Source organism: Pseudomonas sp. TWRC1-2, from assembly GCF_049896685.1.
Classification (GTDB): domain Bacteria; phylum Pseudomonadota; class Gammaproteobacteria; order Pseudomonadales; family Pseudomonadaceae; genus Aquipseudomonas.
The window spans coordinates 621,389-736,731 of the sequence record NZ_JAFCUU010000003.1; the positions used below are offsets into that span (position 1 = coordinate 621,389).

Annotated in this window: 97 protein-coding genes and 1 tRNA gene (2 of these 98 running past the window's edge); 44 read left to right on the plus strand and 54 right to left on the minus strand. The window is 61.3% G+C overall.

What is annotated here, in order from left to right:
- From ACP7B3_RS11745 to betI, 5 genes are all read right to left on the minus strand, one after another.
- Positions 1-997: the 5' portion of a TldD/PmbA family protein gene (locus tag ACP7B3_RS11745; protein ID WP_426178833.1), read on the minus strand. 320 nt of this gene lie to the left of the window's left edge; 997 of the gene's 1,317 nt are visible here — the first part of the coding sequence; its start codon is at positions 995-997; its stop codon lies beyond the left edge, outside the window.
- Entirely contained in the window at positions 997-2,439 is a 1,443-nt protein-coding gene (locus ACP7B3_RS11750) for a TldD/PmbA family protein (protein ID WP_426178834.1), read from the minus strand. The genes ACP7B3_RS11745 and ACP7B3_RS11750 overlap by 1 nt, the downstream gene beginning before the upstream one ends.
- Before the next feature lie 207 nt (positions 2,440-2,646).
- Positions 2,647-4,350, minus strand: coding sequence for a choline dehydrogenase (betA, locus tag ACP7B3_RS11755; protein ID WP_426178835.1), 1,704 nt, complete (start codon positions 4,348-4,350; stop codon positions 2,647-2,649).
- A 143-nt stretch (positions 4,351-4,493) separates the two neighbouring features.
- A complete protein-coding gene (gene betB, locus ACP7B3_RS11760) occupies positions 4,494-5,966 on the minus strand; it encodes a betaine-aldehyde dehydrogenase (RefSeq protein ID WP_106575609.1) in 1,473 nt (490 codons plus the stop codon).
- Between the two features lie 110 nt (positions 5,967-6,076).
- Positions 6,077-6,670, minus strand: coding sequence for a transcriptional regulator BetI (betI, locus tag ACP7B3_RS11765; protein ID WP_145157581.1), 594 nt, complete (start codon positions 6,668-6,670; stop codon positions 6,077-6,079).
- Positions 6,671-7,061: 391 nt separating this feature from the next.
- Between betI and ACP7B3_RS11770 the strand changes: the two genes are divergently transcribed.
- Positions 7,062-8,996 (plus strand): BCCT family transporter, encoded by a 1,935-nt coding sequence (locus ACP7B3_RS11770; protein WP_242200749.1) that lies wholly within the window; start codon positions 7,062-7,064, stop codon positions 8,994-8,996.
- A 188-nt stretch (positions 8,997-9,184) separates the two neighbouring features.
- Here ACP7B3_RS11770 and choV read toward each other — a convergent pair whose 3' ends face one another.
- The 3 genes from choV to ACP7B3_RS11785 form a co-directional block, all read right to left on the minus strand.
- Positions 9,185-10,363, minus strand: a complete 1,179-nt coding sequence (gene choV / locus ACP7B3_RS11775; RefSeq protein ID WP_106575606.1) for a choline ABC transporter ATP-binding protein — start codon at positions 10,361-10,363, stop codon at positions 9,185-9,187.
- Positions 10,360-11,205 (minus strand): choline ABC transporter permease subunit, encoded by an 846-nt coding sequence (choW, locus tag ACP7B3_RS11780; protein WP_076017809.1) that lies wholly within the window; start codon positions 11,203-11,205, stop codon positions 10,360-10,362. Before choW ends, choV begins: the two co-directional genes overlap by 4 nt.
- Positions 11,206-11,271: 66 nt before the next feature.
- Positions 11,272-12,219: a choline ABC transporter substrate-binding protein gene (locus ACP7B3_RS11785; RefSeq protein WP_145157577.1), complete on the minus strand. Its 948-nt coding sequence runs from the start codon at positions 12,217-12,219 to the stop codon at positions 11,272-11,274.
- A gap of 210 nt (positions 12,220-12,429) precedes the next feature.
- Between ACP7B3_RS11785 and ACP7B3_RS11790 the strand changes: the two genes are divergently transcribed.
- From ACP7B3_RS11790 to ACP7B3_RS11800, 3 genes are all read left to right on the plus strand, one after another.
- On the plus strand, positions 12,430-12,582 hold the full coding sequence (locus ACP7B3_RS11790; RefSeq protein ID WP_178119641.1) for a hypothetical protein: 153 nt from the start codon (positions 12,430-12,432) through the stop codon (positions 12,580-12,582).
- Between the two features lie 51 nt (positions 12,583-12,633).
- Positions 12,634-14,010 carry an L-serine ammonia-lyase gene (locus tag ACP7B3_RS11795; RefSeq protein WP_242200627.1) on the plus strand — a complete coding sequence of 459 codons (1,377 nt, stop codon included), beginning with the start codon at positions 12,634-12,636 and terminating at the stop codon, positions 14,008-14,010.
- A gap of 507 nt (positions 14,011-14,517) precedes the next feature.
- Positions 14,518-15,621 carry a GlxA family transcriptional regulator gene (locus ACP7B3_RS11800; protein ID WP_005792167.1) on the plus strand — a complete coding sequence of 368 codons (1,104 nt, stop codon included), beginning with the start codon at positions 14,518-14,520 and terminating at the stop codon, positions 15,619-15,621.
- Between the two features lie 149 nt (positions 15,622-15,770).
- Here the strand turns inward: ACP7B3_RS11800 and ACP7B3_RS11805 are convergent, their stop codons facing one another.
- The 6 genes from ACP7B3_RS11805 to ACP7B3_RS11830 form a co-directional block, all read right to left on the minus strand.
- Positions 15,771-16,034, minus strand: coding sequence for a hypothetical protein (locus ACP7B3_RS11805; protein ID WP_106575603.1), 264 nt, complete (start codon positions 16,032-16,034; stop codon positions 15,771-15,773).
- A 377-nt stretch (positions 16,035-16,411) separates the two neighbouring features.
- Positions 16,412-17,572 carry a gamma-butyrobetaine dioxygenase gene (locus ACP7B3_RS11810; RefSeq protein ID WP_426178836.1) on the minus strand — a complete coding sequence of 387 codons (1,161 nt, stop codon included), beginning with the start codon at positions 17,570-17,572 and terminating at the stop codon, positions 16,412-16,414.
- Between the two features lie 9 nt (positions 17,573-17,581).
- Positions 17,582-18,061 (minus strand): thioesterase family protein, encoded by a 480-nt coding sequence (locus tag ACP7B3_RS11815; protein ID WP_426178837.1) that lies wholly within the window; start codon positions 18,059-18,061, stop codon positions 17,582-17,584.
- Between the two features lie 117 nt (positions 18,062-18,178).
- Entirely contained in the window at positions 18,179-19,144 is a 966-nt protein-coding gene (locus tag ACP7B3_RS11820) for an L-carnitine dehydrogenase (RefSeq protein ID WP_426178838.1), read from the minus strand.
- Between the two features lie 175 nt (positions 19,145-19,319).
- Positions 19,320-20,207 (minus strand): 3-keto-5-aminohexanoate cleavage protein, encoded by an 888-nt coding sequence (locus ACP7B3_RS11825; RefSeq protein WP_426178839.1) that lies wholly within the window; start codon positions 20,205-20,207, stop codon positions 19,320-19,322.
- 77 nt (positions 20,208-20,284) lie between these two features.
- Positions 20,285-21,229, minus strand: a complete 945-nt coding sequence (locus tag ACP7B3_RS11830) for a choline ABC transporter substrate-binding protein (RefSeq protein WP_242200640.1) — start codon at positions 21,227-21,229, stop codon at positions 20,285-20,287.
- 194 nt (positions 21,230-21,423) lie between these two features.
- On the opposite strand from ACP7B3_RS11830, the gene ACP7B3_RS11835 reads away from it, so the two are divergent.
- Positions 21,424-22,368 (plus strand): GlxA family transcriptional regulator, encoded by a 945-nt coding sequence (locus tag ACP7B3_RS11835; RefSeq protein ID WP_426178840.1) that lies wholly within the window; start codon positions 21,424-21,426, stop codon positions 22,366-22,368.
- A gap of 68 nt (positions 22,369-22,436) precedes the next feature.
- Positions 22,437-23,603, plus strand: a complete 1,167-nt coding sequence (locus tag ACP7B3_RS11840) for an AAA family ATPase (protein ID WP_426178841.1) — start codon at positions 22,437-22,439, stop codon at positions 23,601-23,603.
- Between the two features lie 124 nt (positions 23,604-23,727).
- Here the strand turns inward: ACP7B3_RS11840 and ACP7B3_RS11845 are convergent, their stop codons facing one another.
- Together ACP7B3_RS11845 and ACP7B3_RS11850 are read right to left on the minus strand one after the other, a co-directional pair.
- Entirely contained in the window at positions 23,728-24,144 is a 417-nt protein-coding gene (locus ACP7B3_RS11845) for a DUF3010 family protein (protein WP_426178842.1), read from the minus strand.
- Between the two features lie 40 nt (positions 24,145-24,184).
- Positions 24,185-24,586 (minus strand): lysozyme inhibitor LprI family protein, encoded by a 402-nt coding sequence (locus tag ACP7B3_RS11850; protein WP_119737558.1) that lies wholly within the window; start codon positions 24,584-24,586, stop codon positions 24,185-24,187.
- A gap of 218 nt (positions 24,587-24,804) precedes the next feature.
- Between ACP7B3_RS11850 and ACP7B3_RS11855 the strand changes: the two genes are divergently transcribed.
- The 6 genes from ACP7B3_RS11855 (at position 24,805) to ACP7B3_RS11880 (ending at position 32,570) form a co-directional block, all read left to right on the plus strand.
- Positions 24,805-25,782 (plus strand): dipeptidase, encoded by a 978-nt coding sequence (locus ACP7B3_RS11855; protein ID WP_119737560.1) that lies wholly within the window; start codon positions 24,805-24,807, stop codon positions 25,780-25,782.
- A 77-nt stretch (positions 25,783-25,859) separates the two neighbouring features.
- Positions 25,860-26,390 carry a DUF5943 domain-containing protein gene (locus ACP7B3_RS11860; RefSeq protein ID WP_016977793.1) on the plus strand — a complete coding sequence of 177 codons (531 nt, stop codon included), beginning with the start codon at positions 25,860-25,862 and terminating at the stop codon, positions 26,388-26,390.
- Between the two features lie 16 nt (positions 26,391-26,406).
- Positions 26,407-28,467: a dimethylglycine demethylation protein DgcA gene (gene dgcA, locus ACP7B3_RS11865; RefSeq protein WP_145157554.1), complete on the plus strand. Its 2,061-nt coding sequence runs from the start codon at positions 26,407-26,409 to the stop codon at positions 28,465-28,467.
- A gap of 158 nt (positions 28,468-28,625) precedes the next feature.
- The gene (dgcB, locus tag ACP7B3_RS11870) at positions 28,626-30,569 is read left to right on the plus strand and encodes a dimethylglycine demethylation protein DgcB (RefSeq protein ID WP_242200649.1); all 1,944 of its coding nucleotides are present in this window, start codon (positions 28,626-28,628) and stop codon (positions 30,567-30,569) included.
- Entirely contained in the window at positions 30,569-31,789 is a 1,221-nt protein-coding gene (locus tag ACP7B3_RS11875) for an electron transfer flavoprotein subunit alpha/FixB family protein (RefSeq protein WP_369301998.1), read from the plus strand. The genes dgcB and ACP7B3_RS11875 overlap by 1 nt, the downstream gene beginning before the upstream one ends.
- A 10-nt stretch (positions 31,790-31,799) precedes the next feature.
- Positions 31,800-32,570: an electron transfer flavoprotein subunit beta gene (locus ACP7B3_RS11880; RefSeq protein ID WP_242200652.1), complete on the plus strand. Its 771-nt coding sequence runs from the start codon at positions 31,800-31,802 to the stop codon at positions 32,568-32,570.
- Positions 32,571-33,416: 846 nt separating this feature from the next.
- On the opposite strand, the gene gbcA is transcribed toward ACP7B3_RS11880, so the two are convergent.
- Positions 33,417-34,712, minus strand: coding sequence for a glycine-betaine demethylase subunit GbcA (gene gbcA, locus ACP7B3_RS11885; protein WP_145157545.1), 1,296 nt, complete (start codon positions 34,710-34,712; stop codon positions 33,417-33,419).
- A 283-nt stretch (positions 34,713-34,995) separates the two neighbouring features.
- Here gbcA and gbcB point away from each other — a divergent pair, with 283 nt between their 5' ends.
- Entirely contained in the window at positions 34,996-36,096 is a 1,101-nt protein-coding gene (gbcB, locus tag ACP7B3_RS11890; RefSeq protein ID WP_106575585.1) for a glycine-betaine demethylase subunit GbcB, read from the plus strand.
- Positions 36,097-36,173: 77 nt separating this feature from the next.
- Here gbcB and ACP7B3_RS11895 read toward each other — a convergent pair whose 3' ends face one another.
- Positions 36,174-37,214 (minus strand): low specificity L-threonine aldolase, encoded by a 1,041-nt coding sequence (locus ACP7B3_RS11895; RefSeq protein WP_426178843.1) that lies wholly within the window; start codon positions 37,212-37,214, stop codon positions 36,174-36,176.
- 90 nt (positions 37,215-37,304) lie between these two features.
- Between ACP7B3_RS11895 and ACP7B3_RS11900 the strand changes: the two genes are divergently transcribed.
- The 8 genes from ACP7B3_RS11900 to fdhA all read left to right on the plus strand — a co-directional run bounded on the left by ACP7B3_RS11900 (position 37,305) and on the right by fdhA (position 47,302).
- Positions 37,305-38,033, plus strand: a complete 729-nt coding sequence (locus tag ACP7B3_RS11900; RefSeq protein WP_426178844.1) for a TraX family protein — start codon at positions 37,305-37,307, stop codon at positions 38,031-38,033.
- A 236-nt stretch (positions 38,034-38,269) separates the two neighbouring features.
- Positions 38,270-39,523, plus strand: coding sequence for a serine hydroxymethyltransferase (gene glyA, locus ACP7B3_RS11905; protein ID WP_426178845.1), 1,254 nt, complete (start codon positions 38,270-38,272; stop codon positions 39,521-39,523).
- Between the two features lie 22 nt (positions 39,524-39,545).
- A complete protein-coding gene (locus ACP7B3_RS11910; RefSeq protein WP_010207084.1) occupies positions 39,546-40,796 on the plus strand; it encodes a sarcosine oxidase subunit beta in 1,251 nt (416 codons plus the stop codon).
- A gap of 15 nt (positions 40,797-40,811) precedes the next feature.
- Entirely contained in the window at positions 40,812-41,114 is a 303-nt protein-coding gene (locus tag ACP7B3_RS11915) for a sarcosine oxidase subunit delta (protein WP_010207083.1), read from the plus strand.
- Complete coding sequence (locus tag ACP7B3_RS11920) at positions 41,111-44,128, plus strand: sarcosine oxidase subunit alpha (protein ID WP_426178846.1); 3,018 nt, start codon at positions 41,111-41,113, stop codon at positions 44,126-44,128. Before ACP7B3_RS11915 ends, ACP7B3_RS11920 begins: the two co-directional genes overlap by 4 nt.
- A gap of 123 nt (positions 44,129-44,251) precedes the next feature.
- Complete coding sequence (locus tag ACP7B3_RS11925) at positions 44,252-44,884, plus strand: sarcosine oxidase subunit gamma (protein ID WP_262209400.1); 633 nt, start codon at positions 44,252-44,254, stop codon at positions 44,882-44,884.
- A 176-nt stretch (positions 44,885-45,060) separates the two neighbouring features.
- Entirely contained in the window at positions 45,061-45,918 is an 858-nt protein-coding gene (purU, locus tag ACP7B3_RS11930) for a formyltetrahydrofolate deformylase (protein WP_426178847.1), read from the plus strand.
- Positions 45,919-46,102: 184 nt separating this feature from the next.
- Positions 46,103-47,302 (plus strand): formaldehyde dehydrogenase, glutathione-independent, encoded by a 1,200-nt coding sequence (gene fdhA / locus ACP7B3_RS11935; protein ID WP_034116135.1) that lies wholly within the window; start codon positions 46,103-46,105, stop codon positions 47,300-47,302.
- A gap of 207 nt (positions 47,303-47,509) precedes the next feature.
- On the opposite strand, the gene ACP7B3_RS11940 is transcribed toward fdhA, so the two are convergent.
- The gene (locus tag ACP7B3_RS11940) at positions 47,510-48,187 is read right to left on the minus strand and encodes an anti-sigma factor (RefSeq protein ID WP_426178848.1); all 678 of its coding nucleotides are present in this window, start codon (positions 48,185-48,187) and stop codon (positions 47,510-47,512) included.
- Positions 48,184-48,810 carry an RNA polymerase sigma factor gene (locus ACP7B3_RS11945; RefSeq protein WP_426178849.1) on the minus strand — a complete coding sequence of 209 codons (627 nt, stop codon included), beginning with the start codon at positions 48,808-48,810 and terminating at the stop codon, positions 48,184-48,186. The genes ACP7B3_RS11940 and ACP7B3_RS11945 overlap by 4 nt, the downstream gene beginning before the upstream one ends.
- A 151-nt stretch (positions 48,811-48,961) precedes the next feature.
- On the opposite strand from ACP7B3_RS11945, the gene ACP7B3_RS11950 reads away from it, so the two are divergent.
- A complete protein-coding gene (locus tag ACP7B3_RS11950; RefSeq protein ID WP_145157529.1) occupies positions 48,962-49,534 on the plus strand; it encodes a DUF2780 domain-containing protein in 573 nt (190 codons plus the stop codon).
- On the opposite strand, the gene ACP7B3_RS11955 is transcribed toward ACP7B3_RS11950, so the two are convergent.
- Positions 49,531-50,418: an acyltransferase gene (locus ACP7B3_RS11955; protein ID WP_145157527.1), complete on the minus strand. Its 888-nt coding sequence runs from the start codon at positions 50,416-50,418 to the stop codon at positions 49,531-49,533. The two genes, ACP7B3_RS11950 and ACP7B3_RS11955, sit on opposite strands and share 4 nt — an antisense overlap.
- Positions 50,419-50,588: 170 nt before the next feature.
- Between ACP7B3_RS11955 and ACP7B3_RS11960 the strand changes: the two genes are divergently transcribed.
- Genes ACP7B3_RS11960 through creD form a run of 4 tightly spaced genes read left to right on the plus strand, consistent with a single transcriptional unit; the run spans position 50,589 to position 54,646 of the window.
- On the plus strand, positions 50,589-51,104 hold the full coding sequence (locus ACP7B3_RS11960) for an ATP-dependent zinc protease family protein (protein ID WP_145157525.1): 516 nt from the start codon (positions 50,589-50,591) through the stop codon (positions 51,102-51,104).
- Between the two features lie 9 nt (positions 51,105-51,113).
- Positions 51,114-51,782, plus strand: a complete 669-nt coding sequence (gene creB, locus ACP7B3_RS11965) for a two-component system response regulator CreB (RefSeq protein ID WP_242200680.1) — start codon at positions 51,114-51,116, stop codon at positions 51,780-51,782.
- Positions 51,782-53,221, plus strand: coding sequence for a two-component system sensor histidine kinase CreC (gene creC, locus ACP7B3_RS11970; protein ID WP_426178850.1), 1,440 nt, complete (start codon positions 51,782-51,784; stop codon positions 53,219-53,221). The genes creB and creC overlap by 1 nt, the downstream gene beginning before the upstream one ends.
- A 51-nt stretch (positions 53,222-53,272) precedes the next feature.
- Positions 53,273-54,646, plus strand: a complete 1,374-nt coding sequence (creD, locus tag ACP7B3_RS11975) for a cell envelope integrity protein CreD (RefSeq protein ID WP_426178852.1) — start codon at positions 53,273-53,275, stop codon at positions 54,644-54,646.
- Positions 54,647-54,892: 246 nt separating this feature from the next.
- Here the strand turns inward: creD and ACP7B3_RS11980 are convergent, their stop codons facing one another.
- The 9 genes from ACP7B3_RS11980 to ACP7B3_RS12020 form a co-directional block, all read right to left on the minus strand.
- The gene (locus ACP7B3_RS11980; RefSeq protein WP_145157517.1) at positions 54,893-55,522 is read right to left on the minus strand and encodes a glutathione S-transferase; all 630 of its coding nucleotides are present in this window, start codon (positions 55,520-55,522) and stop codon (positions 54,893-54,895) included.
- Between the two features lie 157 nt (positions 55,523-55,679).
- A complete protein-coding gene (locus tag ACP7B3_RS11985) occupies positions 55,680-55,862 on the minus strand; it encodes a hypothetical protein (RefSeq protein WP_119737602.1) in 183 nt (60 codons plus the stop codon).
- The gene (locus ACP7B3_RS11990) at positions 55,859-56,962 is read right to left on the minus strand and encodes a PepSY-associated TM helix domain-containing protein (protein WP_426178855.1); all 1,104 of its coding nucleotides are present in this window, start codon (positions 56,960-56,962) and stop codon (positions 55,859-55,861) included. Before ACP7B3_RS11990 ends, ACP7B3_RS11985 begins: the two co-directional genes overlap by 4 nt.
- Positions 56,963-57,024: 62 nt before the next feature.
- Complete coding sequence (locus tag ACP7B3_RS11995; protein ID WP_426178857.1) at positions 57,025-59,454, minus strand: TonB-dependent siderophore receptor; 2,430 nt, start codon at positions 59,452-59,454, stop codon at positions 57,025-57,027.
- Positions 59,455-59,600: 146 nt separating this feature from the next.
- Positions 59,601-62,426: an acyltransferase domain-containing protein gene (locus tag ACP7B3_RS12000; RefSeq protein ID WP_426178859.1), complete on the minus strand. Its 2,826-nt coding sequence runs from the start codon at positions 62,424-62,426 to the stop codon at positions 59,601-59,603.
- Positions 62,427-62,566: 140 nt separating this feature from the next.
- Positions 62,567-63,562: a FecR domain-containing protein gene (locus ACP7B3_RS12005; protein ID WP_404485494.1), complete on the minus strand. Its 996-nt coding sequence runs from the start codon at positions 63,560-63,562 to the stop codon at positions 62,567-62,569.
- A complete protein-coding gene (locus ACP7B3_RS12010) occupies positions 63,559-64,077 on the minus strand; it encodes an RNA polymerase sigma factor (protein ID WP_124418608.1) in 519 nt (172 codons plus the stop codon). The genes ACP7B3_RS12005 and ACP7B3_RS12010 overlap by 4 nt, the downstream gene beginning before the upstream one ends.
- 100 nt (positions 64,078-64,177) lie before the next feature.
- Positions 64,178-64,885, minus strand: coding sequence for a 3'-5' exonuclease (locus ACP7B3_RS12015; RefSeq protein ID WP_242200698.1), 708 nt, complete (start codon positions 64,883-64,885; stop codon positions 64,178-64,180).
- Positions 64,882-66,816 (minus strand): putative nucleotidyltransferase substrate binding domain-containing protein, encoded by a 1,935-nt coding sequence (locus ACP7B3_RS12020; RefSeq protein WP_426178862.1) that lies wholly within the window; start codon positions 66,814-66,816, stop codon positions 64,882-64,884. Before ACP7B3_RS12020 ends, ACP7B3_RS12015 begins: the two co-directional genes overlap by 4 nt.
- 246 nt (positions 66,817-67,062) lie before the next feature.
- Between ACP7B3_RS12020 and ACP7B3_RS12025 the strand changes: the two genes are divergently transcribed.
- Positions 67,063-67,509: a response regulator gene (locus ACP7B3_RS12025; RefSeq protein WP_145157501.1), complete on the plus strand. Its 447-nt coding sequence runs from the start codon at positions 67,063-67,065 to the stop codon at positions 67,507-67,509.
- Between the two features lie 131 nt (positions 67,510-67,640).
- A complete protein-coding gene (locus ACP7B3_RS12030; RefSeq protein ID WP_145157499.1) occupies positions 67,641-68,009 on the plus strand; it encodes a hypothetical protein in 369 nt (122 codons plus the stop codon).
- A 61-nt stretch (positions 68,010-68,070) separates the two neighbouring features.
- On the opposite strand, the gene ACP7B3_RS12035 is transcribed toward ACP7B3_RS12030, so the two are convergent.
- Entirely contained in the window at positions 68,071-70,248 is a 2,178-nt protein-coding gene (locus ACP7B3_RS12035; RefSeq protein ID WP_106575559.1) for a malate synthase G, read from the minus strand.
- Between the two features lie 388 nt (positions 70,249-70,636).
- On the opposite strand from ACP7B3_RS12035, the gene ACP7B3_RS12040 reads away from it, so the two are divergent.
- Positions 70,637-71,149 carry a glycine cleavage system protein R gene (locus tag ACP7B3_RS12040; protein WP_145157496.1) on the plus strand — a complete coding sequence of 171 codons (513 nt, stop codon included), beginning with the start codon at positions 70,637-70,639 and terminating at the stop codon, positions 71,147-71,149.
- 222 nt (positions 71,150-71,371) lie between these two features.
- Here the strand turns inward: ACP7B3_RS12040 and rarD are convergent, their stop codons facing one another.
- From rarD to ACP7B3_RS12065, 5 genes are all read right to left on the minus strand, one after another.
- Complete coding sequence (gene rarD / locus ACP7B3_RS12045; RefSeq protein ID WP_426178865.1) at positions 71,372-72,256, minus strand: EamA family transporter RarD; 885 nt, start codon at positions 72,254-72,256, stop codon at positions 71,372-71,374.
- Positions 72,257-72,450: 194 nt separating this feature from the next.
- Positions 72,451-73,425 carry a serine/threonine protein kinase gene (locus ACP7B3_RS12050; RefSeq protein ID WP_106575556.1) on the minus strand — a complete coding sequence of 325 codons (975 nt, stop codon included), beginning with the start codon at positions 73,423-73,425 and terminating at the stop codon, positions 72,451-72,453.
- A 179-nt stretch (positions 73,426-73,604) separates the two neighbouring features.
- Positions 73,605-75,503 (minus strand): PhoX family protein, encoded by a 1,899-nt coding sequence (locus tag ACP7B3_RS12055; RefSeq protein WP_426178867.1) that lies wholly within the window; start codon positions 75,501-75,503, stop codon positions 73,605-73,607.
- A gap of 80 nt (positions 75,504-75,583) precedes the next feature.
- Positions 75,584-76,348, minus strand: a complete 765-nt coding sequence (locus tag ACP7B3_RS12060) for a TOBE domain-containing protein (RefSeq protein ID WP_426178869.1) — start codon at positions 76,346-76,348, stop codon at positions 75,584-75,586.
- 57 nt (positions 76,349-76,405) lie between these two features.
- Positions 76,406-77,143 (minus strand): ComF family protein, encoded by a 738-nt coding sequence (locus ACP7B3_RS12065; protein ID WP_145157492.1) that lies wholly within the window; start codon positions 77,141-77,143, stop codon positions 76,406-76,408.
- Between the two features lie 92 nt (positions 77,144-77,235).
- On the opposite strand from ACP7B3_RS12065, the gene bioB reads away from it, so the two are divergent.
- From bioB to ACP7B3_RS12100, 7 genes are all read left to right on the plus strand, one after another.
- Positions 77,236-78,291, plus strand: a complete 1,056-nt coding sequence (bioB, locus tag ACP7B3_RS12070; RefSeq protein WP_242200713.1) for a biotin synthase BioB — start codon at positions 77,236-77,238, stop codon at positions 78,289-78,291.
- 95 nt (positions 78,292-78,386) lie between these two features.
- Entirely contained in the window at positions 78,387-79,568 is a 1,182-nt protein-coding gene (gene bioF / locus ACP7B3_RS12075) for an 8-amino-7-oxononanoate synthase (RefSeq protein ID WP_426178872.1), read from the plus strand.
- A complete protein-coding gene (locus ACP7B3_RS12080) occupies positions 79,561-80,292 on the plus strand; it encodes an alpha/beta fold hydrolase (RefSeq protein ID WP_426178874.1) in 732 nt (243 codons plus the stop codon). Before bioF ends, ACP7B3_RS12080 begins: the two co-directional genes overlap by 8 nt.
- Positions 80,285-81,097, plus strand: coding sequence for a malonyl-ACP O-methyltransferase BioC (gene bioC, locus ACP7B3_RS12085; RefSeq protein ID WP_242200721.1), 813 nt, complete (start codon positions 80,285-80,287; stop codon positions 81,095-81,097). Before ACP7B3_RS12080 ends, bioC begins: the two co-directional genes overlap by 8 nt.
- The gene (gene bioD, locus ACP7B3_RS12090; protein ID WP_106575548.1) at positions 81,094-81,774 is read left to right on the plus strand and encodes a dethiobiotin synthase; all 681 of its coding nucleotides are present in this window, start codon (positions 81,094-81,096) and stop codon (positions 81,772-81,774) included. Before bioC ends, bioD begins: the two co-directional genes overlap by 4 nt.
- Before the next feature lie 106 nt (positions 81,775-81,880).
- Positions 81,881-82,162, plus strand: coding sequence for a pyrroloquinoline quinone biosynthesis protein PqqE (locus ACP7B3_RS12095; protein ID WP_065871814.1), 282 nt, complete (start codon positions 81,881-81,883; stop codon positions 82,160-82,162).
- Between the two features lie 336 nt (positions 82,163-82,498).
- Positions 82,499-84,304: a phenylacyl-CoA dehydrogenase gene (locus ACP7B3_RS12100; RefSeq protein ID WP_426178877.1), complete on the plus strand. Its 1,806-nt coding sequence runs from the start codon at positions 82,499-82,501 to the stop codon at positions 84,302-84,304.
- A gap of 76 nt (positions 84,305-84,380) precedes the next feature.
- Here ACP7B3_RS12100 and ACP7B3_RS12105 read toward each other — a convergent pair whose 3' ends face one another.
- Positions 84,381-85,976 (minus strand): hypothetical protein, encoded by a 1,596-nt coding sequence (locus tag ACP7B3_RS12105; protein WP_145157485.1) that lies wholly within the window; start codon positions 85,974-85,976, stop codon positions 84,381-84,383.
- A gap of 314 nt (positions 85,977-86,290) precedes the next feature.
- Here ACP7B3_RS12105 and ACP7B3_RS12110 point away from each other — a divergent pair, with 314 nt between their 5' ends.
- The 3 genes from ACP7B3_RS12110 (at position 86,291) to ACP7B3_RS12120 (ending at position 91,479) form a co-directional block, all read left to right on the plus strand.
- On the plus strand, positions 86,291-87,580 hold the full coding sequence (locus tag ACP7B3_RS12110; protein WP_262209351.1) for a GGDEF domain-containing protein: 1,290 nt from the start codon (positions 86,291-86,293) through the stop codon (positions 87,578-87,580).
- Between the two features lie 90 nt (positions 87,581-87,670).
- Positions 87,671-89,440 carry an acyl-CoA dehydrogenase C-terminal domain-containing protein gene (locus ACP7B3_RS12115; protein ID WP_426178879.1) on the plus strand — a complete coding sequence of 590 codons (1,770 nt, stop codon included), beginning with the start codon at positions 87,671-87,673 and terminating at the stop codon, positions 89,438-89,440.
- Positions 89,441-89,700: 260 nt separating this feature from the next.
- Positions 89,701-91,479, plus strand: coding sequence for an acyl-CoA dehydrogenase C-terminal domain-containing protein (locus tag ACP7B3_RS12120; protein WP_426178881.1), 1,779 nt, complete (start codon positions 89,701-89,703; stop codon positions 91,477-91,479).
- A 226-nt stretch (positions 91,480-91,705) separates the two neighbouring features.
- Here ACP7B3_RS12120 and ACP7B3_RS12125 read toward each other — a convergent pair whose 3' ends face one another.
- The gene (locus ACP7B3_RS12125) at positions 91,706-92,605 is read right to left on the minus strand and encodes a LysR family transcriptional regulator (protein ID WP_145157477.1); all 900 of its coding nucleotides are present in this window, start codon (positions 92,603-92,605) and stop codon (positions 91,706-91,708) included.
- Positions 92,606-92,814: 209 nt separating this feature from the next.
- Here ACP7B3_RS12125 and ACP7B3_RS12130 point away from each other — a divergent pair, with 209 nt between their 5' ends.
- On the plus strand, positions 92,815-94,077 hold the full coding sequence (locus tag ACP7B3_RS12130) for an aspartate aminotransferase family protein (protein WP_426178883.1): 1,263 nt from the start codon (positions 92,815-92,817) through the stop codon (positions 94,075-94,077).
- A 181-nt stretch (positions 94,078-94,258) separates the two neighbouring features.
- Complete coding sequence (locus ACP7B3_RS12135; RefSeq protein WP_010207008.1) at positions 94,259-94,417, plus strand: YqaE/Pmp3 family membrane protein; 159 nt, start codon at positions 94,259-94,261, stop codon at positions 94,415-94,417.
- Between the two features lie 5 nt (positions 94,418-94,422).
- On the opposite strand, the gene pqqE is transcribed toward ACP7B3_RS12135, so the two are convergent.
- The 15 genes from pqqE to rpsU all read right to left on the minus strand — a co-directional run bounded on the left by pqqE (position 94,423) and on the right by rpsU (position 112,604).
- The gene (gene pqqE, locus ACP7B3_RS12140; RefSeq protein ID WP_106575539.1) at positions 94,423-95,574 is read right to left on the minus strand and encodes a pyrroloquinoline quinone biosynthesis protein PqqE; all 1,152 of its coding nucleotides are present in this window, start codon (positions 95,572-95,574) and stop codon (positions 94,423-94,425) included.
- Complete coding sequence (gene pqqD, locus ACP7B3_RS12145) at positions 95,546-95,821, minus strand: pyrroloquinoline quinone biosynthesis peptide chaperone PqqD (protein ID WP_017138041.1); 276 nt, start codon at positions 95,819-95,821, stop codon at positions 95,546-95,548. The genes pqqE and pqqD overlap by 29 nt, the downstream gene beginning before the upstream one ends.
- Positions 95,818-96,570, minus strand: a complete 753-nt coding sequence (gene pqqC, locus ACP7B3_RS12150) for a pyrroloquinoline-quinone synthase PqqC (protein WP_145157473.1) — start codon at positions 96,568-96,570, stop codon at positions 95,818-95,820. The genes pqqD and pqqC overlap by 4 nt, the downstream gene beginning before the upstream one ends.
- 11 nt (positions 96,571-96,581) lie before the next feature.
- Complete coding sequence (gene pqqB, locus ACP7B3_RS12155) at positions 96,582-97,493, minus strand: pyrroloquinoline quinone biosynthesis protein PqqB (protein WP_426178886.1); 912 nt, start codon at positions 97,491-97,493, stop codon at positions 96,582-96,584.
- Between the two features lie 71 nt (positions 97,494-97,564).
- Complete coding sequence (gene pqqA, locus ACP7B3_RS12160) at positions 97,565-97,639, minus strand: pyrroloquinoline quinone precursor peptide PqqA (RefSeq protein WP_003194766.1); 75 nt, start codon at positions 97,637-97,639, stop codon at positions 97,565-97,567.
- A 155-nt stretch (positions 97,640-97,794) separates the two neighbouring features.
- Entirely contained in the window at positions 97,795-100,170 is a 2,376-nt protein-coding gene (gene pqqF / locus ACP7B3_RS12165) for a pyrroloquinoline quinone biosynthesis protein PqqF (RefSeq protein WP_426178939.1), read from the minus strand.
- A 59-nt stretch (positions 100,171-100,229) separates the two neighbouring features.
- The gene (locus ACP7B3_RS12170; RefSeq protein ID WP_426178888.1) at positions 100,230-101,024 is read right to left on the minus strand and encodes a carbon-nitrogen hydrolase family protein; all 795 of its coding nucleotides are present in this window, start codon (positions 101,022-101,024) and stop codon (positions 100,230-100,232) included.
- A 10-nt stretch (positions 101,025-101,034) separates the two neighbouring features.
- A complete protein-coding gene (locus ACP7B3_RS12175) occupies positions 101,035-102,717 on the minus strand; it encodes a flavin monoamine oxidase family protein (protein WP_426178941.1) in 1,683 nt (560 codons plus the stop codon).
- Between the two features lie 167 nt (positions 102,718-102,884).
- A complete protein-coding gene (locus ACP7B3_RS12180; protein WP_106575534.1) occupies positions 102,885-103,331 on the minus strand; it encodes an Lrp/AsnC family transcriptional regulator in 447 nt (148 codons plus the stop codon).
- 79 nt (positions 103,332-103,410) lie between these two features.
- On the minus strand, positions 103,411-103,920 hold the full coding sequence (locus tag ACP7B3_RS12185; protein WP_426178890.1) for a cupin domain-containing protein: 510 nt from the start codon (positions 103,918-103,920) through the stop codon (positions 103,411-103,413).
- A 163-nt stretch (positions 103,921-104,083) separates the two neighbouring features.
- Positions 104,084-104,160 (minus strand) — tRNA-Ile (locus ACP7B3_RS12190).
- Between the two features lie 17 nt (positions 104,161-104,177).
- Complete coding sequence (locus ACP7B3_RS12195; protein ID WP_426178892.1) at positions 104,178-107,921, minus strand: EAL domain-containing protein; 3,744 nt, start codon at positions 107,919-107,921, stop codon at positions 104,178-104,180.
- 135 nt (positions 107,922-108,056) lie between these two features.
- A complete protein-coding gene (gene rpoD, locus ACP7B3_RS12200) occupies positions 108,057-109,907 on the minus strand; it encodes an RNA polymerase sigma factor RpoD (RefSeq protein WP_106575532.1) in 1,851 nt (616 codons plus the stop codon).
- 67 nt (positions 109,908-109,974) lie between these two features.
- Positions 109,975-111,945 (minus strand): DNA primase, encoded by a 1,971-nt coding sequence (gene dnaG, locus ACP7B3_RS12205; protein ID WP_119737662.1) that lies wholly within the window; start codon positions 111,943-111,945, stop codon positions 109,975-109,977.
- 443 nt (positions 111,946-112,388) lie between these two features.
- Complete coding sequence (rpsU, locus tag ACP7B3_RS12210) at positions 112,389-112,604, minus strand: 30S ribosomal protein S21 (RefSeq protein WP_002551877.1); 216 nt, start codon at positions 112,602-112,604, stop codon at positions 112,389-112,391.
- Positions 112,605-112,807: 203 nt separating this feature from the next.
- Here rpsU and tsaD point away from each other — a divergent pair, with 203 nt between their 5' ends.
- Complete coding sequence (tsaD, locus tag ACP7B3_RS12215; protein ID WP_426178894.1) at positions 112,808-113,833, plus strand: tRNA (adenosine(37)-N6)-threonylcarbamoyltransferase complex transferase subunit TsaD; 1,026 nt, start codon at positions 112,808-112,810, stop codon at positions 113,831-113,833.
- Positions 113,834-113,865: 32 nt separating this feature from the next.
- Here the strand turns inward: tsaD and plsY are convergent, their stop codons facing one another.
- The gene (gene plsY / locus ACP7B3_RS12220) at positions 113,866-114,435 is read right to left on the minus strand and encodes a glycerol-3-phosphate 1-O-acyltransferase PlsY (RefSeq protein WP_094951989.1); all 570 of its coding nucleotides are present in this window, start codon (positions 114,433-114,435) and stop codon (positions 113,866-113,868) included.
- Positions 114,436-114,507: 72 nt separating this feature from the next.
- On the opposite strand from plsY, the gene folB reads away from it, so the two are divergent.
- The gene (folB, locus tag ACP7B3_RS12225) at positions 114,508-114,861 is read left to right on the plus strand and encodes a dihydroneopterin aldolase (RefSeq protein ID WP_106575528.1); all 354 of its coding nucleotides are present in this window, start codon (positions 114,508-114,510) and stop codon (positions 114,859-114,861) included.
- Positions 114,852-115,343: the 5' portion of a 2-amino-4-hydroxy-6-hydroxymethyldihydropteridine diphosphokinase gene (gene folK, locus ACP7B3_RS12230; RefSeq protein WP_369302029.1), read on the plus strand. Its footprint extends 27 nt past the window's final position; the window shows 492 of its 519 coding nt (coding positions 1-492); it begins with the start codon at positions 114,852-114,854; its stop codon lies off the right edge, out of view. Before folB ends, folK begins: the two co-directional genes overlap by 10 nt.

Sequence of the window (115,343 nt, forward strand, 5' to 3'; positions counted from 1 at the left end):
CGAGGCTGCCCGCCGCCATCTGCAAGGCGCTGGGCGACTCGTCGCTGCTGGCGCCGTTGGTGCTCATGCCGTATTCGGCGGCGCTGCGCGAGTTGATCAACTGGCCCTCGGCCTTGCCCGCGTTAATCAGCGTCACGTCCCCGCGCGGGTAGCCTTCGGTGGAGAACGCCTGGCTCAGCGAGCCGCTGATCTGCTCATCGACGTTGACCAATGGGCTCAACGACTGCTCACCGGCATACAGCTTTTGCAACGAGCTGGCTTTGCTGGCGATGGCCTGAGCGGAAAACCCGCCCCAGGTGATGATGCTGATGATTTCTTCCAGCGCCGCGGGGGCGAGGTAGGCGCGGTACTGCCCGGGGGCGAGCTTGTGCAGTGGGCGGCCAAGAAACTCTAGTTGCTCGCGCGCCTGCTGCAAGCGTGCGCTGAATTCGGCGCTGTCCCAGGTGTGCCCGGCGTAGCTGGCTTTGACCGCTTCGCCGTTGGCGTGGAACAGGCTGAAATCGAAGTTGAAGCTGTTGGCCTGATGCCAGCCAAACGCGCCGTCCGAACTGGCGAACCCTCGGGTGATCGGGCCAGCAGCGTAAAAGCCGACCAGGTCCACGCCTTCTGCGGCCTGGCTGATGTCTTCCAGCACCTGGGCCAGTTCCGGCAGCGGTCGTAGCTGCTCGTTATGGCTTTGCCAGGCATTGTGGTTCAGCAGCAGGTACGGGTCCTGTGGCAGCAAAGGCAAGGTTTCGCGCAACTGTTGCAGGCCATCGGCGAGGCGCTGGCGGTCCAGTTCCGGCTCGCCGGCCAAGGTAATGCCGAGGTCGGCGTGGCGGCCGTCGTTGATCAGCTTGAGGTTCAGGCTTGCCTGTTGCACCTGGCCGGCCTGGCGCACCTGGGCGTGGTTGAAGCGTACGAACTCGGATGATTCGTCTGCGTAGCCGAGGTGAAATTGTTCCTGGTCGGTGATGGCCTGCTTGAGCCAGTCCACCAGTGCCTTGAAGTTGTTCATCAGGCATCTCCCCCAAATACGTCGACATCACTGAACACACACGCCGGTGACGCATGACCCACGCGAATCACCTGGTTGGGCTCGCCTTTGCCGCAGTTCGGCGTGCCCAACACCTTGAACGTGCTGGCGTCGCCGACGGCGCTGAGCTTGCGCCAGAACTGCGCGGAAATTGCACGGTAGTTGGGGTTCTTCACCACGCCTTTAAGCTCGCCGTTTTCGATCAGTTGGCCCCACTCGCAGCCGAACTGGAACTTGTTGCGCGCATCATCAATGGACCATGAGCGGTTGGTGCTCATCAGAATGCCGTGCTCGATGCCGCTGATCAGCTCGGCCTGGGTTTTGTCGCCGGCCTCGATGTTCAAGTTGGCCATGCGGTCGATCGGCGCGCGGTTCCAGCTGCACGCGCGGCTGTTGGCGACGCCGCCGAGCCCCGAGCGAAATTGCGACAACGCGCCGCCCAGTGGCTTGAGCAGCAGACCGTCGCGGATCAGGAACTGCTTGGTGGCGCGGGTGCCGTCGTCGTCATGGCTGTAGCTGGCGAGCTGCTCGGGGATGTCCGGATCGAAGGTCACGTTGAGCAAGGGCGAGCCGTATTGCAGGTGGCCAAAATCGCTGGCCTTCACAAAGCTGGTGCCGGCGTAATTGCGCTCATCACCCAGGATGCGGTCCAGCTCCAGCGGGTGGCCGATGGACTCGTGGATCTGCAGGATCATCTGGTCGGGCATCAGCAGCAGGTCGCGCGGGCCGCTGGGTGTGTTGGGCGCGAGCAGCAGTTGCAGGGCTTCGTCGGCCACCTGGCGGGCGGCGCCGGCCAGGCCGAAGCGGCGAATCACGTTCGCACTGCCTTGCTGGCCGAAGTTAGTGCCGCCCAGGGTGCGGGTCTGGCTGTCGTTGCCGTCAAACGCGGTGACGCTCAGGCCCGGGTAGACGAAACGCTGAGCCTGGCGCAGTTCGGCACCGGCGCTGTTGAGGTAGATCTGCTCCACGCGGGTGGTGCCCAGGCTGACTTCCCAGCTGACCAGGCGCTCGTCCTTGGGCACGCTGGCAGACTCATCGCCCAACAGTTGGTAGCAGTCGCTCAAGGACGGGAAGGGCTGGTCGAGGTCCGGTGACAGGTAGTCGGCGACGTCACTGGAGACCGGCTGCGTGTGCAGGTCGAGCAGGGCGTGGGGCAAGATCCGCCGGGCTTGCTGTTCAGCGCGCTCAAGGGCGGCTTGCAGGCCGGCAAGCGAGATGTCGTTGGTGGCGGCGTAGGCTTCCACGCCGTTGAGACGCACGGTGAGCATGGCGCCCTCGTCGTGGTTCAGGTGTGGTGGCTCGGCGACGTTCTTGCGGACCGACAGGTATTGGCCGGATTCGCGGACGTAACGCAGCGAGAAAAATTCGGCGCGGGTGCGCAGGGCACTGAAGTGCTTTTTGAGAGTGGCGTGGTAATCGAACATGGGGCCTTCCTTGTGGGCGGCTCATCGCGGGCAGGCAAATAGAGTAGGCCTGGGCTGGGAGCTGATCAAGGACAGGCGATCACCTGTGGCGAGCGGGCGTGTTGTGGCGAGCGGGCTTGCCCCGCGTTGGAGTGCGAAGCGCTCCCAAGATTTTGGGGCCGCTACGCAGCCCAACGCGGGGCAAGCCCGCTCGCCACAGGTGAGGGTTTACTGCGCGGTAGGGCCGACTTCACGCATCGGCTTGCCACGCACCGGCGCATCGCCTGCTACGTAGTAGTCGGCGGTGCTGCGCGGCAGCGGTTGGCGGCCACGGATCTTGTCGGCGATTTTCTCGGCGATCATGATCGTCGGCGCGTTCAGGTTGCCGGTGGTGATGATCGGCATGATCGACGCATCCACAACGCGCAGACCCTGCATGCCATGCACACGGCCTTCGCCATCCACTACAGCCATCTCGTCGGTGCCCATCTTGCACGAGCAGGACGGGTGGAACGCAGTTTCGGCGTGCTCGCGGATGAACTTGTCGAGTTGCTCATCGGTTTGCACTTCAATACCCGGGCTGATTTCGCGGCCACGGTAGGGGTCCAGCGCCGGCTGCTGCATGATTTCACGGGTCAGGCGGATGCCGTCACGGAATTCCTGCCAGTCCTGCTCAGTGGCCATGTAGTTGAAGAGGATGCTCGGGTAGTCCCGTGGGTTCTTCGACTTCAATTGCACGCGGCCACGGCTCGGCGAACGCATGGAACCCATGTGCGCCTGGAACCCGTGCTCTTTCACACCGTTGCTGCCGTTGTAGTTAATCGCGACCGGCAGGAAGTGGTACTGGATGTTCGGCCATTCGAATTCTGGACGCGAACGGATAAAACCGCCGGCTTCGAACTGGTTGCTGGCGCCGATGCCAGTGCCGTTGAACAGCCACTCGGCACCAATCGCAGGCTGGTTGTACCAGAGCAGCGACGGGTACAGCGACACCGGTTGGGTGCAGGCGTATTGCAGGTACAGCTCAAGGTGGTCCTGCAGGTTTTCGCCGACGCCTGGCAGGTCATGAACCACCGGGATGTCGAGGCTTTCGAGCAGTTTGGCCGGGCCCACACCGGAGCGTTGCAGCAGTTGCGGCGAAGCGATTGCGCCGCTGCACACCAATACTTCTTTGCGCGCGCGGGCTTCAACGCGCTCTTCGGCAGCGCCGATCAGGTAACGCACGCCAACGGCACGCTTGCCTTCAAACAACACTTTGTCGGTGAGGGCGTGGGTGACGATGGTCAGGGTCGAACGCTTTTTAGCCGTGTCCAGGTAACCGCGTGCGGTGCTGGCGCGACGGCCTTTAGGCGTGACGGTACGGTCCATCGGGCCGAAGCCTTCTTGCTGGTAGCCGTTCAAGTCGTCGGTGCGCGGGTAACCGGCCTGCACGCCGGCTTCAACCATGGCGTGGAACAGCGGGTTGTTGCCGGCTTTGGGCGTGGTCACGCTGACCGGGCCTTCGCCACCGTGGTAGTCGTTCGGGCCGATGTCGCGGGTTTCGGCTTTACGGAAATACGGCAGGCAGTCGAGGTAAGTCCAGTTTTCCAGACCTGGCAGTTTCGACCAGTTGTCGTAGTCCATCGCGTTGCCACGGATGTAGCACATGCCGTTGATCAGCGAGGAGCCGCCCAGGCCCTTGCCGCGACCGCATTCCATCCGGCGACCGTCCATGTGCGGCTCTGGATCGGTTTCGTAGGCCCAGTTGTAGCGGCGGCCTTGCAGCGGGAACGCCAGCGCGGCCGGCATTTGGGTACGGAAGTCTAAACGGTAATCCGGGCCGCCGGCTTCCAGCAGCAGGACGGTGACGCCTTCGTCTTCGGTCAGACGGGTCGCCAGGGTGTTACCGGCGGAGCCGGCACCCACAATGATGTAATCGTATTCTTGGGACATTGGATGCACCCTCTTTGAAGTGTGGTCAGGTCGGGCCTCATCGGGGGTAAGCCCCCTTCCACAATTTGAATTGTGAATACCTTCAAATATGGGAGGGGGCTTGCCCCCGATGGCGGCCTCAAAGGCAACACAAAGCTCGGGATTTAGAACACCGAGGCGTAGTCGCCCAGCTCAACCTGTACCGATTTGATGCGGGTGAAGTTGTTCAGCGAGCTGATGCCGTTCTCACGGCCCACACCGGATTGCTTGTAGCCACCGACCGGCATCTTGGCGTCGGATTCGCCCCAGGCGTTGATCCAGCAGATACCCGCTTCCAGCTGATGAATCACGCGGTGAGCGCGGTTCAGGTCTTTGGTCACCAGGCCAGCAGCCAGGCCGAAGTCGGTGTCGTTGGCGCGGCGGATCACTTCTTCTTCGGTCTCGTAAGTGAGGATGCTCATCACAGGGCCGAAGATTTCTTCACGGACGATGGTCATCTCGTCGGTGCAGTCGGTGAACACGGTCGGGGCCACGTAGGCGCCTTTGGCGAAGTTGCCATCGGTCAGACGGTCGCCGCCGCACAGGACGCGGGCGCCTTCTTCCTTACCTTTGGCGATGTAGCCGAGCACGCTTTCCATGTGGGCGAAGCTGACCAGCGGGCCGAAGTTGGTGTTCTCGTCTTGCGGGTCGCCAATGCGGATGCGCGCAACACGCTCAACAATCTTGGCTTCGAAGGCCGCCTGCAGGTGCTTAGGCACGAACACGCGAGTGCCGTTGGTGCAGACCTGGCCGGAGCTGTAGAAGTTGGCCATCATCGCGATGTCTGCCGCGCGATCCAGGTCGGCGTCTTCGAACACGATCAGCGGCGACTTGCCGCCCAGTTCCATGGTGACTTCTTTGAGCGAAGAGCTCGAAGCGCTGGCCATGACTTTCTTGCCGGTGTCGGTGCCGCCGGTGAACGAGACTTTCTCGATGCGCGGGTGCTCGGTCAGCCAGGTGCCGACTTCACGGCCGCTGCCGGTCAGGACGTTGAACACGCCAGCCGGCACGCCAGCCTCGGTGTAGATCTCGGCCAGTTTCAGGGTGGTCAGCGAGGTGACTTCGCTTGGTTTGAAGATCATCGCGTTACCCGCCGCCAGGGCCGGTGCGGATTTCCATAGGGCGATCTGGATCGGGTAGTTCCACGCGCCGATACCGGCGACCACGCCCAGCGGCTCGCGGCGGGTGTAGACGAACGATGTGTCGCGCAGCGGGATCTGTTCGCCTTCGATGGCCGGCACCAGGCCTGCGTAGTATTCCAGCACGTCGGCGCCGGTGACGATGTCGACGTATTGGGTTTCGGAGAAGGCTTTACCGGTGTCCAGGGTTTCCAGGGCGGCCAGCTCATCGTTGCGCTCGCGCAGGATGTCGACGGCACGGCGCAGGATGCGCGAACGCTCCATGGCGGTCATCGCGGCCCAGATTTTCTGGCCTTTTTCGGCGCTGACCACGGCACGTTCAACGTCTTCCTTGGTAGCACGTTGCACTTGGGCGAGAACTTCACCGTTAGCCGGGTTGATGGCTTCGAAGGTGGCATCGCTGCCAGCGTCGCTGTAGCCGCCGTCAATGTAGAGTTTTTGCAGTTCGAAACGGGCCATAAAGTCCTCGCAAGTGCATAAGTGGTTGGCGTTACCCGCCGCCGGTGAGCCATGGGGTTTCTGGCAACACTGAGCGGCAGACGTTCAGGGGTTGAGCGGTTATGTGTGCTCTAACTCACCTGCTTGGCCAATTGGAAATCCATGTATTCGTAAGCGATCCGTTGCGCCTGCTCCGTGTCGAAAGCGTCTCCCGACAGGGCGCCGCGCAACCACAAACCGTCGATCAGGGCCGCCAGGCCTCTGGCTGCTTTGCGTGCGTGAGGCAGCGGCAGCACTCGGCGGAACTGGCAGCACAGGTTGGAATACAGACGTTGATCGTTGATCCGCTGCAACCTGTGCAATGACGGGTGATGCATGCTGGTGGCCCAGAAGGCCAGCCAGGTTTTCATTGCCGGTCCGTTGACCTGGCTGGCATCGAAGTTGCCCTCGATGATCACCCGAAGGTGCGCCCGTGGGCTGTCGTCCTTCAGCGCTTGCCTGCGTTCGTGGACATTCTCGATCAGCACATTCATCAAGTACCGCATCGTCGCGGCGATCAGGCCGTTCTTGTCCTGAAAGTAGTGACTGATGATGCCGTTCGAGACGCCGGCCAAACGGGCGATCAGCGCAATGCTGGCATCTCCCATTCCGACCTGATCGATGGCCGTCAAGGTGGCTTCGATCAACTGCTGGCGGCGTATGGGTTGCATACCGACCTTGGGCATGTAGCACCTCTCCTTAGGCCTGCCGTTGGGCGATAAACGTCCGTCGGCTTGAAGGCCAGTCTATTTTGTTTTGATTGAACGTTCAATCAACAAAGAATAAGATCTGCGACAAATGGTCGCGACCTGCAGATATTTCCTACCTGTGAGCCACTGCCTCTGACACCTGCAAAAACCCTTGAAACAGGCCGTATCAGGGCCTGGCCACTGCTTCGGCGCGGCTCAAGAATTTTCGGGGTGTCTTTATAACACCCGTCCGTCGACTGCCGAAAAATCGATGTCCCGGGATAACCGTTGCCTTGTGTTTCTCTCTCGCACTGCCCGGAGCATCTGCGCCATGAGTTCTGCCTCTCTTATAAAGACCCCGCCGGAAAAGGTCCGGGTCAACGGTTGGGTGTTCTACACCTCCACCGCGCTCATTCTGTTGTTGACCGCCATTCTGATCATCGCCCCGCAGGAGGCCGGGCGCATGCTCGGCGTAGCACAGGCGTGGCTGTCGAAAAGCTTCGGCTGGTACTACATGGTGGTCATCGCTGCCTACCTGGTGTTTGTGGTCGGCCTGGCGTTTTCGTCCTACGGCAAGTTGAAACTGGGCAGCAAGGACGACACCCCGGACTTCAGCTACGGCGCCTGGGCCGGCATGCTGTTCTCGTCGGGCATCGGCATCTCGCTGTTGTACTTCGGTGCCTCGGAGCCGTTGGACCACTACTTCAACCCGCCCGAAGGCGCGGCTGCCAGCAATAGCGCGGCACGCCAGGCGCTGCAACTGACGTTCCTGCACTGGGGCCTGCACGGCTGGGCGATCTATGCCTTGGTCGGCCTGGCCGTGGCGTACTTCGCGTATCGCCATAACCAGCCGCTGGCCTTGCGTTCGGCGTTGTACCCGCTGGTGGGCGAGCGTTGGGTGAAGGGCGCGGCTGGCCACGCGGTGGACGGCTTCGGCATGTTCGTGACCCTGCTGGGCCTGGTGACCAACCTGGGAATTGGCGCGATGCAGGTGTCGTCGGGGCTTGAAAACCTGTTCGGCATGGCGCACAGCAACACCAACCTGTTGATCGTGATCATCGTGATGAGCACCGTGGCGACCATCGCCGCCGTGTCGGGTGTGGAGAACGGCATTCGCCGCCTGTCCAACCTCAACATCGTGCTGTTCAGCGGCTTGCTGATCTTTGTGCTGCTGTTTGGCCCGACCCTGCACCTGCTCAATGGCTTGGTGCAGAACACCGGTGACTACCTCAACGGTATCGTGCTGAAAACTTTCGACCTGTATGTGTACGAAGGCGACGCCGACAAGACCGAGCGCTGGATGGGCCTGTGGACGCTGTTCTACTGGGCCTGGTGGATTTCCTGGGCGCCATTCGTGGGCATGTTCATCGCGCGTATTTCCCGTGGTCGTACCGTGCGTGAACTGGTGGCCGGCGTGCTGCTGATTCCGCTGGGCTTCACCTTGGCGTGGTTGTCGATCTTCGGTAACTCGGCGCTGGACCTGGTGCTCAACCACGGTGCGGTGGAGTTGGGCAAGACGGCGCTGGAACAACCGTCGATGGCCATCTACCAATTGCTGGAGCATTACCCGGCGTCGAAAATCGTGATCGGCGTGTCGATCTTCGTGGGCTTTGTGTTGTTCCTGACCCCGGCGGATTCCGGCGCGGTGATGATGGCCAACCTGTCGTGCAAAGGCGGCAATGTGGACGAAGATGCGCCGCACTGGCTGCGGATCTTCTGGTCGGTCGTGATCACTCTGGTGACCATCGGCCTGCTGTTTGCCGGCAACTTCGAAGCCATGCAAACCATGGTGGTGCTGGCGGGGCTGCCGTTCTCGGTGGTGCTGATTCTGTTCATGTTCGGTTTGCACAAGGCCATGCGCCAGGACGTGGCCATCGAACAGGAGCAAGCGCAATTGGCTGAGCGTGGCCGCCGTGGTTTCAGCGAGCGTTTGACTGCCCTGGACCTGCAACCGAGCCAGGCCACCGTGCAGCGCTTTATGGACAAGCATGTCACGCCGGCGTTGGAAGAGGCGGCGACGGCGTTGCGTGAGCAAGGGCTGGAAGTGCAGACCTTGTTGGGCAAATCCAAGCGTTGCATCGGTGTGCGCATCGAGATGGAAGAGGGCAACCCGTTTGTCTATGAGGTGAGCCTGGATGCTTATTCGTCGGCACCGAGCGACTTGCCCGAAGAAGAGCGCACGCGTTACTACCGGGCCGAGGTCTACCTGCATAACGGACCTCAAGAGTACGACCTGATGGGCTTTGCCCAGGAACAGATCACCCGGGACGTGCTCGATCAGTTTGAAAGCCATCGGCAGCTCCTTGGCCGTGTCTATAGCTGATAGTTGAAGACGGGTGGTGTCCTCACCGACACCACTGAGTCCAAATATGTAAACAGAACTAAATGTGGGAGGGGGCTCGCCCCCGATAGCAATGTGTCAGTCAGTACTTCTGTTACTGATACACCGCAATCGGGGGCAAGCCCCCTCCCACATTGACCCAGTTTCTACATTGAGATGTGCAGTGTTTGTCAGCCCAGGTTCTTGCCGAGCAGGGCATGGTAAAGCTCGCTGTCCCCCAAAATCCCCACCACCTGGTTGTTGTTATGCAGCACCAGCTTGTTGCCGGTGTGATAACGAATCTGCAACGCATCGCGCATGCCGATATTGGAATCCACCAGCGTCGGTACCCGGCCCAACCCTTCCACGGCTTGCCCCGGTGCCCAGTTCTGCAGGTTCATCACCGCGCCATTCTGGCGGGCGCCCTGGATCGTGTTGCCTTCGGCCAGGTCCAGCCAGGAATCGCCGCCCGGATCGAGGCACACCGAGCCGTTGACCCGCGTGCAGTTGTCCAGCGTGCGCATCAGGCTACGGCCGCACAGCACGTTCAGCGGGTTGGTATGCGCGACGAAGGTGCGCACATAGTCATCCGCCGGGTTCAGCACGATCTCTTCCGGCACGCTGTACTGGATGATCTTGCCGTCTTTCATGATCGCGATGCGGCTACCCAGTTTGAGCGCCTCATCCAGATCGTGGCTCACAAACACAATGGTCTTGCTCAGCTTGCGTTGCAGCTCCAGCAGTTCATCCTGCAGGCCTTGGCGGATCAGCGGGTCGAGGGCGGAGAAGGGTTCGTCCATCAGCAGGATATCGGCGTCCATCGCCAACGCGCGGGCCAGCCCGACGCGCTGCTGCATACCGCCGGACAACTCGTCGGGCTTCTTGTTGCGCCATTGGGCCAGGCCTACCAGTTCGAGCTTTTCATCCACCAGCGCGCGCCGTTCTTTCTCCGGACGGCCCTGCATCTCAAGGCCGAAGCTGATGTTTTCACGCACCGTCAGCCACGGCATCAATGCGAATTTCTGGAACACCATGGCGATGCGCTTGGTGCGCATCATTTTCAGCTCGGCCGGCGTGCATGAAGCGATGTCGATCTGGCGACCTTCATGCTCCACAAACAGCTGGCCACGGCTGACGGTGTTGAGGCCGTTGATGCAGCGCAGCAAGCTCGACTTGCCGGAGCCGGACAGGCCCATCAGCACGCAGATCTCGCCTTTCTCGATGTCCAGGCTGGCTTTTTCAACGCCGACAATCTGCCCGGTCTTTTTCAGGATTTCGTTGCGGTGCATGCCCTGGTCGAGCAGCTTGAGGGCTTCGCGCGGGTCTTTGGAGAAGATCACATCGACATTGTCGAATCGGATAATGCTCATGCATCACCCCCTACTTTGGCGTCGGGTTGTTTGCAGATGCGGTCGAGCATGATGGCCAGCAACACGATTGCCAGGCCGGCTTCAAAGCCCAGGGCGATGTCGGCGGTGTTGAGTGCGTTGACCACCGGCTTGCCGAGGCCGTCAGCGCCCACCAGGGCCGCGATCACCACCATCGACAACGACAGCATGATGCATTGGGTAATGCCGGCGGCAATGCTCGGCATGGCGTGGGGCAGTTCAATGCGTGAGAGCAACTGACGGCGCGAGCAGCCAAAGGCCTTGCCGGCGTCCATCAATTCTTGCGGCACATCACGGATGCCCAGGTAGGTCAGGCGGATCGGCGCGGCAATCGCGAACACCACGGTGGAAATCAGCCCGGGCACCACACCCAGCCCGAAGAGGGTCAGGGTAGGGATGAGGTAGACGAAGGTCGGCACGGTCTGCATCAGATCGAGCACCGGCCGCATCAGGGTGTAGAACATCGGTTTGTGCGCGGCAACAATGCCCAGCGGCACGCCGATGACCACGCAGACCAGGGTGGCGAACAGCACCTGCGCGAGGGTTTCCATGGTTTCCTGCCAGTACCCCAGGTTCAGGATCAGCAGGAAGGAGGCGATGACAAACACCGTCAGGCCCCATTTGCGTTGGATGAAGTGAGCGAGTAGCGCAATCAGACCGATCAATGCCAGCGGATTGAACCAGGTCAGCGCAAACGTCACGCCGTGGATCATCGTTTCCAGGGTCGATGCGATTGCGTCGAAGTAGTTGGCACCGTGTTGGGTCAACCATTCGACGAAGGCAGCGATGTACTGGCCTAGTGGGATTTTATGTTCAGTCAGCATGGTAGTGAATGTCCACATGCGAAGGGGAAAACATCCCGGGCCAGCGCACCGGCCCGGGGTCAGCGATTACTTGTCCAGATAAGCTTTGACGGCCTCCAAACCGGGTTTGCCATCCACGGTGGTCACACCGGCCAGCCAGGTGTCGAGCACTTGCGGGTTCTTCTTCAGCCAGGCTTTGGCCGCGGCGTCAGGTTTCATCTTGTCGTCAAGGACGTTACCCATCAGGGTGCTTTCCATGTTCAAGGTGAACGACAGGTTTTTCAGCAATTGGCCAACGTTGCTGCATTCCTGGGTGTAGCCCTTGCGAACGTTGGTGTAGATGGTGGCCTGGCCGTAGTTGGGGCCGAACGAGTCGTCACCGCCGGTCAGGTACTTCATCTTGAAGCGGGTGTTCATCGGGTGCGGTTCCCAGCCCAGGAACACGATGGCCTGGTCACGCTTGGAGGCGCGTTCCACTTGCGAGAGCATCCCGGCTTCGCTGGACTCGACCACTTTGAAACCGGCGGTTTTCAAGCCGAAGGCGTCTTTGTCGATGAGGGTCTGGATGGTGCGGTTGCCGTCGTTACCCGGCTCGATCCCGTAGATCTTGCCGCCCAGTTCATCCTTGAATTTGACGATGTCGGCGAAGTCTTTCAGGCCCTTGTTGTACAGCGCCTCCGGGACCGCCAGGGTGTACTTGGCGTTTTCCAGGTTGGCGCGCACGGTTTCCACGGTGCCGGCATCACGGTACTGCTTGATGTCGTTTTCCATGGTCGGCATCCAGTTGCCGAGGAAGATGTCCATGTTCTTGCCGTCGGCCAGTGACTTGTAAGTCACCGGTACCGAAATCATCGTGGTGCGCGGCTTGTAGCCCAGGCCCTTGAGGACTTCGCTGGTGGTCGCGGTCGTGACGGTGATGTCGGTCCAGCCGACATCGGAGAAGTTGACGGTCTTGCACTGTTCCGGTTCTGCAGCGTGTGCCACAACTGGCAGACTCAGCATGGCGGCCAACAACAACGAGGGTGAACCTTTCATCGGGGTAGACTCCTGTGTCTTTTCTGGCGGCATTCGCCGCGCTTTATATGTGTTGCGGTTGGGGCGTGCATCGAGGCGACGGCACGGTGCCTTGCAAACGAGTCGAGACTGATCATGTACCAGTGAAAATCTGACGCCTACAGGGGGCGTCGTATCCAGTACAGGGATGGTCGTATCCAGTGTCGGTGACGTCGCTTACAGGTTTTTCCAATGGCAAAACCGCAGTTTTTACCGATCTGCACCGCTAAAAACGGCCAAAACGCCCGATCGCACGAGGGCGGCGTTGGTGAGCATGGTTACGTCGGTGTGAGACGCCGTGAGGGCAAGCAAAAGCTTGATGATGCCGCCATCTGGGCGATCTGAGCGTAGCACCTCGTTCAAGCCTGGCCGTGCTTATCGAGGAGTTCTACCGCAATGGCTATCAGTGTTTTCGACCTGTTCAAGATCGGCATCGGGCCTTCTAGTTCTCACACCGTCGGCCCCATGCGCGCCGCGGCGTTGTTCGTCCAGGCATTACGTGAACGTGAACTGTTGGAACAGGTCAGGCGCGTTGAAGTTCAGCTGTACGGCTCCTTGTCGGCCACCGGCATCGGCCACGGCAGCGACACCGCCACCATCATGGGCCTGATGGGCGAATGGCCGGACGCAATCGACCCGACGCACATCGGCCTGCGTATTCATACCCTGCGCGAGACCGACACGCTCTTGCTCGACGGCCGCCTGCCGGTGCCCTTCGTCTGGGCGCGCGACATGCGCCTGCTCGACGAAAACCTGCCGTTTCACCCTAACGCCATGACCCTTGTGGTGTTCGGCGATGACGGCGAGCTGCACCGCGATACCTACTATTCGGTCGGCGGCGGTTTTGTGGTGGACCAAGCCCAGGCGCAAAGCGGCGTGGCGGATATGGACCGCACCGAGCTGCCGTATGATTTTTCCAGTGCTGTAGAGCTGTTGCAGCTGTGCAAAACCCATAACCTGCGCGTGGCCGAGTTGATGCTGGCCAACGAAAAGACCTGGCGCGGTGAAGAAGAAATCCGCAGCGGCCTGATGAAGCTCTGGCGCGCCATGCAGGATTGCGTGGAGCAGGGCCTCAAGCACGAAGGCATCCTGCCCGGTGGTTTGAACGTGCGGCGCCGCGCCGCCAAGTTGCACCGCAGCTTGCAGGAGTTGAACAAGCCGAATGTGATTGGCTCGACCTTGAGCGCGATGGAGTGGGTCAACCTGTTCGCCCTGGCGGTGAATGAGGAAAACGCAGCGGGTGGGCGCATGGTTACTGCACCGACCAATGGCGCGGCGGGGATCATCCCGGCGGTGCTGCACTACTTCATGAAATTCAGCGACGAGGTGACCGAAGCCAACGTGGTCGACTATTTGCTCAGCGCGGCGGCCGTGGGAATTTTGTGCAAAAAGAACGCCTCGATTTCCGGCGCCGAAGTCGGCTGCCAGGGTGAAGTGGGTTCGGCGTGCGCCATGGCCGCGGCGGGGCTGGCGGAAATCCTTGGCGCCACGCCGGAACAATTGTGCAACGCCGCCGAAATCGGCCTGGAACACAACCTCGGCCTGACCTGCGACCCGGTGGGCGGCCTGGTGCAAGTGCCGTGCATCGAGCGCAACGCGATTGCCGCGGTAAAAGCCATCAACGCGGCGCAGATGGCGCTGCGTGGCGATGGCCAGCACTTTATCTCCCTGGACCGGGTGATCCGCACCATGCGCGATACCGGCGCGGACATGCACGACAAGTACAAGGAGACCTCGCGGGGCGGGTTGGCGGTGAGTGCTGTCGAGTGCTGAGACCGAGTTGCGGCTAATCGGGGGCAAGCCCCCTCCCACACTTGAAGGTATTCACAATTCAAAAGGTGGGAGGGGGCTTGCCCCCGATAGCGGTAGTCCGTCCAACACTGCTCATAAAGTGAACACCCGGACCCAAAAGCGCCACCTTTTAGCGCGTCGCAAACAGACAAGTAGCCCTCAGACGATTCCTCGCCCGACCACCCGTCACCTGTGCGTGCGGTGACAGACTTTTCCCACGCGCTCAAAGCGCCTTCCCATAAGTGCTACCGATCTGCTCACACCCCGTGAGCAGGCTCACTCCAGCGGCCTTTTCGGGGCCTATCCCGCACTCCTTACGCGGGCTTATATAGACGCGTCATCAGGTCGTTTTCAGGAGTTATTGAATGGCCATTCAATTTTAGGCATGGCATTTGCTCTATCAATTCAAAGCCTCTCCTTTCCAGGGTGAGCGCAATAACAAGAGCCTCGCCTGAGGCCATCACCCGCTTTGTGTGAGGAGATACCGCGATGACGTCGTTCAACTCCGGGGCTCAACCCCAGAACCGTGCGCCTCAATCCATCGGCTTTTTGCTGCTGGACAATTTCACGCTGATTTCCCTGGCCTCGGCAGTGGAACCGCTGCGCATGGCCAACCAGCTGTCCGGCCGCGAGCTGTATCGCTGGACAACCCTGAGTGTCGACGGCAACCAGGTGTGGGCCAGCGACGGCCTGCAAATCACCCCCGATGCCTCCATGCACAAAGCCCCGGCCCTGGACACTGTGATCGTGTGCGGCGGCGTGGGAATCCAGCGTACCGTTACCCGTGAGCACGTCTCGTGGCTGCAAAGCCAGGCGCGTCAGTCGCGTCGTCTTGGCGCGGTATGCACCGGCAGTTGGGCCCTGGCCTGCGCCGGTTTGCTCGACGGTTTTGATTGCAGCGTGCACTGGGAATGCCTGGCGTCGATGCAGGAAGCCTTCCCGCGCGTGGCCATGAGCACGCGCCTGTTTACCCTCGACCGCAATCGCTTCACCAGCTCCGGCGGCACCGCGCCGCTGGACATGATGCTGCACCTGATCAGCCGCGACCACGGCCGTGAATTGTCGGCAGCGATTTCCGAAATGTTTGTGTACGAACGCATCCGTAACGAACAGGATCACCAGCGCGTGCCGCTCAAGCACATGCTCGGCACCAACCAGCCGAAGCTGCAGGAAATCGTTGCGTTGATGGAAGCCAACCTCGAAGAGCCGATCGACCTGGACGAGCTGGCTGTATACGTCGCCGTGTCGCGTCGTCAGCTGGAGCGGTTGTTCCAGAAATACCTGCACTGCTCGCCGTCGCGCTACTACCTCAAGCTGCGCCTGATCCGTGCACGGCAGTTGCTCAAGCAAACACCGATGTCGATCATCGAAGTGGCCTCGGTGTGCGGGTTTGTGTCCACGCCGCACTTCTCCAAGTGCTACCGCGAATACTTCGGCATTCCGCCGCGCGATGAGCGCGTAGGGTCCAACACTACCCAACAAGTGGCGATGATGCCGATTCCGCAGGCGCTGGTGTTGTCACCGTTGTCCGGGCCGATGTCGGCGTTGAGCCAGGCCAGGAACGAGTCGACGTTTGCGAGTGTAAGGCTCTAACCCAACCTGGTGGCGAGCGGGCTTGCCCCGCGTTGGGCTGCGCAGCGGCCCCAAAACCGCGTGTTGAGGTTCGTCTAATACACCGCGTGCCTGGATTGGGGCTGCTGCGCAGCCCAACGCGGGACAAGCCCGCTCGCCATAGGGGACTGTCAGGCGCCGGAGTTCTGCTTGAACTGCACCAACGCCGGCAACAACTGTTTGTCGATCGCCTGGCGTACGGCCGGCAAGATCGTCGCACTGCCGGTGTACATCTGTTCCACCATGCCCTTGAGCGCCTTGGCCCTTGCGGCGCTCAAACCACGTACGGCGCACTCGCAAGCCTGCTCGGCGGTGGCACCGCTGGAGACTTCAAAACCCAGCGAGCGCAGTTGGCCCAGCAGGTCATCCTGGTCAATCAAATCCGCGTGCATCATGACGTTCATCCTGGTGTAGGGAGCGGGGACTGATTGGGATTCTGGTAGGCCCCCGGCCGGTCGGCAAGGGCAGAATTGACGAATGGCTCATATGGCTATGAGCAGGTCGTTTTCGGGTCATTTACCGACAGAAGTAATAGGCACACTGAATGCCAGGCACGCAGCTTGAAGGTTTGGTCACCCTCGGGATGTCACGCTCACACCAAGCACTCTGCCCCGGTCCTGTCACGGCTTGATCGGGGCTTTTTTTGCCTGGGTTTTGTGGTGACTGCACTGGCCTCTTCGCGAGCAAGCCCGCTCCCACATTTGACTGCATTCCAACTTTGGAACTCGGTCTAATGTGGGAGCGGGCTTGCTCGCGAAGGCCGCACCTCGGTCTACCTTTGCAACACCAATATCCTGGACAACAACTCATCCCGGTCGATGTAACACCCCTGGAAATGCCGCGCCCCGGAAGCCGGGTCAAACGCATTGCGCGCATGCAAGGTGCGGCGGTTATCAAAGCACCACAACTCCCCCGGATTCAGCCGTTTGACCAGCCTGAAACGGTCCTCGCGGGTCATCGCAATAAAGCGCCGATACGCGCGATACAACAACGGCATCTGCTCCACCGGCGCCTCGAACGGCCCGCGCAAAAAGTTGGCCATGCGGATCTCCGCCACGTCTCCCAAGGCATCCAGCGCAATGATCGGCGCCAGGCGGCGATAGTCGCTGTGACGGTCTTTATTGCGAAACTCCACGGGGATTTCACACAACGCACGAAACGCTTCAGGGTCCTCGCTGCGCAGTGCATGGGCGATGGCGAACCCGTCGACAAAAATGCTCTCGCCGCCGGTGGCCTCGTTCACCAGGCAATGCAGAAATTGCAGCCCCGGTTGCAGCTCCCGCGTTGGCAAATCGCTGTGCAACGGCAGGTTGAAAGCGGTGTAGGCATTGCTGTCGGCATTGGCTTTGGACTGCACGTTGAACAGCACGCCAAAATTGCTCTCGCGGATAAACGAAATGCGCTTGGCGATCAGCGCCAGCGAGCCAGGTTCGGTGGGCACGCCACGGATTTGCGCGAGGCCCGCGTCACGCAAGGCCAGCAACCATTGCAGCAAGATGTTCGGGTCCTCCATCACGCCCACATAGTCGAAAACGGGCAACGCGAAGGTGCTGTCCCATCGCTGCGATGCTGGTTTGGCTGCACGGCGTTCGGCGCGTGATTCGTCGTCATAGGCATGGGCGCGCAACCAGCCCGGATCGTAGTGGCTGCGATGGCCGCCGCTCCATTGCACGCTCAGGCATCCCTGATCGATCTGCGCGCTGACGGCAGTCAGCTGTTCGTCCACATCGACAATCTCGAACACCTGCTCGCGGGTCACGCTGTACACGCATTGCGCGCACGGGCAGTTGTCGCGCAGCCACTGATGATGAAACGGGCTCACCCGGCCATCGGCCCATCGCACGCGTAGCTGATCGGTCAGCACCTGCACCTCGGCGAGGTCGCTGATGGTTGGGTAAGTACGAAAATCGGCAACAGCGGCGGCGGTTTGCATGGGGGCTCCTTATTGTTTTTTGGGCGGCAATCCAATCACGCGGCCGAGGAGGGCGGGGCGTGGCAACTCGGCCTGCTGCGCGCTGATCGCGACGAGTTTTTCCAGGGTGGCCTCGGTGAACGGCGCCGAATGCGGACCGGCGAGGTCGACGTGCAGCAGCATCTGTTCGTTGCCGGCCAGCGCCTTCTCCTCACCGACCAGGTGCAGGCTGTGATAGAGGTGCAGGCGCTTGGCATCGTGGGCGATCAGCTGAGTGCGCACCTCGACCTCGGCACCAAGTTTCACCTCATGCAAGTAGTTCAGGTGCAGTTCCAACGTGAACAGTGAATGGCCGCTGGCCTCACGGTTTTCACTGTCCAAACCCAGGGTGTCCATCAGCGCGTCGGTGGCGTAGCTGAAAATCAACAGGTAGAACGCATCGCGCAGGTGGCCGTTGTAATCCACCCAGTCGGGCTGGATTTTGGTGGTGTAGGTGGTCAGTGCAGGCATGTCCGGGATTCCAGGTCATTACTCGGTCAACTGTGGGAGCTGGCTTGCCTGCGATGGCGGCGGTGAGTCGTACACCGCTGTCGCAGGCAAGCCAGCTCCCACAGAAATCAACAGCAGTTACTCGGCGAAGCTCATACCGTGCTTGGCTTTGGTGGTCTTCACCGCCTCCAGCACCGCCAACAGGCAATCATCACGATAGCGCTCCAGCGCCGAAATGCTGTGTGTGCCCAACTGATTGCTGGTGCCATCGACCACATCGTCGATCAACTTGTCGGTCAACTCCGGTGCCGGCAAATACGTCCACGGCAATTGCAGCGCCGGGCCGAACTGCGCCATGAAGTGGCGCATACCGGCATCGCCGCCCGCCAGCGTGTAGGTGAGGAAGGTGCCCATGAACGACCAGCGCAAGCCGGCGCCAAAGCGGATCGCATCGTCGATTTCGCCGGTGGTCGCCACGCCGTCATTCACCAGGTGCAGCGCCTCACGCCACAGCGCTTCGAGCAAGCGGTCAGCGATAAACCCCGGCACTTCCTTACGCACATGCAGCGGGCGCATGCCAAGGGATTCATACACCGTGATCGCCGCCTGTATCGCTTCGGGCGCGGTGTTTTGGCCGCCCACCACTTCCACCAGCGGCAGCAGGTAAACCGGGTTGAACGGGTGGCCGACCACGCAGCGTTCCGGGTGGGTGGAACCTTCGTAGAACTCACTCGGCAACAGACCCGAAGTACTCGACCCAATCAGTGCATTCGGCTTGGCCGCTGCGCTGATTTTGCTGTGCAGTTCCAGTTTCAGTTCCAGGCGTTCCGGGGCGCTTTCCTGGATGAAGTCGGCGTCTTTCACGCACGCTTCAATAGTGTCGACAAAGCGCAGGCGGTCTTGGGATGCACCCGGTGCCAGGCCTTGTTTTTCCAAGGCGCCCCAGGCATTGGCGACGCGTTTGCGCAGGGCCGCTTCGGCACCGGGCGCCGGGTCCCAGGCGACCACATCCAGGCCGTGGGCGAGGGCGCGGGATACCCAACCGCTGCCGATAACGCCGCTGCCGAGGGCGGCGAAGGTTTTGATTTCGGTGATAAAACGCATGGCAAATTCCTAAAGTATTCGCAAATTCTGTGTGAGGAACCGGTTCAAATGTGGGAGCGGGCTTGCTCGCGAATGCGGTATGTCAGTTGATGCATTCGGTGACGGATTCACCGCTTTCGCGAGCAAGCCCGCTCCCACACAAGCCCGGCTCCCACAGGGTTTTGTGGTGCCTGACTTAGCCGCGCTTGGTCAGGCCCATCTTGATGCGGCCTTGCGCCGGGGTCATGACCCGTGCACCCAGACGGCTGAGGATTTCACTCGCGCGCTCCACCAACTGGCCGTTGGTGGCCAGCACGCCCTTGTCCAGCCACAGGTTGTCTTCCAGGCCGACTCGCACGTTGCCGCCCAGCAGCACCGCTTGGGCCGCCATTGGCATTTGCATGCGGCCGATACCGAAGCCGGCCCACACCGCATCGGCGGGCAGGTTGTCGACCATGGCTTTCATGGTGGTGGTGTCGGCCGGCGCGCCCCAGGGGATACCCAGGCAGAGTTGGAACAGCGGGTTGTCGAGCAGGCCTTCCTTGATCATCTGCTTGGCGAACCACAGGTGGCCGGTGTCGAAGATTTCCAGCTCAGCCTTAACGCCCAGCTCCTGGATGCGCTTGGCGCCAGCACGCAGCTGGGCCGGGGTGGACACGTAAATGGTGTCGCCATCGCCAAAGTTCAGCGTGCCGCAGTCCAGGGTGCAGATTTCCGGCAGCAGCTCTTCAACGTGCGCCAGGCGCGTCAGCGGGCCGACCAGGTCGGTGTTGGGGCCGAACTCCATCGGGTTCTCGCCGCCGCCGATTTCCAGGTCGCCGCCCATGCCGGCGGTGAGGTTGACGATGATGTCGACATCGGCCTCGCGGATGCGCTCCATCACTTCGCGGTACAGCGCGACGTCGCGGCTGAACTTGCCGGTTTGCGGGTCACGTACGTGGCAGTGCACCACGGTGGCGCCCGCCTTGGCGGCTTCCACGGCGGCGGCGGCGATTTGTTTGGGAGTGACCGGCACGTGTGGGCTTCTGCCGGTCGTGTCGCCAGCACCGGTGAGTGCGCAGGTGATGATGACGTCGTGGTTCATGAGTCGGTTCCTTACAGGCGGGCGTAGTGATGCCGCTCGCAGCCCACAGCGGCTGCGACACGGTGATTCGAATCAGGTTATTGGCTGGTCAGTTGCAGGTTGGCCGCGGCGGGCTTGCCGTCGAAGGTGGTCACGCCTTCGAGCCAGCGCTGCTGGTCTTGCGGGTGGTCCTTGAGCCACTGCTTGGCGGACTCAATGGCGTCCTTGTGATCCAGCAACGGCTGCATCATCCGGCTCTCGTCGGCGGCGGTGAAGGTCAGGTTGGTCAGCAGCTTGTGCACGTTCGGGCACTGTTCGGCGTAGGTCGGCGACGTGACGCTCCACACCGTGGCCATGCCTTCGTTCGGGCCCAGGGCGTCGTCGCTGCCGGTGAGGTAAGTCATCGCGACGTTGACGTTCATCGGGTGTGGCGCCCAGCCAAAGAACACCACGGCTTCCTTGCGGCGTACCGCGCGGTCGACGGCGGCGAGCATGCCGGCTTCGCTGGATTCCACCAGCTGGAATTTGCCCAGGCCGAACTGGTTTTTGGCAATCATCGCCTTGATCTGGGTGTTGGCGCCTGAACCTGGCTCGATGCCGTAGATCTTGCCGCCCAGTTCCTTCTCGAATTTGGCGATGTCGGCGAAGGTTTTCAGGCCCTTGTCCGCCAGGTAAGTCGGCACGGCGAGGGTGGCGCGCGCGTCTTCCAGGCTGGGTTTCTCAAGGACTCTGACTTGCTTGGCGTCGACGAATGGCGTGATGGTCTGGGTCATCAGCGGGTTCCAGTAACCCAGGAACAGGTCCAGGCGTTGATCGCGAATGCCGGCGAAGATGATTTGCTGGGACGCGCTGGTCTGTTTGGTCTTGTAGCCGAGGCCGTCGAGCAACACTTGGGTCATGGCGCTGGTGGCGATCACGTCGGTCCAGTTCACCACGCCCATGCGCACGTTTTGGCAAGACGCCGCATCGGCTGCCATCACGTGGGTGCTCAAAATGGCGCTGGCGCTGAGTGCAAGCACGCAGCGGCTGATCAGTCGGTTCATGGTGGATCCCTCGGCAGGTCGTTATTGTGGGTTCCGGCGTCTTTGTGCGCCGTGGGATCAAGTTACGCAGCTTGAGGGGCGGCAAAGCGCACGGCGGCGACCAGCTCTTGCACTGCAGCGACCTGTGCTCTTGAATGGCCGGTTGAACTGGCGTATCACAGTGACCACGCTGCCCGTCCTACGAGAGCGCCACCATGTCCCAGGATTTCTACTTTCTGCTGATGCCGGGTTTCTCGGCCATCGGCTTTATCTCTGCGCTGGAACCGCTGCGCGTGGCCAACCGCTTTCGCGGCGAGCTGTACCGCTGGCACGTGCTGAGCGCCGACGGCGGCGCGGTGTTGGCGAGCAATGGCATGTCGGTCAACGCCGACGCCGCATTGGAGCCGCTGAAAAAAGGCGCGACGCTGATGGTGGTCGCCGGCTTCGAACCCTTGAAGTTCACCACGCCCGCGCTGGAGCACTGGCTGCGCCGCCTCGACCACGACGGCGTCACCCTTGGCGCCATCGACACGGGCGCCTGTGTGCTCGCTGAGGCCGGCTTGCTCGATGGCCACCGCCTCACGCTGCACTGGGAAGCCATCGATGCGTTCAAGGAGTCTTATCCACAGCTCACCGTGACCCAGGAGCTGTTCGAGATCGACCGCCGTCGCATCACCTGCGCGGGCGGCACGGCGTCCATCGACCTGATGCTCGACCTGATCGCCCAGGCCCACGGCCCGGACCTGGCGATTCAGGTTTCCGAACAATTCGTGCTCGGCCGCATCCGCCCACGCAAAGACCACCAGCGCATGCAGATCGCCACGCGCTACGGCATCAACAACAAGAAGCTGGTGCAAGTGATCGGTGAAATGGAACAACACACCGAACCGCCGCTGACCACCCTGGCATTGGCCGAGGCGATCAAAGTCACCCGGCGCCAGTTGGAGCGGTTGTTTCGTCTGCATCTGAACGACACGCCAAGCAATTTCTACCTCGGCCTGCGCCTGGAAAAAGCCCGGCAGCTATTGCGTCAGAGCGACATGAGTGTGTTGGAGGTGAGTATTGCGTGCGGGTTTGAGTCGCCTTCTTACTTCACGCGCTGCTATCGGGCGCGGTTTGCCAAGTGCCCAAGGGAGGATCGGCGACGGGAGGTGGTTTGACGGGTAATTATAGTTAATTATACTCGCTACTATAATTTATAGTCCTTTCCATAATTGAGTATAAAAGCATGTCGAAGAACAGCGGCTTCGTATTCCGCCGCCCCACGCTGGCAGGCAGCATTGCCGACGGTTTGGTGGGGGCCGGTATTCAGGATTTTACCTCTGGCCTGTTTCTCGCGGCGCCGCGCCGCACCGGCAAAAGCACTTTTTTGCGTGAAGACCTGATCCCCGAGTGCCAACTGCGGGGTTGGCTGACGGTGTATGTCGATCTCTGGGCCGACAAAGAGAAAGATCCGGCGGAGTTGATCGCCAGCGCCATTGCCGCTGCGCTGGTGCCTTATGAAAAGGGCATTCGCAAACTCGCCAAGAACATCGGCATCGAGAAACTAAGCTTTCTGCGCACCCTGTCCTGGGACTTCACCAAGCCACAATTGCCCGTCGGTGCAACACTGACCCAAGCCTTGGAGTTGCTGCACAGCGCCGCGGAAAAACCCGTGGTGCTGGTGATTGACGAAGCGCAGCATGCTTTAACCACCGAGTCCGGTATCAACGCGATGTTCGCGTTGAAAGCTGCCCGGGATCAGCTCAACCAAGGCCGTGACGAAGAGGGCAGCGGCTTGCGCCTGGTGTTCACCGGGTCCAACCGCGACAAGCTGGCGCATTTGGTGTTGGGCAAAAGCCAGCCGTTCTTCGGCTCCAGCATCACGCCGTTTCCCTTGCTCGGCAAAGCGTTCACCCAAGCCTACACCGCGCACCTCAACGCGCATTTGGCCAGCACCAATCAATTCGACGCGGCGGATATCGACGAAGCCTTCGAGCTGGTAGGCCGTCGCCCCGAGATGCTGCGCACCATTATTGGCGAAGTGGCGCTGGAGCTGGGCGAAGCGAGCAACTTGGGCCAGTTGCTGCACAGTCGTGCTGAATTCCTGCGCGCGGGCGTGTGGACGGAGTTTGAAAGCGCCTGGAACAACCTCACCATCCCCCAGCGCGCCGTGTTGGAGGTGATGGTGGAGCGTTCGCAGAACAACGAACCCTTTGCGCCGTTCACCGACAGCACGCTGATGGCGGTGAGCAAAGCGCTGGAAGACATGGGCAGCGATGTGGTGCCGGGCACCCAGACCATTCAGGCGTGCATCGATGCGTTGCGCGACAAGGAGCTGGTATGGAAGTCGAGCCGGGGCGGCTATGCCCTGGAAGACAAATCCTTCGGGGATTGGCTGCTGCACAAGCGCTGAAGCGCACCCCAAAACCAATGTGGGAGGGGGCTTGCCCCCGATAGCGGTGGGTCAGCAGCCTATAAGTGACTGAAACACCGACATCGGGGGCAAGCCCCCTCCCACATTTGATAGGCGTCGTGGTTTATTTCTTTACCAGCGCCGAACACGCGGCCTTGAAGGCCTCGTGCTGATACTTGTTCAGCGAAGCCGGCAACTCAAAGCCGTGCTTCTTGTTCTGCGCATTGATGGTCTGCGGCGACAGCAACGTCACCTCAACCCCCTCCAGCAACTGAAACACGCCTTCAATCTTGAACGTGGTCGGGCCACCGGCGAACTCGCCTTTCTTGCTGCGCTTCTTGATTGCGATGCGGGTGATGGCGTTTGCCTGCACAAACGCCTTCACCTGCGCGGCGAAGGCTTTGACGTTGGCTGCCTCATCGTCGTCTTCCAGAGCGATTTTCTTGGTGGCCAGGGCGACGTGGCTCAGCGCCTGGTTGTCCAGGGAGGCGACAGCGATGATGGCTTCGCTGCCTTTGATTTCGATGCCGCAAATAGTCATGAATGGCCTTGATACAGAGGAAATTGGCAGAGATTGTCGCTTATTCCTGCCCGATCGACTCCAAAAACTCCGACCGCTCATCACTCATCCGCGCCAGGCAGTCATTGAGTTGAATCGCGTATTCCTTGCTGCCGTTGACTGCCGGGAAGGTGTCCACTGCGCAATCGGCGTCACGCAGTTTTTCCCACTTTTGCTGAGCATCCTTCAGACGAGCGGTAATGTCGGCCAGTTGCGACTTGTTGCTGCCATAGGTCGAACCCATGCGTTCCAGCAGGCCTTGATAGTTGTCTTTGAGCAATTGTTCAGCGGTGGTTTTGTTGTAAGTGGCGCATTCCAGGGTTTGTTTGTCGTTTTCGATGCCATCGCAGGGCGTGTTGTCGGTGTCTTCGGCCGCGTGGACGCCGGTTGCGATGAGTGCCAAAGCCAGGAAAATCGATTTCATTGCGCCGTCTCATATCAGGTGATGCGGAATTCTGGCTCAAGCGTAAGACAAAGAACAGTCGTCAGTCAGACGTGTCATGTAGGCCTTTGTCGCGGATTGACGCTTTCGGCAATTCCCCTGTCGTTTTTGCACCCGGTTCGTTCAGCCCCTGGGCATATGCTGGCCCCAAAGCGCCGGCAGACGATTCGGCGCATGAATCGCCAATAAGGGGACGCCTGATGAGCCCAGCGCAATTGCACGCCGACAGCATCGTTATCGACGGGCTGATCATTGCCAAGTGGAACCGCGACCTGTTCGAGGACATGCGCAAAGGTGGGCTGACCGCCGCCAACTGCACCGTGTCGGTGTGGGAAGGCTTCCAGGCCACGATCAATAACATCGTGGCCAGCCAGACCCTGATCCGTGAGAACAGCGACCTGGTGATCCCGGTGAAAACCACCGCCGACATCCGCAAAGCCAAGGAGCAGGGCAAAACCGGCATCATCTTCGGCTTCCAGAACGCCCATGCGTTTGAAGACCAGCTGGGCTACGTCGAGATCTTCAAGCAGCTCGGGGTTGGCGTGGTGCAGATGTGCTACAACACCCAAAACCTGGTCGGCACCGGTTGCTACGAGCGCGATGGCGGCCTGTCGGGTTTTGGCCGTGAAGTCGTTGGCGAGATGAACCGCGTCGGCATCATGTGCGACCTGTCCCACGTCGGCTCCAAGACCAGCGAAGAAGTCATCCTCGAATCGAAAAAGCCGGTGTGCTACTCCCACTGCCTGCCGTCCGGCCTGAAAGAGCACCCGCGCAACAAATCCGATGAAGAGCTGAAGTTCATCGCCGACCACGGCGGTTTTGTCGGTGTGACCATGTTCGCGCCATTCCTGGCCAAGGGCATCGATTCGACCATCGACGACTACGCCGAAGCCATCGAATACACCATGAACATCGTCGGCGAAGACGCCATCGGCATCGGTACCGACTTCACCCAGGGCCATGGCCAGGATTTCTTCGAAATGCTGACCCATGACAAGGGCTACGCCCGCCGTCTGACCAGTTTCGGCAAGATCATCAACCCGCTGGGCATCCGCACCGTGGGCGAGTTCCCCAACCTCACCGAGACCCTGCTCAAGCGCGGCCACAGCGAGCGTGTGGTACGCAAGATCATGGGCGAAAACTGGGTCAACGTCCTCAAGGACGTCTGGGGCGAATAAGCCACCGCCAACACTTCTTTTCCCCAGGCCATTCGGTGCCTGGGGCATTCAAACGAATTTTCTGGAGTTAAGTTTCCATGGCCAAGATCGCCCCGCAATTGCCAATCGAAGTCGACAGCGAAACCGGTGTCTGGACCTCCGACGCCCTGCCGATGCTGTACGTGCCGCGCCATTTCTTCGTCAATAACCACATCGGTATCGAGGAAGTGCTGGGCGCAGATGCCTACGCCGAAATCCTCTACAAGGCCGGCTACAAATCCGCCTGGCACTGGTGTGAAAAAGAAGCTGAATGCCACGGCCTGGAAGGCGTCGCGGTGTTCGAGCACTACATGAAGCGCCTGTCGCAACGCGGCTGGGGCCTGTTCAAGATCCAGGACATCGACCTCGACAAAGGCACCGCCAGCGTCAAGCTCGAGCACTCGGCATTTGTCTACGTGTACGGCAAGGTCGGGCGCAAAGTCGACTACATGTTCACCGGCTGGTTTGCCGGCGCCATGGACCAGATTCTGCAGGCGCGTGGCAGTCAGATCCGCACCGTGGCCGAGCAAGTGTACGGAGGCTCCGAAGAGGGCCACGACGACGGCCTGTTCACCGTCAAGCCGTTGTAAGTCGAGGAACCGTGCCATGGCTTTCGAAGCAATGTTCGCGCCGATCCAGATCGGCAAACTGACCATCCGCAACCGCGTGCTCAGTACCGCCCACGCCGAGGTGTATGCCACCGACGGCGGCATGACCACCGACCGCTATGTGAAGTATTACGAAGAAAAAGCCAAGGGCGGGATCGGCCTGGCGATCTGCGGCGGTTCTTCCAGTGTGGCCATCGACAGCCCGCAAGGCTGGTGGAAATCGGTGAACCTGGCCGATGACCGGATCATCCCGCACTTCCAGAACCTGGCCGATGCCATGCACAAGCATGGCGCCAAGATCATGATCCAGATTACCCACATGGGCCGTCGTTCGCGCTGGGATGGCGAGCATTGGCCCACGCTGTTGTCGCCGTCGGGCATCCGCGAGCCGGTGCACCGCGCCACCTGCAAAACCATCGAGCCGGAAGAAATCTGGCGGGTGATCGGCAACTACGCCAGCGCGGCGGCGCGCGCCAAGGCCGGAGGCCTGGATGGCGTGGAGTTGTCGGCGGTGCACCAGCACATGATCGACCAGTTCTGGAGCCCACGGGTCAACAAACGCACCGACGAATGGGGCGGCAGCTTCGAAAACCGCATGCGTTTTGGCCTTGAGGTATTGAAGGCTGTGCGGGCTGAGGTCGGCCCGGATTTCTGCGTGGGCATCCGCCTGTGCGGCGATGAATTCCACCCGGACGGCCTGTCCCACGAGGACATGAAACAGATCGCCAAGTATTACGACGACACCGGCATGTTGGACTTTATCGGCGTGGTCGGCTCGGGCTGTGACACCCACAACACCCTGGCCAACGTGATCCCGAACATGAGTTATCCACCGGAGCCGTTTTTGCACCTGGCCGCGGGTATCAAGGAAGTGGTCAAGGCTCCGGTGCTGCACGCGCAGAACATCAAGGACCCGAACCAGGCCACGCGCATTCTGGAAGGCGGCTACGTGGACATGGTCGGCATGACCCGCGCGCACATCGCCGACCCGCACCTGATCGCCAAGATCAAGATGGGCCAGATCGACCAGATCAAGCAGTGCGTCGGCGCCAACTACTGCATCGACCGCCAGTACCAAGGGCTGGATGTGCTGTGCATCCAGAACGCCGCGACCTCGCGTGAATACATGGGCGTGCCGCACATCATCGAGAAGTCCACCGGGCCCAAACGCAAAGTCGTGGTGGTCGGTGCCGGCCCTGCCGGGATGGAAGCCGCACGCGTTGCTGCCGAGCGTGGCCATGACGTGACGTTGTTCGAGAAGAAAGACTTTATCGGCGGGCAAATCACCACCGCTTCCAAAGCACCGCAGCGCGACCAGATTGCCGGTATTACACGTTGGTTCCAGCTGGAGCTGGCGCGTTTGAACGTCGACCTGCGCCTGGGCGTGGCGGCAAACGCCGATGCGATCCTCGACCTGCGCCCCGATGTGGTGGTGCTGGCCGTCGGCGGGCACCCGTTCCTGGAGCAGAACGAACATTGGGGCGCGGCCGAAGGCCTGGTGGTCAGCAGCTGGGACGTGCTCGATGGCAAGGTCGCGCCGGGCAAGAACGTGCTGGTGTACGACACCATTTGCGAATTCACCGGCATGTCGGTGGCGGACTTCCTGGCCGACAAAGGCAGCCAGGTCGAGATCGTCACCGACGACATCAAGCCGGGCGTGGCCGTGGGCGGTACGTCGTTCCCGACCTACTACCGCAGCATGTACCCGAAAGAAGTGATCATGACCGGCGACATGATGCTGGAAAAGGTCTACCGCGAAGGCGACAAGCTGGTGGCGGTGCTGGAGAACGAATACACCGGCGCCAAGGAAGAACGCGTGGTCGATCAAGTGGTGGTCGAGAACGGCGTGCGTCCGGATGAAGAGATCTACTACGCGCTCAAGCAGGGTTCACGCAACAAAGGCCAGATGGACATCGAAGCGCTGTTCGCGATCCAGCCGCAGCCGTGCCTGAGCGAGCCGGGCGAGGGGTACTTGCTGTTCCGCATCGGTGACTGTGTGGCGCAGCGTAATACCCACGCCGCGATCTATGACGCCCTGCGCCTGTGCAAGGATTTCTGACGAGGTGAACTCGGTCAAAAAGGCGGGAGGGGGCTTGCCCCCGATGGCGGCGGGTCAGGTGATACAGCTGTAGCTGACCCACCGCTTTCGGGGGCAAGCCCCCTCCCACATTCAGGCCAGTTTCACAGTAGATATGTGCGGTTTGTGGGAGCTTCACCATGTTGAACACCTTGCTGCCTGTTCTTTTGTTCGCGGCGCTGGGCCTGGCTTTGCTGGGCGCCCTGCGCCGGGTGAACATGTGGCGCCGCGGCCGCGCCTCCAAGGTCGACCTGCTCGGCGGTCTGCTGGCCATGCCCAAGCGTTACATGGTCGACCTGCACCATGTGGTCGCCCGCGACAAATACATCGCCAACACCCACGTCGCCACCGCCCTGGGCTTTGTGCTGTCGGCGTTGCTGGCGATTCTGGTGCACGGTTTCGGCCTGCATAACCGCATCCTCGGCTACGCCTTGCTGCTGGCGTCGGTGCTGATGTTTGTCGGCGCCACGTTCGTCTACCTGCGCCGTCGCAACCCGCCGTCGCGCCTGTCGAAAGGCCCGTGGATGCGCCTGCCGAAAAGCCTGATGGCGTTCTCGGTGAGCTTCTTCCTGGTGACGTTGCCGGTGGCCGGGATTCTGCCGGCCGACTTCGGTGGCTGGCTGCTGGCGGCATTGCTGAGCCTGGGCGTGCTGTGGGGCGTGTCGGAAATGTTCTTCGGCATGACCTGGGGCGGCCCGATGAAACACGCCTTCGCCGGTGCGCTGCACCTGGCCTGGCACCGCCGCGCCGAACGTTTTGGCGGCGGCCGTTCCACCGGCTTGAAGCCGCTGGACTTGAGCGATAAAACCGCGCCGCTGGGCGTGGAAAAACCCAAGGATTTCACCTGGAACCAACTGCTCGGCTTCGATGCCTGCGTGCAGTGCGGCAAGTGTGAAGCCGCTTGCCCGGCGTTCGCCGCCGGCCAGCCGCTGAACCCGAAAAAGTTGATTCAGGACATGGTCGTCGGCCTGGCCGGTGGCACCGATGCCAAGTTCGCCGGCAGCCCGTATCCCGGCAAACCGGTGGGCGAACACGGCGGCAACCCGCACCAGCCGATCGTCAACGGCCTGGTGGATGCCGAAACCCTGTGGTCGTGCACCACCTGCCGCGCCTGCGTGGAAGAGTGCCCGATGATGATCGAGCACGTGGACGCCATCGTCGACATGCGCCGCCACCTCACCCTGGAAAAAGGCGCCACGCCGAACAAGGGCGCCGAAGTCCTGGAAAACCTGATCGCCACCGACAACCCCGGCGGTTTTGCACCGGGCGGCCGCCTGAACTGGGCGGCGGATTTGAACCTGCCGCTGTTCAGTGAAAAAGGCAGCGCCGACGTGTTGTTCTGGGTCGGCGACGGCGCCTTCGACATGCGCAACCAACGCACCCTGCGCGCCTTCGTCAAAGTGCTGAAAGCGGCCAAGGTCGACTTCGCGGTGCTCGGCCTGGAAGAGCGCGACAGCGGCGACGTCGCGCGCCGCCTGGGCGATGAAGCCACCTTCCAGTTGCTGGCCACGCGCAATATCCAGACCCTGGAAAAATACTGCTTCAAGCGCATCGTCACCTGCGACCCGCACAGCTTCCACGTACTCAAAAACGAGTACGGCGCCTTCAACGGTAACTACCGGGTGCAGCACCACAGCACCTTCATGGCCGAACTGATCGGCGACGGCGCGTTGAACCTGGGCCAGCACAAAGGCGACAGCGTGACCTATCACGACCCTTGTTACCTGGGCCGCTACAACGGCGAATACGAGGCGCCGCGCCAAGTGCTGCGCGCGCTGGGCATCGAGGTCAAGGAGATGCAACGCTCGGGCTTCCGTTCACGCTGCTGCGGTGGCGGTGGCGGTGCGCCGATCACCGACATTCCCGGCAAGCAACGCATTCCCGATATGCGCATGGAAGACATCCGCGAAACCGGCGCCGAGCTGGTGGCTGTGGGTTGCCCGCAGTGCACGGCGATGCTCGAAGGTGTGGTTGAACCGCGTCCGTTGATCAAAGACATCGCCGAACTGGTGGCTGACGCTTTGCTCGAAGACGCCGCCCCGGCAAAAGCCCCGATTAAACGTGAACCTGCGGAGGTGCACTGATGAGCGACATTATCCGCCGCGACCCACGGGCCGAATGGATTGCCCGCAACCGCCTGCACCCGCTGCATGCGGCGATGCAGCCGCTGCAACACAGCTGGATGGGACCCAACGGCGTCATCCGCAAGAACGTACATGGGGTCGGTTTTATCGGCCCCAACGGCATCAAACGCATTGACCGCAGCGGTGCCCAGCAGGGCGGCGCGGCCAAGCGCACGGCGGCGGTGCAAGTGCAGTTGCCGCTGCATCAGGTACCGGCGCCGGCGTTTTATATCAGCGTGGTGCCGGACATGGTCGGCGGCCGCCTGAGCAGCCACGACCGCGACGTGCTCGGCCTGGCGCGGCAACTCGCCGGCAGCGACGGCGCTGTGCTGGCGGTGGTGTTTGGCGAACACAAGGAAAGTGCCTTTGCTACGGCCGGCGTTGATCGCCTGCTGGTGTTGGAAGGCCACGAATTCGACGGTTATTCACCGGAGCAACGCGTCCAGGGCCTGCGGGCTGTGGATAACCAGTTCAACCCGCGCCACTGGCTGCTGCCGGACAGCCGCAGTGGCGGTGGCGAGTTGGGCCGGCGTTTTGCCGCCAGCCTCAAGGAGCGCCCGGCCACGCGGGTCTGGCAGATCAAGGGCGAAGAATGCATCGGCCGCGCGGGTGCGGGCCAGGAAGACTTGGCCCGGCCATTGCCGCGCCTGATCCTGGCGGCCGTGGAGTGCGCCGAACCGGTCAGCGAAACACGTCACGAGGCATTGCCCGTGGAGTTATCCACACCCTTGGCGCGCAGCTTGCCGCGTATCGAAGACCTCGGTGCGGTGGCGGTGGACCCCGGCGCGATTCCCATGGCCGAAGCGGAGTTTATTTTCTCCGGCGGCAATGGCGTGAAGGACTGGGCACTGTTCCACCGGACCGCCGCGGCCCTGGGCGCCACCGAAGGCGCCTCGCGGGTGGCGGTGGACGATGGCTTTATGGCGCGTGATCGCCAGGTCGGCGCCAGTGGCACCTGGGTCACGGCGCGGGTTTACGTGGCCGTGGGCATTTCCGGGGCGATCCAGCACCTGCAAGGCATTGGCGCCTGCGACAAGGTGGTGGCGATCAACCTCGATCCTGGCTGCGACATGATCAAGCGTGCCGACCTGTCGGTGATCGGCGAGAGCGCCGCGATTCTGCAAGCCTTGATCGCTGCGGTCGAGGCCTACCGCAATGGCGCCAAGCGCGATGCGGCTTAAGGACATGACCATGACAACACCTGTAATCAGCTTGGTATCCATCGGCGCCCACCCCACTTCCGGCCGGCCACGCCGCGCGGAGCAGGATGCCCGCGCCGTCGAGTTGGGCCTGCAAATGGCTGGGGATAAGTTGCAGGTGCTGCACGCCGGCAACATTCACGAGCCGACGTTGCGCAGTTACCTGGGCATGGGCTTGCCGCAATTGCATGTGCTTGAGCAGCCGGACGGCGCTGACGCCTTGCCGGCCCTCAGCGATTACCTGCGCGGTGCCGGTGCCCAGGTGGTGCTCACCGGCAGCCAGGCGGAAACCGGCGAGGGCTCGGGCATGTTGCCGTTTCTGCTGGCCGAGCAACTGGGCTGGCCGCTGATTGTCGGCCTGGCGCAGGTGGAGTCCATCGACGGCGGCATCGCCCACGTGCTGCAAGCCTTGCCGCGCGGGCAGCGGCGGCGCTTGAAGGTGCGCCTGCCGTTTCTGGCCACGGTGGATAACGCCGCGCCCAAGCCACGGCAAAGCGCCTACGGCCCTGGGCAGCGCGGAGAATTGGCCGCCCATGAAGTCGAGATTGAGCAAGACGAGTTATTCACAGGTGCGGTGCTGCAGCCGGCCAAGCCTCGGCCCAAGCGCCTCAAGGTGATCAAGGCCAAAAGCGGCGCCGACCGCATGAAGGCCGCCACGGCCAAGGCCAGCGGCGGCGGGGGGCAGGTGCTCAAGGGACTTAGTCCCGAGGCGGGCGCTGAGGCCATTCTCAAGCTGCTGATTGAGGAAGGCGTGGTGCGCTGATGCCCTGTGGGAGCTGGCTTGCCTGCGATAGCCTCACTTCGGTCTGACTGATAAACCGAGTTGCCTGCATCGCGGGCAAGCCCGGCTCCCACATTGATTAGTGGGCTTACCCACAATCCCTGTTGACCCTTCTGTGGATAACCTGTTCGCGGTTGTCCACAGCCCCGGTAAATCAAGCCCTGTAGCTCCCTGTACGAAAAACAACCAGGCTAACCAGCGGTTTTTCCTGGGGTTTTTCTATGAATAACTTCTTTCGCCGGTACCGACTTGCCCCCAAAGTCTGTTGGCGCTTCTGTGGATAAGATGTTCGCTACCGGCTGCAGGCCACGTAGATAAAGGCTTTCATTGATGCGATCAAAATTTGATCAATTCGCACTGTTTGCTCAATTAAAACCTTGAAACCCGCGATTTATGAAGGGTTGACGCGGTTTTCCACAGCATCGGTAAAGTTGCCCCCAAAGTCTGTTGGTGCTTCTGTGGATAAGGTGTTCGCGTACTGCCACATGCCACGTATTCAGGGGCTATCAGAGAGTTGATCAATAAATGATCAAACGATTACGAAAGCGCACGGCTGGAATAAGTCACGGATTTTCTTCATTTATTTTCAGAAGACCGCGCACTTGCCCACAATTGCTGTGGGTGGCTTTGTGGATAAGTTGTTGGGCGAAGGCTGGAGGGCAAGGCGGGAAAGGGTTACGGAGGGCTTGATCAATTTTTGAGCAGTGTGGAAACCTGATGTGGGAGCGGGCTTGCTCGCGAAGGCGGTGTGTCAGTTGCCAGATGGGCTGGCTGATCCGCTGCATTCGCGGGCAAGCCCGCTCCCACATTTGATCTGTGGTGTAGCCGTTATTCGTGTGCGGCCACGCCCTTGAGGTATGGCGCCGGCGCAGCGCCCAGGTTGCTCAGCAAGCGCTCGCTGTACCAATCCACAAAATTCACCACACCAAACTCATACGTCTTGGAGTAAGGCCCTGGCTGATAGGCGGTGGAGTTGATTCCGCGCTGGTTTTCTTCGGCCAGGCGACGGTCCTGGTCGTTGGTGGCGTCCCACACTTTGCGCATGCGCTCCACGTCGTAGTCCACGCCTTCGACGGCGTCCTTGTGCACGATCCACTTGGTGGTGACCATGGTTTCCTGGGCGCTGATCGGCCACACGGTGAACACGATGATGTGATCGCCCATGCAGTGGTTCCACGAGTGCGGCAGGTGCAGGATGCGCATCGAGCCCAGGTCCGGGTTCTTGATGCGGCCCATCAGCTTGTTGCAGCCTTGCTTGCCGTCCAGGGTCATCGACACGGTGCCCTTGAGCAGTGGCATGCGCACGATGCGGTTACGCAGGCCGAAGCTGGCGTGGGCGTAAGGGATCTTCTCGGCATCCCAGGCGGCGGCGGAAGCGGCGACGTGGTCCTTGAAGGCCTGGTCGGCGCGCGGGTCAGTGACGTCGTCCCATTCCAGCAGGGTTTTCAACAGTTCCGGGTGCGAGGCGTTGCAGTGGTAGCACTCGCGGTTGTTTTCCAGCACCAGCTTCCAGTTGGCTTTTTCGAACAAGGTGGTCTGGATCGCCACCTTGGTGTTTTCCATGTCGTAGGGTTCCATGTAGTGGTTCAGCGTCGACAGGAAGTCGTCGATGGCCGGCGGGTTCTCGGCCAGGCTGATGAAGATGTAGCCGCCGGCGGTCTTCACGTTCACGGGTTTCAAGCCGTACTGCTTCATGTCGAAGTCGGCGCCCATCTCGGTGCCGGCGAACAGCAGGCGGCCGTCGAGCTCGTAGGTCCACTGGTGGTAGTGGCAGACGAGTTTGGCGACCTTGCCCTTGTCGCTGGTGCACAGGCGCGAGCCACGGTGACGGCACACGTTGTGAAAGGCGTGCACCACGCCCTCGGCGCCACGGATCACGATGATCGGGTTCTTGCCCACTTGCAGGGTCAGGTAGTTGCCCTTGGTGGGAATCTCGCAGGTCATGCCGGCGATCAACCACTCTTTCTGGAAGATCTCCTGCATGTCGATATCAAACAGCCGCTCGTCAGAGTAAAACGGCTGCGGCAGCGAAAAAGTGCGCTCGCGCTCTTGCAGCATTTGCGCGGTGGCCTTGCGTGCGGGTTCCAGCGGATCGCCCAAGCTTAAGGTTGCGGTGACGTCCATCGTGTGTGTCCTCAGGGCCATTCTGTGTGGCCGGCGAATAGTGGCTGATCAGGTTTTGCAGCAAGGCGTAAAGAAAGCGTCGTTGTTGGGAGCGAGTGTGGGCCCGGCAAAGGCCAGAACCTTGTCCATTAGCGACATGGCCCACTCTGATCCCGACGCGCAACCCCCGTGGTATGGGGGCTGGTCGCGATAAGTATGTGAATGTCGCAGATAGGTAAATGGACGTTTCTCGCGTTACGCAGAATCGCCACCATCAGGCCGATATACGGCTGCGGAGAACAGCATGTCCAACAGCTTCCTGAATCCGGTCACCACCCAGACCTGGGCCAATGGTCGGCACATTGTCCGTTGCGTCAAAGTCATCCAGGAAACCTGGGACGTGCGCACCTTCTGCTTCATGGCCGACCAGCCGATCCTGTTCTTTTTCAAGCCGGGGCAGTTCGTCACCCTGGAGCTGGAAATCGACGGCCAGCCGATCATGCGCTCCTACACCATTTCCAGTTCACCGTCGGTGCCGTACAGCTTTTCGGTGACGATCAAACGCGTGCCGGGCGGCAAGGTTTCCAACTGGCTGCACGACACGCTGCACGAAGGCCAGGAGCTGGCGGTGCACGGGCCGGTGGGGCTGTTCAATGCCATCGACTTCAGCAACCCCAAGGTCCTCTACCTCAGCGGCGGCGTCGGCATCACGCCGGTGATGTCCATGGCGCGGTGGTATTACGACACCAACGCCAATGTCGACATGACCTTTATCCACAGCGCGCGCTCGCCCAAAGACATCATTTACCACCGCGAGCTGGAACACATGGCGTCGCGGATCGACAACTTCAGCCTGCACCTGATCTGTGAAAAACACGGCTTGGGCGAGCCCTGGGCCGGTTATCGCGGCTACCTGAACCACAAGATGCTCGAACTGATGGTGCCGGACTTCCTCGAGCGCGAAGTGTTCTGCTGTGGCCCTACGCCGTACATGAACGCGGTGAAGCGCCTGCTGGAAGTGGCGGGCTTTGACATGACGCGTTACCACGAAGAGTCCTTTGGCGCGACACCGCCGGAAGCGCGTGCCGACGCGGTGGAGCAGGCCGAACAGGCCGCCGACGCACCCGAAATCGACTTGGCCGACCTGCATCAGGTGGAATTCATTGCGTCGGGCAAGAGCATTCGCGTGGCGCCGGGCGAAACCGTCCACGCCGCTGCGGCCAAGCTTGGCCTGCTGATTCCCAAAGCCTGCGGCATGGGCATCTGCGGCACCTGCAAGGTGATGAAGCTGGGCGGGGAGGTCGAGATGGACCACAACGGCGGGATTACCGAAGAAGACGAGGCCGAAGGCTACATCCTGTCGTGCTGCAGCGTGCCGAAGGGTGATGTGCGTATCGAGTTCTGATAGACCAAACCCTCAAGCGGGCAGGGTCAAATGTGGGAGGGGGCAAGCCCCCTCTCACATTTTGTTCAGTGGTGAATTCAGGCGCCCATCACTTCGCGGATGTCTGCCGCCAATTCGCGCACGCGCTCTTCTTCGGTGTCCCACGCACACATGAACCGCGCGCCGCCTTTGCCGATGAAGGTGTAAAAGCGCCAGCCCTTGGCCGTCAAGGCCTCGATGGCCGCTTCCGAGAGTTGCAGGAACACGCCGTTGGCTTGCACCGGAAACATCAATTCCACACCAGGAATGTCGGCCACCAGGCTGCTCAGCAATTGCGCGCAGTGGTTGGCGTGGCGTGCCTGTTTGAGCCAGGCGTCGTTTTCCAGCAGGCCCACCCACGGCGCCGAGAGGAAGCGCATTTTCGACGCCAACTGACCGGCCTGTTTGCAGCGGTAATCGAAGTCTTCGGCCAGCTTGTGGTTGAAGAACAGGATGGCTTCACCCACCGCCATGCCGTTTTTCGTGCCGCCGAAGCACAATACGTCCACGCCGGCTTTCCAGGTCAAGTCGGCCGGGGAACAGCCGAGGAACGCGCAGGCGTTGGAGAAGCGTGCGCCGTCCATGTGCAGGTTCAGGCCCAGTTCTTTGCAGGTGGCACTGATCGCACGGATTTCTTGCGGGGTGTACACGCTGCCGACTTCGGTGGCTTGGGTCAGGGTGACCACGCGTGGTTTGGGGTAATGAATGTCCTGGCGCTTGAGCGCGATCTCGCGGATCGATTCCGGGGTCAGCTTGCCGTTTTCGGTGCGGGCGGTGAGCAGTTTGGAGCCGTTGGAGAAAAACTCCGGCGCGCCGCATTCGTCGGTTTCGACGTGGGCGGTTTCCGAGCAAATCACGCTATGGTAGCTCTGGCACAGCGAGGACAGCGCCAGCGAGTTGGCGGCGGTGCCGTTGAAGGCGAAGAAGACTTCGCAGTCGGTTTCGAACAGATTGCGGAAACCGTCGGCGGCGCGGTGGGTCCATTCATCATCGCCGTAGGCGCGCTGATGGCCCTGGTTGGCGAGTTCCATGGCGGCCCAGGCTTCCGGGCAAATGCCGGAATAGTTGTCGCTGGCGAATTGTTGGCTCTTGTCGGTCATGGCCCATTCCTGTGGTCGATGTTGGTGCGCACTGTAACCAAGAATGTTGGGCGGGCGCACGCACTGTAAATGCAAAGTCACTGGGGAATTATGCACGGTACTGAAACGATTCCTGCCAAGCAGGCGCGCGATGGCGCCTTGGACCTGCTCAAGTGGCTGGCGCTGTTGAGCATGGTCCTGGATCACCTGCGCTATGTCGGTTGGAGCCTGGATGGCCTGTACGTGCCGGGGCGCCTCGCATTCCCGTGGTTTTGCCTGGCGATTGCGGCGAACCTGCACCGGGTCAAAGATGCGCCGGTAACGGGCCAATGGCGTTACCTGGGCTGGCTGCTGCTGTTCAGTGTGATCAGCGAAGTGCCGTACCGACTGTTTATCGACGATGCCGATACCTTGAACGTGCTGCCGACCCTGGCGCTGGGCCTGCTGGTTGCCCGAGGATGGCAGCAGAAGGCGCTTGTTGATCGAGGATTGGCGCTGATCGCCCTCGCTTTGGGCGCTGTGTTTACCACGCAGTTGATGTTCGGTTTTTTCGGTGTCTTGCTGCCGCTGGCGATGCTGATGGTGTTTCGTCGACCTTGGTATTTCAGCGTGTTGCCAGGGTTGGTCTGTGTGGCCGCCAATCAATGGCAGATTTTGCTCAACAGCGGCACGCCCGTGGCGCTTTTGGGATTGGCCGCTTGCCTGATCGCGCCATTGGCGGGTTTGGTCTTGTTGCGACAGGCCAAAAACGTCTCGCCTCCGGCCATGCGCCGCTGGGCGTATACCCTTTATCCCCTGCATTTCCTGCTGCTGCTACTCGTGCGCCAGACCCTCGCCTGACCCCTGTGGGAGGGGGCTTGCCCCCGATGGCAGTGTGTCTGCCGACACATGTGCAAGCTGATCCACCGCTATCGGGGGCAAGCCCCCTCCCACATTTGTTCTGCGTTGTTGCCGCTATGTCGTAAACGCACCTTTGCGTGGCGTCCGTAGGCATTTGACCTGTCTGCGCCAGCCCTACCATCGCATCAAAGGGCCCTGCACGGGCCTCAACAATACGAAAGGCTGGGAGAGACGCGATGTTCAGCAAAAAAGACCAGATCCAGGGATATGACGACGCCTTGCTGGCGGCGATGAATGCCGAGGAGCAGCGTCAGGAAGATCATATCGAGCTGATCGCGTCAGAGAACTACACCAGCAAACGCGTGATGGAAGCTCAGGGCAGCGGCCTCACCAACAAATACGCCGAAGGCTACCCCGGCAAGCGCTACTACGGCGGCTGCGAGCACGTGGACAAGGTTGAAGCCCTGGCCATCGAGCGCGCCAAGCAGCTGTTCGGCGCCGATTACGCCAACGTGCAGCCGCACTCCGGCTCGTCCGCCAACAGCGCGGTGTACCTGGCGCTGCTGAACGCCGGCGACACCATCCTCGGCATGAGCCTGGCCCATGGCGGTCACTTGACCCACGGCGCCAAAGTGTCGTCCTCGGGCAAGCTGTACAACGCGGTGCAATATGGCATCAACACCGACACCGGCCTGATCGACTACGACGAAGTCGAGCGCCTGGCGGCGGAGCACAAGCCGAAAATGGTCGTGGCGGGTTTCTCTGCCTATTCCAAGACTTTGGATTTCCCACGTTTCCGCGCGATTGCCGACAAGGTTGGCGCGCTGCTGTTTGTTGACATGGCCCACGTCGCCGGCCTGGTGGCCGCTGGTTTGTACCCGAACCCGCTGCCGTATGCCGACGTGGTTACCACCACTACCCACAAGACCCTGCGCGGTCCGCGTGGCGGTTTGATCCTGGCTAAGGCCAATGAAGAGATTGAGAAAAAACTCAACGCTGCCGTCTTCCCCGGTGCCCAGGGTGGCCCGCTGATGCATGTGATCGCCGGCAAGGCGGTGTGCTTCAAGGAAGCGGCGGAGCCTGGCTTCAAGGTCTACCAGCAACAAGTGATCGAAAACGCCCAGGCCATGGCCAGTGTGTTTATCAAACGTGGCTACGACGTGGTGTCCGGCGGCACCGACAACCACCTGTTCCTGGTCAGCCTGATCCGTCAGGGCCTCACCGGCAAAGAGGCGGACGCTGCCCTTGGCCGCGCCCACATCACCGTCAACAAGAACGCCGTGCCGAATGACCCGCAGTCGCCGTTCGTGACCTCGGGCCTGCGCATCGGCACCCCGGCGGTGACCACGCGTGGCTTCAAAGTGCCGCAATGCATTGAGCTTGCCGGCTGGATCTGCGACATCCTCGACAACCTCGGCGACGCCGACGTCGAGGCCAACGTGGCCAAGCACGTGTCTGCCCTGTGCGCTGATTTCCCGGTTTATCGCTGAGCGCGGTTTTGGAGTAATGACTATGCAACGCTACTCGGGCTTCGGCCTCTTCAAGCACTCACTCAGCCACCACGAAAACTGGCAGAAGATGTGGCGCACGCCCACGCCGAAAAAGGTCTACGACGTGGTCATCGTCGGCGGTGGCGGGCATGGTCTGGCGACCGCCTACTACCTGGCCAAAGAACACGGCATCACCAACGTGGCTGTGGTCGAGAAAGGCTGGCTGGGCGGCGGTAACACCGCGCGCAACACCACCATCGTACGTTCCAACTACCTGTGGGACGAGTCGGCGCACCTGTACGAACACGCGATGAAACTGTGGGAAGGCCTGTCCCAGGACCTGAACTACAACGTGATGTTCTCCCAGCGTGGCGTCTACAACCTGTGCCACACCCTGCAAGACATCCGTGATTCCGAGCGCCGCGTCAGCGCCAACCGCCTCAACGGCGTGGACGGCGAACTGCTCAACGCCAAACAAGTGGCCGACGAGATCCCGTACCTCGACTGCTCGAAAAACACCCGCTACCCGGTACTCGGCGCCACCGTGCAACGGCGCGGCGGCGTGGCCCGTCACGACGCCGTGGCCTGGGGCTTTGCCCGCGCGGCTGACGCACTCGGTGTGGACTTGATCCAGCAGACCGAAGTGATCGGCTTTCGCAAAGAAAACGGCGTGTGCATCGGCGTCGAAACCAACAAGGGTTTCATCGGCGCCAAGCGCGTCGGTGTGGTGACGGCCGGTAACTCCGGGCACATGGCTTCGTTGGCGGGCTTTCGCTTGCCGATCGAATCCCACCCGCTGCAAGCGCTCGTTTCCGAGCCGATCAAGCCGATTATCGACAGCGTGATCATGTCCAACGCCGTGCACGGTTACATCAGCCAGTCCGACAAGGGCGACCTGGTGATCGGCGCCGGCATCGACGGCTACAACGGCTACGGCCAGCGCGGCTCGTACCCGGTGATCGAACACACCATCCAGGCAATCGTCGAGATGTTCCCGGTGCTGTCGCGCGTGCGCATGAACCGTCAGTGGGGCGGCATCGTCGACACCACGCCGGACGCCTGCCCGATCATCTCCAAGACGCCGGTGCCGAACATGTTCTTCAACTGCGGTTGGGGCACGGGTGGCTTCAAGGCCACGCCGGGCTCAGGCAACGTGTTTGCCGCAAGCCTGGCCAAGGGTGAAATGCACCCGCTGGCCGCGCCTTTCTCCATCGACCGTTTCCACAACGGTGCGTTGATCGATGAACATGGCGCTGCGGCCGTCGCCCACTAACAGGAGAAATTCCCTATGTTGCATATCTTCTGTCCTCACTGTGGCGAACTGCGCTCCGAAGAGGAATTCCACGCGTCCGGCCAAGCGCACATCCCGCGCCCGCTGGACCCGAACGCCTGCACCGATGAAGAGTGGGGCGACTACATGTTCTTCCGTGATAACCCGCGCGGGCTGCATCACGAACTGTGGATTCATGCCGCCGGTTGCCGTCAGTACTTCAACGCCACGCGCGACACGCTGACCTACGAAATACTTGAAACCTACAAGATCGGCGAGAAGCCGCAATTTACCGCCAAGGCTTCTGGAGAGAAGGTATGAGCCAGATCAATCGCCTGTCCAACGGTGGCCGCATCGACCGCAATAAAGCCCTGACGTTTACCTTTAACGGCCAGAGCTACAAAGGCTTTGAAGGCGACACCCTGGCCGCCGCCTTGCTGGCCAATGGCGTCGATATCATCGGCCGCAGCTTCAAGTATTCGCGCCCACGCGGCATCTTTGCCGCCGGCGCCGAAGAGCCCAACGCGGTGCTGCAGATCGGCGCCACCGAAGCCACCCAGATTCCCAACGTGCGCGCCACACAACAGGCGCTGTACCAGGGTTTGGTCGCCACCAGCACCAACGGCTGGCCGAGCGTTAACAACGACATGATGGGCATTCTCGGCAAGGTCGGCGGCAAGCTGATGCCGCCGGGTTTCTACTACAAAACCTTCATGTACCCGCAATCGTTCTGGATGACCTACGAGAAGTACATCCGTAAAGCGGCTGGCCTTGGTCGTTCGCCAACCGAGAACGACCCGGACACCTACGACAACATGAACCGTCACTGCGACGTGCTGATTGTGGGCGCAGGCCCTGCCGGCCTGGCGGCTGCGTTGGCGGCTGCGCGCAGCGGCGCTCGGGTGATCATTGCTGACGAGCAGGAAGAGTTCGGCGGCTCCTTGCTGGACTCGCGCGAAAGCCTCGACGGCAAGCCAGCAGTTGAGTGGGTTGCCAGCGTGATTGCTGAGCTGAAAGCCTTGCACGATGTGGTGCTGCTGCCCCGCGCTACGGTCAACGGTTACCACGACCATAACTTCCTGACCATTCACGAACGTCTCACCGATCACCTCGGCGACCGTGCGCCGATTGGTGTGGTGCGCCAGCGCATTCACCGGGTGCGCGCCAAGCGTGTGGTGCTGGCGACCGGCGCGTGCGAGCGCCCATTGGTGTACGGCAACAACGACGTGCCGGGCAACATGCTCGCCGGTGCGGTCTCGACTTACGTGCGTCGCTACGGCGTGGCACCGGGCAAAAAACTGGTGCTGTCGACCAACAACGACCACGCCTACCGCGTGGCGCTGGACTGGTTTGACGCCGGCCTCAGCGTCGTCGCCGTCGCCGATGCCCGCCACAACCCACGTGGCGCGCTGGTTGAAGAAGCCCGCGCGAAAGGCATTCGCATCCTCACCGGCAGCGCCGTGATCGAGGCGCGTGGCAGCAAGCACGTGACCGGCGCGCGCGTGGCGGCCATCGATGTCAAAGCCCACAAAGTCACCAGCCCCGGCGAGTGGCTGGACTGCGACCTGGTCGCCAGCTCCGGCGGCTACAGCCCGGTAGTTCACTTGGCCTCGCACCTGGGCGGCAAGCCAACCTGGCGTGAAGACATCCTCGGTTTTGTGCCGGGCGAAGCACCGCAAAAACGCGTTTGCGTCGGCGGCATCAATGGCGTCTACGGCCTGGGCGATTCCCTGGCGGATGGTTTTGAAGGCGGCGTGCGCGCAGCCAGCGAAGCCGGTTTCGCGCCGGTGGAAGGCACCTTGCCGAAAGCCTTGAGCCGTCTCGAAGAGCCGACCTTGGCGCTGTTCCAGGTGCCGCATGAAAAAGCTACCGCACGGGCGCCGAAGCAATTTGTCGACCTGCAAAACGACGTGACCGCCGCCGCCATCGAACTCGCCACCCGCGAAGGTTTCGAGTCGGTCGAGCACGTCAAACGCTACACCGCGCTGGGTTTCGGCACCGACCAGGGCAAGCTCGGCAACGTCAACGGCCTGGCCATCGCCGCCCGTTCGCTCAACGTGACCATCCCGCAGATGGGCACCACCATGTTCCGCCCCAACTACACGCCGGTCACCTTCGGCGCTGTCGCGGGCCGCCACTGTGGGCACATTTTCGAGCCGGTGCGCTACACCGCGCTGCACGCCTGGCACGTGAAAAACGGCGCCGAGTTTGAAGACGTCGGCCAGTGGAAGCGCCCGTGGTACTTCCCGCGCAATGGCGAAGACCTGCACGCCGCCGTCAAACGCGAATGCCTGGCCGTGCGCGACAGCGTCGGCCTGCTCGATGCGTCGACCCTGGGCAAGATTGACATTCAAGGCCCGGACGCCCGCGAGTTTCTCAACCGCATCTACAGCAACGCCTGGACCAAGCTCGACGTGGGCAAGGCGCGCTACGGCCTGATGTGCAAGGAAGACGGCATGGTCTTCGACGACGGCGTGACCGCCTGCCTCGCTGACAACCACTTCCTGATGACCACCACCACCGGCGGCGCCGCTCGCGTATTGCAGTGGCTGGAAATTTACCAACAGACCGAGTGGCCGGACCTCAAGGTGTACTTCACCTCGGTCACCGACCATTGGGCAACCATGACCTTGTCCGGCCCCAACAGCCGCAAGCTGCTGGCCGAAGTGACTGATATCGACCTGGACAAGGACGGCTTCCCGTTCATGACCTGGAAAGAAGGCCTGGTCGGCGGCGTGCCGGCGCGGGTGTTCCGTATCTCGTTTACCGGTGAGCTGTCGTTTGAGGTCAACGTGCAGGCCGACTACGCCATGGGCGTGCTCGAACAGATTGTCGAGGCCGGCAAGAAGTACAACCTGACCCCGTACGGCACCGAGACCATGCACGTGCTGCGGGCCGAGAAGGGTTTCATCATCGTCGGCCAGGACACCGACGGCTCGATGACCCCGGACGACCTGAACATGGGCTGGTGCGTAGGCCGTACCAAACCGTTCTCGTGGATCGGCTGGCGCGGGATGAACCGTGAAGACTGCGTGCGTGAAGAGCGCAAGCAACTGGTGGGCTTGAAGCCGATTGATCCGACCGTGTGGCTGCCGGAAGGCGCGCAGTTGGTGTTCGATCCGAAGCAGACGATCCCGATGAAGATGGTCGGTCACGTCACCTCAAGCTATGCGCATAACTCGCTGGGTTACTCGTTTGCGATGGCGGTGGTGAAGGGCGGTTTGAAGCGCATCGGCGAGCGGGTGTTCTCACCGCAGGCCGATGGCAGCGTGATCGAGGCGGAGATTGTGTCCTCGGTGTTCTTTGACCCGAAAGGTGAGCGGCAGAACATCTGATAGACCGAGGCGCCTGTATCGGGGGCAAGCCCCCTCCCACATGTTGAAATGCATTCCCCTGTGGGAGGGGGCTTGCCCCCGATGAGGCCATTAGCCGCACAACAGAATTCAGATAGGTGCTTTATGACAGCAGCCAATGTTTACCAACAACGCCCCACCACCGGTGCCAAGGCCGAGTCGTCGCTGCATCATGCCGACCTCGCCAGCCTGGTCGGCAAGGGTCGCAAGAATGCCGGCGTGACCGTGCGTGAAAAGAAACTGCTCGGCCACCTGACCCTTCGTGGCGATGGCCACGATGCGGCCTTCGCTGCCGGCGTGCACAAAGCCCTCGGCATCGAATTGCCTGGCGCCCTGCAAGTCATCATTAACGGCGAAACCAGCCTGCAATGGCTCGGCCCGGATGAGTGGCTGCTGGTGGTGCCAAGCGGTGAAGAATTCGCCGCCGAGCAAAACCTGCGCGCCGCCTTGGGCGACCTGCACATCCAGGTCGTCAACGTCAGCGGCGGCCAGCAAATCCTCGAACTCAGCGGCCCGAATGTGCGCGACGTGCTGATGAAGTCCACCAGTTACGACGTGCACCCCAACAACTTCCCGGTGGGCAAGGCGGTGGGCACGGTGTTCGCCAAGTCGCAACTGGTGATCCGCCACACGGCCGAAGACACCTGGGAGCTGGTGATTCGTCGCAGCTTCTCGGACTACTGGTGGTTGTGGCTGCAGGATGCGTCCGCCGAATTCGGCCTGAGTGTTCAAGCCTGATCGAATGAACACAAGAGGGCTGTTGTGGCGAGGGGGCTTGCCCCCCGTTGGAGCGCGCAGCGGTCCCAATAAGGTCAGCGCATTTTTTCTGCAATAACCGAGTGGCGGGTTTTGGAGCTGCTTCGCAGCTCAACGGGGGACAAGCCCCCTCGCCACAAGGGCCTGAGGATTCCAGCATGAGCCGCGTACCTGATACATGGATTTTGACCGCCGACTGCCCCAGCGTGCTCGGCACGGTGGACGCGGTCACCCGCTACCTGTTCGAACAGGGCTGCTACGTCACCGAGCACCATTCGTTCGATGACCGCCTCTCGGGCCGGTTTTTTATTCGTGTGGAATTCCGCCAGCCCGACGGTTTTGACGAGCAGGCGTTTCGCGACGGCCTGGCCACGCGCGGTGAAGCCTTTGGCATGATCTTCGAGCTGACGGCGCCGAACTACCGGCCAAAAGTGGTGATCATGGTCTCCAAGGCCGATCACTGCCTCAACGACCTGCTGTACCGCCAGCGCATCGGCCAACTGTCGATGGACGTGGTCGCGGTGGTGTCCAATCACCCTGATCTCAAGCCGTTGGCCGACTGGCACCAGATTCCCTACTACCATTTCCCCCTCGACCCCAACGACAAACCGTCCCAGGAGCGTCAGGTGTGGCAAGTGATTGAAGAGACCGGCGCCGAACTGGTGATTCTTGCGCGCTACATGCAAGTGCTGTCGCCGGAGCTGTGCCGCAAGCTGGATGGCAAGGCCATCAACATTCATCACTCGTTGCTGCCGGGGTTCAAGGGCGCCAAGCCGTATCACCAGGCCTACAACAAGGGCGTGAAGCTGGTCGGCGCTACCGCGCATTACATCAACAATGACCTGGACGAGGGCCCGATCATTGCCCAAGGCGTGGAGGTGGTGGACCACAGCCACTATCCCGAGGATTTGATTGCCAAGGGGCGGGATATCGAAGGGCTGACATTGGCCCGGGCGGTGGGGTATCACATTGAGCGGCGGGTGTTTTTGAATGCCAATAGAACGGTGGTGCTCTGACTGACGTCATCGGGGGCAAGCCCCCTCCCACCTTTGATGTGTGAATGCAGTCAACTGTGGGAGGGGGCTTGCCCCCGATGACGCCCTAACAAACAACGCAAAAACAGCATCTGTAACCCGAGCACTTAAACGCGCTGCCTGCCTGGGCAACGCGGTTCCATAAAAACAACAGCGAGGTGAAAGCATGTCTGGTAATCGTGGTGTCGTGTATCTCGGCAACGGCAAGGTCGAAGTACAGAAAATCGACTATCCCAAAATGCAGGACCCCCGTGGCAGGAAGATTGAGCACGGCGTCATCCTGCGCGTGGTCTCCACCAACATCTGCGGCTCCGACCAACACATGGTGCGCGGCCGTACCACCGCACAGACCGGCCTGGTCCTGGGGCACGAAATCACCGGCGAAGTGATCGAGAAGGGCAGCGACGTCGAAAACCTGAAAATCGGCGACCTGGTCTCGGTGCCGTTCAACGTGGCGTGCGGCCGCTGCCGTTCCTGCAAAGAACAACACACCGGCGTGTGCCTGACCGTCAACCCGGCCCGTGCCGGTGGCGCCTATGGCTATGTCGACATGGGCGACTGGACCGGCGGCCAGGCCGAATACGTGCTGGTGCCGTACGCCGACTTCAACCTGCTGAAACTGCCGGACCGCGACAAGGCCATGGAGAAAATCCGCGACCTGACCTGCCTCTCCGACATCCTGCCCACCGGCTACCACGGCGCCGTCACCGCCGGCGTCGGCCCGGGCAGCACGGTGTATATCGCCGGCGCCGGCCCGGTTGGCCTGGCCGCAGCCGCTTCGGCACGGTTGCTGGGCGCCGCCGTAGTGATCATCGGCGACGTCAACCCGATCCGCCTGGCACACGCCAAAGCGCAGGGCTTTGAAATTGCCGACCTGTCCAAAGACACGCCTCTGCACGAACAGATCGCCGCACTGCTGGGCGAGCCGGAAGTTGACTGCGCCGTCGATGCCGTAGGCTTCGAAGCCCGTGGCCACGGCCATGAAGGCGCCAAGGCAGAAGCGCCGGCCACCGTGCTCAACTCGCTGATGGGCGTGGTCCGCGTGGCGGGCAAAATCGGCATTCCTGGCCTGTATGTCACCGAAGACCCAGGCGCTGTCGACGCCGCCGCGAAGATGGGCAGCCTGAGCATTCGCTTCGGTTTGGGCTGGGCTAAATCCCACAGCTTCCACACCGGCCAAACCCCGGTGATGAAGTACAACCGCCAGCTGATGCAGGCGATCATGTGGGACCGCATCAACATTGCCGAAATCGTCGGCGTGCAGGTCATCAGCCTGGATGACGCGCCGCGTGGGTACGGCGAGTTCGATGCAGGTGTGCCGAAGAAGTTTGTGATCGACCCGCATAAGTTGTTCAGTGCGGCGTAAGGCTTAGGCCAAACAAAAGGGCGACCCATGGGTCGCCCTTTTTGCGTCGAGTGCTTAAGCCTGCAAGTGCCGTGAGCAAGTCGCCTGGCCGACGAAGATCAAAATGTGGGAGCGGGCTTGCCTGCGATGGCGGCGGGCCAGTTGACCTATCCTTGGCTGACCCACCGCTATCGCGGGCAAGCCCGCTCCCACAGGGGTTGAGTGGTGTCAGCGGGAAGCCAGTGCGCCTTGGTACAGCACCGGTCCGGTTGGTTGGCCCGATGGCGAACCGCCTTGTGGTTCCAGGCTGACCGCGAGGGTCACGGGTGCCGTCAGCAGTGCCTGCTGTTCCTTGCTCAACTGGATTCGGCCCTTGCCGGCACTAGGCACCAAGCCCAGGGAAATCGGCTTTCCGCCAGCCGGGATGACCCACAGTTCCAGAGCGCGCGTCGGCTCTACAGCCGCCAACGTCAACGGCTCCACTTGCAGGTGATCGCCAAATGCCTGGATCTGCAGCGCCGGTTGCTGGTTGGCCGCGACCAGCGTGGCGTTGTACTCGGCGCCGATATCACGCTGATAAAGCACGCCGACCAACACGGCGACGACGACCGCGCACGCAGCCGCCAGCAGACGGAAGTTCATCCAGAACGGCTTCTTCGCTGGCACATGCAGCACTTGCGGCTCGATCCGTGCCTTGATGCCTGCCCACACATGATTCGGCACCGGGCGTTCGGGCAGTGCGCCGGTCAGGCTGGCGAGGGCATCCTGCCAGTGGCCGAGTTCGACGCGCAGCGCGGCGTCTTCCAGTAACAGGGCGTCGAAGCGCCGACGGGCGGTAGCCGGCATCAGGCCGATCGCGTAGTCGGCGGCCAGGGCGCGGCGCAGGGCGGTGGTTTGATAGTTCATGATTCAAGGCACCTGCGCAGGCGCTCCATGCCACGGCGAATCCAGGATTTGACCGAGCCCAGGGGCGCGGCCAAGTGTTCGGCCAGTTCCGAGCACGACAGGCCCTGGAAGTAAGCCACGGTGATCGATTGGCGCTGCATGCCATCGAGGGTGTCGAGGCAGCGGTTCAGGGCGCGGGCTTCGCGCTCGTTGTCGAGCTGTTCGTGGGCGCTGGGGCCGTCGTCGAGCAGGGCGTCCTGCTGGCCGTCGGCCAAGGGCTGTTCGCGGTGCTTGCGCAACTGGTCGATGGCCAGGTTACGGGTGATGTTCACCATCCAGGTCATCGGCGCCGCCAGGTGCGCCTCGTAGCGCGAAGCGTTGTACCAGATGCGCACAAAGGCTTCCTGGAGCACTTCTTCAGCCAGGTCCTTGCGCCCCATGAACCGGAATGCAACTCCGTGCAGGCGTGGCGAGACACTGCGGTAGAGAGTCTCGAACGCCTGGCGGTTGCCCAGGGCGCACTGCGCCAGCAGGGGCTGCAACGGGTCAGCATCGTTGGTGGAAATAGGGCTTCTCCAGGCTCTCGAACGAGGGCGACGGGACTGCGCACGGTAGGCAGAGGGTAGTCCAGCTTGAGCATTCATTCCATCCGACTCCGAGCGGTGCATGCTGGGTATACGCGCGGTAGGGGGATTTGGATGCAGCTTTTTCTGAACTAATCTTCAGGTGGGAACAATCCTTCGGGACTGTCAGTCCAACGCCTGCTTTTAGCTCCTACATTCAGAGGTTGTCTTGATGAAGATTTCACGCGGTTTTGCCCTGTCCTGCCTGATGACCGTGGCCGCCAGCCCGGTGTTTGCCGCAGGTTTCAGCCTCGGTGACGTGGCCAACGCCGTTTCCAGCGCCCAGGGCAGCAACAACAAGGCGGCTGCAGCAGCGCCGAGTTCCCAGACCGCAGGCCTGCTGAGCGCCCTGACTTCGCAACTGAACGTCACCCCTGAACAAGCCGTCGGCGGTACCGGCGCCATGCTGGGCCTGGCCAAGAACCAATTGAGCAGCACCGACTATTCGCAATTGGGCAAAAGCGTGCCCGGTCTGGATAAGCTCGCGGGGAACAACTCCCTGGGCAGCCTCGGCGCCTTGAGCGGGATGCTCGGCCAGAGCGGCGGCAGCAAAACCAGCGGCCTGGACAGCGTGCTGGGTAACGTGAAGAACACCAACGACCTGAACACCGCCTTCAGCGCGCTGGGCATGGATAACAGCATGATCGGCAAGTTTGCGCCGGTAATCCTGCAATACCTGGGTGGTCAGGGCGCCAACGAATCGGTGCTGGGCAAACTCGCCTCGGCCTGGGGCACTGGCAGCTAAATAGGCTCCGCGCGCAGTTGGGCGATGCGCGCGTCCTTCTCCCTCCAGAGCTGGTTCACCCAGTTCTGGACGGTCTGGCGAAAGGCCGGATCATTCTCGTAATCGCCCTGCCATAGCGCCGGGTCGAGTTCCCGGGTGCGAATGTCGATGATCACTTTGGGCACCGCGCCGCTGATCAAATCCCAAAACCCCGGAATCTTTTGCTGCGGATAGACCACGGTCACGTCGAGCACGGCATCCAGTTGTTCACCCAGCGCTGCCAACACAAACGCCACGCCGCCCGCCTTGGGTTTGAGCAACCGGGCATACGGTGAATCCTGCTGCTTGTGTTTGGCCGCGTTGAACCGCGTGCCTTCCAGGTAATTCACCACGGTCACCGGCTGGCGCTTGAACAGCTCGCAGGCCTCTTTGGTGATTTTCAGGTCCTGGCCTGCCAGCTCCGGGTGCTTGGCCAGGAACGCCTTGGTGTAGCGCTTCATGAAGGGGTAATCCAGCGCCCACCACGCCAGGCCGAGGAAGGGCACCCAGATCAGCTCTTTTTTCAGGAAGAATTTGAAGAACGGCGTGCGCCGGTTGAGCGCCTGGATCAGCGCCGGAATGTCCACCCAGGACTGATGGTTGCTGATCACCAGGTAAGAGGTGTCGCCACGTAGCTGCGCGCCACCGCGGATGTCCCACTGGGTGGGGATGCACAGCGAAAAAATCAGCTTGTCGATTTCAGCCCAGGTTTCGGCGATCCACATCACTGCCCACGAGGCATAGTCGCGATAGCGCCCGGGCGCCACCAGCTTGAGCAGGGCAAACAGCATCAACGGCCCGAACAGCACCAGGGTGTTGAGCAATAGCAGCAGTGTGACGAAACAGCCGGTGAGCAGGCGGCGCATAAGTAACTCTTGGAATCCTGTGGGCGGGCCATGATAAGCAAGCTGAGTCTAGAGGCCAAATCGCAAATCGCTGGACGAATGTTTCACAATGTTCCCGGTATGGTTGAGAACTAACTAAGTGCTGCCTTTGCGGTCTAGAATCCGCCTACTTCTTTCGAGGAAATCACTTCGTGAAATTGCTCCTTGCCGCGTTCGCCCTCGTTCTTCCTGTTGTGGCTGCCCAGCCTGTCCTGGCCGCCGAACCGACCCTTTACGGTCGCTACGAATACATCCAGTTGCCGGAGATCGGCGAAACCTTCAAGGCCAAGATGGACACCGGCGCGCTGACCGCCTCGCTGTCGGCCCGAGACATCGAGACCTTCACCCGCGATGGCGACGATTGGGTGCGCTTCCGCCTCGGCGGCAAGGACGCTTCCAACAAAGTCTACGAACACAAAGTCTCGCGCATCAGCAAGATCAAGAGCCGCGCCGACGAAGACGATGACAAGGACGAAGCCACCGTGGCCAAGCGCCCCGTGATCGACCTGGAAATGTGCCTGGGCAACGTCAAGCGCACGGTTGAGGTCAACCTTACTGACCGCAGCAGCTTCAACTACCCGCTGCTGATCGGCGCCAAGGCCCTGCGTGAATTCGGCGCAGCGGTGAACCCGGCGCGTCGTTACACTGCCGACAAACCGGACTGCTGACGGACCCACATGCCGCATATCCTGATTGTCGAAGACGAAGCGGCGATAGCCGACACGCTGATTTTCGCCCTGCAAGGCGAGGGCTTCACCACCACCTGGCTGAGCCTTGGCCAGGAGGCGCTGGCCCATCAGCGCCAGTCGCCCGCCGACTTGATCATCCTCGACATCGGCCTGCCAGACATCAGCGGCTTTGAAACCTGCAAGCAATTGCGCCGTTTCAGTGAAGTGCCGGTGATGTTTCTCAGCGCCCGTGACGGCGAGATTGATCGGGTGGTGGGCCTGGAGATCGGTGCTGACGATTATGTGGTCAAGCCGTTCAGCCCGCGGGAAGTGGCGGCGCGGGTGCGGGCCATCCTCAAGCGCGTCAGTCCAGGCGCTGCGCCTGCTGTGTTCCAGGTTGACCTGGAACGCATGCAAATCCATTACCGCGGTCAGCCCCTGAGCCTGACGCGTCATGAGTTTCGCTTGCTGCAAAGCCTGCTTGAGCAACCCGAGCGCGTGTTCAGCCGCGAGCAATTGCTCGACGCGGTGGGCGTGCCCGCCGACGCTGGCTACGAACGCAATATCGACAGCCACATCAAAAGCCTGCGCAGCAAACTGCGAAGCGTGGCCGCCGACGCCGAGCCGATCCAGACCCACCGTGGCCTGGGTTACAGCTACAGCCCGAGCCATAGCTGATGCGCCTGGGGCTGCGGATTTTTCTGGTGTACGCGCTGTTTATCGGCCTGACCGGCTATTTTGTGCTCAACACCGTGATGAAAGAGATCCGCCCCGGCGTGCGCCAATCCACCGAAGAAACCCTGGTGGACACGGCCAACCTGCTGGCCGAAATCCTGCGGCTGGACGTGAAGAACGGCACCCTCGGCCAAAGCCACTGGCCGGAGCTGCTCAAGGCCTACGGTAGCCGCCAGCCGGGCGCGACGATCTGGGGCCTGCCGAAAAACCAGGTCAACCACCGCATCTACGTGACGGACGCCAAGGGCATTGTGTTGCTCGATTCCACGGGCGAGGCGGTCGGCCAGGACTATTCCAAATGGAACGACGTGTACCTGACCCTGCGCGGCGAATATGGCGCGCGGTCGACCCGTAATGAGCTAAATGACCCTAACTCGTCGGTGATGCACGTGGGCGCGCCGATCCGCGACAACGGCCAGATCATCGGCGTGGTCACCGTGGCCAAGCCCAACAGCTCGTTGCAGCCCTATGTCGACCGTACCGAGCACCGCCTGCTGTGGTACGGCGCCGGGTTGGTGATCCTCGGCCTGCTGCTTGGCGCACTGTTGTCGTGGTGGCTGAGCGTGGCGCTGCATCGGCTGACGGCGTATGCCCAGGCTGTGAGCGAAGGTCGGCGCGCCGAGTTGCCGCATTACCGCGGCGGCGAGCTCAAGCAGCTATCGACCGCCGTTGAGCACATGCGCACGCAGCTGGAGGGCAAGGCCTACGTCGAGCGTTATGTGCACACCCTGACCCACGAACTGAAAAGCCCGCTGGCGGCAATTCGTGGCGCGGCGGAGCTGTTGCAGGGCGACATGACCCGTGAGCAACAGCAGCGCTTCGTCGGCAATATCGACAGTGAAAGCGCGCGCTTGCAACAGTTGATCGAGCGCCTGCTGAACCTCGCCCAAGTGGAGCAACGCCAAGGTTTGGAAGAGCAAGTCAGCATGCCGTTGGCGACCTTGGTCGACGAGGTGCTCAAGGCCCAGTGCGCGCGCATTGAAGGCGCCGGCTTGCAGGTCGAACAGGCGATTGGCGCGGATGTGAAGGTATTTGGCGAGCCGTTCCTGCTGCGCCAGGCCTTGGGTAATCTGCTCGATAACGCCCTGGACTTCACGCCGCCCGGTGGCACGTTGAGGTTCAGCGCACGCACGCAGCACAACGACGTGCACGTCAGCCTGTTCAACCAGGCTGCGGCCATTCCCGACTACGCCTTGCCGCGCCTGAGTGAGCGTTTCTACTCGCTGCCACGCCCGGCGAGCGGGCGCAAAAGCACCGGCCTGGGCCTTAACTTTGTTGAAGAAGTGATGAAGCTGCACGGTGGCGCGTTGCAGATCGGCAATGTGCAAGGCGGCGTGCAAGTGGTGCTGCATCTCCACACAGTCTCCACATTGCCCACATAAATCTCCCATCTGCGCGGTTCACGCTCTGCCCATCAAAACAGGGAGAGCCCCATGAACCGCAGCCTGCTTTTCAAACTTGGCGCGATTGCGCTACTGATTCTGCTGTTGCTGATTCCGTTGCTGATGATCAACGGCATTATTGCTGACCGCCAATACGCCCGCGACAGCGTGCTGATGGATATCGCCCGTAGCTCCAGTTACAGCCAGCACCTCAACGGCCCGGTGATGGTGGTGCCTTACCGCAAGACCGTGCGCGAGTGGAAACTCAATGAAAAGCTCAATAAACGCTACGAGGAAACCCGTGAAGAGCGCGGTCGTCTGTATTTCCTGCCGGACCGTTTTGAACTCGATGGCAAGGTGCAAACCGAGCTGCGGTCGCGGGGTATTTACCAGGCGCGACTGTTCCATGCCGACACCCGCATCAGTGGGCGTTTCGAGCTGCCTGCGCAGCTGGGCATCACGCAAGACTTTGCCGACTACCGCTTTGATCCAGCGTTTCTGGCGGTGGGCATCAGCGATATTCGCGGCATTGAAAACGCACTGAAACTGGAACTGGGCGACCAACGCCTGGACTTCTCGCCGGGCACTCAAGTGGACTGGCTGGGGGAGGGCGTGCACGTGGCATTGCCGGAACAGGACAGCAAGAAACCGGCCGTGCTGGACTTCGCTTTTGACCTGCGCCTGCAAGGCACCGAACAACTGCAAGTGGTGCCGGTGGGCAAGGTCAGCGAGGTCTCGCTCGCATCGAACTGGCCCCACCCAAGCTTCATCGGCAACTTCCTGCCGGCTCAGCGGGCCGTCACCGACAAAGGCTTCACGGCCAACTGGCAGACCACATTTTTCTCCACCAACCTGGAGCAAGCCCTGCAAACCTGCCTGGACGGGCGAAGCTGTGATGCCTTCAGCAACCGCAGCTTTGGCGTGAACTTCATCGACCCGGTGGACCAGTACCTCAAGAGCGACCGCGCGATCAAATACGCGCTGCTGTTTATCGCCCTGACGTTTGCCGGCTTCTTCCTGTTCGAAGTGCTCAAGAGCTTGGCGGTGCACCCGATTCAATACGCGTTGGTGGGCGTTGCCCTGGCGTTCTTTTACCTGCTGTTGTTGTCGTTGTCCGAGCACATCGGCTTTGGCCCGGCGTACCTGTTGTCGGCGAGCGCCTGTGTGTTGTTGATCGGCTTTTACGTGTGCCATGTGCTGCGCAGCATTGCCCATGGGCTGGGCTTTTCGGCGGGGCTGGCGGCGCTGTATGGCCTGTTGTACGGGCTGCTCAGTGCCGAGGATTACGCGCTGCTGATGGGGTCGCTGTTGCTGTTCGGGCTATTGGGCACAGTGATGGTACTGACGCGCAAACTCGATTGGTATGGCGTGGGCAAGCGCAAGGTGACCGAGCCGCTGCAATTTGACCTGGAGGCCGTGCAATGATCGGGTTACGGGAAGATCAGCAGGTAAAGACGCAATTGGTGGCGAGGATTAACCTGCTGTTCCCTGTTGCAGTGGCAAGCGGGCTTGCCCCGCGTTGGGCTGCGCAGCAGCCCCAGAACCCATCACAGAGGAGTGCCTGATGGACCGCAGTCTGATTGATTGGGGCGGCTTCGCCACCCAACGCGGGGCAAGCCCGCTCGCCACGACAAGCCCGCTGGCCACACAAAGCGGGCTCACTGCACAAGGTCAGATCGGCGGCTGGGTCTGCAGCATCGACGGCCGCTGGCTGACCTTGGCGTACCAATCGGCAAGCTGGGGATTCGCAGCGCGCCATTGCAGGTCTGGGTGGCGGAAGTCGAGGTAGCCCAAGGCGCAGGCCACGCTGATCGACGCAATGTCGAAGTGGCTGGCCAGCTCGGCAATCGCATTGGCTTCCAACTCCGCGAGGGTGCGACGGATCTTGTTGCGCTGCTCATCCAGCCATTGGTCCCAGTGCTTTTCTGCCGGGCGCATGGCGGTTTCGTAACGCACCAGCACGGCGGCGTCCATGATGCCGTCGGCCATTGAGGCCAGGGTCAGGCGGCGCCAGCGTGCCGAGCCGTCGCGAGGGATCAGCGGGTTGCCGACATGCTGGTGGTCGAGGTAATCGAGGATCACCCGGCTGTCGTGCAGGGCGCTGCCGTCGGCCAGGCGCAGGGCCGGGATCTTGCCCACGGGGTTTTCGTGCACCAGCTGCGCGTCCGGGTTGACCGGTGTCGGCATGCAGCCTTGCAGGGCCACGCGGTCCTGCTGGCCGGTTTCGATCAGCAGCACGCGGACTTTACGAACAAAGGGTGAGGCAGGGTTGTGGAACAAGGTCATGCTGGGCGTGGACATGGGCATTCCTCGAAATGGGCAGTGGCTAGCCTAGAGGGTTGCGCGGTGGCTGGCGAGGGGGTCTTTGGGTGTTTTTGAGGGCCACATCGCAGGCAAGCCAGCTCCCACAGGGGGAATGCATTTCAAGGTGGGAGCTGGCTTGCCGGCGACAGCGCCCTCAGCCGCGCCGCTTGAATAACGCCCAAACACCGATGACCGCAGGAATCCCCAAACCGACCCAGCTCAATGAGTCCCACAGCCCGTCGCCGAGCAACGCGGCAAACAACCCGGCCGCGCTGAGCACGCCAATTCCCAGCGGAATGCCAAACACCTTCCAGAAGTTCGACTGCCGCGGCTTCATACCTTGGCCGCCTTGCGCCGCACGATCCACAGGTAAACGCCGCTGCCCAGCACGATGATGGTCAGCACATCGAGCACTGCCCAGAGAACCTTCATCGGCATGCCGCCGTAGTCACCAAAGTGCAATGGCTGCGACATGCCCATGGCGTCCATGTACCACGGCCGCTCAGCGATAGCGGTGACGGCCAGGGTGCTGGCGTCGATCAGCACCGGCGTGAGCAGGTGCGAGGTCAGGTGCGTGCTGCCCTTCATGAACACCGCGTAATGGTGCTCACTGGAAAAACGCGTGCCGGGGAAGGCGATAAAGTCCGGCTCCATGCCGGGCGCGGCCTTGGCGGCAATGCTCAGCAGCTCGGTGGCCGGCGCGCGTTGGGTCAGTGGCGGCGCGTTTTTGTAAGGTTCGATCATCGCGCTGAGGCTGTCCTGGCGCCAGGCGGCGATGATCAGGTCGGCGCAGGCGCTGATCACACCGGTCACGCCCACCACCAGCGCCCAAGTCAGCGTGACCACGCCGATCAGGTTGTGCAGGTCGAGCCAACGCAAGCGCGTGGACTTGTCCTGGCGCACGGTGGCGAACTTCAAGCGGCGCATGAACGGCAGGTACAGCACCGTGCCCGAGACAATCGCCAGTACAAACAAAAGGCCCATGAAGGCCAGCAGCAACTTGCCCGGCAGGCCGGCGAACATGTCCACATGCAGGCGCAGCAGGAACAGTGTCAGGCCGCCATTGGCCGCTGGGGTTTCGACGGCTTCACCGGTGCGGGCATCAAGCATGAAGGTGTGCGACGAGTTGGGTTCGGTGCCGGCCGTAGCGGCCATGATTGCGATCACGCCGTTCTTGTCGTCTTCGTCCCACGCCAGGTATTGCATCGCCTCACCCGGGCGATGCGCCTGGGCTTTGGCCACCAGTTGCTCAAGGTTCAGCTGCGGGGTATCGGCGGGCATCTGCGCCAGTTCAGGCTCATTGCCCAGCAGGTGATCGATCTCATGGTGAAACACCAACGGCAGGCCGGTGAGGGCGAGCAGCAGCAGGAAGACTGTGCAGATCAGGCTGGTCCAGGTGTGGATGAAGGACCAGCGGCGGATGGTTTTGCTTTTCATTTTCTAGCCTTCAGACACACCGAAGCCGCCCCGGGGGACGGCCTGGTTATTAGCTCAGCCAATTACCACTGGTAGGTAGCGCTGGCGACTACGCTGCGCTGGTCACCGAAGTAGCAGTAGTTGCCGTCGCAGGTGGAAAGGTAGTCTTTGTTGAACAGGTTGGTGGCGTTCAATTTAACCGATGCGCCTTTCAGGCTGTTATCCAGACGGCCCAGGTCGTAATGCACCGAACCATCGAACACGGTGTAGGCGTTGGCCTTGCCCAACCAGGTGTTGGCCTGGTCGCCATAGGTGTTGCCAGTGTAGCGGGCACCAAAACCGATACCGAAACCGTCAAGTACGCCGCTGTGCCAGGTGTAGTCAGTCCACAGCGAGGCTTGCTGGTTTGGCATCAATGTCAGGCGGTTGCCTTTGTAGATGCCTTTTTGCACCTCGGATTTTGCCAGGGTGTAGGCGGCGATGACCTTGAGGTTCTCGTTCACGTCAGACACGGCTTCAAGTTCCAGGCCCTTGACCTTCACTTCGCCGGTCTGGCTGTTGATTTGCTGGCCGCCTGAGCCGAGGGTGGTCACCTGCACGTTCTTCTGGGTCAGGTCATAGACCGCCGCGCTCAGCAACGTGTTGGAGCCGGGCGGCTGGTACTTCACCCCCATTTCCCACTGTTTGCCTTCGGTCGGTTTGAACGTCTTGAGCGCATTGGTATCTGCGTTGCTCGCCGGCTGGAACGACTCGGCGTAAGACAGGTACGGTACGAAACCCGAATCGAACACATAGCTCAGCGCCGCGTTGCCACTGAAGTGTTTGATGCGGTCGGTGTTGGTCGCATCGTTGTCGTTGAAGTAGGTGGTGCCTTGATGCACCCAGTCTTCGCGCCCGCCCAGGGTCAGGCGCCACTTGTCCAGAGCCATCTGGTCCTGCACATAGAGGCCGGTTTGCACGGTTTTCTGGTTGTAGTCGTAAAACGGTCGGACATCCGTCGGGCGCAGCGTCGGCTGGGTGTTGATCGGGTTGAAGATGTTGATACCCGACGCTGTACCGTATATCGCGCGGTAAGAGGTATCCGTACGCTGGTGATCCAGGCCCAGTAGCAGCGTGTGGGTAATGTCGCCCGTTGCGAAGTCAGCCTGGAAGTTGTTGTCGAGCGCCAACTGGCCGATGCTTTCGTCAACGTTGGTGGTCGACCGGCTGATATCGCCCGCCGCATCGGCCGGGGAGTAGGCAAAGGAACCCACGGTCAGTTGCTGGAAATCCAGCTCCGACTTGGTGTAACGCAGGTTCTGCTTGAACTGCCAGGTGTCGTTGAAACGGTGCTCGAACGCATAGCCCAGTGCGTAGTAGGTACGGTCGTAGAACTCGTAGTCCGGATCGCCGAGGTTCTTGTGGTGGGAAACGTCGCCCAGCGGCGATTTGATCTTGGTGCCCTGGATCGGCATGAACTGGCTGGTGGTGCCGGTATCGTCGCGGGTGAACTGCGAGAGCAGGGTCAGTTTGGTGTCGGTATCAATATTCCAGGTCAGGCTCGGCGCGATGTTGTAGCGCTTGTTGTCGATGTGATCGACCTGGGTGCCGGCATCGCGTACTACGCCGCTGACGCCATACAGGAACTGGCCTTCATCATCGATTTTGCCGGTGCTGTCGAAGTTGATCTGGCGGTAGTTGTCACTGCCGTATTGCAACTGGATAGCATGGCTCGATTCCTCGCTGGGACGGCGGCTGACCATGTCCAGCAGGCCGCCCGGTGGTGTCTGGCCATAGATCGACGAGGCGGGGCCACGCAGCAGAGCGAGACGGTCAAGGTTCCAGGTTTCGGCTTTTGGGTTGGCGTACACGCCGCGCGGCAATGGCAGGCCGTCGAGGAATTGCGTCGGTTCGAAACCGCGCACGCGCATCCAGTCGTAACGGGTGTCGCTGCCGTAGCTGGACGATACGATGCCAGGCATGTATTTGACGGCATCATCGAGGTTCTGGACGTTGCGGTCCTGCATCTGCTCGCGGGTCGCAACAGAGATCGAGCGCGGTGCTTCAACCAGTGCGGTGTCGGTCTTGGTGCCGGCCGCAGTGCGCGTCGCCAGGTAGCCAGTCACCGGGCCCCATGCACTTTCAGTGTTGCCTTGAGCAATGATACTGGTCTCAGCCAACGCCACAACGCCTTCCGGAATCGCCACCAGCGTAAACGTGCCCGCGCTGCTTTGCTCCAGTTGCAGCCCGGTGCCACGCAACGCCTCTCGCAGCGCGCCCTGCGCATCGAACTGGCCTTTGACCGGTGCTGAGGTCTTGCCCGACGCCAATGCTGGGTTGAGGGTCAGCGCAAGGCCGGCCTGGCTGGCGATCTGGTTGAGCGTGCTGGCCAACGGCGCAGCCGGCAGGTTGTAGACGCGCACGCTGGAAGCCTGTTCGGCGGCGATCAGCGTGGTGCTCGCCAGCGGGGCGCTGAGGGCAATGGCCACGGCTAACAGGCTGGGGCGCAACAAGGTGTCTAGCGTGCGGGACATAGGGCGGCTCCTGAATGGAAACATTTCTCAATTGCCTAGGTGCCGGACGAGAATCAAAAAGTGATAGGGCCAAGCGAAAATAAATCTGCGAATGTGCGCAACTGTTCGTACGGCATGGCCCTCAAGGCGCAGGGGAGCTGGGTTTTTCAGCCGACCGCCCACTGCAGTTTGTCGGCCAGGGCGTCGGGGTAGTGATCGGTCTGGGCGATTGCCGCGCGTGTGGCTGCGCCATGACCGAAGGCCTCGATCAACACGTCAACCTGTGTGGCCAGCAAGTCGCTCAGCGAATCAAGCCGTGACTCAAGGGCGCGGTAGCGGGCGATGTCCATAAGGCCTTCGCTGATGAACCAGGCAGCATGCTTGTTCAGGTAGTCCAACACGTAGAGGCCGCACAGCGCGTTGCCCAGTTCCTTGGCCAACCCTTGGGGCAGCAAGCTGCCGGCGCGGATTGCGCTTTGGATGGCAAGACGCTGGGCGTAGGCCTCTCCTGCGCGGGCAACGACCATCAACTGCGCGTTCCAGACCTGCATGTCGTCCTCTCCCTCGCCACGGTGCCGGGCAACATGGTCGGCCACCTGCTTGAGCAGACGGTACTCCAGGGTGTGAGCCATGGCTTGCCAGTATTCGGTGTCATCCAGCCCGGCCTGGGGGTTGGGCGGTGTGGGTTCACTCAAGGGTTGGCCGATCAGTACCTTGGCGGCGTCCAGCAGGATCATGCGGTTATTGCCACCGGCGTCCTGGTAGATTTTGGCCATGCCTTCGTAGTCGGCGAAGCGATTGAGGTTGAGCGCACCGGCCACCCCGCAGCGCAACCGACACTCTGTCGCCAGCGCCTCGGCGGCGGGTGCACACAGCGCCTTGGTCAGCGCCAGAGTTTGGCTGATGGCGGCCCACGGTGTCCACGTCACGTCGCCTGTGCCGGTGGTGTGCAGTGACGCCTGACTGGCCGTGCCTTCAATCCACAGGCGGGCGGAGTCGTTGGCAAAGCACTTCATGACATACGCCGTGGCCAGGCAACCGAACAGCGCGCGGCGTTGGGTGCGAAAAGCCAACAGGCCGGTGCCGTTGCCGATGCGCGCCTGGGTCGTGCGTCGGTTGGCATGGGTCAGGGCCAGGGTTGCACAGGCAAGCATCACCGAACTCAAGCCGACGCCGACCATCGCCCACACATTCTTGGGCGCAAACAGTGAGCGAATCAGGCGACGGTCCGTACTGCCCAATGGGTCGTGGAACTGATTGGACGCGTCGATCGAAGCGCCATCGCGCAGCCACGCGTCGAAGGGCAGGCGCACGTTGTCAAAACTCGCCAGGCCGTAATCCAGCGGCACTGCGCGGATTTCCGCCGGTGACGACATGGAAACTCCCGGGCGCGGGCCGTTGGCGTCACTCAATGGCAGCATGAACGCGAATACGCCACAGGGCTGGCCCTGAACGATCACTTGGGCAAACACCACACCCAGCTTGTCCAGGTTGCTTATCCCGACGTTGGCGAATTTAAGCGCGGCCTTGTTCGGTGTGTTCAGCATAAAGGTGCGCGTGTCGGCGTCGAATACGGCCTCGACACACGCGCCCATGTGGGAGTTGCTGCGACCTATCTCGGTCAGCGCGTAAACCCCCAGACGCTCACCGGCCTCCAGCTTGCGTCGCCACTGGGTGGCGCTCGGGTGATCCTGCTCGAACGCCAGCAGCGTACCGATACACAACCCCTGCTGAATCACGCAGCCCATGAACAGCGAGGGATCATTGAGCGCCGCGTGGGTGGCCTCGGCCATCAATAACTGCGGCTGCGCAAAGCCATGGATACCGTCGGGCAGCTGGCGCATCAGGTGCTGCAAGCGCTGATAGGTGTGCCGATGACCCTCATGAAAACTCTGGTTGGCGCGAGGATGGAGTTCGGGGTCGCTGAAAATCTTCGCCATCTGCGCGTGAACTTCGGCATCGACTGGCCCGTTGGCCAGCTGGCGCAAGGCAACCACGGCCTTGTGTGCTTCGGGCGCATTGACCAGCAAATGGCGCAGGGTTTCGATAGGTTGCGCCAGCGGCGCGTAGGTCTGTGCGGGGTGCAGGCTTTTGCGTATGCACACCGACAGGCCGCTGTTTACCCCAAGGTCGATAAACACGGTGTGTTTGTCCGTCGGCAGTTGCGCCAACGTGTGGGGCAGGTTGGTGGGTTGCGTGACGCCCAGGGTAAACATGTGATGCAAATCGTCCTCGGGTTCGTAGCGACGCCCCAGCACGGTTGAGTAGATCGGTGTTTTGAAGGGTTTGGGTGCCAGCGGCTGCAGGTTTTCGTGAAGTCGCCGGGCGACCTCCGTGTGAGGCGGATAGTGCGACGCGTAAGCGATCGAGACCGGGCGCAAGGGGTGCGCGCTGTCATCGTGGTGAGCAAGCAGGTGCTCCAGGTCTGCCGTCTCGCCGCTGATGATGCATTGGGCTGGCGCGTTGACGGAGCCCAGCACCAGGTTCGACTCGGGGTAGCGGTCCAGCAGCGCTTGCGTGTCCTGCGCTGAAAGGTTGACCAGCAACATGCTGCCTCGCCCCTCCTCGCTGCGGTAGGCGGCGTTGAGGGCGCAGACCGCGCGGGCACCCTGCGCAATGTCGAGCACGCCACCACACACCCGGGCAGCAATTTCGCCGAAGCTTTGCGCAACAATCAGGGAGGGAACAATGCCCGTTGCCTGCAGCAACTGGTTAAGCACCACCGCAGCGCCATACAGCGCCAGTTGCGCCACACCCGAAGGCAGCGGCAGGGCGTGATCGCGGGTCAACAGAGCCTGGGTGATCAACCCCGGATGGGGATCAGGTTCGTGCGCAGCCGCCTCGGTTTCGATGATTGCCAGAATCGTGTCAATTCGGTCCCTGGTTTCGGGCACATGCTGATACAGCTCTGCCAGAGCGCCGCACGGATCGCTCCCTTGGCCAGGAAAGGCGAAGACATAGTTCTGACTGTAGATGTTGAGTTGGGTTGACATGGGTCCATCCTCGTTAGCCGAACAGGATCGCTTCACCAGCAGGGTGCTGGAAAAAACGAAGGCTCATTGGATGGCAAAAAAAAGGGCGACGTACCTGTGAGAAATGACAGTTTTTTGTAACGTTTCGAGATAGGTTCGATTCAATTATTGCTAACCGAACCGCCTTGCGCCGGCCTTGCGACCACCTGGGTCCACCACGGTGTGTGCTGCTCGATCTGTACCGGCAGCGTCGGCAGCAGTGCGTTCAGCGCCAGCGTCGTGTCGTGCAGCGGGAAGCTGCCGGTGATGCGCAGATCGGCCACAGTTTTATCCACACCCAGATAGCCGCTGCGGTAGCGGCTGAGTTCCTCGACCACATCGCCCAGGCGGGCGTTGTCGACCACCAGCATGCCGCGCGTCCAGGCGTCGGCGGCGGCAGAGACGGCACGCGCAGGATCGAGGCTGTCGCTGCGCATCAGCACTTGCTGGCCTTCCTTGAAGATCTGTTCCTTGTGCAGCGCCTGGGGCTGGGCAGCCACGGCGGACTGCAGCACGCTCAAGCGTGTGGCGTGGTCTTCGCGCTTGACGATAAACCGCGTCCCCAGCGCTCGCAGGCTGCCATCGCGGGTTTGTACATAAAACGGGCGCGCATCGTTGTGGCCGGTTTCGACCAGAATTTCGCCTTCCTGCAACACGATCAGCCGGCGTTTTTCGTCGAAACGCACGTCGATGGCCGTGTGGGTATTGAGGTTGATCAGCGTGCCGTCCGCCAGTTTCAGCGTGCGTTGCTCGCCCGTGGCGGTGCGTTGGTCGGCCAGCCAATAATGGATCGGCACATAACGCTCACCGGCAAACAAGGCCAGGGCGCAGAGCAGCGCGATGCTTGCCACGCCGCGTCCAAGCTTGCGCACGCGCTGGCGAATGCCTTCGCGCGACTGCAGCAGCGCCGCGCGCGCGGGCCCTGAGGCCACGCTGAAGCGCTGGTCGAGCATGCCCAGCTGGCGCCAGGCGCGCGCATGTTCTTCATCGCTGGCCAGCCATTTGGCGAATTCTTCCTGTGCAACGAAGCTGCCGTCACCTGAGTCCAGCGACAGTTGCCACGCAATCGCGGCATCCAGCACGCGCGCCGAGACCGGCTTGGCGCTGACCACGCTCACAGCGGCTCGCCATACAGTGCGATGTAACACTGGCGAATGCCTTGGGCCAGGTACTGGCGCACGCGGGGCACCGACACGCCAAGACGCTGGGCAATGTCGGCGTGGCCCAGGCCGTCGAGGCGGTTATAGAGGAAGGCGGCGCGGGCCTTGCTCGACAGTTTGCCGAGCAAGCGGTCGATGGCCTTGAGGTCTTCGAGGATCAGTTGCTGCTCTTCCGGCGACGGGTGTTCGCTTTCCGGGATCAGCATCAGTTCAGTGAGGTAGGCCTGTTCCAGGGCCGCACGCCGGAAGTAGTCGAACAGCAGCCCCTTGGCGATAGCCACCAGAAACGCCCGTGGCTCGCGGGGTTCGCGCAACTCGTCACGGCCCAGCAGGCGCATGAACGTGTCCTGGCTCAGGTCTTCGGCGCGGCTGGGGCAGGCCACATTGCGCCGCAGCCACGCCAACAGCCAGCCACGATGGTCGCGATACAACGCGCCAACAAGCTCAGTGTGTGGGGTCTGGACCGACGACAAGGCATCACCGAATAAACAAGAGGTTTAAACTAACGAGAATTATTCGCGATTGTGTCAGAGGCAAGGAACGCGCGCAATTGGCGTCTGTCGGGCGGTGCTATTAAAACGATGGCGCTTGTTTGCGCCGTTTCCATTGGCTCACGCGCGTTTGAAGCGCCTGCGGGGAGTCGATGTGCTGCGCACGCGCACGGCTCAACAGGATGAGCATCAACTCTGCCGTGGCGAGGGCGTCGGCGCTGGCGTGATGGCGCTCACCGACCTGCAGCTTGAAGTGGTTGATCCAGTCGTCCAGCCCGGCTTCACGGATATTCGCGTCGGGGCACAGCAGCGGGGCGATGTCGGCGACGTCGAGGAACGGGTGCGCCAGGCGATAGCCCAGGCTGTCCTTGAGTGCGCGGCTCAGCATGTGTTGATCGAAGGGGGCATGGAACGCCAGCAGCGGGCTGTCGCCAACAAACGCCATGAAGTCCAGCAGCGCCTCGACCGGGTCGGTGCCGGCGGCGATGGCGCTGGGGCCTAGGCCGTGAATCAGCACGCTGGGGCTGAGCTTCGTTTCGGCACGGTGCAAGGTGCGCTCGAACATTTGCGAGAAATCCACCGCACCGTCCTCAATCACCACCGCGCCAATGGACAGCACGTGGTCGCGGTTGAGGTTCAGGCCGCTGGTTTCCAGATCGACCACTACCCAGCGCTGGTTGCGCAAGGCGCCATCCCCCAGCACGGCGGGTGCGGGCAGCTGCGCCAGGCGCCTCTGCTGGGTCGCGTCGAGCCCGGGTTTTTTCGCACGCAGCCAGCTGAACAAACTCACAGTTGGTACCGAAAGGTCAGGCTGCTTTGCAGGCGCTGCGCCTGACGCAGGGATTCACGCAGGATGCGCCGGTCCAGGTGGTTGAGGCTGTCGGGGTCGACGCGGTTGGAATACGGCTGGTTCTCGCGGGTTTGCAGTTGGTGCTGCTGCATGCGGGTTTGCTGGATGAAGTGGTAGGCCTCTTCGTACGCGGCGCCGTCCGATCGCTCGATGACTTCTTTGTCCACCAACTGGCGCAGCCGCTCCAGGGTGTTGTTGGCGTGGATGCCATTGGCCAGGGCCAGCAGGCGCGCGCCATCGACAAAGGGCGTGAGGCCCTGCACCTTGAGGTCGAGGGTGGCCTTTTCGCCGCCTTTGCGCGTCAGCACAAAGTCGCGGAAACGCCCCACCGGCGGGCGCTGACGCAAGGCGTTTTCGGCCAGCATGCGTTGGAATAGCCGGTTGTCCGCGACTTGATCGAGAATGCCCTGGCGCAGTTGCTCGCAGCCCTGTTCATCGCCCCACACCACGCGCAAATCGAAATAGATGCTCGACCCCAGCAGGTTCTCCGGCGTGGCCTCACGGATAAACGCCCCGAAGCGTCGCGCCCATTCGGCCCGCGACAGGCACAGTTCGGGGTTACCGGCCATGATGTTGCCCTTGCACAGGCTGAAACCGCACAACGCCAGGCTCTGGTTGATCTGCTGTGCCAAGGGCAACAAGCGGCCGCGAATCTCGGCGGCTTCGGCGGCATCCTTGGCGTCGAACAGGATGCCGTTGTCCTGGTCGGTATACAGCGTCTGCTCGCGGCGGCCCTCGCTGCCAAAACACAACCAACTGAACGGCACGCCGGGGTCGCCCTTGTCGGCCAGGGTCAGTTCGATCACCCGGCACACGGTGTGATCGTTGAGCAGCGTAATAATGTGGGTGATCTGGGTGGACGAGGCGCCATGGGCGAGCATGCGTTCGACCAATTGGCCGATCTCACCGCGAATTGCCACCAGGTTTTCCACGCGTGGCGCATTGCGGATGGTGCGCGCCAGGTGCACCAGGTCCACCCGCTGCAGGGAAAACAGGTCGCGCTCGGAGACCACGCCACACAGGCGCTGGTCTTTGACCAGGCACACATGGGCGATGTGCCGTTCGGTCATGGCAATGGCGGCGTCGAAGGCGCTGTGGTCCGGGCTCAAATAGAACGGCGCCTGGGTCATATGGCATTGGATGACCTGATTGAAGTCACTGATGCCATCGGCCACTACCTGACGCAGGTCGCGCAGGGTGAAAATCCCCAGAGGCGCCTTGTGTGCGTCGACGATCACGATGCTGCCCACTTGCTGCTCATGCATCAGGGTGACCGCCTCGCGCAGCGGCGTGCTCGGGCTGCAAGTGACCGGATGGCGCATGGCCAATTCGCCCAAGCGCGTGTTCAACGAGTATTGGGTGCCGAGGGTTTCCACGGCTTTTTGCTGCACCTGCTGGTTCACTTGGTCCAGCAGGCTGCTGACGCCGCGCAGGGCGAAGTCGCGAAACGGGCTCGAGAGCGCGAACAGCTTTATAAAGGCCGGCTTGTTCAGTTGCAGGCAGAAGGTGTCTTCGGCGGCCTTGTGCTCGGTGCGGGTCGCGCGTTCGCCCAGCAGCGCAGCGAGGGGGAAACACTCGCCGGTGGTGATTTCGAAGGTGGTTTGCGTCGCATCTTGATTGAGCAGCGGGCGCTCGCCGACCACGCGGCCTTGCTTGACGATGAAGAAATGCTCCACCGGCCCGCTCGACGGTTTGAGGATGCTGTCGCCCTGGCCATAGAAGCGCAGTTGGCACTGTTCGACCAGATACGCCAGGTGTGCGTTTTCCATCTGGTTGAACGGGGGAAAGCGTTGCAGGAATTGCAGGGTGCCGTGGATGTTCTGCAACACGGCGGTTTTTCCCGCCTGCGTGAAAGCATCAGCTTTACTCATAACAGTGACCGCAGTTTCTTGTCGTTATCGTCCTTTATGGTCGGCCCCCGTGCCCTGGGTGCCCATTGGACGTAAGTCTAGGTAGCGGTCAAACCATTGGCGACTAGGGAAAAACCTTACATGGCTATCGTGCAAACCCCGTAGAACGCCCACTAGTCAAACTTTCCGACGAAGTGCACATTGTTCGCCCTTCCGCAGATGTCTGACGAGTGTGCTGGGAGATTGATGAAAACTGCTGAGAAACGTATGCCCGACCACGATATTTTGAGTGATGCAGAGCGCGAGGCACTGAGCGCTGTGATGCTGGAGCCTGATTTACCGCCACAACGTGTGTTGATCGTCGACGACGACAAAGATGCACGCGAATTGCTGGCGGAGATTCTGGGCCTGGACGGCATTCGCTGCATGACCGCCGACAGTGGAGAGGCGGCGTGGGATTTGTTGAGCTCCAGCAGCTCCATCGGTTTGCTGATCACCGACCTGCGCATGGCGCCGAGCAATGGCCTGGAATTGATTCGCCAAGTGCGCAGCTCTCCTCGGGCGGCGCTACCGATCATCATCATGTCCGGGGACGCTGAAGCGCCGGATGTCATCGATGCAATGCACTTGAGTGTGGTGGACTTTTTGCTCAAGCCTATCGACAGCGTGAAGTTGGCGAAGATGGTCAAGCGCGAGTTGGGAATGGCGCAGTAACTTCCACTGGTCGGTATCAGGCGAGCACTGTCAATTCTGACAGTAGGCAAGCAATAGGTGGGGCTGTTTACTGGATGAGTGCGCGGCGGTCGGGAACGGTCGCCCCCTTCACTCACCACCAGGAGTCAGTCATGAAAATCGCTGGCAAGATTAAAGCGGACATTTTCCACAACGGTAAGCTTTTACGCACCACCAGCTCCACGAGCGTTTCGGGTGACAGTAATCACTTTCAAAGTACAGATTCTGCGACCCGTACTTCAGTCTCGATGTCATTTGTTCCCGCCATCGAGGATGGCACCACGACGTACAAGTTCGAGGAGGCTGATTCCAGATTCGGATGCAGCATGGGCGATATGCTTCTGCCTGTTGCCGGTACGGTTGAAGTGACGTCCGCCAACTCAACCGACAACTTAAAATATACGTTCAGTGGGAAGTTTAACGATGGAAGGCGCGACCTGGAGATCAAGGGGACGGCTGAGTTGAACTACCTCTATCCGTGACTTGATTGCTCTTGCAGGATCAGTCCCTGATCTTTTGATCAGGGACGTCTCCATTCGCTAGTTACACGCCCATTTTGGCTTTGAACTCTCGGCGCCGACGGTGCAACACCGGCTCGGTATAACCATTGGGTTGCTTGGTCCCTTCAATCACCAACTCCACCGCTGCCTGGAACGCGATGTTGCTGTCGAAATCCGGCGCCAAGGGGCGATACAGGGCATCCCCAGCATTTTGACGGTCTACCACCGGCGCCATGCGCTTGAGGCTTTCCATCACTTGGGCCTCGTTGACGATGCCATGGCGCAGCCAGTTGGCGATGTGCTGGCTGGAGATGCGCAGGGTGGCGCGGTCTTCCATCAGGCCGACGTCATTGATGTCTGGCACTTTCGAGCAGCCGACGCCTTGATCGATCCAGCGCACGACATAACCAAGGATGCCTTGGGCATTGTTGTCCAGCTCGTTGCGGATTTCCTCATCGGACCAATCGGTGTTGCTGGCCAGAGGAATGGTCAGGATATCGTCCACCGACGCGCGCTCGCGTTTGGCCAGTTCGGCCTGACGCGCGAACACATCAACCTTGTGGTAATGCAGCGCGTGCAGTGCAGCCGCCGTGGGCGAAGGTACCCAAGCGGTGTTGGCGCCGGCCAGTGGGTGAGCGATTTTCTGTTCAAGCATCGCCGCCATCAGGTCGGGCATCGCCCACATGCCTTTGCCGATCTGCGCACGCCCTTGCAGGCCGGTGCTCAGGCCGATATCGACGTTCCAGTTCTCGTAGGCGCCGATCCATTTCTCGGCCTTCATGGCCGCCTTGCGCACCATCGCGCCGGCCTCCATGGAGGTGTGGATTTCGTCGCCGGTGCGGTCGAGGAAGCCGGTGTTGATAAACACCACACGCTCGCTGGCAGCCTTGATGCAGGCCTTGAGGTTGACCGTGGTGCGGCGCTCTTCGTCCATGATCCCGACTTTGAGCGTGTTGCGCGGCAGGTTCAGCACGTCTTCGATACGGCCAAACAGCTCGTTGGTGAACGCAGCTTCTTCCGGGCCGTGCATTTTCGGTTTAACGATGTACACGGAGCCGGTGCGGCTGTTCTTGCGGCTGCTGGTGCCGTTGAGGCTGTGGATTGCCGCCAGGCTGGTGAGCAGACCGTCGAGAATGCCTTCCGGTACTTCGTTGCCGTCTTTGTCGAGGATCGCGTCGATGGTCATCAAGTGGCCAACGTTGCGCACGAACAGCAGCGAACGGCCGTGCAAGGTCACGTCCTGGCCATCCACGCCGGTGTAGACGCGGTCGGGGTTCATGGTACGGGTGAAGGTCTTACCGCCCTTGGCCACTTCTTCGGCCAGGTCGCCCTTCATCAGGCCGAGCCAGTTGCGGTAGATCACCACTTTGTCATCGGCATCCACGGCGGCGACGGAGTCTTCGCAGTCCATGATGGTGGTCAGCGCGGCTTCCATCAGCACGTCTTTGACGCCGGCCGCATCGGTCTGGCCGACAGGCGTGCTGGCGTCGATCTGGATCTCGAAATGCAGGCCGTTGTGTTTCAGCAAAATGGCGATCGGCTGGTCCGCCGGCCCCTGGAAACCGATCAGTTGTGCATCATCGCGCAGGCCGCTGTTGCTGCCGCCTTTGAGGCTGACGATGAGCTTGCCATCAGCGATCTTGTAGCCGGTGGAATCGACATGGCTGCCGGCGCTGAGCGGTGCGGCTTCGTCGAGGAAAGCACGGGCGAAGGCAATCACTTTGTCGCCGCGCACTTTGTTGTAGCCCTTACCCTTCTCGGCGCCGTCGGCTTCGCTGATGGCGTCGGTGCCATACAGCGCGTCATACAGCGAGCCCCAGCGCGCGTTGGATGCGTTGAGGGCGAAACGGGCGTTCATCACCGGCACAACCAGCTGAGGGCCGGCCATGCGGGCGATTTCGTCATCGACATTTTGGGTCGAGGCCTGGAAGTCTGCGGCTTCTGGCAGCAGGTATCCGATGTCTTGCAGGAAGGCTTTGTAGGCCACCGGGTCGTGGGCCTGGCCGGCGTGGGTCTGGTGCCAGGTATCGATCCGCGCCTGGAAATCGTCGCGTTTGGCGAGTAGGGCTTTGTTCTTCGGTGCCAGGTCGTGAATGACCTTGTCGGCGCCGGCCCAGAACTGGTCGGCAGTGATGCCGGTACCGGGAATGGCTTCGTTGTTCACGAAGTCGAACAGGACTTTGGCGACCTGCAGGCCACCGACTTGAACGTGTTCAGTCATTGCTTGCCTCACTCTGCGGAGCTTATGCGCTTTTCAGCTTTTCAATTTACCAATGAAGCCTCTGGCCATTTAAACCACGAACCCGATCCCCCAGTACATGCCGTTAAGGCGGCTGGGCTGGCGGGTTGTCGCGATACGTTGGTGCCTTGGCAGACATCGACCTAACGTTATGTAGTGCGCGGTTTTGCATACTACATGATGAGTTGCGGTTGTGAAAATTTGACTAAATACGTCGTTTAGCGACCCACTTTGGTCGTGCGGTCACAGTGGGGTATTGGATGTTCTCAAAAAACTATCAGATTGTTCCAGATAAATATAAAAATGGTACACGATTTGTTTTCGAGGGCGCCTGCGTCCACCTTGTAGATTGAATTCAGAGGGCTTCGCCATGGACCATCTTGTACTCACTATTATTGCCGCCGACAAACCCGGCCTGGTTGAACGCATTGCGCAGAATATTGCCGCCCACGATGGCAACTGGCTGGAGAGCCGAATGGCGCACATGGCCGGGCAGTTTGCCGGGATCCTGCGGGTCAGTGTTCCCGCCGAAAGTCGTCAGGGTTTGGTGAACGCGCTGGAGGACTTATCCACACACGGCATTCGCGTGCTGGTGGGTGAGGGCAGTTCAGGGCAGACCGCGGCGTCCAAGGCGATCCTGATGACGCTGGTGGGCAACGACCGTTCGGGCATCGTGCGCGAGATCACGGCGCTGTTGAGCAAACAGGGGGTGAACCTTGAAAGCCTGAGCACGGATGTGCGCCCGGCGCCCATGAGCGGTGATCCGTTGTTTACCGCCGAGGCATTGCTGCAGGTGCCGACAGCGTTATCCCTGGATACCTTGCAACTGTCCCTGGAAACCCTGGCGGATGACTTGATGGTCGAGTTGCACCACGAAGAATAACGGCCCACAGGGTTATGCATGGAAATCTTGCATGGGCCTGTGGATAACCTGTAGAGACCCGGCGCCAGGCCACGCCGGCCGGGCTTCTTCTCGAGTTGAGCAAAAAACGAGCAGTTTCAAGGGCTTGTGCACAAATGGCGGGGATCAGGTTGTGGATAACCTTGGGGTGGATGTCTGCAAGCCAGGCCCGCTGTGGCTTGCAGAGGTTTGTACGTTATTTGATCAGCGTTTGCGGAGGGTCAGCCAGGCGTCCAGGCTGTAGACCACCAGGCCGGCCCAGATAAACGCGAACGCGATCAGCGTGCTGGTGGCCAAGTGTTCGCCGAACAGGAACACCGCTTCCAACAGCACCAGGGTGGGCGCCACATACTGCAAAAAACCCAGGGCGGTGTAAGGCAAATGCCGCGCAGCAGCGTTGAAACACACCAGCGGGATCAGCGTGACCGGGCCGGCCGCCACCAGCCACCAGGCTTCGGAAGTGCCCCAAAACTCAAGCTGTGCGCTGTGCGCCGACGGGTTGAACAGCAGCCAGGCGACAGCGATCGGCACCAGCATCCAGGTTTCCACCACCAACCCCGGTAGCGCCTTGACGGGCGCCTGCTTGCGGATCAGCCCGTAAAAGCCAAACGTCAGCGCCAGCACCAGCGACACCCACGGCAAACTGCCCACCTGCCATACCTGCTGCGCCACACCCACCGCCGCCAGCCCGACGGCCATCCACTGCAAGCGCCGCAGGCGTTCGCCGAGAATCAGCATGCCCAGCAGCACATTCACCAGCGGGTTGATGTAATAACCCAGGCTCGCTTCGAGCATGCGCCCGCTGTTGACCGACCACACATACGTCAGCCAGTTGGCGGCAATCAACGCACCGCTCAGTGCCAGAATCGCCAGGCGCTTGGGGTTATCGCGCAGTTCACGAAGCCATCCCGGGTGTTTCCACACCATCAACAGCAAACCGCCAAACAGCGCCGACCACAGCACGCGGTGCACAATGATTTCGGCGGCGGGAACGCTGGCGATGGCTTTGAAATAGATCGGGAACAGGCCCCAGATGACATAGGCGCTCAGGCCCAGGATGTAACCCTTGCGGGGGTTGGCGGGTTGCATTGCAGAATCCTTGCATAGGCAGCTAACAAAGGCGCAATTGTAAGGATTTTTGTCAGGCGATGGGATGCTGCTTTTCTGTGGGAGTTGGCTTGCCTGCGATGGCGTCACCTCGATGTGACTGATACACCGAGGTGCCTGCATCGCAGCGATGCGGCGACCCGACACACCAGCTCTCACAAGGCGTAGCGGCAGGGTCAGAACAGTTTCAACGGTTCTTCATTGAGCGCCGACAGTTGTTCACGCAACGCCAACACCTGATCGCCCCAATAGCGTTCGCTGCCGAACCACGGGAAGCTGTGAGGGAACGCCGGGTCATCCCAGCGCCGCGCCAGCCAGGCGCTGTAGTGCATCAGGCGCAAGGCGCGCAGGGGTTCGATCAGCGCCAGCTCGCGCGGGTCGAAGTCGTGGAATTCCTGATAACCGTCCATCAATTCCGACAGCTGGCCCAGGCATTCCTGCCGATCACCGGCGAGCATCATCCACAAATCCTGTACGGCCGGGCCCATGCGGCAGTCATCCAGGTCGACGATATGGAACATCTCGTCGCGGCACATCATGTTGCCGGGGTGGCAGTCGCCGTGCATGCGGATGTTCTTGTGCGGCGTGGCTTTGTAGACCTCTTCCACGCGCTTGAGCAGGTCGCGGGCCACGGACTCGTAGGCTGGCAGCAGGCTTTTCGGAATGAAGTTACCTTCCAGCAAGGTCGTGAGGGAGTCGTGACCGAAGTTCTTCACCCCCAACGCCTCACGGTGTTCGAACGGGCGGGTTGAGCCGACGGCGTGCAAACGGCCAAGCAGCTGACCCAGGCGATACAGCTGATCAAGATTGCCCGGCTCTGGCGCACGGCCACCGCGGCGCGGAAACAGGGTGAAGCGGAAACCCGCGTGTTCGAACAGGCTTTCGCCGTTGTGGATCAACGGGGCGACCACCGGTACTTCGCACTCGGCCAGTTCGAAGGTGAAACGGTGTTCTTCAAGGATCGCTTCGTTGGTCCAGCGCTGCGGCCGATAGAACTTGGCGATCAGCGGTTCAGAGTCTTCGATACCCACTTGGTAGACGCGGTTTTCGTAGCTGTTGAGCGCCAGAATGCGAGCATCGCTGAGGAAGCCGATACTTTCGACAGCGTCGAGAACCAGGTCGGGGGTGAGTGTTTCAAACGGATGGGCCATGCGAACTCCTGCGCGCAGCAGGGCGCCGCGTCCGGCCCGGTATGGTAACGCACACGGCGATAGATAGGTGGTGTCTGTGCTGGCCTCATCGGGGGCAAGTCCCCTCCCACAGCAGGCCGCGTTTAACCTGTAGAAACGCGGTCAAGTGTGGGAGGGGGCTTGCCCCCGATTGGGGCCTATCAGGCGCCGACGATCCCGCCATCATCGCGCCGAATCGCCATCACCGACGACCGCGGCTTGCCATTCGGCAGATGCTCCGGCCAGCTCGACCCACCGGTTTCGCCCGGGTGCTGAATGCCCACAAACAGCGTCTTCTGATCCGGCGAAAAGCTAATTCCCGTCACCTCGCACGCCACTGGCCCGACCATGAACCGGCGGATTTCCCCGGTGCTCGGGTCGGCGCACAGCATCTGATTGTTGCCCATGCCGGCGAAGTCACCCGCGTTGCTGTAGTCGCCATCGGTGAGAATCCACAGGCGCCCGGCCTTGTCGAAGCCCAGGCCGTCCGGGCTGTTGAACATGTTTTGCGGGTTGATATTGGACGAGCCGCCCTTCGGCGTGCCGGCATGCACACCGGGGTTGCCGGCCACTACAAACAGGTCCCAGGAGAACGTGTTGGAGCCATGGTTATCGGCATCGGCTTTCCAGCGCAGGATCTGGCCGTAGACATTTTTCTCACGCGGGTTCGGGCCGCCTACCGGCTGACCTTCCTCACCACGTTTGGCGTTGTTAGTGAGGGTGCAATAGACCTGGCCGTCGGTAGGGCTGACCACGATCCATTCCGGGCGGTCCATGCGCGTGGCCTTGACCACGCTGGCGGCCAGGCGCGCGTGGATCAGCACTTCGGCCTGGCTGGCGAAACCGGTGCTGGCGTCGATGCCGTTTTTGCCATGGCTGAGTTCGACCCATTGGCCGGTGCCCTTGGGGTGGTCGGCGTTGCCGTCGCCTGCGTCGAAGATCGCCACATACAAGGTGCCGTGGTCGAGCAGGTCTTTGTTGGCCTTGGGGTTCTTGTGGTCGATCTTGTCGCGGCTGACGAACTTGTAGATAAACTCGCCGCGCTCGTCATCGCCCATGTACACCACGGCGCGGCCATCGCGGGTTTCAGCCAGGGCGGCATTTTCGTGCTTGAAGCGGCCCAGGGCGGTGCGTTTGGTCGGCGTGGATTGCGGGTCGAATGGGTCGATTTCCACTACCCAGCCATGGCGGTTGAGTTCATTAGGGTTCTTGGCCATGTCGAAACGCGGGTCGTGTTGATGCCAGTTGATCTCTTTGCTGGCTGCCACCACGCCATAGCGTTTTTGCCCGGCGTCGAAGGCCTGTTGTGGGTTGCTGCTGCCAAAGCAGTCGGTGAAATTCTCTTCGCACGTCAGATAGGTGCCCCACGGGGTCTTGCCGTTGGCGCAGTTCTGGAAGGTGCCGAGGACTTTTTTACCGGTTTTGTCGGCGCGGGTTTTCAGCCAGTCGTGGCCGGCCGCCGGACCGCTCAGGCGGATCGGCGAGTTGCCGTGGATGCGCCGGTTGTAGCGCGAGTCCTGCACGAACTGCCAGGTGTCGCCCGTGCGCCGCACTTCGATCACCGACACGCCTTCACTGGCCTGAGCCTTGTGCACGTCTTCGGCCGATTGCGGCGCGCCGCCGTGGGCGTAGAGGTAACGGTAATTGGTGTATTCGTTGTTGATCGCCATCAGCGCGCGGTTGTCGTCACCGGGGAAGGCGAACAGGCTCATCCCGTCGTTGTTGTCGCCGAACTGTTGCTCCTGGGCCTTGGCACTGCCGTTGCCAGAGGGGTCGAACGCCGGCGCGTTTTTGTGCAATGGCTGGCCCCAGCTGATCAACACCGAAGCACTGTAGCCGGGTGGCAGGCTGATTGCGTCGCGGGTGTTAGCGGCGATACTGGGGAAGCCCAGCAACGGGCTGCTGGACGCGGCGTTGACAGCCAGGGCGCTGCGGCTCAGCAGGTTGCCGCCGAGGAACATCGCGGCGCCGCACAAGGCCCCCGCGCCGATGAAACGGCGGCGGGTGAGGCCGACCATCTGTTCGAGGTCGGTGGCTTGGTTGTCTTCTAATAGGCTCATTTCAGGCTCCCTGCGGTTTTTGCAGACACCTTAAGGAGCACGCGTGACGAAATTGTTGCAGTTTGAAGTAGTCCCTCGCGCTACACCGGCGTGCCGAGCAACACGTTGCTGGGCGAGAACTGCACCTGAATTGGCTGGCCCTCGGCGGCCTTCAGTGCCTTGAGCGCGGCGGGCTGCGCCAGGGCGCATAAAACCTGGCCGTTGGGCAGGGTGATACGCACCTCGCTGGGGCCATCCTCGGCGTCGAGAATCGTCTCGATCACGCCGCTCATGCAATTGTGTCCAGGTGTTGCTGCTTGCTCCAGGCCGAGCAACTCCAGCCAGCCGGCCTTGATCAAGGCGACCACTTCCACGCCGGCCTCCAGTTCCAGGCGCTGCGTGCTGTCGTGGGTGATCTGCGCACTCAGGCTCAAGTCGCCCGACAGTTGCAGGCGGATCATGTCATTGCGGCCATGGCTTTCAATGGCGATGACCCGGCCGTGCAATTGGTTGCGCGCGCTGGTGCGCAGCATCAGCCGGCCGAGCAGGTTGAAGTCGCTCGCGTCTTCATCCGAGCCCAGCACCTGGGCCTGCAACACTTGCAAACGCTGGTAAAGGCGCAGCACGCGCTCACCCTCGGCCGTCAGCCTGGCACCGCCGCCGCCTTTGCCGCCGACGCTGCGTTCCACCAGCGGTTTTTGCGCCAGATTGTTCAGCTCGTCGATGGCATCCCAGGCGGCCTTGTAACTCAAACCGGCGCTTTTGGCCGCGCGGGTGATCGAGCCTTGCTCGGCGATATGCGCCAGCAAGGCGATGCGCTGGGGGCGGCGGATGATGTGTTGGCTGAGCGAGGTCGGCAGAGACATGTGGATACGCTTCTATAAGGTCAGCGGACGTTGCAGGCGTGGCGCACGCGAGTCAAGTCATGCCCCGGGTTTAGGTGTGCGTGCCAGGCAGTACACATCGACTTGCCGCGCCCCCGCGTCCATCAGCAACCGCGCCAGGCTGTGGGCGGTGGCGCCGGTGGTCAGTACGTCGTCGACCAGCGCCAGGTGGCGGCCTTGCACCTGGGCGTCGGGAGCCAGTGCAAACGCGGCGAGCAGGTTGCGTTTGCGGGTTTTGGCGTCGAGGGCTTGTTGCGCGACGGTTTCATGGGGGCGTAACAACAGGTGGTCATCGTGTGGGATATCAAGCTGTTCACTCAGCCAGCGTGACAGCATCAGCGCCTGGTTGAAGCCGCGTTCGCGCAGGCGTTTACGCGCCAGGGGCACGGGCAGCAGGCAGTCGGGGCGCTCGAGTTCGGCGTTGTCAAAACGGTGTTGCAGGTGATGCCCCAGCAGGCGCGCGAGCAGGTGGCCGAGGGGCCAGCGTGACTGATGCTTGAAGCGGCTGATCAGGGTGTCGACCGGAAAGCTGAAAGACCACGGTGCGACGACGTGTTTAAACGCAGGCGGGTTTTTCAGGCATTGGCCGCAGATCAAACCGCTGGTTGGCAGCGGCAAGGCGCACACCTCGCATTGCGCCAGCAACCATGGCAGCTCTGTTTCGCAGACGTTGCACACACAATCGGCCGATTCTGTGGCTTCATCGCAAACTAAACACGTCTGGTTGTTTTTTAGCCAGATGTAAACCTCGCGTTTGTATCCTGGTTGACAGTGCATGAATCTTCCTTAAATATGCCGAGCATCCGTGTCGTGACTGTGGGTATTGCCCTTCCCGCAGCGAAAGCCCAAGCATAATCAAGGAATCGCCCATGAGCGCCAGCACCACTGCCACCCTGCGTCACGATTGGTCCTTAGCCGAAGTCAAAGCGCTGTTTGTGCAGCCTTTCAATGACCTGTTGTTCCAGGCGCAGACCGTGCACCGCGCGCATTTCGACGCCAACCGCGTGCAGGTGTCGACGTTGCTGTCGATCAAAACCGGCGCCTGCCCGGAAGATTGCAAATATTGTCCGCAGTCGGGCCACTACAACACTGGCCTGGAAAAAGAAAAGCTGATGGAGGTGCAGAAGGTCCTCGAAGAGGCTGCCCGCGCCAAGGCTATTGGTTCGACCCGCTTCTGCATGGGCGCCGCGTGGAAACACCCGTCGGCCAAAGACATGCCGTACGTGCTCGAAATGGTCAAAGGCGTGAAGGCCATGGGCCTGGAAACCTGCATGACGCTCGGCCGTCTCGACCAGGACCAGACCGAGGCCCTGGCCCAGGCCGGCCTCGACTACTACAACCACAACCTCGACACCTCGCCTGAGTTCTACGGTTCGATCATCACCACGCGCACTTACAGCGAGCGCCTGCAAACCCTGGCCTATGTGCGCGATTCGGGCATGAAGATCTGCTCGGGTGGCATCCTCGGCATGGGCGAGTCCCTCGACGACCGCGCCAACCTGCTGATCCAGCTGGCCAACCTGCCGGAGCATCCGGAGTCGGTGCCGATCAACATGCTGGTGAAGGTGGCCGGTACGCCGCTGGAAAACGCCGATGACATCGATCCGTTCGACTTCATCCGCATGCTCGCCGTGGCGCGCATTCTGATGCCGCAGTCGCACGTGCGCCTGTCGGCCGGCCGCGAAGCCATGAACGAGCAGATGCAGGCCCTGGCCTTCTTCGCCGGTGCCAACTCGATCTTCTACGGCGACAAGCTGCTGACCACCGCCAACCCGCAGGCTGACAAGGACATGCAGCTGTTTGCGCGCCTGGGCATCCTGCCGGAAGCCCGTGAAGAGCATGCCGATGAAGTGCATCAGGCGGCGATCGAGCAGGCGCTGGTGGAGCACAAGAGCAGCGAGCAGTTCTATAACGCCGCGGTTTGACGCCGATCCCCCTATTTGGAATGCATTCCAAATGTGGGAGCGAGCAAGCCCGCTCCCACATTTTTGACCGAGTTCACCCGCTAATCGAGGCCTGCATGTCTTTTGATCTCGCCGCGCGTCTCGCTGCCCGTCGTGCCGAACACCTTTACCGTCAACGCCCTTTGCTCCAGAGCCCGCAAGGCCCTGAAGTCGTGGTGGACGGCCAACCGTTGCTGGCGTTCTGCAACAACGATTACCTGGGCCTGGCCAATCACCCGCACGTGATCGAAGCCTGGCGCGCCGGTGCGTCCCGTTGGGGCGTGGGCGGTGGCGCGTCCCACTTGGTGGTTGGCCATGCCACGCCGCACCATGAACTGGAAGAAGCCCTGGCCGACCTGACCGGGCGCCCGCGCGCGTTGCTGTTCACCACCGGCTACATGGCCAACCTCGGCGCGGTCACGGCGCTGGTGGGGCAGGGCGACACGGTGCTGGAAGACCGGTTGAACCATGCCTCGTTGCTGGATGCCGGTTTGCTCAGCGGTGCGCGGTTCAACCGCTATTTACACAACGACGCCGCCAGCCTGGCCAAGCGGTTGGAGAAGGCTACCGGCAACACGCTGGTGGTCACCGACGGCGTTTTCAGCATGGACGGCGATCTGGCCGACCTGCCCGCGCTGGCCCGTGAAACCAAGGCCAAAGGCGCCTGGTTGATGGTGGATGATGCCCACGGCTTCGGCCCGCTGGGTGCCACTGGCGGCGGGATCGTCGAGCATTTCGGCTTGAGTCAGGAGGATGTGCCGGTGCTGGTCGGCACGCTGGGCAAAGCCTTTGGCACCGCCGGAGCGTTTGTGGCGGGCAGCGAAGAGCTGATCGAAAGCCTGATCCAGTTCGCCCGGCCTTACATCTACACCACCAGCCAACCGCCGGCGTTGGCCTGCGCAACCTTGAAAAGCCTGGAGCTGCTGCGCATCGAGCATTGGCGACGCGAGCATCTCAATGGTCTGATCCGCCAGTTCCGCCGGGGCGCCGAACAGCTCGGCCTGGACCTGATGGACAGCTTCACGCCGATCCAGCCGATCCTGATTGGCGACAGTGCCCGCGCCGTGCGCCTGTCGCAGCTGTTGCGCGAGCGCGGCCTGATGGTCACCGCGATCCGCCCGCCCACCGTACCTGCCGGCGGCGCGCGTTTGCGCGTGACGTTGACGGCGGCCCACAGCGCGGCGCAGGTGCAGCTATTGTTAAACGCATTGGAAGAGTGTTTCCGCTTGTTAGGCGCCATGGAGCCCGACCATGCGTGATCGACTGATAGTGCTGCCCGGCTGGGGCCTTGGCGTATCGCCACTGGAGCCCTTGGCCGCAGCCTTGCGCGGCCTCGACGAACACCTGCAGGTGCAGATCGAGCCATTGCCGACGCTGCAATCGAGTGACTTGGGTGAATGGCTCGACGAACTCGACGCCACGCTGCCCGACAACGCCTGGCTGGGTGGTTGGTCCCTGGGCGGCATGCTCGCGTCGGAGCTCGCGGCGCGCCGCGGCGAACGTTGCTGCGGCTTGCTGACGTTGGCGAGCAATCCGTGTTTTGTCGCGCATGCCGGCTGGCCCAGCGCGATGCCGGCTGAGACGTTCGATGCGTTTCTCGCCGGCTGCCATGCCGACTCCCAGGTCACCCTCAAACGCTTCGGCCTGCTGTGTGCCAAGGGGGCGCAAGACCCGCGCGGGCTCTCGCGTTTGCTGGTCAGTGGCGCGCCGAATACGCCTTCCAGCGAATTGATGACCGGCCTTGAGTTGCTGGCTCAACTGGATACCCGCGAAGCCTTGCTCGGCTATCGCGGCCCGCAGTTGCATCTGTTCGCCGGTTTGGATGGTCTGGTGCCCGCCCAAGCGGCTAGCGACTTGCTGGCGCTGCTCCCCGATGTAGAAATCGGCCTGATTGAACAGGCCGGTCACGCTTTTCTTCTGGAAGACCCTCACGGCGTAGCGGGGGCCATCCAGGCTTTTTTGCACGAGTGCGTTGATGACTGATTTATCCCACCCAACACTGCCGGGCGCCTTGCCGGACAAGCGCCAGGTGGCGGCGTCTTTCTCCCGCGCCGCCGCCAGTTACGACAGCGTGGCCGCGTTGCAGCGCGCAGTGGGTTACGAGCTGTTGGCTCGCCTGCCGACGGGCGCCGCGCCGCAACGCTGGCTGGACCTGGGCTCGGGCACCGGTTTTTTCAGCCGCGTGCTGGGCGAGCGATTGCCCGCCAGCCAGGGCGTGGCGGTGGATATTGCCGAAGGCATGCTCAACCACGCGCGGCCATTGGGCGGCGCCGAGCACTTTATTGCCGGTGATGCTGAACGCCTGCCGTTGCAGGGCAACAGTTGCGGGCTGATCTTCTCCAGCCTGGCGGTGCAGTGGTGTGCAAATTTTGACGCCGTGCTCCGCGAGGCTTATCGCGTGCTGCAACCCGGCGGGGTGTTGGCGTTTGCCAGCTTGTGCGTGGGCACGCTGAGTGAGCTACGCGAAAGCTGGCGGGCCGCGGATGGCCTGGTGCACGTCAACCGCTTCCGCACTTTTGAGGCTTATCAACAGCTGTGCGCCGCCAGCGGCTTGCGGGTGGTGAGCCTGGAGCGCCGGCCGCACGTGCTGCATTACCCGGATGTGCGCAGTCTGACCCACGAGCTCAAAGCATTGGGCGCGCATAACCTGAACCCGGGCCGCCCGGGAGGGTTGACGGGGCGCGCGAGGATTGTTGCACTGGTGGGCGCTTACGAGCAGTTCCGTCAGGCCCAAGGCCTGCCCGCCACCTACCAAGTGGTGTATGCCGTACTGGAGAAACCTCTATGAGCGCCGCTTACTTCATCACCGGCACCGACACCGATGTCGGCAAGACAACCATCGCCGCTGGCCTGCTGCACGCCGCAAGGCTTGCGGGTAAAAGCACCGCCGCTGGCAAGCCCGTGGCTTCGGGCTGCCAGGTCACCCCCAAAGGATTACGCAATGCCGATGCCTTGGCGCTGTTGGCTGAGTGTTCGTTGCCGTTGAGCTATGCCGAGGTCAACCCGGTGGCGTTCGAGCCCGCGATTGCACCGCACTTGGCGGCGCGGGAGGCGGGCGTGGCGCTGACGGTGCAATCGCTGTTGAAACCGATGCAGCAGATTCTGGCGCGGCAGGCGGATTTCACCTTGATTGAAGGCGCGGGTGGCTGGCGGGTGCCCTTGGCCGATCAGGACAACCTGTCGGACCTGGCCAAGGCGCTCAAGCTGCCCGTGATCCTGGTAGTGGGCGTGCGTTTGGGCTGTATCAGCCATGCGTTGCTCACTGCGGAAGCCATAGCGCGAGACGGCTTGCCGTTGGCAGGCTGGGTGGCGAATATCATCGACCCCAAGACCTCTCGTCTGGAAGAGAACCTCGCCACCCTGGCTGAGCGGTTACCTGCGCCTTGCCTTGGGCGCGTGCCAAAACTCAAGCAGGCCAGCGCCGAAGCCGTCGCCGAATACCTGGAACTGGACCTGCTTGACTGATTTTGGCTATCGCTAAGGCATTATGCCATTAGTGTTTTTGACGGGCGTTTTGCCGGGATGTCTGCTTCAATTCAGGTTCACGATTCTCTAAAGGCAGGCTTACGCCATGGAAATCTCTGGAAGCAGCGCGTTTTATTCGGGGCTGAGCACGATTCAGGCCGGGCAGAACCGCGTCGACCAGGCCGCCGGCAAGATTGCCAGCGCCGCGACGACCCAGCCATCAGACGCACAAAGCGACCGTCTACAAGCCAACGACCGTGCCCAGCCATCCAACTCGGCGAGCAACATGGTTGAAATGGCCCAAGGCAAGTTTCAAGTGGAGCTGGGCGTCAAAGTCGCCAAGGCTTCGGATGAAATGCTGGGCACGCTGATCGATACCTACGCTTAACCCCTCTCTTTCCAGGTATGCCGGCTCTTGTGTGAGAGCTGGCTTGCCTGCGACAGCTTCTACTCGGTCCCCTTGGTACACCGCGGCACCTGTATCGCAGGCAAGCCCGCTTCCACATTGGCCCTGCTTCGTCTGACTGACTTTTACACCGCTCAATCATGTGGCGCCTTGCCGCAGGCCTTGCCGTGCCTGATGTTGATCCGCGTCATGACAAATGGCAGCGGGACGATGCTTGACAACCCCAGGTCGTAAACGTATGTTTCAAACACCTGTTTGACCGCCACAACGCATCCACGCGGTTGTTCATCCCAGATACATCAGCAGAGGTTTATCGCTATGCCTGACTACAAGGCCCCCTTGCGTGATATTCGCTTCGTTCGTGACGAACTGCTCGGTTATGAAGCGCACTATCAGAGCCTGCCGGCTTGCCAGGACGCTACCCCGGACATGGTTGACGCCATCCTCGAAGAAGGCGCCAAGTTCTGTGAGCAAGTGCTGGCACCGTTGAACCGCGTGGGCGACATCGAAGGCTGTACCTGGAGCGAGTCAGGCGTTAAGACCCCGACGGGTTTCAAAGAAGCCTACAAACAATTCGTTGAAGGCGGCTGGCCAAGCCTGGCCCACGACGTGGAGCACGGCGGCCAAGGCCTGCCGGAGTCCCTGGGCCTTGCAGTCAGCGAAATGGTTGGCACTGCCAACTGGTCGTGGGGCATGTACCCGGGCCTGTCGCACGGTGCGATGAACACCATCTCCGAGCACGGCACCCCAGAACAGCAAAATGCCTACCTGACCAAACTGGTCTCGGGCGAGTGGACCGGCACCATGTGCCTGACCGAACCCCATTGCGGTACCGACCTGGGCATGTTGCGCACCAAGGCTGAGCCTCAGGCCGACGGTTCCTACAAAGTCTCCGGCACCAAGATCTTCATCTCGGCCGGTGAACACGACATGGCCGACAACATCGTCCACATCGTGCTGGCCCGCCTACCGGACGCACCGGCTGGCACCAAAGGCATTTCGCTGTTTATCGTGCCCAAATTCCTGCCAAACGCAGACGGCTCGATTGGCCAGCGCAACGCGGTGTCCTGTGGTTCCCTGGAACACAAGATGGGTATTCACGGCAACGCCACCTGCGTGATGAACTTCGACGCGGCCACCGGTTTCCTGATCGGCCCGGCGAACAAAGGCCTGAACTGCATGTTCACCTTTATGAACACCGCACGCCTGGGTACTGCGCTGCAAGGCCTGTCCCACGCTGAAATCGGTTTCCAGGGTGGCCTGAAATACGCCCGTGATCGCCTGCAAATGCGTTCGCTGACCGGCCCGAAAGCACCGGACAAAGCCGCTGACCCGATCATCGTGCACCCTGACGTGCGCCGCATGCTGCTGACCATGAAAGCCTTCGCCGAAGGCAACCGTGCGATGGTGTACTTCACCGCCAAGCAAGTGGACATCGTCAAATACGGCACCGACGACGAAGCGAAAAAGCAGGCCGATGCCCTGCTGGCATTCATGACCCCGATCGCCAAGGCGTTCATGACCGAAGTCGGTTTTGAAGCCGCCAACCACGGCGTGCAAATCTACGGCGGCCACGGCTTCATTGCCGAGTGGGGCATGGAGCAGAACGTTCGCGACAGCCGCATTTCGATGCTGTACGAAGGCACCACCGGTATCCAGGCGCTGGACCTGCTCGGCCGTAAAGTGCTGATGACTCAAGGCGAAGCGCTCAAGGGCTTCACCAAGATCGTGCACAAGTTCTGCCAGGCCAACGAAGGCAACGAAGCCGTAAAGGAATTCGTCGCACCGCTGGCCGCGCTGAACAAGGAATGGGGCGAGGTGACCATGAAGGTCGGCATGGCTGCGATGAAAGACCGTGAAGAAGTCGGTGCCGCTTCGGTGGATTACCTGATGTACTCCGGTTACGCGTGCCTGGCTTACTTCTGGGCCGACATGGCGCGCCTGGCTGCCGAGAAACTGGCTGCCGGCACCAGCGAAGAGGCCTTCTACACCGCCAAGCTGCAGACCGCGCGCTTCTACTTCCAGCGCATTCTGCCGCGTACCCGCACCCACGTTGCAACCATGCTGTCGGGCGCCAACAACCTGATGGACATGAAGGAAGAGAACTTCGACCTGGGCTACTAACCCTCGGCGGGTTCATGAAAAAGCCGCCGCTCTTTCGGGAGCGGCGGCTTTTTTGTGGGGGCCAGCAACGCGGCGCTTAAGGTGTCGGGATATAAGGCGCGCCGTCGCAGTAAGTGTTGCCCGGCAAAACGCCCCTGACTGGAATGTCCGTCGGTGGCGACTGAAGCAATTGCCCGGCGGCATTCTGCGTCGTGTAGCTGAGGTACATGACGCCCCTGCCGATCACCCGCATGGTGGCCGAATACTGCAGGTACACGGTTTGCCCGGTGGTGGAAGCCGCGGCAGCCCACACAATCGGGACAGTCAGTGGGGGCGTAATGGGGTTCGAACCGTCATCCTGACGGCTCATTACGCACGTCAATGTCCCCGCCGTGTTGGCACGCAGGAGCGCAGAGGGCGGGATAAATACGCCGATAGACCGGTTTAGAAAGGTCAGGCTCGACGGCTGCGGCGAGGCGCAAGTGAGATTGCCGCCGATAAGGTTGAGCACCTGCGGCTGCGCCAGCGTCATCAACGGCGAGAAGTTCAAGATGAGATTTCTGGTAGGTCCCTCCACGAAGGTGGTCCCCCTGGTGATGCGGAATTTTATCTGGGCGGGCGTGTTGTTGCTGGCGGCGCCCGGAAGGATGGCCAGTAATTGCGCCGTCGTGATCACAAGGCGCAGCGGCAGTGGTTGGCCCACGTAAACCACAGGCGGCGCCAAGACGGTATTTGTGCCCACGACAACGGCCACAGCGTCGTTGATCTGCAAATTGGTGACACTGTCCAGCCAAACCTCCATCCCGCCTAGCCCACTCAGGTCGATATCGGCCTGAGTCACCGTGTTGTCGGGCGCAATCGCCTGTGTCACGCGCGGAGCGGCAATGTTTGAAGGGGTCAATTGCAGCGCGACCCTGAGTTCCAGAATCAACGAATCACGTGAGCGGTTGCCTAGCCGGTCCAGGAAGCGGTAGGTCAGTTGCATGAGGCCGTTGCCGCGCTCGCGAATCACGGAGGCCGGTACTGAAATCAGGCGCGGGGCCGGATAGTCGGGCAAGGTAACAGGGCCCGGAGGTGCGAAAGGAAACTGCATGTGCCGGTCGGTAATGCCGTAGTAGGGAATGACCCTCAGCGCAACCTGGGCGTTGATCTCTGTGTGCTCGGGAATCCGGAACACGACCGGGTCATTGCTGGCCAGATACTCATCGGTAATCGTCGCAGTTGCCAGATTCAGTGGCAGCAGCGGGGCTGGCGGTGTGATGGTCAGGTAACCAAAAGGTGGCGTTTTATGCACCCGCAGCGGGGTGCTGGCGGTGGCGCGCAGAACGTTGTCACCGGCTTCCAGGATGTAGGTCAGCAGATAATCGCCCTCACTGCCCACGAAGCGGCGCGGCACTGGCATTTCAATGTCTGCTGTGGGGTAAGACGGCAACTGGAGGTAAGCGATGACTTGGTGTTCATTCGGCGGGGGCAGCTCGGCATACACCCGGATAATGGGCTGGGCCCCGGCAGGCCCCGGTTGCGGCAACGCTGGAATCCGGATTCGCAGGTCACGTTCAGCCGCCGTCAGAGGCACCATGCCGCCGGTTCCGGGCAGAGCATCCACCACAATCAAGGGCGGCAGCGAGGGTATGGCGTTACGAATCAGGAACTGAGAGCTGGTGCTCACCAGTTCGGATACCAAGGTTTCCATGAGGGTCACTCCCATCGTGTTTAAGGGACACTCCCTGTCCCGAATACTCGCTGGGCGGTATTGAGTGGTACGCGCAAGTAAACATGCCAATCCTGTCGGCGACTACTGTCATAACTGACAGTACGGGATGGCCTGCGCATTGCATCCGCCTGTTTTTCGCGCAATGACCTGTAAAAAAACGCAGCGTGGCGCTCAGGGATTAGGCCGAGCGGCCGTTAAAGTGATGGCAATGTGATACGCATCACATTGAATGTGCTTAACTGTGATCAGTGAAGGCACTGTGCCATCTTTTTGAGTGGGTCGGAGCTTTACCCTTGTCACGCGCGTCCGCTGTACGTTTCAGTCATTTCCTACCCTCACTGCTGTTACTGCTGGCGGGGCTATCGGCTGCGTACGTGAAGGACCTCAATGTGTTCTTCACCTCGCTGTTCAACGTGCTGCCGACCTTGGTGCTGCTGCTGGGCGGCTCGTATTGCGCGGTGTATCGGCGCCAGCGTGAACTGTTCCTGATGATCACGGTGTACGTCGTTTATTTCCTGCTGGACACCCAGACCGATTACTACCGCGACAATGGCCGAGTTCGGGAAGACGCGGCGGTGGTGTTCCATCTGTGCTGCCTGTTGCTGCCGCTGCTGTTCAGCATCTACGCGCTGTGGCAGGAAAAAACCCACCTGTTTCGCGACTTCGTCGCCCGTTGCGCCGTGCTCTTCGCCGTCGGCAGCGTGGCGCTGGCGCTTGAGCAAAGCTTCCCGCAAGCGCTGTTGAGCTGGCTGGCAGAGATTCGCTGGCCGGCTTTGCACGGCAGCTGGATGAGCCTGATCCAGCTGTCGTACCCGATGTTCCTGATTGGATTTGTCACCCTGGCGGCGCAGTACTGGTATCAGCCGCGCCCGTTGCATGCCGCGCAACTGGTTGGTTTGCTCGGGCTGTTCTGGATGTTGCCGCAGACCTTCATCCTGCCGTTCACCCTGAACATCATGTGCAGCCAGGTGATGCTGATGATCGCTGCGGGCGTGGCACATGAGGCGTATCAAATGGCCTTCCGTGACGAGCTGACCGGCTTGCCGGGCCGCCGCGCGCTCAACGAACGCATGCAGCGCCTTGGGCGCAACTACGTGCTGGCGATGAGTGACGTCGATCACTTCAAACGTTTCAACGACACCCACGGCCATGACGTCGGCGACCAGGTATTGCGCCTGGTCGCCAGCAAGCTCTCCAAGGTCAATGGCGGCGGGCGTGCCTACCGTTACGGCGGCGAGGAGTTTGCGGTGGTCTTTGCCGGCAAGACGCTGGATGAGTGCATGCCGTACCTCGAAGAAATTCGCGAGATCATCGCCCACTACGACATCAAGCTGCGCAACCCCGACCGCCCTCATGACGACCAGCAGGGCCGCCAACGCCGCGCGGGCAGCGGCGCGTCGAGCGTGTCGGTAACCGTCAGCATCGGTGTGGCCGAACGCCAGGCCGAACAGCGCACCCCGGAAGAAGTGCTTAAATCCGCCGACCAGGCGCTTTATGCCGCCAAGGGCGCCGGACGTAACTGCGTGGTCGCGGCCGGGCAAACCCGGCGTGGCGCGGTGCGTATGGCGAGTGCTGCCGGTTGAGTGATGGCGGTGTATTCAGCGGTTCTACAGTGATTGTTTGCGGCGGTGGCCGGCAGTAGGTTGAAACCATCTGCTGCCGGAGACATCGCCATGCCTGAGTACAAAGCTCCCCTGCGCGACATGCGCTTTCTGATCGACAACGTGTTTGATTTTCACGGCCACTACGCGGCCCTCGGCGCCACAGACGCCAGCCCGGATATGGTCAGTGCGATCCTCGAAGAAGGCGCCAAATTCTGCGAAAACGTGCTCGCGCCGCTTAATCGCAGCGGCGATGAGGAAGGCTGCCATTTCGACAACGGCGTGGTCACCACGCCCAAGGGCTTCAAGCAAGCTTTCGCCCAGTACGTGGAAGGCGGCTGGCATGGCGTGGCAGCGGACCCGGCCTACGGTGGGCAAGGCCTGCCGCACTCGTTGGGGCTGGTGCTGAGTGAAATGATCGGCTCCAGCAACACGTCCTGGGGCATGTACCCGGGGCTGACCCATGGCGCCATGTCGGCGATCCACGCCCACGGCACCGAGGAGCAGAAAGACACCTACCTGACCAAACTCACCGCCGGCGAATGGACCGGCACCATGTGCCTGACCGAAGCCCACTGCGGCACCGACCTGGGGCTGATCAAGACCCGCGCCGTGCCCCAGGCCGACGGCAGTTACGCGGTCACCGGCAGCAAGATCTTCATCTCGGCCGGCGAGCATGACCTGAGTGCGAACATCATCCACTTGGTGCTGGCCAAACTGCCGGATGCGCCGGCGGGCACCAAAGGTATCTCGCTGTTTATCGTGCCCAAGTTCCATGCCGATTCGGGTGAGCGCAACGCGGTGCACTGCGGCTCCATCGAGCACAAGATGGGCATCAAGGCCTCGGCCACGTGCGTGCTCAATTTCGACGGTGCCAAGGGGTTCTTGATTGGCGAGGCGAATAAAGGCCTCAACTGCATGTTCACCATGATGAACCACGCACGGCTGGGGACCGGCATGCAGGGCCTGTGCAATGGCGAGGCGAGCTTCCAGGGCGCAATCAAATACGCCAACGACCGCCTGCAAATGCGCTCGCTGACCGGCGCCAAGGCCCCGGAAAAGGCCGCCGACCCCATCATCGTGCACGCTGATGTACGCCGCATGCTGCTGACCATGAAAGCCTTCAACGAAGGCAACCGCGCGCTGACGTATTTCACCGCGCAATTGCTCGACACCGCGCACCTGAGCAACGACGCGGGTCAGCGCCAGGAGGCTGAAGACTTGTTGGCGTTCCTCACGCCGATCTGCAAAGCCTTTATGACCGACACGGGCCTGGAGGTGACCAACCACGGCATGCAGGTATTCGGCGGCCACGGTTATATTCGTGAATGGGGCATGGAACAGTTGGCACGCGATGCGCGGATCGCGCCGATCTATGAAGGCACCAATGGCATCCAGGCGCTCGACCTGCTGGGGCGCAAGGTGCTCGGTAGCCAAGGCAAGCTGCTGCGTGGTTTTACCAAAATCGTGCATAAATTCTGCGCGGCAAATGCCGAACACCCGCAGCTCAAGGCTCACGTGGCGCAACTCGATCAACTGAACCAGCAATGGGGCGAGCTGACAATGAAGGTTGGCATGGCCGCAATGAAAAACCCGGATGAAGTCGGTGCAGCGGCGGTGGATTACTTGATGTACAGCGGTTACATCATCCTCGCCTATCTGTGGTTGCGTATGGCGATAGCGGCTCAGGCACACGACGACACCGAGTTTGCCCAGGCAAAGCTTTCGACCTGCGACTTCTACTTCAAGCGCTTGCTGCCGCGTACGGCCACGCACCGGGCAGCGGTGGAGGCGGGCAGTGACTGCCTGATGAGCTTGCCTGCTCAGTTGTTTGCACTCTAGGCGGCTGATGCTTCTGCGGGTAACTGTGTGCGGGCTTGTGTGGGAGCTGGCTTGCCTGCGATGCAGTCACCTCGGTAGGTCAGTGAAACTGCGGTGATGCCATCGCAGGCAAGCCAGCTCCTACATTAGACCTGTGTGTGACTTATAAATACTTAATAGTCACGAACGGACCCTATGTGTCTGAAAAGTTGTTCGGGTACACTCGGAGCCTGTAAAACCGATCCTACCGACTTACTTTTCACGTTCTCACGAGGTTTGCCATGGCTGATTACAAAGCGCCGCTGCGTGATATGCGCTTCGTCCTCAACGAAGTCTTTGAGGTCGCCACCACTTGGGCCCAATTGCCGGCATTGGCAGACACCGTGGATGCCGAAACTGTCGAGGCGATCCTTGAGGAAGCCGGCAAGGTCACCGCCAAATCCATCGCACCGCTGAGCCGCAATGGCGACGAGCAAGGCTGCCGTTGGGCCGATACCGTGGTCAGCACACCGGATGGTTTCCCCCAGGCCTACAAAACCTACGCCGAAGGTGGCTGGGTGGGTGTAGGCGGCGACCCTGTCTTTGGCGGCATGGGCATGCCCAAGGCGGTGTCGGCCCAGGTTGAGGAAATGATCAACTCGTCGAGCCTGGCGTTCGGCCTGTACCCGATGCTCACCTCTGGCGCCTGCGTGTCGATCAACACTCACGCCAGTGAAGCACTCAAGGCCACCTACTTGCCGAAGATGTATTCCGGCGAGTGGGCCGGCTCCATGTGCCTGACTGAAGCGCACGCGGGCACCGACCTGGGGATTATCCGCACCAAGGCTGAGCCGCAGGCGGACGGTTCCTACACAATCAGCGGCACCAAGATCTTTATCACCGGCGGCGAACACGACCTCACCGAAAACATCATCCATCTGGTGCTCGCCAAGCTGCCGGATGCGCCGGCCGGTCCGAAAGGTATCTCGTTGTTTCTGGTGCCCAAGTTCATGGTCAATGCCGACGGCAGCCTGGGCGCGCGTAACCCGGTGAGCTGTGGTTCGATCGAACACAAGATGGGCATTCAGGCGTCTGCGACCTGCGTGATGAACTTCGACGAAGCCGTGGGTTACCTGGTGGGCGAGCTGAACCGTGGGTTGGCGGCGATGTTCACCATGATGAACTACGAGCGTCTGGGGGTGGGTATCCAGGGCCTGGCCTCCGGCGAGCGCTCCTATCAGAACGCGATTGAATATGCGCGTGATCGCCTGCAAAGCCGCGCACCGACCGGCGCCCAGGCTAAAGACAAAGTGGCCGACCCGATCATCGTGCATCCGGACGTGCGCCGCATGCTGCTGACCATGAAGGCTGCGAATGAAGGCGGTCGCGCGTTCTCCACGTACGTGGCAACGCAATTGGACATCGCCAAGTTCAGCGAGGATGCCGCCGCCCGTGAGCGTGCGGACAATCTGGTGGCACTGCTCACACCCGTCGCCAAGGCGTTCCTCAGCGATCTGGGCCTGGAAACCACCGTGCTCGGCCAGCAAGTGTTTGGCGGCCACGGCTACATTCGCGAGTGGGGCCAGGAGCAACTGGTGCGTGATGTGCGCATCACGCAGATTTACGAAGGCACCAACGGCATTCAGGCGCTGGACTTGATGGGGCGCAAGATTGTCGGCAGCAACGGCACGTTCTATACCCTGTTCGCCGACGAGATCCGTCAGTTCATTGCCACAGCGGACGCCCAATTGGCTGAGTTCACCCGACCGCTGAGCGCGGCGGTGGATAACCTGGATGAGTTGACCGCCTGGGTGCTGGACCGCGCCAAGACCAACCCGAATGAAATCGGTGCAGCGTCGGTGGAATACCTGCACGCCTTTGGCTACATGGCGTACGCCTACATGTGGGCCCGCATGGCGAAGGCCGCGTGGGGCAAAGAGTCTGAGGAAGACTTCTACGCGAGCAAGCTGGGCACGGCGCGTTTCTACTTTGCGCGCCTGCTGCCACGTATCCATTCGCTGAGTGCGTCGGTAAAAGCCGGTAGCGAATCGCTGTTTTTGCTGGATGGGGCACTGTTCTAAGGGCTTGGAGGGCGTGTAAGCATTCTCTTACATGACGTGCTGCTATTCGTCCTCTATCGCCAAATTGGATCCACGGATAATCTACTTCACATGGACGTCGCGCAGGAAGCGCAAAGCAACAACACGGACACGTAGGATTCTGCCAGGACGGCGGAGTGAAATGGATGTCAGGGAAACAGTCTGCAAAACCCCGCTTCGGCGGGGTTTTCTTTTGCCCGCGAAAAAGTCAGGCAGGCGCCTGCGGGGCATTCATTACGTCTTCCAGCAGCGTGCGCAATAACGCCACCGTTGCTTGCTGGCGTTGTACATCGCGGCACACCAAGCCCACTTTCAGCGCCACCCGGGGTTCGCTCAAGGGTTTCCACAACAGCGCCTTGCTGTTGTGCTCATCCTGGGAGCGCCCGGGCAGTACCGTGGCCAGCTTGGTATGGGGCAGGCTGTCGAGAATGCCGACCATGGTATTCAGTTCGGCCTGCACCTGTGGCCGGCGCCCGAGGTTGGCGAGTTGGCCCTGCCAGATCTGCCGCACCTGAAACTCCTCTCCCAGTAGCAACATCGGTAATTCGGCCGCCTGTTTCAGCGAGACCTTCTTGAATTCGCGCAAGGGGTGGTCCTCCGGGATCACGACCTTCAATTCGTCTTCATACAACAGCACGCCGTGCAGCCCCGGCTGGCGCGGCGGCAGGTAGCTGATGCCGATGTCCAGCGAGCCGTTGAGCAAGCGCCGTTCAATCTCCAGGCCGGTCAGTTCGTAGATCTGCACCACCAGATGCGGCTGGGCCTTGCGCACGCGCTCAAGCATTTGCGGAACCAGGCTGGTGTGCACCGTTTGCAGCACGCCGATGGCCAGCGTGCGCATGGCCTGGCCCTTGAAGTTGCGCAGGGCTTCGACGGCTTGTTGCATACCGTCGATCAGCGGCAATGCGTGGTTGTACAAGGTATGCGCGGCCAGCGTCGGCAGCAGGCGCTTGCTGCTGCGCTCGAACAGGCTCACATCCAGGTTCTGTTCCAGCTGGCGAATCTGTTGCGACAGGGCCGGTTGGGAGATCGACAGACGCTCCGCAGCGCGGCCCACGTGGCCTTCCTCATACACCGCGACGAAATAACGCAGTTGCTTGAAATCCATAAGGTTTACTTATCGAAAAAGCTGGAAAATCGAAATGGCCGGTGGGCCCCGAGACGCCTAGTCTAGCGCCTATTCGCAAGGCTTACGGGGCCGGATCTGGCAATGAATAGCGTTTATGTTGATGGCGTTTACATAGGCAAGACAAAAAACCTCGAGGCAGTCTTCGCACAGGATTGCGACCAAGGTCAGGTTGCCATTGGGGGTGAGGTGTGAATCTGTTTCGTCGCCCTGCACCGAGCCTGGACGATCTGATCCTCGACGCGCCGCACGAGGATCTGCCCAGCGATGCCCTGATGCCCACCGTCGCAAGGCCTGCGCAGGTCTTCGTGCGCGGCCAGGGCTCCTGGCTCTGGGACAGCGACAACCGTGCATACCTTGATTTCAGTCAGGGCAGCGCCGCCAACAGCCTGGGCCACAGCCCGCAGGTGCTGATCAAGGCCCTCGCCGATCAGACTCAGGCGCTGATCAACCCCGGCAATGGCTTGCACAATCGCCCCCAACTGAACCTCGTCGACCGGTTGTGCCATCACACGCGCAGTGATCAGGGATACCTGCTTAATAGCGGCGCTGAAGCCTGCGAAGCTGCGATCAAGCTGGCGCGCAAATGGGGCCAACAGCACCGCGGCGGCGCGTACCACATCATCAGCGCCAGCAACGGTTGCCATGGCCGTAGTTTCGCGGCCATGGCGGCTTCGACCGGGGCGGGCGGCAACCGTTTTGAACCGCAATTGCCGGGCTTCAGCCATGTGCCTTTCAACGATCTGCCTGCGTTGCACGCGGCGGTCGATGCACAGACGGTGGCCATCATGCTGGAGCCGATTCAGGGCGCAGCCGGCGTGATCCCCGCCACCGAGCACTACCTGAAAGGTGTTGAACGCCTGTGCCGCGAGCTGGGCATCCTGCTGATTCTTGATGAAGTGCACACCGGCATCGGCCGCTGCGGCACCTTGCTCGTCGAACAACAGTACGGCGTGCGCGCCGACATCATCACCCTTGGCAAAGGCCTGGGCGGCGGCGTGCCGTTGGCGGCCCTGCTGGCGCGTGGCAAGGCCTGTTGCTTCGAGCTGGGCGAGCTGGATGGCACCCACCATGGCAACGCGTTGATGGCAGCGGCCGGGGAGGCGGTACTAAAAACGGTACTGGAGCAGGGCTTTCTGGAGCAGGTGCGCGAGTCCGGCCTTTACCTTGGCGAAGGCCTCGCCCGCCTGGCTTATCGCTACGATCACGGCCAATTGCGCGGCCATGGCCTGATGTGGGGCCTGACATTGTCGGATGATTCTGCAGATGCCGTCGTAAAAGCAGCACTGCACGAAGGTTTGATCCTTAATGCCGCGCAACCCAACGGCCTGCGCTTCACCCCAGCCTTGACGGTCAGCAAAAGCAATATCGACGAAATGCTTTTGCGCCTGGCTCGCGCCTTCTCCCGAGTGCGCACCGCGCAGTTGCAATGCCGCAAGGGCATCGCCGTTTAACCCACATTCCAGAACCGTCTCGCGGCCTACGCGGCGCCCTCAGCCTGATTCTTTTGGCTGGGGGCGTTTTTTTGTCTGCGCACTTCAAGGTGGCCCAGTGCCAGAACCCACTGAACCCTTACGAGTGCCCAAGGTCGATTAGCTACACGGCTCACACGAGCCGATTATTTGGAGCTGACCCATGGACATCATTCGCATCATCATCGCCATTCTGCTGCCGCCACTGGGTGTGTTCCTGCAAGTGGGTTTCGCCGGCGCGTTCTGGCTGAACATCCTGCTGACCCTGTGCGGTTACTTCCCGGGCATCATTCACGCCGTGTACATCATCGCCAAACGCTAAAACTGTCAGCCTTTTGCAATGAGCCGCGAGTTGCGCTCGTTGCGAAAGGCCAATTGCTCGATGGTCTGGGTGGCGTGTTCGGCTTCTTCCCGCGCTTGCAGGATGATGCCGTGCTGCTCGGACTTGCTGCACACCGGGTCGGCGTTGCTCGCGTCGCCCGTGAGCATGAACGCCTGGCAGCGGCAGCCGCCGAAGTCCTTTTCCTTTTCATCGCATGAACGGCACGGCTCGGGCATCCAGTCGTAGCCGCGAAAGCGGTTGAAGCCAAACGAGTCGTACCAGATGTGCTGCATGCTGTGGTCGCGCACGTTGGGAAATTGCACCGGCATCTGTCGGGCACCGTGGCAGGGCAGGGCAGTGCCGTCCGGTGTTACGGTCAGAAAAATACTGCCCCAGCCGTTCATGCAGGCTTTTGGGCGTTCTTCGTAGTAGTCCGGTGTAACGAAGATCAGCTTGCACGGGTGGCCTTCGGCTTCGAGTTTGGCGCGGTATTCGTTGGTGATGCGTTCGGCGCGCACCAGCTGTTCTTTGGTCGGCAACAACCCCACACGATTGAGCTGCGCCCAACCGTAGAACTGGCAGGTAGCGAGCTCGACGAAGTCTGCTTCCAGTGCGATGCACAGCTCGATAATGCGGTCGATCTTGTCGATATTGTGCCGATGCGTGACGAAGTTCAGCACCATCGGATAGCCATGCGCCTTTACCGCGCGAGCCATTTCCAGCTTTTGCGCGAAGGCTTTTTTCGAGCCGGCCAGCAGGTTGTTCACCTGCTCGTCGCTGGCCTGGAAGCTGATCTGGATGTGGTCCAGGCCAGCTTTCTTGAAGTCGCTGATTTTTTGCTCGGTGAGGCCGATGCCGGAGGTGATCAGGTTGGTGTAAAAGCCCAGCTTGCGCGCCTCGGCGATCAGTTCGGCAAGGTCCTGGCGTACCAGTGGTTCACCGCCGGAAAACCCCAGTTGCGCGGCGCCCATTTCCCGCGCTTCGCGAAACACTTTGATCCATTGCTCGGTGCTCAGCTCTTTACCCTGCTCGGCGAAATCCAGCGGGTTTGAGCAGTACGGGCACTGCAACGGGCAGCGGTATGTCAGCTCGGCGAGCAGCCACAGCGGCAGGCCAACGGGTGGCTTTTCAGGCAAGTTCGATCCAGTGCTCAGCACGGGCGACCTCCATGAAATCCTCGATGTCTTGACCGAGTTCAGGTACGCCGGGGAATTGTTTATCCAGCTCGGCGATGATGGCAGCCACGTCGCGTTCGCCATCGATCAGACCACCAATCAATGCGGCGCTGTCGTTGAGCTTGATCATGCCTTCGGGGTAGAGCAATACGTGGCCTTTTTGCGCGGGCTCGTACTGGTAGCGATAGCCCTGGCGCCAGGTCGGTGTTCTGCTGCGATCAAAGCTCATAGGGTGATCCCTTTATGCCATACACGCTGATCAGTCACGCTGTGATACGGCGGGCGGTTCAGTTCATAGGCCATGCTCATGGCATCCAGCATGCTCCACAAGATGTCGAGTTTGAACTGGAGAATTTCCAGCATGCGCTCCTGACCTTCGCGAGTGGTGTAGTGCTGCAACGTGATCGCCAAGCCGTGTTCCACATCGCGTCGGGCCTGGCCCAGGCGGGTACGGAAATACTCATAACCGGCCGGGTCGATCCACGGATAGTGCTGCGGCCAGCTGTCGAGGCGCGACTGGTGGATCTGCGGCGCGAACAGCTCGGTCAGCGAGCTGCTGGCGGCTTCTTGCCAGCTGGCACGCCGGGCAAAGTTGACGTAGGCATCCACGGCAAAACGCACGCCGGGCAGCACCAGTTCCTGAGACCGCAGCTGGTCCGGGTCGAGGCCAACGGCCTGGCCCAGACGCAACCAGGCTTCAATACCGCCGTCTTCACCGGGAGCACCGTCGTGGTCGAGCAGGCGCTGGATCCACTCGCGACGGATCTCGCGGTCCGGGCAATTGGCCAGGATCGCGGCGTCTTTCAGCGGGATATTCACCTGATAGTAGAAGCGGTTGGCGACCCAACCCTGGATCTGCTCGCGGGTGGCGCGGCCTTCATACATCGCCACGTGGTACGGGTGATGGATATGGTAAAACGCGCCCTTGGCACGCAAGGCATGCTCGAACTCGGCGGGCGTCAGTGGTGTGTCAGTCATGTGGTCTGCTCCTACAATTCAATGCTCATGCCGTCGTAAGCCACTTCAACATTACGCCGTGCCAGCTCGGCCCGTTCGGGGGAGTCTTCATCGAGGATCGGGTTGGTGTTGTTGATGTGGATCAGCACCTTGCGCTGCTCGGGCAACTGTTCCAGCACTTCGAGCATGCCGCCGGGGCCGTTCTGAGCCAGGTGGCCCATCTCGCGACCGGTGCGGGTGCCGACGCCACGGCGCTGCATCTCATCGTCGTCCCACATCGTGCCATCCACCAGCAGGCAATCGCTGCCGGCCATGATCTCCAGCAACGGCGCGTCGACCTTGCCCAGCCCAGGGGCGTAAAACAGTTTGCCGCCGGTGCGCAGGTCTTCGACGATCAGGCCGATGTTGTCGCCTGGGTGCGGGTCGAAGCGGTGTGGCGAGTAGGGCGGTGCGGCGCTGCGCAATGGCAGCGGCGTGAAACGCAGGTTGGGGCAGGCCGGGATGGTGAAGCTGGCGTCCAGCTCGATGCGGTTCCAGGCCAGGCCGCCGTTCCAGTGCGTGAGCATGGTGAACAGCGGGAAACCGGTACTCAAATCTTCATGGACCATGTCGGTGCACCACAACTGGTGCGGGCAGCCTTCGCGCAGGCTTAACAGGCCGGTGGTGTGGTCGATCTGGCTGTCCATCAGGATGATCGCGCTGATACCGGTATCGCGCAGCGCACGGCCGGGTTGCATCGGGGCGAAGCCTTGCAGTTGCGCGCGGATATCCGGCGAAGCGTTGCACAGTACCCAATTCACGCCATCGTCGGAAATCGCGATGGACGACTGAGTGCGCGCCTGGGCCCGCAGGCTGCCGTCACGAAAACCTGCGCAGTTCACGCAGTTGCAGTTCCACTGCGGGAAGCCACCGCCGGCGGCGGAACCTAGAATCTGGACAAACATGATTGCTCCATCACGCAAAGCTCAAAACAAAAACGCCCCGGGCGAACCGAGGCGTTGTATTACTCAGCCAATCAACGGCTGGCGAAGTACATGGTGACTTCGAAACCGATACGCAGATCAGTGTAAGCAGGCTTGGACCAGGTCATATTCATACTCCTACGAAGGGATGGGACGTTCACTACTCATACATATAGTCCACCTCCAATCGGAGATGTTCAGAGGTGTGCGGATGAATGTTACGCAATTCTTTTCAAGTTAGCGCTGTCTTGGTGGCAAAAGCCTTTTGCAGGGCCAGCAATGATCAGCCTGCCGTTTGCCAGGAACCATTGATGGGCGGGCCGTTGGCCACACAGCGCCAACCGCCTACAGCGTCATTGAGTTGCCCTGCGGCACGTTGCAGATCCTCGCGCGTGCAGGTTTGTATCAACTGCTGAAGTGGCGCCAGATAACCCGACGAATGGCCAGCCAGCTGCGCCTGCCAGAGCAATTCGGCGGCTTGGGCGACCGGTAATGCCTGGGCCGTGAATTGCTCTGCCAGCGTCTGGTTGCCCAGTTCGGCGCTGTTGTCGATCAACGCCGGAAGCTGCACCAGGAAGGTCTGCACGTGCTCGAAGATCCCGGCCAGGGATACGCTGGGTGATTGCACGCCAAACAGCAGGCCGGTTTGCCCGTTGATCTGTCGGATGCCGCTGAACACGGCGTAGCCGATTTGCAGTTCTACGCGCAGTTTTTGGTAAAACGGCCCCTGGAGCAGATGCCCGAGCAGTCGCCATGCCGCTTCATCGGCCAGGGATTGGCTTGGCGTTGGGCAAAACAGCAGCAACGCGGCTTCGCGGGCGTCGGTATTCACTTCGTGCCAGAGCCGCTGGCCGTCGAGGGTTTTCGGCGTGTGTTCGAAGCTTCCCGGCTGGCCTGGCAATCGCGCGGCTGCGGTTTTGATCGCCGCTTCACTGGCAGCGGGAAAACCTGTGCCCAGGCCCTGCCAACGCGCGGTGGTCCATGACGATGGCGTCTCGCCGGCCCCGGAAGCGATGCCGGCACAGCAGGCAGGCAACGCCTTGAGCAGCTCCCGAATGGCAATCATCGGCGTTTGTGCGGGTGACGGCAGCGGCCTATCGGACTGGCTCAAGTTAAGCGCCAGCGCCTCGACCACAGCCGCGATTGGTTCGTGAAGGCCGACTATTTTCACGCGCCATTCATTGCCGAGGGTTTCGAAGGCCAATTCGACGCCCGCCTGACGGGCCTGCTCACGCAACGGCTGCAACGCATGTTCCAGGCCTGCGGGTACCAACGAATCAAAGCGCCATTGCAGGTACAGCGCGCCTTCGTTGGTGTCATCCGCCAAGGCCTGGCTGAACGTCAGCGCCGACACTTCCCGTCGTCCCCGCGAGCGATCCTGGGCGAACGTGCGCAAGCCACGGTGGGCGCTGGTCTGGCCGCGAATCAGGCCGGCGCGCGCTTGCTTGATCGCTGGGCGCAGGAAGGGGTTGTTGGGCGGCAGTTGCCAGGCGTGCTCGGAGGGCGGCAGGTGCAGTGAATCGAGCAGATTTTTCAGGGCCGCCACGCCCTGTTCCGATAGATCTTCGCTGTCGTTGCGGGCCAGCGCCAGGGCGCCCTGGATTTGTTGCTGGCGAGCGTTCAGCAAGGCGAACTCTTCTCGCAGCGGCGTCCAGTCGCTCTGTGCGAAAAAGCTCAACCAGTCGTGCAATAACGCTTCGACCTGAGTAGCCGACCCGTCTTGAGCGAAGAGGGAAAAGTCGATATCCAGCAGCGCTTGCCCGGCGAAGTGATACAGCACGGACGCGTGCAGTGCGTGGGCCAAGCTTCGCGTCTGCAGCTCGGCCAGTAACCCGCCGGGCGCCGGGGCGTTGAGCCAGGTGCAGAGAAAATCCAACGCTTCACGGGGCACGTCACAGGCAATGACGTGGTGCCGATGATTATTGGCGGTGTATTGATAACTCACTGCTTGATCGGGCAACAGCGCAGGGGGCTCGGCCTGTGGGTGCAAAGGCCCGCAAGCCAATGCCTCGCTGAATCGCTGCGCCAAGGCTTCCAGCTCGTCCAGCGGCTGCGGGCCGGCCAGGCTCAACGTCATCTGCCCGCTCTGATAAAAGTGCGTGTGAAATTCGCGCAGTGCTTGCTGAAATGCCTCACGCTCCACCGGCAGGCTTTCCCGGTTGCCGGCGTGAAAACCGCGCAGTGGATGATCGGCGGCCAAGCCCTCCAACAGCGCGACCTGCTGCTGAGCCTGGGCATCCTGGGACCATGCAACAAACTCTGCGTGCAACACTTCGCGCTCACGCAACTGGTCTTCAATCGCCAGGCGCGGGTGAGCCAGCATGTCCGCCAGGCGCTCAAGCCCGCTGGCAAAGGTCGCCAGCGGCAATTCAAAGAAGAAGTCCGTCGTACGCTCCCGGGTACTCGCGTTGACCTGCCCGCCATGGCGCTGCACGTAGGCCATCAGCCCTTCATTTGCGGGAAAACGCTGCGTGCCGAGAAACAACAAATGCTCAAGAAAGTGCGCCAGCCCCGGCCAGGCCAAGGGCACGTCATGGCTGCCGGCAGCCACGCGCAGCACCGCAGCGCAACGCTTCAAACGTGGCGCATGGCGCAGGGAAACCCGCAGGCCATTGGCCAGGGTCAGGTGAAGGTGATGAGGGTGGGCCGGCGCAGGCATGGGCACTTCCGAAACGTAGGAGGTGGCCATGTTATCAAACCGCTGACAAACCGGCTGGGTCAGGGCTTGTGCAGTGCGCCGTACAACTCGGGGCGACGGTCTTGCAGGTAGTGGTTGGCGGCGCGGGCGTCGAGGATGGACTGGCGGTCCAGCGCACCGACGATCAACGTCTCATCCAGCCCGGCCTGGGCGATGCGCTGCCCATTCGGCGCGGCGATGCTGCTTTGCCCGCAATACTGAATCTCGCCTTCCTGCCCGCAGTAGTTGGCGTAGGCCACATAACACTGGTTTTCAAAGGCCCGCGCCCGCACGGTGACGTCGGCGACAAAGTCGAACGGCACCATATTGGCAGTCGGCACCAGGATCACTTCGGCCCCGGCCAGCGCCAGGCGACGGGTATTCTCCGGAAATTCCAGGTCGTAGCAGATCAAGAGGCCAAGCTTCCAGCCGTTCAATTCCACCAACGGGAAATCATCTTCCCCGGCACTGAACATCGAGTGGTCCAGGTCGCCAAACAAGTGGGTCTTGCGGTAGTTGCACAGGCGCTGGCCGTGGGCGTCGATCAACTGCACGGCGTTGTAGATCCGCCCGTCCTCGGCCCGCTCCGGGTAGCCGTACAGAATCGCCAGCCCGGCGCTTTTGGCGAGTGTGGCAATCGCCTGCGCGGACGGCCCATCCTGAGGTTCGGCAAGGGCACCTACCGCTTCGGCGCCGATGTTGTAGCCGCTGAGAAACATCTCCGGCAGCACCAGCACATCGGCATCCGAGGCCTCATGCGCCAGTGGGTGCAGGCGCTTGAGGTTACCGGCCACATCCAGTGGCAGCGGCGGGCATTGGTACAGGGCAACGCGCATGCTCAACTCCTTAATCGGCCAGGGCGATCGGGCCGATTTCGTCAAAGACATCACCAGGCCCTGGGTTCTCCGGATGCGTGCTGCCGCCGAAGTGGGTCATGATGCCCCACACCGCGTTCAGCGAGGTTTGCACCGCGCCTTCGACCCAGGCCGGCGTCCAGGACACGTCGTCACCGGCAATAAAAATCCCACGTTGTTCAGCGGGCATGTCCTTCTGCATGAAGTGCGCATACATCCGCTGGTTGTAGCGGTAGTGGCCGGGCAGCGCGCCTTTGAAAGCCCCGAGGAAATGCGGGTCGGCTTCCCAGGACACAGTGATCGGGTCGCCGATGATGCGCGCCTTGATATCGACTTTCGGGTAGATCTTTTTCAGGGCGTCGAGGGCCAGTTTCACTCGCTTGTCGATGGGCTGCGGGAGCATTTTCAACGCGTCGCTCATCCACGAGTACGACAGGCAAATCACGCCCGGCTTGTCGTCGCCGTTGTCGAACAGGTAAGTGCCACGGGTCAGGCGATCAGTGAGGGTCATGCTCATCAGGTCGCGGCCAGTTTCCGGGTCTTTGTCTTTCCAGAACGGGCGGTCGACCATCACGAAGGTTTTTGACGACTGCATGTAACGGGTGCGGTCCAGGGCCATCCACATTTTCTGCGAGAACAGGCTCTCGTCGCATTCGATCTGGGTGGTCAGCAGCCAGCTTTGGCAAGTGGTCAGCACGGCGGCGTATTCACGGGTGTCGCCGTAGTTGTCGGTCACAGCAAAGCGGCCATCGGCGGCGTGGGCTATGCGGCTCACACCGGCCCGTGGCGCGCCGCGATGCAACGAGCTGAGGCTGGTGCCTGCCGGCCAGTGCGCACAACGCTCCGGCACGTGGCGCCAGATGCCCATGGGCACTTGCGCCACGCCGCCGACGACCAGGTGCTGGTGGTCGTCGCAGTTGGTCATCACCACGCGGAAGATTTCGAGCATCGAGTTGGGGAAATCCGAGTCCCAGCCGCCGGTGCCGAAACCTACCTGACCAAACACTTCGCGGTGCGCAAACGAGAGTTTGGCAAAGGCCTTGGACGTGGCGACGAAGTCATAGAAGGTGCGGTCGTCCCACAGCGGCACCAGCTTGTTCCACAGCGCTTTGAGGCGTGGTACGTCGCGGTCGCGGATGGCTTGCTGGATATCACCGAACTGCGAACCGGCTTCCAGCGCATCGGCCCAGGCGTCGGCAACTTCCTGGAACAGCACCGGCAAGTCCGAGAGCTTTTGTGCGTAGTGAGTCTGGCCTTCCAGGTCGATCACCGTGCTGCCGGAGGCGGGCGTCAGTGGGTTGGGGAAGGGTTTGGTCTCCAGGCCCAGCTTGTCCACATAGTGGTAGAACGCTGTCGACGACACCGGAAAACGCATGCCGCCCAGCTCGGCGATGATGCCCTCGGCCCCTTCAAACGCCTGGGAGCGCAAGCGGCCGCCCATTTTCGAGGCTTCATACACCACCGGCTTGAGGCCCAGCTTCATCAGCTCGTAAGCGGCCACCAGGCCCGCGATCCCCGCACCGACAATCGCCACTTCGGCGCCATGGTTGGCGGCCGGAATGCTGCCCAGGCCGGCCGGATGCTCAATCCAGTCATCAAAGGCGAACGGAAAGTCCGGGCCAAAAATGGTGATGGGTTTTTTACCGTCGGCGGGGTGGCGATGGGTCTTGCTGATGGTGCTGGACGGAATGCTCATGGCTGACCTTACTGGCGACTCGGCGGGATGTGGCCCGTTGAGTATAGGAAAAGATGGCAGCCAGTTTAGGGAGCGTAGCGTTCGTTAATAAGACGCAAAGTGTCGTCGTATTGGATTGTTTTCAGTCAGAGTGACGAAGAGGGTGGTCAGACTGGCTGGCCACGGTCCAATTTGTTACTGAGGATGATCGACGTGGTAGTTTTTTCCACACCGTCGACACTGCCGATCTGGTCCAGCAATTGATCCAGTTGCTCCGGTGAATCGGTGCGCAGCCAGGCCACGTAATCAAATTCGCCACTCACCGCACACAGCTGCTGCACCTGCGCCATTGCACTCAACCGACGCAACACTTCCTTGCCCGAGCGCGCTTGCACGGTGATCCCGACATATGCCTGCAAACCACCATCGACCACACGCTGCCCGAGGCGCACGCCATAGCCGGTAATCACCTGGGTTTTCTCCAGGCGCGCCAGACGCGACGTCACCGTGGTGCGCGCAATGCCCAACTGCCGGGCAAGCATGGCCACGCTTTCGCGAGCGTTGATCTGCAAGGCGGCGATCAGTTGGCGATCGATTTCATCGAGGACGGGCAAGGGCAGGGCTCCAGTGCGGGCGGCAATGGGTCGCCATGTTACAGGCTTGCGCCCGTCTGGAGCGCTGCGATCTGCGAGATTAAGGCGCCTTGCAGACTTTCGCGGCGGCGGGATCGTTCGGGATAAACGAGTCCGGCGCGCCAGGCTTGAGCACCACGTAGCCACGGCGCCATGGCTGGTCGTCGATCAGCTTCCAACGATGGCCGGTGCCGGTGTTGTCTTCGGCGACCAGCACTTCACCGGGGTGCAGGGTGAACGTCTCGCCGCCTCGGGTGGCGAAGGCCAAGGTGCCGGAGAGTGTCATGACGTACTGCGGCTCGGGATCGTTATGCCAATCGTAAGAAGCGTGCGCCGGGGTTGTCTTGAAATGAATGGCAGTGACGTCGTTGCGCATGCTCGGGTCGATGGTGCCCTCCAAAACGTGCGAGGCGTTGTCTGCGCCTGTGCAGAGCTTGTACGCCTTGATGGTGGCCGGCGCGGGCGATGCTGCGTGTGCGTTGCCGAGGGTTGCAAGGGTGATGGCGAGAACGCCTGCGGTGCGCAGGCTGAGGGTAAAAAAGGCGCGGGGTGAACGGTTGGCCTGAGGCATGGAGCCGGGTTCCTCGTACTGGTTGAGTGGCCGGCCATGGTCTGTGCCGCAGCAGTTGAGGACAATTAACAAATCTTTCATTGCTGACAAAGGCGTGGGAGTCAGCGTCGCCTTTTCCATACGCCAGACACGCAAAAGCCGCGCAATGCGCGGCTTTCTTGTTTGGTGGGCCCACACGGACTTGAACCGTGGACCAAAGGATTATGAGTCCTCTGCTCTGACCAACTGAGCTATAGGCCCTTGTAACAGGTCGCGGATTATAACGATGGTTTCCCCGCTGTGCCATCCGAAAAGTCTGAAACCCTCAGATGAAGAAAAGCCTCGGCAAAAAGCTCGGGCGGCAGGGGCAGGCTGACGATGTAGCCTTGCATCTGTTCACAGCCTTCGGCGGCAAGAAAGGCTTGTTGCGCGGGGTTTTCCACGCCTTCGGCGATGATGGTGAATTGCATGCTGTGGCCCAGGGCGATGATGGCGCGCACGATGGCGGCGTCGTGCGGATCGTCGGGCAAGCCGCGCACGAAGGACTGGTCGATTTTGAGGAAATCCAGCGGCAAGCGCTTGAGGTAGCTGAGGGATGAATAGCCGGTGCCGAAATCATCAATCGCCAGCTGCACGCCCAGGCGTTTGAGTTGGTGCAGCACTTCCAGGGCTTCCTCGGCCTGGCTCATGATGAAGTTTTCGGTGATCTCCAATTGCAGGCAGCCGGGCTCCAGACGGTAGTCGCGCAGCAGCTGTTCAATGCGCGCGAGCAGGTTGGGGTGGCGCAGTTGTGCGCCGGCGAGGTTGACCGACAGTGGGCCGAAATCCTCATAAACCGTTTGCCAGGCGTGCAGTTGTTGGCAGGCCTGTTCCAGTACCCAATCGCCGATCTGCAGGATCATGCCGTTTTCTTCGGCGAGGGGGATGAAATGCTCAGGCGGCACGTCGCCAAAGGTTGGATGGCGCCAGCGGATCAGGGCTTCGGCGCCGATCAGTTCGTGGGTCGCCAGGCTCAGCTTGGGTTGGTAATACAGGCTCAGTTCGTCACGTTCGATGGCGCGGCGCAGTTCGTGTTCCAGGGCCACGCGCTCGTTGGCTTGGGCGGTGAGGTCACGGGTGTAGCTTTCGACGCGGTTGCGGCCCTTGGCCTTGGAGCGGTACATCGCCGCGTCGGCGTTTTTCACCAGGGTGGCGACGTCAGTGCCGTCCTGCGGGTACAGGCTGGTGCCGATACTCGCGCTGATAAAGAACTCGTGCTCGCCGGCCTGGAACGGCGGGGTGAAGCAGGCGAGCAGCTTGTTGGCCAGGTGCGCGGCATCGCTGGCGTGTTGCAGGCCGGGCAGCAGGATGATGAATTCGTCGCCGCCCAGGCGTGCCACGGTGTCGACATCGCGCAGTTGCTCCTTGAGGCGCACGGCGATGTCCTTGAGCAGCAGGTCGCCGATGGGGTGGCCAAGGCTGTCGTTGATGTGTTTGAAGCGGTCCAGGTCCAGAAACAGCACGGCGCCTTGGTTACCGCTTTCCTGCTGGCCATTCAGTGCGGCCTGCAACCGGCTTTCGAACAGGGTGCGGTTGGGCAAGCCGGTCAGTGGGTCATGGTGTGCCTGGTAGTCGAGGCGCGCCTGGGCGTGCTTGAGGCTGGAGATGTCGGCAAACACGGCGACAAAGTGGGTGATCAATTGCTCGCGGTTGCGCACGGCACTGATGGTCAGCCAACTGGGGTACAGCTCGCCGTTCTTGCGGCGGTTGGAAATCTCGCCCTGCCAGTGCCCGTGGGCGGTCAACTGGTGCCACATGGCTGCATAGAAGGCGCTGTCGTGCAGGCCGGAGGCGAGCAGGCGCGGCGTGCTGCCAAGGGCTTCGGCTTCGCTGTAGCCGGTGATTTCGCTGAACGCGCGGTTGACGGCACTGATGTTCTGCCGGGTGTCGGTGATCAACACACCTTCGGCAGTGCTCTCAAACACCGTGGCGGCCTGTTGCAGTTTTTCCTGCATGAACTGGCGTTCGGTGATGTCTCGCGCAATGGTCAGCATGCAATCTTCATCGCCGATCGGCAGTGGGCGACTGGACACTTCGCAGAGGCGAATCTGCCCGTCGTTGCGGCGTATATGGCAGACGAAGTCGCGCACAAAACCGTCGCGCTGCATCAGCTCCAACATGTGTTTGCGTTCGTTGAGGTCGACCCAGATGCCCAGGTCCAGGGTTGACTGGTCGAGCGAGGTCACACTGGTGAAACCGGTAATACGGCTGAAGCCCTCATTCACTTCAATCAGCAGCCCGTCACGTTGACGGCTCAGCAGCAGGCCATCGGGTGAGGCGTGGAAGGCTTTGGCGAATTTCTCTTCGGACGTTTGCAGCTGTTGCTGGGTTTCTTTGAGCTGGGTGATATCGCGCACCACCACCACCAGGGCTTCGGTGGTGTCGAGTTGGAACGGCTCGGCTGAGATCAGCCCTGTAAACGCCTGGCCGTTGCTGCGTCGGAACGACATTTCGAGGTTGCGGATGCTGGTGGTCTGCACGCGTTGCAGCAGGTCGGGCCCGACGCCCTGAATGCCCCAGATATTCAGTTCTGTGGCGGTCTTGCCCACCACTTCCTCGGCGCTCAGGCCGATCTGGTCTTCGAACGCCTTGTTGACCTCCAGCAGGCAGCCATCGGACATCCGCGCAATCACCAGGATGTCCGGGCATTGCTGGAACACCGAGGCAAATTTCTGCTCGGAAAGCTGCAGGGCTTCTTCGGTGCGCTTGGCTTCGCTGATATCGATCATCAAGCCGCGCAGCACTGGTTCATGCCCGTGTTCGATAAGGCTGACAATGTCACGTACCCACAGGCAGCGCCCGTCGGCAGTGATCACTCGGTAATCGAGGCTATGGTCGCGGTTGGCGCGGGTTTCCCGGTAGCAGTAAGCCTCGGCGCGCGTCAGGTCGGCGGGGTGGATGATGTTGCGCCAGAACCCTGGAATCAGCCAATGCGCGCGGGGGTAGCCGAGCAGCTCTTCGGCATGCGGCGACACATAGCTGTAGGTGAAGTCCGTGATGCTGGCTTCCCAGGCGATGGCGGACAGGCTCTCCACCAGGCCGCGGTAGTGGTATTCGCTGCTGCGCAGTTCTTGCTCAAGGGCAACCCGCCGGGATATTTCCGAACTGAGCCGACGATTGATCCGAATTACGATGGCCAGCACGGTACTCAACAGCAGCACGGCTGGCAGGCCGTACATCAGCAGGTCGGCCCAGAACATGCGGTGATCGGTGAAGCTGCCTACCCAGTGTTGCTGGATGGTGTCGGTTTCGTCCGAACTGAGGTCGGCGAGCACCTTGTCCAGGATACCCACCAGCATTTTCTCATCGCGCGGTACGGCCATTGCCAGTTGATAGCGGTAGGGCGTTTCACCGCTGACGTATAACCCATCGAGTTTGAGTTGGCGCAGGCTCCAGACGCTGGAGGCGAGGTCACCGACGACGGCATCCACCTCATCAGTGGCCAGGGCTTGCAGCGTCGAGCTGACGTTGGGCATGGCCACCAGGTTGAGGTCGGGATGGTGGGTGCGCAGCAATTCGTGGGGCGCGTAGTTCTCCACCACGGCGATCTTCAGCCCGTAAAGGTCCTTGAGGTTGCGCGGTTTGGCGCCGCCTTCGTGGGCGAGGATGACAATGGGAAAGTCCAGATAAGGCCGCGTGAAGGCCAGGAAGCCCTGGCGCTCCGGGGTGGACATGATGCCGGGCAGCAGGTCGAGCTGGTTGTTTTTGGCCTGTTCGAGCACGGCGGTCCAGTTGGCGGGCTCGATCAGGTTGATCCTGACGCCCAGGCGGTCCTGGATCAGGCGTACGTAGTCGGCGGCAAGGCCCTGATAACGGCCATTTTCGTCACGGTATTCGAAGGGTGGCCAAGAGGTGTCCACTCCCAGTCGCAGCTCCTGATGGTCCGCCAGCCAGCCACGCTCTTCATCGGTGAGAGTCAACGCGCCAGCCGTTGCGGTCCAGGTGAGCAGCGACAGCAGTATCACGGTCGGCAGTCTGGGCATAACGGTCTCGTTATGGCACGGGGAATGTTTCGAGTGTAGACGGGCATTGCGGGGGAGGGGGGTTGCGCGGCAGTTAATCTGTAGAAAGTGATCTGCACAAAGCAAAACCCCCGGCCTGGGCCGGGGGTTCTGGTATCACTCGTCGAGGAAGGAGCGCAGATGCTCGCTTCGCGTCGGGTGGCGCAGCTTGCGCAGTGCCTTGGCTTCGATCTGACGGATCCGCTCGCGGGTCACGTCAAACTGTTTACCGACTTCCTCAAGGGTGTGGTCGGTATTCATGTCGATGCCGAAACGCATGCGCAGTACCTTGGCTTCACGGGCAGTGAGGCCGGACAGTACGTCGCGAGTCGCTTCTTTCAGGCTCTCAACAGTGGCGACATCGATTGGCGACTGCATGGTCGAGTCTTCGATGAAGTCACCCAGATGGGAGTCTTCGTCATCACCAATCGGCGTTTCCATGGAGATCGGCTCTTTAGCGATCTTCAATACCTTGCGGATTTTATCCTCAGGCATTTCCATGCGTTCGCCCAGCTCTTCCGGGGTCGGTTCGCGACCCATTTCCTGCAACATCTGCCGGGAAATACGGTTGAGCTTGTTGATCGTCTCGATCATGTGCACCGGAATACGGATGGTGCGGGCCTGGTCGGCGATCGAGCGAGTGATCGCCTGACGGATCCACCAGGTGGCATAAGTCGAGAACTTGTAGCCGCGACGGTATTCGAACTTGTCCACAGCCTTCATCAAGCCGATGTTGCCTTCCTGGATCAGATCGAGGAACTGCAGGCCACGGTTGGTGTACTTCTTGGCGATGGAGATCACCAGACGCAAGTTCGCTTCAACCATCTCTTTCTTCGCGCGGCGGGCTTTGGCCTCACCGATCGACATGCGACGGTTGATGTCCTTGATTTCGGCAATCGTCAGACCGGTTTCAGTCTCAAGCGCAGTCAGCTTCTGCTGGCAACGGATGATATCGGGCTGCAGACGACCAATGGCTTCGGCGTATTTCGCCTTGCCTTTGGCCAGTGCGTCGGTCCAGCTTTCGTCAACTTCGTTGCCCGGGAACTGGCGCAGGAAGTCAGCACGCGGCATGCGCGCATCACGTACGCAGAGCTGCATGATTGCGCGCTCTTGGGCACGCAGACGCTCAAGGGCACTGCGAACACGTTCAACCAGGCCTTCGAATTGCTTCGGCACCAGCTTGATCGGCATGAACAGCTCAGCCAGGGCGATCAGCTCGGCAATCGCCTGCTTGTTGCCACGACCGTGCTTTTTCAAGGCCTTGCGGGTGATTTCCATTTGATCGGAAACCGCACCGAAACGCTGGGCCGCGATGATCGGGTCCGGACCGCTTTCAACTTCATCTTCGTCGTCGCTGCTGGCTTCAGCATCGTCGTCTTCGGAATCGTCGTCGGCTTTCGCGGCTTTCGCATCGACAGGCGGCGGTACTTCGGCAGCAGGCGGCGCAATGCCATCGTCCGGGTCGATATAACCGCTCAGAACGTCGGACAGGCGGCCACCTTCGGTGGTAACGCGGGTGTACTCGGAGAGAATGTGGTCAACCGTGCCAGGGAAGTGCGCAATTGCGCCCATCACTTCACGGATGCCCTCTTCGATACGCTTGGCGATTTCAATTTCGCCTTCGCGTGTCAGCAACTCGACCGTACCCATTTCACGCATGTACATGCGCACAGGGTCCGTCGTGCGACCGATATCGGTCTCCACTGCTGCCAACGCTGCTGCTGCCTCTTCGGCCGCAGCCTCGTCAGTATCGGCGTCGGCCAGCATAAGGGAATCCTTATCTGGCGCAGTTTCGAATACGTTGATCCCCATGTCGTTAATCATGCGGATGATGTCTTCCACCTGCTCTGGATCTGAAATATCCTCAGGCAGGTGGTCGTTGACCTCGGCGTAAGTCAGGTAACCCTGCTCACGACCCAGTGTGATCAACTCTTTGATACGAGACTGCTGTTGCGCTTTTCCGGACATAACACCCTATCCACTGAAGGTCTTGGCGGGCAAAAAACAAGCCGAGGATTATACCCGAGCTATGACCTCACACGCCAGCTGAGGTCGGGTTTGATGCGGAAACATTCTGTTTTAAGAGGTCGCGCATCTGTTTTGCTATCTGAATCTGCTCTTCAGCCGATAATCCCGGCTGCCTTGCTCTCTTGATGAGTTCATCGAGGGTCTGCGTATGCTGACCCGCGGATAACCTAGTAATGGTGTCTAAAAACTGTTGTTCAAGGTTATCGCCGTCAATTAGCCACTCCTTTTCTGCGAGTGCTTTCAAGAGGCGGCCTTGTTCGGTGCCATGCCAGCGAGCCATCAACTGAATTGAGTTTAGCTTAGGATTTTTCTGTACCGCCTCGATCAAGGCGATCAGTACCTGAGCGTAAGTGTTGCTCTCGTTGGCAAAATGATCGGCGCTCTCAACTTTCTTCGCCAATTGCGGGTAGTGGATCAGCGTACGCAACGCAATCAGCGTAGGGGCTTCCACCGCCACCGGCGTGCGTGGCGCGTAGGCCTCGTCACGATCGCCGCGCTTGCCGTTCTTGCTCCAGGGTTTCTTGTCCCATTTCTTGCCGCCGGCGCCGGGTTTCTTCGGTGTCCACTCCTGCTGGGGCGCGTAGGCCTCCTGCGGTTGGTGAAAGTCCGAGTAGTCCGGCATGGCGTCGTAATCCATGCCTGGGTCGTAAGCCGGCGGTGCGTCTTGCGGCGCGTTGTGCACCAGCTGGCTGACGGCCTCGCCGCTCAAGCCGGTGATTTCCAGCAGGCGCATGCGCATCAGTGACTTCAGGTTGGCGCCCGGTACTTTGTCGATCAACGGTGCCGCGAGCGTGGCCATGTGGGCCTTACCTTCAAGGGACCGCGGATCGGCTTCTTCGGTCAATTGCTGGAAGAAATAGTCGGCCAGCGGCTGCGCATGTTGATTGATGCGCGCGCGGAACGCGTCGGTGCCTTCGGAGCGCACCAGGGTGTCCGGGTCTTCACCTTCGGGCAAAAACAGGAAGCGTGCACGGCGGCCATCCTGCAGGCTCGACAGCGTGGCCTCGAGCGCGCGCCAGGCGGCGTTGCGGCCGGCCTGATCGCCGTCGAAGCAGAACAGCACGCTGGGCACCACACGAAACAGGCGCTTCATGTGTTCTTCGCTGGTGGCGGTGCCCAGGGTGGCTACGGCGTTGCGCAGCCCTTGCTGGGCGAGGGCGATCACGTCCATGTAGCCCTCAACCACGATGATTTCATCGAGGTTGCGGTTGTTTTTACGCGCTTCGAACAGGCCGTAGAGTTCCTGACCCTTGTGAAACACCGGGGTTTCCGGGGAGTTCAGGTACTTGGGTTTGTCGTCGCCGAGCACTCGGCCGCCGAATGCGATGATCCGGCCACGGCTGTCGCGGATCGGAAACATAACGCGGTCGCGGAAGCGGTCATAGCGCTTGCCGGTCTCGGCGTTTTCCACCAGCAGGCCGGCGTCGATCATGGCTTTCTGCTGCAGGGTGTCGCTGCTCAGGTGCTTGTAGAGGTTGTCCCAGCCTGGCGGCGCGAAACCCAGGCCGAAGTCCCGGGCAATTTCACCGGTGAGGCCGCGACCCTTGAGGTATTCGACAGCGGCCTTGCGCTGCGGATGGCTTTTGAGCGCCTGACGGTAGAAGTCGGCAGCGGCCGTCAGCAGCGGGTACAGCGGCGAGTCGGTGGGCTGCCGCGGTTTGTGCGGGCGGCCACTTTCTTCGCGGGGGATTTCCATGCCGGCGGCTTTGGCCAGGTCCTCGATAGCCTGGGGGAAGTCCAGGTTGTCGTGGTCCATGAGAAAGCCGAGGGCATTGCCGCCCGCGCCGCAGCCGAAGCAATAGTAGAACTGCTTGTCGGGGCTGACGCTGAACGAGGGAGTCTTTTCTTTGTGGAACGGGCAGCAGGCGGTGTAGTTCTTGCCGGCTTTTTTCAGTTGCACGCGCGAGCTGACAACATCGACGATGTCGGTGCGGTTCAGAAGGTCGTCAATAAAGCTCTGGGGAATTAGCCCGGCCATGGCGTTCTCGTCATCACTGCGTATCAATGAGGCCCGCGAAGTGTTCAGGCGCACACATTGTGCGGCTCGATCAACTGTCGTCTGGTTGGGCTGTCAGGGAGTGTATCTGCCGAACATTCACTGACGTTAATTTCTATCAGTGTTCGGCCTGGAAATGTTGCCCGGGCGTCCGGTGTTGGCCAATGGCGGGCCTCGGAAACGCATCGTTGGGCACAGCCGACACAGTTGATCGTCTGTTTGAAGAATGAGTGTGCTCGTCAGTAGCCTTGTTAGGCTCGTCAGAAGAGACGCGCACCGCTGGCAAAAGAGCCAGTCCTGACGTGTGAAGCAGTGTCTCGGTCGCGTGTGCGGCGTCGACGGTGAAGCATCAAGCGATATCCGCAAATGCCAATAGCCCGGCTGAGGGCCGGGCTTGGCAGAAGCTTGCTACGTAAGTCTGTGTATTAGTACAGACGAACGGCGCGGCGCTGCTCGCGCTGAACTTTCTTAGCGTGACGCTTAACAGCGGCTGCTGCTTTGCGCTTACGCTCAGAAGTTGGCTTCTCATAAAATTCGCGGCTACGAACTTCAGCCAGAACACCGGCTTTTTCGCAGGAGCGCTTGAAACGACGCAGAGCTACGTCGAAGGGTTCGTTCTCTTTTACTTTGACGGCTGGCATCCAGAGCTACCTTCTTTCATTACCGGGAATCAACGTTCTCGTCGCAAAAAATTCGCGGCTGAGGTCGTCGGTTTTTAAGGGTTGCGGATGTTAACCCCTCATTGCCCGGAATGCAAAGCCTCTGATCGAAAACCGCTAGTCGGGAGGGGGAGTGGCGACTATTATGCGCGCCTTCGAATTCAGCCTCTACAAGGCGCAAACCCATGCTAGTACTGGGACTTGAAACCTCCTGCGACGAAACCGGTGTCGCACTTTACGACAGTGAACGCGGGCTTTTGGCCGATGCACTGTTCAGCCAGATCGACCTGCACCGCGCCTATGGCGGTGTGGTGCCGGAGCTCGCCAGCCGCGATCACGTCAAGCGCATGCTGCCGTTGATTCGCCAGGTGTTGGACGAGGCCGGCTGCGTGCCGACCGAGATCGACGCGATTGCCTACACCGCCGGCCCCGGATTGGTCGGAGCCCTGCTGGTTGGGGCTTCTTGCGCCCAGGCGCTGGCGTTTGCCTGGGGCATTCCGGCCCTCGGCGTGCACCACATGGAAGGCCATTTACTGGCACCCATGCTGGAAAAAACACCGCCACAGTTCCCGTTCGTCGCTTTGTTGGTTTCCGGTGGGCATACGCAGCTGGTTCAGGTCGATGCGATTGGCCAATACACGCTGTTGGGTGAGTCTCTGGACGATGCCGCCGGTGAAGCGTTCGACAAGACCGCGAAGATGATGGGCCTCAATTATCCGGGCGGTCCGGAAATCGCACGTCTCGCCGAAAAAGGCGTGCCGGGCCGTTACACCTTCCCGCGTCCAATGTGCGATCGCCCGGGCCTGATGTTCAGCTTCAGCGGCTTGAAAACCTCCGCACTGAACACCTGGCAGCAAAGCGTCAGCGCCGGGGACGACAGTGAGCAAGCCCGTTGCGACATCGCACTGGCGTTCCAGCAGGCCGTGGTGGAGACTTTGACCATTAAGTGCAAGCGCGCCCTGAAACAGGCGGGCATGAAGCGCCTGGTGATCGCCGGCGGCGTCAGTGCCAACAAAGCGTTGCGCACCTCGTTGGAAAAAATGCTCGGCGACATGCAGGGCAACGTATTTTATGCGCGCCCTGAGTTCTGCACCGACAACGGTGCAATGATCGCCTACGCCGGCTGCCAGCGTCTGCAGGCCGGCCAGCATGAAAGCCTGGCGATCAGCGTGCAGGCACGCTGGCCGATGGAGCAACTTTCACCGCTGTAAGGGCTCACGTGAGCCGGGCTCATCGAACGTATTTAAAAATGCCGTTCGCGCCCGGCAAACAGGTCGCGTAAATTGCCGCGGTGGCGCCAGACGATCAGCAGTGTCAGCACGCTCATCGGCAACAGCGCTGCAGGCGCCTGCCAGGCCAGCAATGGCAGGGTGAGCGGCGTGGCGATCAATGCGGCCAATGAGCTGGTGCGGGTCAGGTAGAACGTCAACAGCCAGGCCAGCACGGCCAACAGCGCTGCTGGAGGGTAAATCCCCAGCAGCATGCCGGCCGCCGTGGCGACACCCTTGCCGCCGCGAAAGCGGAAGTACAGCGGAAACAGATGGCCGAGCACAGCGCACACGCCCACCCAGGCCTGCTGTTGCAGGGTGAGGCCGGCGAGGCTGGCGATGAGTACGGGCAACAGGCCCTTGCAGATATCGCCCAGCAGCGTCAGCACGGCGAGTTTTTTGCCGGCCAGGCGCAACATGTTGGTGGCACCGGCATTGCCTGAGCCACTCATTCGCGGATCGGGATTTCCTGTCAGGCGGCTGAGCAAAATGGCGAAGGACAGCGAGCCGAGCAGGTAGGCGAGAATCGCCAGTGACCAAAACATGCTAACTATTCCGGGCGAGGACGCCCTGATTCTAACGGGGCAACGCGCCCTTGTCGTGCTGCGGAGAAGAGCTTGGACAGAGTGTTTATCGAAGGCCTGGAAGTCGACACCGTGATCGGGGCCTACGACTGGGAGCGCGGCATCAAGCAATGCCTGCGCCTGGACCTGAGCTTCGCCTGGGACAATCGCCCTGCCGCTGCGGGTGACGACCTGACCCTGGCGCTCGATTACGCCAGCGTATCCGCGCGTATTCAGGCCTTTGCCGAGCAGTCCCAGTACCAACTGGTAGAAACCTTCGCCGAACGCCTGGCCGAAGTGCTGATGAGCGAGTTCCAGATTCCCTGGTTGCGCCTCAAGCTGACCAAGCCGGGTGCCGTGCCGGCAGCCAAAGGCGTGGGCGTGGAGATCGAGCGCGGATGTCGCTAACTCAGGTTTACCTTGGCCTTGGCAGCAATATCGAGCGCGAGCGCCATCTGCGCGCTGGCCTGGATACGCTGGCGAGCTTCTTGACGGATATGCGCTGCTCGCCCGTGTTCGAAAGCCAGCCGGTGGGGATCAAAAGCGGGCCGTTTTTCAACCTGGTGGTGTCGGCCTATACCGATTTGCCGTTGATGGAGCTGGATCGCCGGTTGAAATTCATCGAGGCCGACAATGGCCGCTACGCGCCGGACCGCAAAGGGCTGCCGCTGGATATCGATGTGCTGCTGTATGGCGAATTGGTCGGGAATTTCGACGGCTTGATCCTGCCGCGCGCAGAAATCCTCAAAAACGCCTTTGTGCTGTGGCCCCTGTCGTTGATGGCGCCGGATCGCGTGCATCCCGAGGTGGGCAAGACATTGGCCGAGCTGTGGCGCGATGCGCAGATCGACCAGGTGCTGGCACCTGTCGCGTTTGAATGGCAAAACCAG

Excerpts from the sequence above, each read along its gene's own strand:
- ACP7B3_RS11750 (WP_426178834.1), bottom strand. The coding sequence starts at position 2,439 with ATGTTCGATTACCACGCCACTCTCAAAAAGCACTTCAGTGCCCTGCGC.
- betA (WP_426178835.1), bottom strand. The coding sequence starts at position 4,350 with ATGTCCCAAGAATACGATTACATCATTGTGGGTGCCGGCTCCGCCGGT.
- betB (WP_106575609.1), bottom strand. The coding sequence starts at position 5,966 with ATGGCCCGTTTCGAACTGCAAAAACTCTACATTGACGGCGGCTACAGC.
- betI (WP_145157581.1), bottom strand. The coding sequence starts at position 6,670 with ATGCCCAAGGTCGGTATGCAACCCATACGCCGCCAGCAGTTGATCGAA.
- choV (WP_106575606.1), bottom strand. The coding sequence starts at position 10,363 with ATGAGCATTATCCGATTCGACAATGTCGATGTGATCTTCTCCAAAGAC.
- choW (WP_076017809.1), bottom strand. The coding sequence starts at position 11,205 with ATGCTGACTGAACATAAAATCCCACTAGGCCAGTACATCGCTGCCTTC.
- ACP7B3_RS11785 (WP_145157577.1), bottom strand. The coding sequence starts at position 12,219 with ATGAAAGGTTCACCCTCGTTGTTGTTGGCCGCCATGCTGAGTCTGCCA.
- ACP7B3_RS11790 (WP_178119641.1), top strand. The coding sequence starts at position 12,430 with ATGGCAAAACCGCAGTTTTTACCGATCTGCACCGCTAAAAACGGCCAA.
- ACP7B3_RS11795 (WP_242200627.1), top strand. The coding sequence starts at position 12,634 with ATGGCTATCAGTGTTTTCGACCTGTTCAAGATCGGCATCGGGCCTTCT.
- ACP7B3_RS11800 (WP_005792167.1), top strand. The coding sequence starts at position 14,518 with ATGACGTCGTTCAACTCCGGGGCTCAACCCCAGAACCGTGCGCCTCAA.
- ACP7B3_RS11805 (WP_106575603.1), bottom strand. The coding sequence starts at position 16,034 with ATGATGCACGCGGATTTGATTGACCAGGATGACCTGCTGGGCCAACTG.
- ACP7B3_RS11810 (WP_426178836.1), bottom strand. The coding sequence starts at position 17,572 with ATGCAAACCGCCGCCGCTGTTGCCGATTTTCGTACTTACCCAACCATC.
- ACP7B3_RS11815 (WP_426178837.1), bottom strand. The coding sequence starts at position 18,061 with ATGCCTGCACTGACCACCTACACCACCAAAATCCAGCCCGACTGGGTG.
- ACP7B3_RS11820 (WP_426178838.1), bottom strand. The coding sequence starts at position 19,144 with ATGCGTTTTATCACCGAAATCAAAACCTTCGCCGCCCTCGGCAGCGGC.
- ACP7B3_RS11825 (WP_426178839.1), bottom strand. The coding sequence starts at position 20,207 with ATGAACCACGACGTCATCATCACCTGCGCACTCACCGGTGCTGGCGAC.
- ACP7B3_RS11830 (WP_242200640.1), bottom strand. The coding sequence starts at position 21,229 with ATGAACCGACTGATCAGCCGCTGCGTGCTTGCACTCAGCGCCAGCGCC.
- ACP7B3_RS11835 (WP_426178840.1), top strand. The coding sequence starts at position 21,424 with ATGTCCCAGGATTTCTACTTTCTGCTGATGCCGGGTTTCTCGGCCATC.
- ACP7B3_RS11840 (WP_426178841.1), top strand. The coding sequence starts at position 22,437 with ATGTCGAAGAACAGCGGCTTCGTATTCCGCCGCCCCACGCTGGCAGGC.
- ACP7B3_RS11845 (WP_426178842.1), bottom strand. The coding sequence starts at position 24,144 with ATGACTATTTGCGGCATCGAAATCAAAGGCAGCGAAGCCATCATCGCT.
- ACP7B3_RS11850 (WP_119737558.1), bottom strand. The coding sequence starts at position 24,586 with ATGAAATCGATTTTCCTGGCTTTGGCACTCATCGCAACCGGCGTCCAC.
- ACP7B3_RS11855 (WP_119737560.1), top strand. The coding sequence starts at position 24,805 with ATGAGCCCAGCGCAATTGCACGCCGACAGCATCGTTATCGACGGGCTG.
- ACP7B3_RS11860 (WP_016977793.1), top strand. The coding sequence starts at position 25,860 with ATGGCCAAGATCGCCCCGCAATTGCCAATCGAAGTCGACAGCGAAACC.
- dgcA (WP_145157554.1), top strand. The coding sequence starts at position 26,407 with ATGGCTTTCGAAGCAATGTTCGCGCCGATCCAGATCGGCAAACTGACC.
- dgcB (WP_242200649.1), top strand. The coding sequence starts at position 28,626 with ATGTTGAACACCTTGCTGCCTGTTCTTTTGTTCGCGGCGCTGGGCCTG.
- ACP7B3_RS11875 (WP_369301998.1), top strand. The coding sequence starts at position 30,569 with ATGAGCGACATTATCCGCCGCGACCCACGGGCCGAATGGATTGCCCGC.
- ACP7B3_RS11880 (WP_242200652.1), top strand. The coding sequence starts at position 31,800 with ATGACAACACCTGTAATCAGCTTGGTATCCATCGGCGCCCACCCCACT.
- gbcA (WP_145157545.1), bottom strand. The coding sequence starts at position 34,712 with ATGGACGTCACCGCAACCTTAAGCTTGGGCGATCCGCTGGAACCCGCA.
- gbcB (WP_106575585.1), top strand. The coding sequence starts at position 34,996 with ATGTCCAACAGCTTCCTGAATCCGGTCACCACCCAGACCTGGGCCAAT.
- ACP7B3_RS11895 (WP_426178843.1), bottom strand. The coding sequence starts at position 37,214 with ATGACCGACAAGAGCCAACAATTCGCCAGCGACAACTATTCCGGCATT.
- ACP7B3_RS11900 (WP_426178844.1), top strand. The coding sequence starts at position 37,305 with ATGCACGGTACTGAAACGATTCCTGCCAAGCAGGCGCGCGATGGCGCC.
- glyA (WP_426178845.1), top strand. The coding sequence starts at position 38,270 with ATGTTCAGCAAAAAAGACCAGATCCAGGGATATGACGACGCCTTGCTG.
- ACP7B3_RS11910 (WP_010207084.1), top strand. The coding sequence starts at position 39,546 with ATGCAACGCTACTCGGGCTTCGGCCTCTTCAAGCACTCACTCAGCCAC.
- ACP7B3_RS11915 (WP_010207083.1), top strand. The coding sequence starts at position 40,812 with ATGTTGCATATCTTCTGTCCTCACTGTGGCGAACTGCGCTCCGAAGAG.
- ACP7B3_RS11920 (WP_426178846.1), top strand. The coding sequence starts at position 41,111 with ATGAGCCAGATCAATCGCCTGTCCAACGGTGGCCGCATCGACCGCAAT.
- ACP7B3_RS11925 (WP_262209400.1), top strand. The coding sequence starts at position 44,252 with ATGACAGCAGCCAATGTTTACCAACAACGCCCCACCACCGGTGCCAAG.
- purU (WP_426178847.1), top strand. The coding sequence starts at position 45,061 with ATGAGCCGCGTACCTGATACATGGATTTTGACCGCCGACTGCCCCAGC.
- fdhA (WP_034116135.1), top strand. The coding sequence starts at position 46,103 with ATGTCTGGTAATCGTGGTGTCGTGTATCTCGGCAACGGCAAGGTCGAA.
- ACP7B3_RS11940 (WP_426178848.1), bottom strand. The coding sequence starts at position 48,187 with ATGAACTATCAAACCACCGCCCTGCGCCGCGCCCTGGCCGCCGACTAC.
- ACP7B3_RS11945 (WP_426178849.1), bottom strand. The coding sequence starts at position 48,810 with ATGAATGCTCAAGCTGGACTACCCTCTGCCTACCGTGCGCAGTCCCGT.
- ACP7B3_RS11950 (WP_145157529.1), top strand. The coding sequence starts at position 48,962 with ATGAAGATTTCACGCGGTTTTGCCCTGTCCTGCCTGATGACCGTGGCC.
- ACP7B3_RS11955 (WP_145157527.1), bottom strand. The coding sequence starts at position 50,418 with ATGCGCCGCCTGCTCACCGGCTGTTTCGTCACACTGCTGCTATTGCTC.
- creB (WP_242200680.1), top strand. The coding sequence starts at position 51,114 with ATGCCGCATATCCTGATTGTCGAAGACGAAGCGGCGATAGCCGACACG.
- creC (WP_426178850.1), top strand. The coding sequence starts at position 51,782 with ATGCGCCTGGGGCTGCGGATTTTTCTGGTGTACGCGCTGTTTATCGGC.
- creD (WP_426178852.1), top strand. The coding sequence starts at position 53,273 with ATGAACCGCAGCCTGCTTTTCAAACTTGGCGCGATTGCGCTACTGATT.
- ACP7B3_RS11980 (WP_145157517.1), bottom strand. The coding sequence starts at position 55,522 with ATGTCCACGCCCAGCATGACCTTGTTCCACAACCCTGCCTCACCCTTT.
- ACP7B3_RS11985 (WP_119737602.1), bottom strand. The coding sequence starts at position 55,862 with ATGAAGCCGCGGCAGTCGAACTTCTGGAAGGTGTTTGGCATTCCGCTG.
- ACP7B3_RS11990 (WP_426178855.1), bottom strand. The coding sequence starts at position 56,962 with ATGAAAAGCAAAACCATCCGCCGCTGGTCCTTCATCCACACCTGGACC.
- ACP7B3_RS11995 (WP_426178857.1), bottom strand. The coding sequence starts at position 59,454 with ATGTCCCGCACGCTAGACACCTTGTTGCGCCCCAGCCTGTTAGCCGTG.
- ACP7B3_RS12000 (WP_426178859.1), bottom strand. The coding sequence starts at position 62,426 with ATGTCAACCCAACTCAACATCTACAGTCAGAACTATGTCTTCGCCTTT.
- ACP7B3_RS12020 (WP_426178862.1), bottom strand. The coding sequence starts at position 66,816 with ATGAGTAAAGCTGATGCTTTCACGCAGGCGGGAAAAACCGCCGTGTTG.
- ACP7B3_RS12025 (WP_145157501.1), top strand. The coding sequence starts at position 67,063 with ATGCCCGACCACGATATTTTGAGTGATGCAGAGCGCGAGGCACTGAGC.
- ACP7B3_RS12030 (WP_145157499.1), top strand. The coding sequence starts at position 67,641 with ATGAAAATCGCTGGCAAGATTAAAGCGGACATTTTCCACAACGGTAAG.
- ACP7B3_RS12035 (WP_106575559.1), bottom strand. The coding sequence starts at position 70,248 with ATGACTGAACACGTTCAAGTCGGTGGCCTGCAGGTCGCCAAAGTCCTG.
- ACP7B3_RS12040 (WP_145157496.1), top strand. The coding sequence starts at position 70,637 with ATGGACCATCTTGTACTCACTATTATTGCCGCCGACAAACCCGGCCTG.
- rarD (WP_426178865.1), bottom strand. The coding sequence starts at position 72,256 with ATGCAACCCGCCAACCCCCGCAAGGGTTACATCCTGGGCCTGAGCGCC.
- ACP7B3_RS12050 (WP_106575556.1), bottom strand. The coding sequence starts at position 73,425 with ATGGCCCATCCGTTTGAAACACTCACCCCCGACCTGGTTCTCGACGCT.
- ACP7B3_RS12055 (WP_426178867.1), bottom strand. The coding sequence starts at position 75,503 with ATGAGCCTATTAGAAGACAACCAAGCCACCGACCTCGAACAGATGGTC.
- ACP7B3_RS12060 (WP_426178869.1), bottom strand. The coding sequence starts at position 76,348 with ATGTCTCTGCCGACCTCGCTCAGCCAACACATCATCCGCCGCCCCCAG.
- ACP7B3_RS12065 (WP_145157492.1), bottom strand. The coding sequence starts at position 77,143 with ATGCACTGTCAACCAGGATACAAACGCGAGGTTTACATCTGGCTAAAA.
- bioB (WP_242200713.1), top strand. The coding sequence starts at position 77,236 with ATGAGCGCCAGCACCACTGCCACCCTGCGTCACGATTGGTCCTTAGCC.
- bioF (WP_426178872.1), top strand. The coding sequence starts at position 78,387 with ATGTCTTTTGATCTCGCCGCGCGTCTCGCTGCCCGTCGTGCCGAACAC.
- ACP7B3_RS12080 (WP_426178874.1), top strand. The coding sequence starts at position 79,561 with ATGCGTGATCGACTGATAGTGCTGCCCGGCTGGGGCCTTGGCGTATCG.
- bioC (WP_242200721.1), top strand. The coding sequence starts at position 80,285 with ATGACTGATTTATCCCACCCAACACTGCCGGGCGCCTTGCCGGACAAG.
- bioD (WP_106575548.1), top strand. The coding sequence starts at position 81,094 with ATGAGCGCCGCTTACTTCATCACCGGCACCGACACCGATGTCGGCAAG.
- ACP7B3_RS12095 (WP_065871814.1), top strand. The coding sequence starts at position 81,881 with ATGGAAATCTCTGGAAGCAGCGCGTTTTATTCGGGGCTGAGCACGATT.
- ACP7B3_RS12100 (WP_426178877.1), top strand. The coding sequence starts at position 82,499 with ATGCCTGACTACAAGGCCCCCTTGCGTGATATTCGCTTCGTTCGTGAC.
- ACP7B3_RS12105 (WP_145157485.1), bottom strand. The coding sequence starts at position 85,976 with ATGGAAACCTTGGTATCCGAACTGGTGAGCACCAGCTCTCAGTTCCTG.
- ACP7B3_RS12115 (WP_426178879.1), top strand. The coding sequence starts at position 87,671 with ATGCCTGAGTACAAAGCTCCCCTGCGCGACATGCGCTTTCTGATCGAC.
- ACP7B3_RS12120 (WP_426178881.1), top strand. The coding sequence starts at position 89,701 with ATGGCTGATTACAAAGCGCCGCTGCGTGATATGCGCTTCGTCCTCAAC.
- ACP7B3_RS12125 (WP_145157477.1), bottom strand. The coding sequence starts at position 92,605 with ATGGATTTCAAGCAACTGCGTTATTTCGTCGCGGTGTATGAGGAAGGC.
- ACP7B3_RS12135 (WP_010207008.1), top strand. The coding sequence starts at position 94,259 with ATGGACATCATTCGCATCATCATCGCCATTCTGCTGCCGCCACTGGGT.
- pqqD (WP_017138041.1), bottom strand. The coding sequence starts at position 95,821 with ATGAGCTTTGATCGCAGCAGAACACCGACCTGGCGCCAGGGCTATCGC.
- pqqC (WP_145157473.1), bottom strand. The coding sequence starts at position 96,570 with ATGACTGACACACCACTGACGCCCGCCGAGTTCGAGCATGCCTTGCGT.
- pqqB (WP_426178886.1), bottom strand. The coding sequence starts at position 97,493 with ATGTTTGTCCAGATTCTAGGTTCCGCCGCCGGCGGTGGCTTCCCGCAG.
- pqqF (WP_426178939.1), bottom strand. The coding sequence starts at position 100,170 with ATGCCTGCGCCGGCCCACCCTCATCACCTTCACCTGACCCTGGCCAAT.
- ACP7B3_RS12170 (WP_426178888.1), bottom strand. The coding sequence starts at position 101,024 with ATGCGCGTTGCCCTGTACCAATGCCCGCCGCTGCCACTGGATGTGGCC.
- ACP7B3_RS12185 (WP_426178890.1), bottom strand. The coding sequence starts at position 103,920 with ATGCCTCAGGCCAACCGTTCACCCCGCGCCTTTTTTACCCTCAGCCTG.
- ACP7B3_RS12195 (WP_426178892.1), bottom strand. The coding sequence starts at position 107,921 with ATGCCCAGACTGCCGACCGTGATACTGCTGTCGCTGCTCACCTGGACC.
- rpoD (WP_106575532.1), bottom strand. The coding sequence starts at position 109,907 with ATGTCCGGAAAAGCGCAACAGCAGTCTCGTATCAAAGAGTTGATCACA.
- dnaG (WP_119737662.1), bottom strand. The coding sequence starts at position 111,945 with ATGGCCGGGCTAATTCCCCAGAGCTTTATTGACGACCTTCTGAACCGC.
- rpsU (WP_002551877.1), bottom strand. The coding sequence starts at position 112,604 with ATGCCAGCCGTCAAAGTAAAAGAGAACGAACCCTTCGACGTAGCTCTG.
- tsaD (WP_426178894.1), top strand. The coding sequence starts at position 112,808 with ATGCTAGTACTGGGACTTGAAACCTCCTGCGACGAAACCGGTGTCGCA.
- plsY (WP_094951989.1), bottom strand. The coding sequence starts at position 114,435 with ATGTTTTGGTCACTGGCGATTCTCGCCTACCTGCTCGGCTCGCTGTCC.